The sequence below is a fragment of the Stenotrophomonas sp. GQ19 genome (assembly GCF_059758695.1).
In genome coordinates this window covers 283,654-398,996 of sequence record NZ_JCAXES010000002.1, presented here as the reverse complement: position 1 = coordinate 398,996, position 115,343 = coordinate 283,654, and the positions used below count along the sequence as shown (strand labels likewise).

At 66.7% G+C, this 115,343-nt stretch carries 89 protein-coding genes, 1 tRNA gene and 2 pseudogenes (2 of these 92 only partly in view); 50 read left to right on the top strand and 42 right to left on the bottom strand.

The annotated features are described in order from the left end of the window. The 3 genes from pyk to AC6CHL_RS05815 all read left to right on the top strand — a co-directional run. Window positions 1–1,112: the 3' portion of a pyruvate kinase gene (pyk, locus tag AC6CHL_RS05825; RefSeq protein ID WP_137190187.1), read on the top strand. It extends 355 nt beyond the left edge of the window; 1,112 of the gene's 1,467 nt are visible here — the last part of the coding sequence; its start codon lies beyond the left edge, outside the window; the stop codon is at window positions 1,110–1,112. Between the two features lie 167 nt (window positions 1,113–1,279). After that, the gene (locus tag AC6CHL_RS05820; protein ID WP_038686571.1) at window positions 1,280–2,284 is read left to right on the top strand and encodes a class I fructose-bisphosphate aldolase; all 1,005 of its coding nucleotides are present in this window, start codon (window positions 1,280–1,282) and stop codon (window positions 2,282–2,284) included. A gap of 508 nt (window positions 2,285–2,792) precedes the next feature. Further along, complete coding sequence (locus AC6CHL_RS05815; RefSeq protein ID WP_498293758.1) at window positions 2,793–4,097, top strand: M1 family metallopeptidase; 1,305 nt, start codon at window positions 2,793–2,795, stop codon at window positions 4,095–4,097. 24 nt (window positions 4,098–4,121) lie between these two features. On the opposite strand, the gene AC6CHL_RS05810 is transcribed toward AC6CHL_RS05815, so the two are convergent. Further along, on the bottom strand, window positions 4,122–4,805 hold the full coding sequence (locus tag AC6CHL_RS05810) for a hypothetical protein (RefSeq protein ID WP_498293756.1): 684 nt from the start codon (window positions 4,803–4,805) through the stop codon (window positions 4,122–4,124). Window positions 4,806–5,112: 307 nt separating this feature from the next. Between AC6CHL_RS05810 and AC6CHL_RS05805 the strand changes: the two genes are divergently transcribed. Then, window positions 5,113–5,748 carry a hypothetical protein gene (locus tag AC6CHL_RS05805; RefSeq protein ID WP_185753457.1) on the top strand — a complete coding sequence of 212 codons (636 nt, stop codon included), beginning with the start codon at window positions 5,113–5,115 and terminating at the stop codon, window positions 5,746–5,748. 65 nt (window positions 5,749–5,813) lie between these two features. Here the strand turns inward: AC6CHL_RS05805 and AC6CHL_RS05800 are convergent, their stop codons facing one another. Next, the gene (locus AC6CHL_RS05800; RefSeq protein ID WP_498293754.1) at window positions 5,814–6,410 is read right to left on the bottom strand and encodes an O-acetyl-ADP-ribose deacetylase; all 597 of its coding nucleotides are present in this window, start codon (window positions 6,408–6,410) and stop codon (window positions 5,814–5,816) included. Between the two features lie 247 nt (window positions 6,411–6,657). Then, window positions 6,658–7,617, bottom strand: coding sequence for a cysteine synthase A (cysK, locus tag AC6CHL_RS05795; protein WP_038686578.1), 960 nt, complete (start codon window positions 7,615–7,617; stop codon window positions 6,658–6,660). 204 nt (window positions 7,618–7,821) lie between these two features. Between cysK and AC6CHL_RS05790 the strand changes: the two genes are divergently transcribed. The 9 genes from AC6CHL_RS05790 (at window position 7,822) to AC6CHL_RS05750 (ending at window position 22,064) form a co-directional block, all read left to right on the top strand. Then, window positions 7,822–8,805: a LysR family transcriptional regulator gene (locus AC6CHL_RS05790; RefSeq protein WP_038686579.1), complete on the top strand. Its 984-nt coding sequence runs from the start codon at window positions 7,822–7,824 to the stop codon at window positions 8,803–8,805. 247 nt (window positions 8,806–9,052) lie between these two features. Continuing rightward, window positions 9,053–9,487: a DUF2946 family protein gene (locus tag AC6CHL_RS05785; RefSeq protein WP_498294007.1), complete on the top strand. Its 435-nt coding sequence runs from the start codon at window positions 9,053–9,055 to the stop codon at window positions 9,485–9,487. 73 nt (window positions 9,488–9,560) lie between these two features. Continuing rightward, window positions 9,561–11,621, top strand: a complete 2,061-nt coding sequence (locus AC6CHL_RS05780; RefSeq protein WP_498293752.1) for a TonB-dependent copper receptor — start codon at window positions 9,561–9,563, stop codon at window positions 11,619–11,621. Between the two features lie 499 nt (window positions 11,622–12,120). After that, a complete protein-coding gene (locus AC6CHL_RS05775) occupies window positions 12,121–13,206 on the top strand; it encodes an efflux RND transporter periplasmic adaptor subunit (RefSeq protein ID WP_498293750.1) in 1,086 nt (361 codons plus the stop codon). Further along, window positions 13,203–16,328, top strand: a complete 3,126-nt coding sequence (locus tag AC6CHL_RS05770) for an efflux RND transporter permease subunit (protein ID WP_498293748.1) — start codon at window positions 13,203–13,205, stop codon at window positions 16,326–16,328. The genes AC6CHL_RS05775 and AC6CHL_RS05770 overlap by 4 nt, the downstream gene beginning before the upstream one ends. Window positions 16,329–16,643: 315 nt before the next feature. Then, entirely contained in the window at window positions 16,644–18,161 is a 1,518-nt protein-coding gene (locus AC6CHL_RS05765) for an alanine/glycine:cation symporter family protein (protein WP_038686589.1), read from the top strand. Further along, a complete protein-coding gene (locus AC6CHL_RS05760) occupies window positions 18,154–18,993 on the top strand; it encodes a TrmH family RNA methyltransferase (RefSeq protein ID WP_038686591.1) in 840 nt (279 codons plus the stop codon). The genes AC6CHL_RS05765 and AC6CHL_RS05760 overlap by 8 nt, the downstream gene beginning before the upstream one ends. A 625-nt stretch (window positions 18,994–19,618) precedes the next feature. Next, on the top strand, window positions 19,619–20,554 hold the full coding sequence (locus AC6CHL_RS05755) for a hypothetical protein (protein ID WP_498293746.1): 936 nt from the start codon (window positions 19,619–19,621) through the stop codon (window positions 20,552–20,554). Window positions 20,555–20,597: 43 nt separating this feature from the next. Further along, window positions 20,598–22,064 (top strand): alanine/glycine:cation symporter family protein, encoded by a 1,467-nt coding sequence (locus tag AC6CHL_RS05750; RefSeq protein WP_448134280.1) that lies wholly within the window; start codon window positions 20,598–20,600, stop codon window positions 22,062–22,064. Between the two features lie 44 nt (window positions 22,065–22,108). Here AC6CHL_RS05750 and AC6CHL_RS05745 read toward each other — a convergent pair whose 3' ends face one another. From AC6CHL_RS05745 to AC6CHL_RS05730, 4 genes are all read right to left on the bottom strand, one after another. Next, window positions 22,109–23,530, bottom strand: a complete 1,422-nt coding sequence (locus AC6CHL_RS05745; RefSeq protein ID WP_038686595.1) for a M28 family peptidase — start codon at window positions 23,528–23,530, stop codon at window positions 22,109–22,111. A gap of 245 nt (window positions 23,531–23,775) precedes the next feature. Then, window positions 23,776–24,180: a large-conductance mechanosensitive channel protein MscL gene (mscL, locus tag AC6CHL_RS05740; protein ID WP_038686597.1), complete on the bottom strand. Its 405-nt coding sequence runs from the start codon at window positions 24,178–24,180 to the stop codon at window positions 23,776–23,778. 56 nt (window positions 24,181–24,236) lie between these two features. After that, the gene (locus tag AC6CHL_RS05735; RefSeq protein ID WP_038686598.1) at window positions 24,237–24,944 is read right to left on the bottom strand and encodes a fumarylacetoacetate hydrolase family protein; all 708 of its coding nucleotides are present in this window, start codon (window positions 24,942–24,944) and stop codon (window positions 24,237–24,239) included. Window positions 24,945–25,062: 118 nt separating this feature from the next. Then, on the bottom strand, window positions 25,063–25,341 hold the full coding sequence (locus AC6CHL_RS05730; RefSeq protein WP_137190173.1) for a hypothetical protein: 279 nt from the start codon (window positions 25,339–25,341) through the stop codon (window positions 25,063–25,065). Between the two features lie 177 nt (window positions 25,342–25,518). Here AC6CHL_RS05730 and AC6CHL_RS05725 point away from each other — a divergent pair, with 177 nt between their 5' ends. Next, the gene (locus AC6CHL_RS05725) at window positions 25,519–25,866 is read left to right on the top strand and encodes a Rieske (2Fe-2S) protein (protein WP_498293743.1); all 348 of its coding nucleotides are present in this window, start codon (window positions 25,519–25,521) and stop codon (window positions 25,864–25,866) included. 28 nt (window positions 25,867–25,894) lie between these two features. Here the strand turns inward: AC6CHL_RS05725 and AC6CHL_RS05720 are convergent, their stop codons facing one another. From AC6CHL_RS05720 to thiS, 4 genes are all read right to left on the bottom strand, one after another. Next, complete coding sequence (locus AC6CHL_RS05720) at window positions 25,895–27,742, bottom strand: SLC13 family permease (RefSeq protein WP_038686602.1); 1,848 nt, start codon at window positions 27,740–27,742, stop codon at window positions 25,895–25,897. Window positions 27,743–27,769: 27 nt separating this feature from the next. After that, complete coding sequence (gene trmB, locus AC6CHL_RS05715; protein ID WP_038686604.1) at window positions 27,770–28,504, bottom strand: tRNA (guanosine(46)-N7)-methyltransferase TrmB; 735 nt, start codon at window positions 28,502–28,504, stop codon at window positions 27,770–27,772. Then, on the bottom strand, window positions 28,504–29,295 hold the full coding sequence (locus AC6CHL_RS05710; protein WP_128096404.1) for a thiazole synthase: 792 nt from the start codon (window positions 29,293–29,295) through the stop codon (window positions 28,504–28,506). The genes trmB and AC6CHL_RS05710 overlap by 1 nt, the downstream gene beginning before the upstream one ends. Before the next feature lie 63 nt (window positions 29,296–29,358). Continuing rightward, window positions 29,359–29,559, bottom strand: coding sequence for a sulfur carrier protein ThiS (gene thiS / locus AC6CHL_RS05705; protein ID WP_447595370.1), 201 nt, complete (start codon window positions 29,557–29,559; stop codon window positions 29,359–29,361). 201 nt (window positions 29,560–29,760) lie between these two features. On the opposite strand from thiS, the gene AC6CHL_RS05700 reads away from it, so the two are divergent. Together AC6CHL_RS05700 and AC6CHL_RS05695 are read left to right on the top strand one after the other, a co-directional pair. Then, the gene (locus AC6CHL_RS05700) at window positions 29,761–31,590 is read left to right on the top strand and encodes an autotransporter outer membrane beta-barrel domain-containing protein (RefSeq protein ID WP_498293740.1); all 1,830 of its coding nucleotides are present in this window, start codon (window positions 29,761–29,763) and stop codon (window positions 31,588–31,590) included. 124 nt (window positions 31,591–31,714) lie between these two features. Further along, a tRNA-Gly gene (locus tag AC6CHL_RS05695) sits at window positions 31,715–31,788 on the top strand. A 185-nt stretch (window positions 31,789–31,973) separates the two neighbouring features. Here the strand turns inward: AC6CHL_RS05695 and AC6CHL_RS05690 are convergent. After that, complete coding sequence (locus tag AC6CHL_RS05690) at window positions 31,974–32,711, bottom strand: hypothetical protein (RefSeq protein ID WP_498293738.1); 738 nt, start codon at window positions 32,709–32,711, stop codon at window positions 31,974–31,976. 135 nt (window positions 32,712–32,846) lie between these two features. Between AC6CHL_RS05690 and AC6CHL_RS05685 the strand changes: the two genes are divergently transcribed. The 6 genes from AC6CHL_RS05685 to AC6CHL_RS05660 all read left to right on the top strand — a co-directional run bounded on the left by AC6CHL_RS05685 (window position 32,847) and on the right by AC6CHL_RS05660 (window position 38,204). Continuing rightward, window positions 32,847–33,296 (top strand): hypothetical protein, encoded by a 450-nt coding sequence (locus AC6CHL_RS05685; protein WP_498293736.1) that lies wholly within the window; start codon window positions 32,847–32,849, stop codon window positions 33,294–33,296. Continuing rightward, window positions 33,280–34,479 (top strand): hypothetical protein, encoded by a 1,200-nt coding sequence (locus AC6CHL_RS05680; protein WP_498293734.1) that lies wholly within the window; start codon window positions 33,280–33,282, stop codon window positions 34,477–34,479. Before AC6CHL_RS05685 ends, AC6CHL_RS05680 begins: the two co-directional genes overlap by 17 nt. Before the next feature lie 102 nt (window positions 34,480–34,581). Then, window positions 34,582–35,475 carry a 30S ribosomal protein S6--L-glutamate ligase gene (rimK, locus tag AC6CHL_RS05675; protein ID WP_038686616.1) on the top strand — a complete coding sequence of 298 codons (894 nt, stop codon included), beginning with the start codon at window positions 34,582–34,584 and terminating at the stop codon, window positions 35,473–35,475. A gap of 245 nt (window positions 35,476–35,720) precedes the next feature. Continuing rightward, window positions 35,721–36,188, top strand: a complete 468-nt coding sequence (locus AC6CHL_RS05670) for a hypothetical protein (protein ID WP_244880180.1) — start codon at window positions 35,721–35,723, stop codon at window positions 36,186–36,188. A gap of 8 nt (window positions 36,189–36,196) precedes the next feature. After that, window positions 36,197–36,874, top strand: coding sequence for a response regulator transcription factor (locus tag AC6CHL_RS05665; protein WP_017356179.1), 678 nt, complete (start codon window positions 36,197–36,199; stop codon window positions 36,872–36,874). Further along, entirely contained in the window at window positions 36,837–38,204 is a 1,368-nt protein-coding gene (locus AC6CHL_RS05660) for a sensor histidine kinase (RefSeq protein WP_051598742.1), read from the top strand. The genes AC6CHL_RS05665 and AC6CHL_RS05660 overlap by 38 nt, the downstream gene beginning before the upstream one ends. A 95-nt stretch (window positions 38,205–38,299) precedes the next feature. On the opposite strand, the gene coaE is transcribed toward AC6CHL_RS05660, so the two are convergent. From coaE to AC6CHL_RS05645, 3 genes are read right to left on the bottom strand one after another with little or no spacing between them, the layout of a single operon-like run. Beyond that, window positions 38,300–38,917, bottom strand: coding sequence for a dephospho-CoA kinase (coaE, locus tag AC6CHL_RS05655; RefSeq protein WP_498293731.1), 618 nt, complete (start codon window positions 38,915–38,917; stop codon window positions 38,300–38,302). Window positions 38,918–38,927: 10 nt separating this feature from the next. After that, window positions 38,928–39,791 carry a prepilin peptidase gene (locus tag AC6CHL_RS05650; protein ID WP_498293729.1) on the bottom strand — a complete coding sequence of 288 codons (864 nt, stop codon included), beginning with the start codon at window positions 39,789–39,791 and terminating at the stop codon, window positions 38,928–38,930. Window positions 39,792–39,798: 7 nt separating this feature from the next. Continuing rightward, window positions 39,799–41,055 carry a type II secretion system F family protein gene (locus AC6CHL_RS05645; protein ID WP_498293727.1) on the bottom strand — a complete coding sequence of 419 codons (1,257 nt, stop codon included), beginning with the start codon at window positions 41,053–41,055 and terminating at the stop codon, window positions 39,799–39,801. Window positions 41,056–41,413: 358 nt separating this feature from the next. Here AC6CHL_RS05645 and AC6CHL_RS05640 point away from each other — a divergent pair, with 358 nt between their 5' ends. From AC6CHL_RS05640 to AC6CHL_RS05630, 3 genes are all read left to right on the top strand, one after another. After that, the gene (locus AC6CHL_RS05640) at window positions 41,414–41,827 is read left to right on the top strand and encodes a pilin (RefSeq protein ID WP_498293725.1); all 414 of its coding nucleotides are present in this window, start codon (window positions 41,414–41,416) and stop codon (window positions 41,825–41,827) included. A gap of 91 nt (window positions 41,828–41,918) precedes the next feature. Then, the gene (locus AC6CHL_RS05635) at window positions 41,919–42,323 is read left to right on the top strand and encodes a pilin (RefSeq protein ID WP_498293723.1); all 405 of its coding nucleotides are present in this window, start codon (window positions 41,919–41,921) and stop codon (window positions 42,321–42,323) included. 26 nt (window positions 42,324–42,349) lie between these two features. After that, window positions 42,350–44,251, top strand: a complete 1,902-nt coding sequence (locus AC6CHL_RS05630) for a hypothetical protein (protein ID WP_498293721.1) — start codon at window positions 42,350–42,352, stop codon at window positions 44,249–44,251. A 55-nt stretch (window positions 44,252–44,306) separates the two neighbouring features. Here the strand turns inward: AC6CHL_RS05630 and AC6CHL_RS05625 are convergent, their stop codons facing one another. Continuing rightward, window positions 44,307–45,419: a glycosyltransferase family 4 protein gene (locus AC6CHL_RS05625; RefSeq protein WP_498293719.1), complete on the bottom strand. Its 1,113-nt coding sequence runs from the start codon at window positions 45,417–45,419 to the stop codon at window positions 44,307–44,309. Window positions 45,420–45,551: 132 nt separating this feature from the next. Between AC6CHL_RS05625 and AC6CHL_RS05620 the strand changes: the two genes are divergently transcribed. Beyond that, window positions 45,552–46,403 carry an FkbM family methyltransferase gene (locus AC6CHL_RS05620; RefSeq protein ID WP_498293717.1) on the top strand — a complete coding sequence of 284 codons (852 nt, stop codon included), beginning with the start codon at window positions 45,552–45,554 and terminating at the stop codon, window positions 46,401–46,403. Then, window positions 46,400–47,527 (top strand): glycosyltransferase, encoded by a 1,128-nt coding sequence (locus AC6CHL_RS05615; RefSeq protein WP_498293715.1) that lies wholly within the window; start codon window positions 46,400–46,402, stop codon window positions 47,525–47,527. The genes AC6CHL_RS05620 and AC6CHL_RS05615 overlap by 4 nt, the downstream gene beginning before the upstream one ends. On the opposite strand, the gene AC6CHL_RS05610 is transcribed toward AC6CHL_RS05615, so the two are convergent. From AC6CHL_RS05610 to AC6CHL_RS05600, 3 genes are all read right to left on the bottom strand, one after another. Next, window positions 47,484–48,743, bottom strand: coding sequence for a lipopolysaccharide biosynthesis protein (locus AC6CHL_RS05610; protein WP_498293713.1), 1,260 nt, complete (start codon window positions 48,741–48,743; stop codon window positions 47,484–47,486). The two genes, AC6CHL_RS05615 and AC6CHL_RS05610, sit on opposite strands and share 44 nt — an antisense overlap. Then, window positions 48,740–49,903 (bottom strand): glycosyltransferase family 4 protein, encoded by a 1,164-nt coding sequence (locus AC6CHL_RS05605; RefSeq protein ID WP_498293711.1) that lies wholly within the window; start codon window positions 49,901–49,903, stop codon window positions 48,740–48,742. The genes AC6CHL_RS05610 and AC6CHL_RS05605 overlap by 4 nt, the downstream gene beginning before the upstream one ends. Before the next feature lie 98 nt (window positions 49,904–50,001). After that, window positions 50,002–50,877, bottom strand: coding sequence for a glycosyltransferase family 2 protein (locus AC6CHL_RS05600; protein WP_498293709.1), 876 nt, complete (start codon window positions 50,875–50,877; stop codon window positions 50,002–50,004). A gap of 155 nt (window positions 50,878–51,032) precedes the next feature. On the opposite strand from AC6CHL_RS05600, the gene pilB reads away from it, so the two are divergent. From pilB to AC6CHL_RS05580, 4 genes and pseudogenes are all read left to right on the top strand, one after another. Then, entirely contained in the window at window positions 51,033–52,760 is a 1,728-nt protein-coding gene (gene pilB / locus AC6CHL_RS05595) for a type IV-A pilus assembly ATPase PilB (RefSeq protein WP_498293708.1), read from the top strand. 118 nt (window positions 52,761–52,878) lie between these two features. Further along, a pseudogene (locus AC6CHL_RS05590) lies at window positions 52,879–53,262 on the top strand (ABC transporter transmembrane domain-containing protein); the annotation flags it as partial. Between the two features lie 520 nt (window positions 53,263–53,782). Beyond that, complete coding sequence (locus AC6CHL_RS05585; protein WP_498293707.1) at window positions 53,783–58,249, top strand: RHS repeat-associated core domain-containing protein; 4,467 nt, start codon at window positions 53,783–53,785, stop codon at window positions 58,247–58,249. Further along, window positions 58,242–58,718: a tetratricopeptide repeat protein gene (locus AC6CHL_RS05580; protein ID WP_313422934.1), complete on the top strand. Its 477-nt coding sequence runs from the start codon at window positions 58,242–58,244 to the stop codon at window positions 58,716–58,718. Before AC6CHL_RS05585 ends, AC6CHL_RS05580 begins: the two co-directional genes overlap by 8 nt. Before the next feature lie 25 nt (window positions 58,719–58,743). On the opposite strand, the gene AC6CHL_RS05575 is transcribed toward AC6CHL_RS05580, so the two are convergent. Next, entirely contained in the window at window positions 58,744–59,298 is a 555-nt protein-coding gene (locus tag AC6CHL_RS05575) for a SymE family type I addiction module toxin (protein ID WP_498293705.1), read from the bottom strand. 595 nt (window positions 59,299–59,893) lie between these two features. Continuing rightward, a pseudogene (locus tag AC6CHL_RS05570) lies at window positions 59,894–60,049 on the bottom strand (helix-turn-helix domain-containing protein); the annotation flags it as partial. A 237-nt stretch (window positions 60,050–60,286) separates the two neighbouring features. Here AC6CHL_RS05570 and AC6CHL_RS05565 point away from each other — a divergent pair. Then, window positions 60,287–60,661, top strand: coding sequence for a DUF6869 domain-containing protein (locus AC6CHL_RS05565; protein WP_498293703.1), 375 nt, complete (start codon window positions 60,287–60,289; stop codon window positions 60,659–60,661). A gap of 398 nt (window positions 60,662–61,059) precedes the next feature. Here the strand turns inward: AC6CHL_RS05565 and AC6CHL_RS05560 are convergent, their stop codons facing one another. Together AC6CHL_RS05560 and AC6CHL_RS05555 are read right to left on the bottom strand one after the other, a co-directional pair. Beyond that, window positions 61,060–62,445 carry a sigma-54-dependent transcriptional regulator gene (locus tag AC6CHL_RS05560; RefSeq protein ID WP_498293701.1) on the bottom strand — a complete coding sequence of 462 codons (1,386 nt, stop codon included), beginning with the start codon at window positions 62,443–62,445 and terminating at the stop codon, window positions 61,060–61,062. A gap of 88 nt (window positions 62,446–62,533) precedes the next feature. After that, the gene (locus tag AC6CHL_RS05555; RefSeq protein ID WP_498293700.1) at window positions 62,534–64,147 is read right to left on the bottom strand and encodes a sensor histidine kinase; all 1,614 of its coding nucleotides are present in this window, start codon (window positions 64,145–64,147) and stop codon (window positions 62,534–62,536) included. Window positions 64,148–64,498: 351 nt separating this feature from the next. On the opposite strand from AC6CHL_RS05555, the gene sucC reads away from it, so the two are divergent. From sucC to AC6CHL_RS05540, 3 genes are all read left to right on the top strand, one after another. Further along, window positions 64,499–65,668, top strand: a complete 1,170-nt coding sequence (gene sucC / locus AC6CHL_RS05550; protein WP_447595343.1) for an ADP-forming succinate--CoA ligase subunit beta — start codon at window positions 64,499–64,501, stop codon at window positions 65,666–65,668. Window positions 65,669–65,689: 21 nt separating this feature from the next. Beyond that, window positions 65,690–66,565 carry a succinate--CoA ligase subunit alpha gene (sucD, locus tag AC6CHL_RS05545; protein WP_038686639.1) on the top strand — a complete coding sequence of 292 codons (876 nt, stop codon included), beginning with the start codon at window positions 65,690–65,692 and terminating at the stop codon, window positions 66,563–66,565. 253 nt (window positions 66,566–66,818) lie between these two features. Then, window positions 66,819–68,453: an NAD+ synthase gene (locus tag AC6CHL_RS05540; RefSeq protein WP_038686641.1), complete on the top strand. Its 1,635-nt coding sequence runs from the start codon at window positions 66,819–66,821 to the stop codon at window positions 68,451–68,453. A 183-nt stretch (window positions 68,454–68,636) separates the two neighbouring features. On the opposite strand, the gene AC6CHL_RS05535 is transcribed toward AC6CHL_RS05540, so the two are convergent. Continuing rightward, the gene (locus AC6CHL_RS05535) at window positions 68,637–69,521 is read right to left on the bottom strand and encodes an outer membrane protein assembly factor BamD (protein WP_038686647.1); all 885 of its coding nucleotides are present in this window, start codon (window positions 69,519–69,521) and stop codon (window positions 68,637–68,639) included. A gap of 116 nt (window positions 69,522–69,637) precedes the next feature. On the opposite strand from AC6CHL_RS05535, the gene rluD reads away from it, so the two are divergent. The 3 genes from rluD to AC6CHL_RS05520 are packed head-to-tail and all read left to right on the top strand — an operon-like array spanning window position 69,638 to window position 71,848. Then, on the top strand, window positions 69,638–70,633 hold the full coding sequence (gene rluD / locus AC6CHL_RS05530; protein WP_447595339.1) for a 23S rRNA pseudouridine(1911/1915/1917) synthase RluD: 996 nt from the start codon (window positions 69,638–69,640) through the stop codon (window positions 70,631–70,633). Then, on the top strand, window positions 70,633–71,412 hold the full coding sequence (pgeF, locus tag AC6CHL_RS05525) for a peptidoglycan editing factor PgeF (protein ID WP_498293697.1): 780 nt from the start codon (window positions 70,633–70,635) through the stop codon (window positions 71,410–71,412). The genes rluD and pgeF overlap by 1 nt, the downstream gene beginning before the upstream one ends. A gap of 4 nt (window positions 71,413–71,416) precedes the next feature. Beyond that, window positions 71,417–71,848, top strand: coding sequence for a thiol-disulfide oxidoreductase DCC family protein (locus AC6CHL_RS05520; protein WP_498293696.1), 432 nt, complete (start codon window positions 71,417–71,419; stop codon window positions 71,846–71,848). 7 nt (window positions 71,849–71,855) lie between these two features. On the opposite strand, the gene AC6CHL_RS05515 is transcribed toward AC6CHL_RS05520, so the two are convergent. The 5 genes from AC6CHL_RS05515 to AC6CHL_RS05495 form a co-directional block, all read right to left on the bottom strand. Continuing rightward, the gene (locus tag AC6CHL_RS05515; RefSeq protein ID WP_498293695.1) at window positions 71,856–73,193 is read right to left on the bottom strand and encodes an OmpA family protein; all 1,338 of its coding nucleotides are present in this window, start codon (window positions 73,191–73,193) and stop codon (window positions 71,856–71,858) included. Window positions 73,194–74,134: 941 nt separating this feature from the next. Then, window positions 74,135–75,499, bottom strand: a complete 1,365-nt coding sequence (gene otsA / locus AC6CHL_RS05510) for an alpha,alpha-trehalose-phosphate synthase (UDP-forming) (protein ID WP_038686655.1) — start codon at window positions 75,497–75,499, stop codon at window positions 74,135–74,137. Beyond that, a complete protein-coding gene (locus AC6CHL_RS05505) occupies window positions 75,496–77,277 on the bottom strand; it encodes a glycoside hydrolase family 15 protein (RefSeq protein ID WP_038686657.1) in 1,782 nt (593 codons plus the stop codon). Before AC6CHL_RS05505 ends, otsA begins: the two co-directional genes overlap by 4 nt. 94 nt (window positions 77,278–77,371) lie before the next feature. After that, entirely contained in the window at window positions 77,372–78,130 is a 759-nt protein-coding gene (otsB, locus tag AC6CHL_RS05500; protein WP_498293694.1) for a trehalose-phosphatase, read from the bottom strand. Between the two features lie 232 nt (window positions 78,131–78,362). Beyond that, a complete protein-coding gene (locus AC6CHL_RS05495) occupies window positions 78,363–80,813 on the bottom strand; it encodes a TonB-dependent receptor plug domain-containing protein (RefSeq protein WP_498293692.1) in 2,451 nt (816 codons plus the stop codon). Window positions 80,814–81,059: 246 nt separating this feature from the next. Between AC6CHL_RS05495 and AC6CHL_RS05490 the strand changes: the two genes are divergently transcribed. Both AC6CHL_RS05490 and AC6CHL_RS05485 read left to right on the top strand, forming a co-directional pair. Beyond that, window positions 81,060–81,542, top strand: coding sequence for a DUF3574 domain-containing protein (locus tag AC6CHL_RS05490; protein ID WP_448134260.1), 483 nt, complete (start codon window positions 81,060–81,062; stop codon window positions 81,540–81,542). Window positions 81,543–81,577: 35 nt separating this feature from the next. Beyond that, entirely contained in the window at window positions 81,578–82,435 is an 858-nt protein-coding gene (locus tag AC6CHL_RS05485) for an SH3 domain-containing protein (protein ID WP_498293691.1), read from the top strand. 7 nt (window positions 82,436–82,442) lie between these two features. On the opposite strand, the gene AC6CHL_RS05480 is transcribed toward AC6CHL_RS05485, so the two are convergent. Then, window positions 82,443–82,754: a hypothetical protein gene (locus AC6CHL_RS05480; protein ID WP_498293689.1), complete on the bottom strand. Its 312-nt coding sequence runs from the start codon at window positions 82,752–82,754 to the stop codon at window positions 82,443–82,445. 15 nt (window positions 82,755–82,769) lie between these two features. Continuing rightward, window positions 82,770–83,102: a hypothetical protein gene (locus AC6CHL_RS05475; protein ID WP_498293688.1), complete on the bottom strand. Its 333-nt coding sequence runs from the start codon at window positions 83,100–83,102 to the stop codon at window positions 82,770–82,772. A 75-nt stretch (window positions 83,103–83,177) separates the two neighbouring features. On the opposite strand from AC6CHL_RS05475, the gene AC6CHL_RS05470 reads away from it, so the two are divergent. Both AC6CHL_RS05470 and AC6CHL_RS05465 read left to right on the top strand, forming a co-directional pair. Next, window positions 83,178–84,899: a thiamine pyrophosphate-dependent enzyme gene (locus tag AC6CHL_RS05470; RefSeq protein ID WP_428712579.1), complete on the top strand. Its 1,722-nt coding sequence runs from the start codon at window positions 83,178–83,180 to the stop codon at window positions 84,897–84,899. Between the two features lie 476 nt (window positions 84,900–85,375). After that, window positions 85,376–86,986 (top strand): SulP family inorganic anion transporter, encoded by a 1,611-nt coding sequence (locus AC6CHL_RS05465; protein ID WP_498293687.1) that lies wholly within the window; start codon window positions 85,376–85,378, stop codon window positions 86,984–86,986. Between the two features lie 80 nt (window positions 86,987–87,066). On the opposite strand, the gene AC6CHL_RS05460 is transcribed toward AC6CHL_RS05465, so the two are convergent. After that, window positions 87,067–87,777 carry a glutathione S-transferase gene (locus AC6CHL_RS05460; protein WP_038691898.1) on the bottom strand — a complete coding sequence of 237 codons (711 nt, stop codon included), beginning with the start codon at window positions 87,775–87,777 and terminating at the stop codon, window positions 87,067–87,069. 210 nt (window positions 87,778–87,987) lie between these two features. Between AC6CHL_RS05460 and AC6CHL_RS05455 the strand changes: the two genes are divergently transcribed. Further along, window positions 87,988–88,821 carry a DUF3014 domain-containing protein gene (locus tag AC6CHL_RS05455; protein WP_498293685.1) on the top strand — a complete coding sequence of 278 codons (834 nt, stop codon included), beginning with the start codon at window positions 87,988–87,990 and terminating at the stop codon, window positions 88,819–88,821. Window positions 88,822–88,830: 9 nt separating this feature from the next. On the opposite strand, the gene AC6CHL_RS05450 is transcribed toward AC6CHL_RS05455, so the two are convergent. From AC6CHL_RS05450 to AC6CHL_RS05435, 4 genes are all read right to left on the bottom strand, one after another. Further along, the gene (locus AC6CHL_RS05450) at window positions 88,831–89,844 is read right to left on the bottom strand and encodes a cytochrome-c peroxidase (RefSeq protein ID WP_498293684.1); all 1,014 of its coding nucleotides are present in this window, start codon (window positions 89,842–89,844) and stop codon (window positions 88,831–88,833) included. Between the two features lie 152 nt (window positions 89,845–89,996). Next, entirely contained in the window at window positions 89,997–92,789 is a 2,793-nt protein-coding gene (locus AC6CHL_RS05445; protein WP_498293683.1) for a secretin and TonB N-terminal domain-containing protein, read from the bottom strand. Window positions 92,790–92,846: 57 nt separating this feature from the next. Beyond that, window positions 92,847–93,824: a FecR domain-containing protein gene (locus tag AC6CHL_RS05440; protein ID WP_498293681.1), complete on the bottom strand. Its 978-nt coding sequence runs from the start codon at window positions 93,822–93,824 to the stop codon at window positions 92,847–92,849. Then, entirely contained in the window at window positions 93,814–94,308 is a 495-nt protein-coding gene (locus AC6CHL_RS05435; protein WP_038686673.1) for a sigma-70 family RNA polymerase sigma factor, read from the bottom strand. Before AC6CHL_RS05435 ends, AC6CHL_RS05440 begins: the two co-directional genes overlap by 11 nt. Before the next feature lie 183 nt (window positions 94,309–94,491). Here AC6CHL_RS05435 and clpB point away from each other — a divergent pair, with 183 nt between their 5' ends. The 3 genes from clpB to AC6CHL_RS05420 all read left to right on the top strand — a co-directional run bounded on the left by clpB (window position 94,492) and on the right by AC6CHL_RS05420 (window position 99,616). Further along, the gene (gene clpB / locus AC6CHL_RS05430) at window positions 94,492–97,077 is read left to right on the top strand and encodes an ATP-dependent chaperone ClpB (RefSeq protein WP_038686675.1); all 2,586 of its coding nucleotides are present in this window, start codon (window positions 94,492–94,494) and stop codon (window positions 97,075–97,077) included. 119 nt (window positions 97,078–97,196) lie between these two features. Continuing rightward, window positions 97,197–98,492, top strand: a complete 1,296-nt coding sequence (locus AC6CHL_RS05425) for an O-acetylhomoserine aminocarboxypropyltransferase/cysteine synthase family protein (protein ID WP_038686677.1) — start codon at window positions 97,197–97,199, stop codon at window positions 98,490–98,492. Window positions 98,493–98,734: 242 nt separating this feature from the next. Next, the gene (locus tag AC6CHL_RS05420) at window positions 98,735–99,616 is read left to right on the top strand and encodes an AraC family transcriptional regulator (RefSeq protein ID WP_102100604.1); all 882 of its coding nucleotides are present in this window, start codon (window positions 98,735–98,737) and stop codon (window positions 99,614–99,616) included. Between the two features lie 221 nt (window positions 99,617–99,837). Here the strand turns inward: AC6CHL_RS05420 and ybaL are convergent, their stop codons facing one another. Next, entirely contained in the window at window positions 99,838–101,538 is a 1,701-nt protein-coding gene (ybaL, locus tag AC6CHL_RS05415; protein ID WP_448134246.1) for a YbaL family putative K(+) efflux transporter, read from the bottom strand. Between the two features lie 281 nt (window positions 101,539–101,819). Next, window positions 101,820–104,213, bottom strand: coding sequence for a TonB-dependent receptor plug domain-containing protein (locus tag AC6CHL_RS05410; RefSeq protein WP_038686684.1), 2,394 nt, complete (start codon window positions 104,211–104,213; stop codon window positions 101,820–101,822). Window positions 104,214–104,558: 345 nt separating this feature from the next. Here AC6CHL_RS05410 and AC6CHL_RS05405 point away from each other — a divergent pair, with 345 nt between their 5' ends. After that, entirely contained in the window at window positions 104,559–106,415 is a 1,857-nt protein-coding gene (locus AC6CHL_RS05405) for an ABC-F family ATP-binding cassette domain-containing protein (protein ID WP_038686686.1), read from the top strand. A 181-nt stretch (window positions 106,416–106,596) separates the two neighbouring features. Here the strand turns inward: AC6CHL_RS05405 and AC6CHL_RS05400 are convergent, their stop codons facing one another. After that, a complete protein-coding gene (locus tag AC6CHL_RS05400) occupies window positions 106,597–107,469 on the bottom strand; it encodes a LysR family transcriptional regulator (RefSeq protein ID WP_498293678.1) in 873 nt (290 codons plus the stop codon). Window positions 107,470–107,678: 209 nt separating this feature from the next. On the opposite strand from AC6CHL_RS05400, the gene blaL2 reads away from it, so the two are divergent. Next, entirely contained in the window at window positions 107,679–108,575 is an 897-nt protein-coding gene (blaL2, locus tag AC6CHL_RS05395; RefSeq protein ID WP_498293677.1) for a L2 family extended-spectrum class A beta-lactamase, read from the top strand. Between the two features lie 103 nt (window positions 108,576–108,678). Here the strand turns inward: blaL2 and ggpS are convergent, their stop codons facing one another. Continuing rightward, window positions 108,679–110,910: a glucosylglycerol-phosphate synthase gene (gene ggpS, locus AC6CHL_RS05390; protein WP_498294005.1), complete on the bottom strand. Its 2,232-nt coding sequence runs from the start codon at window positions 110,908–110,910 to the stop codon at window positions 108,679–108,681. 62 nt (window positions 110,911–110,972) lie between these two features. Further along, window positions 110,973–112,238, bottom strand: a complete 1,266-nt coding sequence (locus tag AC6CHL_RS05385) for an MFS transporter (RefSeq protein WP_038686691.1) — start codon at window positions 112,236–112,238, stop codon at window positions 110,973–110,975. A 126-nt stretch (window positions 112,239–112,364) separates the two neighbouring features. Between AC6CHL_RS05385 and AC6CHL_RS05380 the strand changes: the two genes are divergently transcribed. Next, a complete protein-coding gene (locus AC6CHL_RS05380) occupies window positions 112,365–112,994 on the top strand; it encodes a hypothetical protein (RefSeq protein ID WP_038686693.1) in 630 nt (209 codons plus the stop codon). A 197-nt stretch (window positions 112,995–113,191) separates the two neighbouring features. Here AC6CHL_RS05380 and AC6CHL_RS05375 read toward each other — a convergent pair whose 3' ends face one another. After that, window positions 113,192–114,067: a DUF3011 domain-containing protein gene (locus AC6CHL_RS05375; protein ID WP_447596273.1), complete on the bottom strand. Its 876-nt coding sequence runs from the start codon at window positions 114,065–114,067 to the stop codon at window positions 113,192–113,194. 277 nt (window positions 114,068–114,344) lie between these two features. Between AC6CHL_RS05375 and aspS the strand changes: the two genes are divergently transcribed. Next, a protein-coding gene (gene aspS / locus AC6CHL_RS05370; RefSeq protein ID WP_498293675.1) for an aspartate--tRNA ligase crosses the window boundary here: on the top strand, window positions 114,345–115,343 show its 5' portion. 753 nt of this gene lie beyond the right edge of the window; 999 of the gene's 1,752 nt are visible here — the first part of the coding sequence; the start codon lies at window positions 114,345–114,347; its stop codon lies off the right edge, out of view.

The window sequence follows — 115,343 nt, the reverse complement described above, 5'->3', positions numbered from 1 at the left end:
AGGACGTGGTGGCCGGTGACGTGCTGCTGCTCGACGACGGCCTGATGCAGCTGCAGGTCCTGGAAGTGCAGGGCGAGCGCATCATCAACACCGTGCTCAACGACGGCGTGCTGTCCGACCGCAAGGGCCTGAACAAGCAGGGCGGTGGCCTGTCGCTGGGCGCGCTGACCGAGCGCGACAAGGAACTGATCGGCATCGTGGCCAAGATCGGCGTGGATTTCATCGCTGTCTCGTTCTGCCGCAACGCGCAGGACATGAACGATGCGCGCGCCATTGCCGAATCGCATGGCTGCTACGCCGCGCTGGTGTCCAAGATCGAGCGCACCGAAGCCATCGAGAACCTGGAAGAAATCGTCGACGCCAGCGATGTGGTGATGGTGGCCCGTGGCGACCTGGGCGTGGAAATCGGCGATGCCGAACTGCCGGGCCTGCAGAAGAAGATCATCAAGGCCTCGCTGGCCCAGAACAAGGTGGTGATCACCGCCACGCAGATGCTGCAGTCGATGGTCGAAAGCCCGATCCCGACCCGTGCCGAAGTGCTGGACGTGGCCAACTCGGTCATCGACGGCACCGATGCGGTGATGCTGTCGGCCGAAACCGCCGCTGGCATGTACCCGGTCAAGGCGGTTGAGGCGATGGCACGTATCTGCCTCGGTGCCGAACGCCAGTTCCAGACCGAGACCGATTTCGGCGCCTCGCCGCGCAACCTGGAACGTGCCGACCAGGCCATCGCCATGGCCACCATGTTCCTGTCCCAGCACGTGGGCGTGCGTGCGATCGTGGCGATGACCGAATCCGGTGGCACCGCGCGCTACCTGTCGCGCTTCCGTGCGTCGGCCCCGGTGTTCGCAGTGACCCGCCACGACGGCGCCCGTCGCCAGATGGCGCTGATGCGCGACGTGTTCCCGATCAACTTCGACAGCCGCGGTTTCACTCCGCGCGAAGCCGCCCGCGGCAGCATCCGCCTGCTGGTGGAAGCCAACCAGCTGCAGGCCGGCGACCGCGTGGTGTTCACCAGCGGCGAGCACATGGAAACCCATGGCGCCACCAACACCCTGCGCCTGCTGGAAGTGGGTGAAGACGGGCGCGCCAGCGGTCTGGGCGACCTGTAAGGGAAACTGCCGGGCAAACCCCGGCAGTGCAGCACACGGCGGCGCGGCGGAAACGTCGCGCCGTCATGCGTTGGGCATCTGAAAGCGTTTCCAGATTCTGTGGACGGTCAGTTCACGGGAGGCGGGCGCTATAATTGCGTTTTTCCCGCACCCGCCACAGGAAATACATGAGCATCGAACAGCTGGCCGAAACCGCCCAGGCCATGGTCGCCCCGGGCAAGGGCATCATCGCGATCGACGAATCCACCGGCACCATCGGCAAGCGCTTCGCCAGCGTCGGCCTGGAAAACACCGAAGAGAACCGTCGCGCCTACCGCGAAATGCTGCTGACCACGCCGAAGCTGAACGAGCATATCTCCGGCGCGATCCTGTACGACGAAACCATCCGCCAGTCCACCAAGGACGGCGTGCCGTTTGCCAAGTACATGGCCGACAACGGCATCATTCCGGGCATCAAGGTCGACAAGGGCGCCCATGCGCTGGCCGGCTGCCCCGGTGAGCTGGTGACCGAAGGCCTGGACGGCCTGCGCGAGCGCCTGCAGGAGTACTACAAGCTGGGTGCGCGCTTCGCCAAGTGGCGTGCGGTGATCAACATCGGCGAAAGCATCCCGTCGGGCACCTGCATCGAGTCCAACGCCCACGCGCTGGCCCGTTACGCGGCGCTGTGCCAGGAATGCGGCCTGGTGCCGATGGTCGAGCCGGAAGTGATCATGGACGGCGACCACGACATCGAAACCTGCTACGAAGTCACCGAAGCCACCCTGCGTTCGCTGTTCGACGCGTTGTACCAGCAGAACGTGCTGCTGGAAGGCACGATCCTGAAGGCCTCGATGGTCATCTCGGGCAAGGGCTGCGAAGAGCAGGCCGACGTCGAGGAAGTGGCCGAATCGACCGTGATGTGCCTCAAGAGCACGGTGCCGGCGATCCTGCCGGGCGTGGTGTTCCTGTCCGGCGGCCAGAGCGACGAGCAGTCCACCGCGCACCTGGATGCCATGAACCAGATGGGCAACCTGCCGTGGCCGCTGAGCTTCTCCTACGGCCGCGCCATGCAGCAGGCCGCGCTGAAGCTGTGGGCCAAGGACACCAAGGCCAACATCGCCAAGGCACAGCAGACCGTGTACGACCGCGCCAAGGAAAACGGCCAGGCAGCACTGGGCAAGTGGAACGGCTGATACTGGCCTGACTGACCGCACCTGAAAAAATGCCGGCCCTGTGCCGGCATTTTTTTGCTTCTTTGCCCATCTGCGGGGCAAGCAGAAACGCCCTGACACTTTCCAGGCGCGGGGGGCGGTGGGTCGGGCGCTGGGGCCCCATGCCCTTTCCGGCGAATGTCCCCCGGCGTCGGCCTGCGGCCGACCCCTCCTCCTTTATTTCGCCTCCAAGGGCATGGGGCCCCAGCGCCCGACCCACCGACAGGCCCCGAAATGCCCGGCGTCCACTTGCTTACCGCAAGCCGAGCCCCGTAGCAGCCGGTAGGCCCCTGGGCAAAATAAAGGAGGAGGCCGCCACGCGGCCGGGGGACATTTGCACCAGGGGCCTACCGGCTGCTACGGGGCCCTCACGCGCGCGGCCGGCCCGATCGGAGATCGCCAGTCGATCCAAACGTGATCGAACCGTTCTGGCACGATGCGATTCACCTTTCCCGGATGGCCCTCGATGATCGTGCGCATGTGTGCCTGTTTGTTGGCCCTCCCACTGCTGCTGTGCGCCGCCGTTGGCCACGCCGCGCCTGCGCGCAGCTTTGATGTGCTGGACTACAACGTGGCGCTGGTGCCCGACATCGCCGGCAAGCGCGTTCAAGGCACGCTGATGATGCACTTCCGGGCCGAGCAGCGCCTGCACGCCCTGACCCTGGACAGCGGCGCGCTGACGATCGCGTCGGTGCAGCAGGACGGTCGCGCGCTGCCGTTCGAACAGCGCGACAGCCGCGTGCATATCACCCTGGCCGCGCCGCTGCCGGCAGGCGATACCAGCAGCGTGCGGATCGTCTATGCGGGTGCACCACCGTTCGGCCTGGAATTCGCGCCCGAGCGCGACGAGGTCTACACCGTGTTCTCCACCAGCCAGTGGATGCCCTCGGTGGACGCGCCCGATGAACGTGCACGACTGGCGTTGTCGGTGACCTTGCCGCCCGGTCTGCTGGCCACCGGCACCGGGCGCGCGTTGCCCACACGCACGCTGGCGGATGGCCGCATCGAGCACCGTTGGCAGCTGGATACGCCGATGCCCGGCTATGTGTACGGCTTTGCCGCCGGCCGTTACCAGCATGCGGAGCAGCAGCATGGGTCCATCGCGCTGCGCTTCCTGTCGGCGGATCGCACGCCGGCGCAACTGCAGCGCGTGTTCGCCCGCACCGGCGACATGCTCGACTACTTCGCCGCACGCGCAGGAATCCCGTATCAGGGCGACTACGCGCAGGTGCTGGTGAGCAGCACCATCGGCCAGGAGATGGCCGGTCTGTCGCTGCTGTCCGAAGACTACGGGCAAGGCGTGCTGGACGACCCGGACAACATCGCGCTGATGGCGCACGAGGCCGCCCACCAGTGGTGGGGCAACCGGGTGACCTGCGCCAGTTGGGAACATTTCTGGCTCAACGAGGGCATGGCCAACTTCATGACCGCCGCCTACCTGCAGCATGCGCAGGGCGAGGCCGCCTACCAGGCACAGGTGCAGGGCTGGCGCACGCGGTTGGAGGCGCTGCGCGCCAAAGGCGCCGATCATGCGCTGGTCTATGCCAACTGGGATGCGCCCACCGGCGACGACCGCGCGGTGGTGTATCGCAAGGGCGCGTATGTGCTGCACCTGCTGCGCGGTGAACTGGGGGAAGAGGCGTTCTGGCGCGGCCTGCGCGATTACACCCGCACCTATGACGGCCGTTCGGTGACCACCCTCGACTTCCAGCACGTCATGGAACAGTCGGCCGGGCGCTCGCTGCAACCGTTCTTCCAGCACTGGGTGTACAGCGCAGACGCAACGGCGCGCTGAAAACACTGGCAAGGGCACGCCGTACTAGGGCAGTGACGGCCCGTGGATACCGTTGATGCGGGCATCGGAAGAGAAGATGAAGCGGTGCTCGACGCGCCCGTCCTTGCCGGGCACCGTTACGTCGATCATCGAATAGGCGGGCGTGTTACCGGCCAGCGACAACGACTGCCGCCACTGCTCGACCTGCGCCGCGTCAGCGCGGCCGCCCGTGGAGATCGTGCCCGCGCACAGGCTCAGTCCGCACGCAAAATTCTGCATCGACAGCGCAGGATTTTCCTTCAGTGCGGCCTGCAGGTTCCGGGAATACGCGTCGGTCAGTTCCGCCGCTTCCGGAACGCGCATCGACTGCTGGGCGATCAGCGCCAGGTAGTGATCGAACGCGTCGCCCTTCAACGCAAGCATGGCCTGGTCGAAGGAGAGTTCCGAGCCCCGCAGCATCGCCGACTCAAACGCGAGGTAGGGGGCTGGGTTGGCCGCGGGCGGCGTCGAGGGGGATACCCGCTTTGCATATGGCGTACCCGCGTCACGCCCGTTGAGCGGTGACGTCGGTCGGGTAGATCCCGGCGTGGCTGACGCTGCCAGGCCATCTGCGGGTTCGCCCGTGCCGAGCATGCGGGCCAGCGAGCGCGGCTGCACGACCAACCAGAGGCCGGCCAGCAGCACGATCACCACCAGGCTGCCCACCCGCAGCGTGTTTCCCTTGCTCATACCATTCTCCGTGTTGGCGGCGGTAACGGCTGCGCTACCCCTGCGCCATGCCCATCTGCTACAGCGCAAACACTATCGGCGGTACGCAGGTGGAAATAGAACACAGTTCACGTTTCGATTGACGCAATGCGCAGTAGGCTGCATTGAGATGCATACAAGCTATTGCTTTTGCATCTGTACGCACGGTCCACGATGGCCGGGGGTGGTGTACGGAAGGGCGCGTCCTGCGCCCGGTTGCGGTTCGGCGTTCCGGCTTCTCCATGTGTCATCCAAGGGAATGTTCTTTCCAACAGGAGTAGGAGTGATGATGAAGCGTCAACTGTTTCCCGGTGTGCTGGTAGCGCTCGTTGCGGGCGGTCTGCTGGCAGGCGCCGCGTTCGCAGCCACCCAGACCATTACCGCAAGTACCCGCAACGGCGGCTCCACATCCGGCAATGCCATTGCCACGTCGGCCTCACGGATCACCTGCACGCAGGCCTCCGGGGGCAGTGCTGGCACCATCCCGCGCTGCAGTGTGCAGGCCCCGGGTTGGAACGGCGTTGTTGAAGTAGGGAAGTCCATTGGCACCACCGGCGCCGGCAACGTCGTCCTCAACTGCAACGGGACGTATCCCGCCACTGGGGGGCTGAGCTGCACGGCACAGATCGACGATACGGTGTGCACGGCATCGCAGACGATTTCCGGCGCGGCCAGCGGTGGCAACTCGTATCGCGGCCTGGCGGCCGTGAAAGCCAACGCCACCATCCAGTGCGTCTCGGCCACCGGCGGCACCAACGGCACCACCTGCGGCATCCAGGCGCCGGGCGCCAACGCGTCGATGACGGCCGGCCAGACCATTGCATCGTCGGGACCGGGCACGGTCTCGATTTCCTGTGGTGGTCAGTATCCCGCCGCGGGCGGTGGGCTGAGCTGCACCGCACAGGTCACCCAGGTCTGTCCGTGATCGGCAACGCATGAAAAAAAACGCCGGCGCAGTGCCGGCGTTTTTCGTGCATCAGCCGTTTTCGCTCAATGCGAGGCCGCCAAGCCTGCATCGCCGAGTGGTGGCATCACCAGTGGGCGCGGTTCGTCAGCGCTCTGGCCTGCCGTCGCCAGTGCCTGCAGGTAGGCCTTCGCGGTGGCCGTGTTGAACGCAACCAGCACGATCCGCTTGGGCTGCGCATGGCTGCGCTGCCACGCCAGGGTTTCGGTCACCGCCACCTGTGCCGCCTGGTGCAGCGGATAGCCGAACACGCCGCAACTGATGGCCGGGAACGCGATCGAGTGCAGGTCCAGCTTTTCGGCCAGCTGCAGCGACTTCCAGTAGCAGTTGGCCAGCAGGGCCGGTTCATCGCGCTGGCCGTCCTGCCACACCGGGCCCACCGTATGGATCACGTGGCGGGCCGGCAGGTTGTAGGCCGCCGTGGCACGCACCTCGCCGGTAGGGCAGCGCATGCCCGGGCGGATCTCGGGCAGGGCCTGGCATTCGGCCAGCAGCGCCGGGCCGGCCGCGCGATGGATCGCGCCGTCCACACCGCCACCGCCAAGCAGGGATTCGTTGGCCGCATTGACGATCGCATCCACCGCCAGGGTCGTGATGTCGCCCTGCCACACTTCGATCTTCATGCGTGCCGCTCCTTGATACTGATACCGGGTCCATTGCAACGGGTGACTGCTGCCTCGCACGTTACCGGGCGGGGGATCTAGGCTGCGTCATCATCGTCTCAGGCGGCGCGACCCGATGTGCGCCGCCTTGCAGTTCACACGATGCGGTCCATTGCCTTCACCGTAGATGAAGGCAACTTCGATAGCTGAATACGAAGACGCCCACCGGGCGGTGGGCGTCTCGGGCTCCTTCAGACCAACGCGGGGCTCAGGGCAGACCGGCCAGCCAGTCGTCGTCGGAGCCCTCGTTGATGTCGGCAAACAGCGGGGTCGAGAAGTAGCGCTCGCCGGTGTCGGGCAGCATCGCCAGGATGACGCTGCCCTTGTCGGCCCGGGCGGCGATGTCCAGCGCGCTGGCCACCGTGGCCCCGGCGGAGATGCCCACGAAGATGCCTTCCTCGGCGGCCAGCCGGCGCGAGGTCTCGATCGCGCGGGCATCGTCGATGCTCAGCAGTTCATCGTAGACGCCCCGGTTGAGCACCTCCGGAACGAAGTCCGGGGTCCAGCCCTGGATCTTGTGCGGCTTCCATTCCTCGCCCTTGAGCAGCGCCGCACCGGACGGCTCGGTCGCGACGATGCGGGTGTCCGGGCGGGCCACCTTGAGCACCTCGCCCACGCCGGTCAGGGTGCCGCCGGTGCCCCAGCCGGTCACGAAGTAGTCCAGGCGCTTGCCGGCGAAATCGCGCAGGATTTCCGGTGCGGTGGTGTTGCGGTGGTAGGCCGGGTTGGCCGGATTGGCGAACTGGCTGGCCAGGAACCAGCCGTGCTCGTCGGCCAGTTCCTTGGCGCGGCGGACCATGCCCGAGCCGCGCTCGGCCGCCGGGGTCAGGATCACCTTGGCCCCGTAGGCGCGCATCAGCTTGCGGCGCTCGATGGAGAAGGTCTCCACCATGGTGGCCACGAACTTGTAGCCGCGCGCGGCCGCAACCATCGCCAGCGCCACGCCGGTGTTGCCGGATGTGGCTTCGACGATGGTGTCGCCGGGCTTGAGCACGCCGCGCGCTTCGGCGTCCAGGATGATCGCCAGCGCGAGCCGGTCCTTCACCGAGCCGCCGGGATTGAACGACTCGACCTTGGCGTAGACGGTGACGTGGTCGGGGGCGATGCGGTTCAGGCGGACCACCGGGGTGTTGCCGATGGTGTCCAGGATCGAGTTGTACAGGGCCATGGGAATGCTCCAGGGAAGTCCGTTCACCGCGCCCGGCGCGGCAGGGGGAGGGCAGGGCGGGGATGCTCCGGCAGACCGTAGCCCCGGCATATGCCCCCGGGAAATGACCTGATACCCTTCTTAAACAACATTTGGTTATAAGCTGGTGACGGCAATTGCCCTACAGTCGGATTGCCCTCCCTTCGCCTGCCGTGCCACACGCCCATGACGCTGACCCAACTCCGTTATCTGGTGGCCATCGCCGACGCCGAGCTCAACATCACGCTCGCCGCGTCACGCGTGCATGCCACCCAGCCTGGCTTGTCCAAGCAGCTCAAGCAGCTGGAAGACGAGCTGGGCTTCCTGTTGTTCGTGCGCAAAGGGCGCAGCCTGGAAGCGGTCACGCCGGCCGGCGTGGAAGTGATCGGCCGCGCGCGTGCCGTGCTGGGCGAAGCCAACAACATCCGCACCTACGCGGCCAACCAGCGCCGCGAAAGCCAGGGCCAGCTGGTCCTCACCACCACCCACACCCAGGCGCGCTTCGTGCTGCCGCCGGCCGTGGCGAAGATCAAGCAGGCCTACCCGCAGGTCAGCGTGCACCTGCAGCAGGCCGCCGAAAGCGATGCGCTGGATCTGCTCAGCCAGGGCGATGCGGACATTGCGATCATTTCCACGGCCGGCGCCGAACCCAGCGCCGGTATCGCCATTCCGCTGTATCGCTGGCGGCGGCTGGTGCTGGTGCCGCGCGGGCATGTGCTGGACCGCCCCGGTGCCGCACCGGACCTGCAGGCGCTGTCCACCCAGCCGTTGATCAGCTATGAATCCTCCACCCGCGGCAGCTCCTCGCTGCAGCGTGCCTTCGCCAGTGCCGGGTTGACCCCCGACATCGCGCTGACCGCGCTGGATGCGGATCTGATCAAGACCTACGTGCGCACCGGCCTGGGCGTTGGCCTGCTGGCGGAAATGGCGGTCAACGCCAGCGACGAAGACCTGCGCGCGTGGCCGGCCCCGGCCCCGATCGACGAGTGCATCGCGTGGGCGGTACTGCCGCGCGACCGCGTGCTGCGCGACTACGCGCTGGAACTGGTGCACGTGCTGGCCCCGCAGATCGACACCCGCGACCTGCGCCGCGTCATCGACGGCAACCAGGAGGCCAACTGGCCGCTGCCGCCCACCTGGGAATCGCTGACGCAGACCATCACCGTCTGAGAAGCGACGGTGATGGCCGCGCAGGCATCCTCTACCCCGCGACTTTGACGCGCTCCCTTCAACAGAAGGGGGCTTTTCTCCAGAGGGGGGTAGGGGATCGGCCGGGGCTTTGCAGAGGCCGCTGCGACGGTTGGTCGCAGGGCGTCGGGCCGCCCGACCCACGGTCGGGCGCTACCATGACCGGGTGAATGTCCGCCGTCGCCCGTACGCCGTTCTGCTGCAGCTCGCCTTCGTGGCCACGCTGCTGATGGCGCTGGCGCCGCTGGTCAGCCGCTGGCAACAGGCGCATGCCGATGCGCCGCTGATGCTGATGCCCTCGGGCATGGCCCATCCCATGCCGGTTGCCGACGTTCCCGCTGATCCGCACGCCGGGCACGGCATGCCGGCCTCGCACCAGCACCACGCAATGCCGATGCAGGACATGCCGATGCACGGCATGGCCACGCACGCCGCCGCCCCGTCGCCGAGTGCACCTGCGCCACCGCTGGACGAACACGCCGGCCATGGCGAGGCGTGCGAGTACTGCATGATGGCCTCGCGGCTGATGCCGTGGCTGGCGGTGTTGATCCTGCTGCTACCGGCGCTGCCGGTGGTCGCCCCGACGGTGCTGCGCGCCGTCGCCACGCCGCGCAGCCTGCGCTGGCCTGCGCATGCCGCACGCGGCCCGCCGCTGAACGCCTGAAACCGCCGATGTCCTTTCCTGCTGCGTGACGCCGTGATGGCGGCGCGCGCCTGTGCGTTTTCTGGAGTTCCACATGAATCTCGCTTCCCGCAGTGCGGGCGCAATGACGCGCCTGTCTGTTTCCCTGTCGCTCGCCCTGGCCATGCTGCCGCTGCACGCCGCCGAGCGTGAGCCCGCGCAGACCCTGGACACGCTGGTGGTGACCGCCACCGCCCCGTCCTCGCCGCTGCACTGGGTCACCGACCCGCGCCTGCCGCGCCAACCGGTACCCGCCAGCGATGGCGCCGACTACCTCAAGACCGTGCCGGGCTTTTCGGCGATCCGCAACGGCGGCACCAACGGCGACCCGGTGCTGCGTGGCATGTTCGGGTCACGCCTGAACATCGTCAGCAACGAGGGCAACCTGATCGGCGCCTGCCCCTCGCGCATGGACAACCCGCTGTCCTACATCGCGCCGGAAACCTTCGACCGGCTGACCATCATCAAGGGGCCGCAGAGCGTGCGCTGGGGCGCCGGGGCATCGGCCGGCACGGTGCGTTTCGAGCGCGACACCCCCCGTTTCGACGCACCGGGCATGGATATCAACGCCAGTGCACTGGTGGGCTCGCGCAACCGCAACGACCAGGTGCTCGACCTGACCGCCGGTGCGTCGCAGGGCTATGTGCGGGTCAACGGCAATCGCTCCGAAGCGGAGGATTACAAGGACGGCAATGGCGACGTGGTGCCGTCGAAATGGCGCAAGTGGAACAGCGACGTGGCGGTGGGCTGGACACCCGATGCCGACACCGTGCTGGAGCTGTCGGCCGGCACCGGTGATGCCATCGCGCGCTACGCCGGGCGTGGCATGGACGGCGCCGCGTTCAAGCGCACCAGCTATGCCGCGCGCTTTGAAAGGGTCAACCTGCCCGGTGCCTGGGACAAGCTGCTGGCCAACGTGTATTACAACGACGCCGACCACGTGATGGACAACTACACGCTGCGCACGCCCAATCCGGACAGCAGCATGCCGATGCCGATGGCCGCCAATGTCGACCGGCGTACCACGGGCGGCCGCATCGCCTCGGAATGGCGCTGGCAGGACGTGGCGATCGTGGCCGGCGTGGATGCACAGGACAGCCGTCATCGCAGCCGCAGCGGCATGGGCCGCAATACCTATCAGCAGCAGCCCTGGCGCACCGACGCGCGGTTCGAGAACCTGGGCGCCTTCAGTGAGATCACCCTGGGCGAAGGCACCGCCCAGCGCTGGGTGGGGGGCCTGCGCATCGACCGCGCCGAGGTCACCGACGAACGCCGCACCAGCGGCATGATGGCCATGCCCAACCCCACCGCCGGCCAGCAGCGCCGGGAGCACCTCGGCAGCGGCTTCCTGCGCATCGAACGCGATCTGGCGCCGTCGCTGACCTGGTACGCCGGCATCGGCCACAGCGGACGCATGCCCGACTACTGGGAACTGTTCTCGCCGGACATGGGGCCGATGGGCGCGGCGAACGCGTTTACCGGCATCCAGCCGGAGCAGACCACCCAGCTGGACCTGGGCCTGCAGTACCGCAGCGCGCGCCTCAACGCGTGGGTCTCGGCGTATGCCGGCCGGCTGCAGGATTACATCCTGTTCACCTACTTCGACGGCGGCATGATGGGCAGCATGACCCAGGCCAACAACGTGGATGCCCGCATCGCCGGTGCCGAGGCCGGCGCCGACATCATGCTCGGTACGCACTGGAAACTGGGTGGAAGCCTGGCCTACGCCTGGGGCGAAAACCGCAGCGATGGCAGCCCGTTGCCGCAGATGCCGCCGCTGGAAGCACGCGTGAGCGCCACCTGGGAAGCCGGCCGCTGGAGCGTGGGCGCGCTGGCCCGTGCGGTAGCGCACCAGCATCGCGTCGCCGATGGCCAAGGCAACGTGGTGGCCCGTGACCTGGGCCCGAGTGCCGGCTTTGCCACCCTGGCGCTCAATGCCAGCTACCGCATCAACGACGCCCTGCTGCTCAGTGCCGGCATCGACAACGTGTTCGACCGCGCCTACAGCGAACACCTGAACCTGGCCGGCAGCGCCGATTTTGGTTTCCCGGCCGACCCGGTGCGGATCAACGAACCGGGCCGGACGGCGTGGATGAAGGTGAACTACCGGTATTGAGGGACGTGGCGCCGGGCGTTGCCGGCTGCCATGTGTCACCGTCACGTAGAGCCGGGCTCTGCCCGGCTGCATCCGCCACCGTCCGACACGGAACCGCCGCCACGTAGAGCCGGGCGCTGCCCGGCTGCATGCATCACCGCCCGACACGGAAGCGCAGCCACGTAGAGCCGGGCTCTGCCCGGCTGCATCCGCCACCGCCCGACACGGAACCGCAGCCACGTAGAGCCGGGCTCTGCCCGGCTGCATCCGCCACCGTCCGATACGGAACCGGAGCCGGGCAGAGCCCGGCTCTACGGGACGCGTCCAGCCGACCCACGGTCGGCTCCACCCGGCGATTGACGTCATCCGACACGCGCCGATACATGCCGTTACACACCCGCACAGGCCAGCACGAAAGGCATTTCGGCTGCCACCGGGCGCCGGTAAACGCTTGGCACATATGCCCGGCCAGCCCCGCCCCGTACACTCGGCGGTCGTGGGTTTAACGGGATTTTTCCAAATGTTGGGACGCATCACCGCGCGCATCGCCGCTGGCCTCACCCTGGCCCTGCTGGCCGGGTGCAGCAGCAAGGACGACACCGCGCGCCGGGCGGCAGACGCCGTACCGGTCACTACCCAGGTGGTGCAGACCTCCGCATGGAACGACACGCTGCAGGCCCTGGGCACCGCCAAGGCGCGTGAGTCGGTGACCATCACCGCCAAGGTCAGCGAGATCATCGAGACCGTCCACTTCGACAGCGGCCAGCAGGTCAGCGCCGGCACCCCGTTGGTCACCCTGCGTGGGCAGGCCCAGGAAGCGGCCTTGCTGCAGGCCCAAGCCACGTTTGCCGAGGCCGACCAGCTCTACAAGCGGCAGCGCGAACTGGCCGCCCAGCAGCTGGTCGCCAGCGCCACCCTGGACACCCAGCGCGCCATCCGCGATGCCGCCGAGGCGCGCGTGCGCGAAATGCAGTCGGACATCGGCGACCGTCGCGTGCGCGCGCCGTTCGCCGGCGTGCTCGGCATCCGTCAGGTCAGCGCGGGCTCGCTGGTCACCCCCAGCACAAGCATCGCCACCCTGGACGACATCGAACGCATGCACGTCGATTTCCAGGTGCCCGAAGCCGAACTGGCCAGCCTGGGCAACGGCGACAAGGTCACCGCCACCAGCGTGGCGTATCCCGGCCGCAGCTTCGAAGGCGTGGTGGCCACCATCGATACCCGCGTCGACCCGGGCACCCGCGCGGTCACCGTGCGCGCCGACTTCATCAACGCCGACCACGCCCTGCGCCCGGGCATGCTGCTGGATATCCGCATGTTCCGTCCGGAGCGCCAGGCCCTGGTGATCCCGGAAATCGCCGTGGTCCAGGTCGGCCGCGACTCGTTCGTGTACCGGGTCAAGGCCGACCACAGCGTCGAACGCCTCGATATCACCAGTGGCGCGCGCCGTGCCGGCGTGGTGGAAATCCGCAGCGGGCTGAAGGCCGGCGACCGCATCGTGGTCGACGGGACCGGCAAGCTGCGCCCGGGCCTGAAGGTCGATGACCGCCCGGCGCCGGCGGCTGCCGGCGTGCCCGCCGCCAAGCCCGCGGACCCGGCCGGATGAAACTCTCCAACATTTCCATCCAGCGCCCGGTCTTCGCCGTGGTGATGAGCCTGCTGCTGGTCGTGCTGGGCGTGATGTCGTTCACCCGCCTGACCCTGCGCGAGCTGCCCGCGATCGACCCGCCGATCGTCTCGGTCTCGGTGGATTACACCGGCGCCTCGGCCGCGGTCATCGAAAGCCGCATTACCCAGGTGCTCGAAGATGCCCTGGCCGGCATCGAAGGCATCGACACCATCAACGCGCGCAGCTCCAACGGCCGCGCCCAGGTCAGCATCGAATTCACCTCCAACCGCGATATCGAAGCGGCGGCCAATGACGTGCGCGATGCGGTCAGCCGTGTCGCCGACCGCATGCCCGAAGAGGCGCGGCCGCCGGAAATCGCCAAGGTCGAGAGCGACGCCGACCCGATCATCTGGTTCAACATGACCTCCTCCAGCATGGACACGCTGGAGCTGAGCGACTACGCCGACCGCTACGTGGTCGACCGCTTCTCCAGCCTGGACGGCGTGGCCCAGGTCCGCATCGGCGGGCGCCAGCGCTATGCCATGCGCATCTGGCTGGATCGCGACCAACTGGCCGCGCGCGGCCTCACCGTGGGCGACGTGGAAACCGCGCTGCGTAACGAGAACGTCGAGCTGCCGGCCGGCCGCATCGAGTCGGCCGACCGCGACTTCACCCTGCGCGTGGAGCGCAACTACGTGAAGCCGGAAGACTTCGCCACCATTCCGCTCGGCAAGGGCGCCGATGGCTACGTGGTGCGCATGGGCGACGTGGCCAAGATCGAGCTGGCTTCGTCCGAACGGCGCGCGTACTACCGCAGCAATGGCGAACCGGGCATCGGGCTGGGCATCGTCAAGACCTCCACCGCCAACTCGCTGGACGTGGCCCGCACCGCACGTGCCGAAGCCGAGCGGGTCGGGCAGACCCTGCCCGAAGGCACCCACATCTTCGTCGCCTTCGACAACACCACCTTCATCGAAGCGGCCGTGGACCGCGTCTACGCCACGCTGGTGGAAGCCATGCTGCTGGTGCTGGCGGTGATCTGGCTGTTCCTCGGCAGTTTCCGCGCCGCGCTGATTCCCGCGGTCACCGTGCCGGTGTGCCTGGTGGCGGCGTTCATCGCGTTGTACGCGTTTGGTTTCTCCATCAACCTGCTGACCCTGCTGGCGCTGGTGCTGTGTATCGGCCTGGTGGTTGATGACGCCATCGTGGTGGTGGAAAACGTGCAGCGCCGCATCGACCTGGGCGAGCCGCCGCTGGTGGCCTCCAAGCGCGGCACCGCGCAGGTGGCGTTCGCGGTGATCGCCACCACCGCCGTGCTGGTGGCGGTGTTCCTGCCGGTGGGCTTCCTGGAAGGCAATACCGGTCGCCTGTTCCGCGAGTTGGCCGTGGCGCTGGCCGCCGCCGTGGCGTTGTCGGCATTCGTCTCGCTCACGCTGACCCCGATGATGGCCTCCAAGCTGCTCAAGCCGCACAGCGGCCAGCCGCCGAAGGGACTGCACGGGGTGATCAACCGCAATCTGGACCGCGTCTCGGCCGCCTACGGGCGGGTGCTCGACGCACACGTCGGGCGCACCTGGATCTACGTGGTGGTGATGCTGCTGTCGCTGCTGGCCAGCGCGCTGCTGCTCAAGCTGCTGCCGTCCGAACTGGCGCCGGCCGAAGACCGCGGTTCGTTCCAGATCATGATCGATGGCCCGGAAGGCGCCGGCTACGACTACACCGTGGGCCAGGTGCAGGAAGTGGAGAAGGTGGTGGCCGGGTTTGTCGGCGACGACAAGCCGATCGTGCGCGCCAACCCGCGCGTGCCCGGCGGCTTCGGTGCCAGCGAAGAAATGCATACCGGCCGCATCAGCGTGTTCCTGCAGCCATGGCGCGAGCGCCAGGCTGCCACGCCGGACGTGGCCGCCGACCTGCAGAAGCACCTGGACGGCATACGCGGCGTGCGCGTGCGCACCCAGGTCGGTGGCGGGCTGGTGCGCAGCCAGGGCCAGCCGTTCCAGATCGTGCTGGGCGGGCCGGAGTACGCCGAAATCGCGCAGTGGCGCGATCGCATGCTGGCACGCATGGCCGACAACCCGGGCCTGGTCGGCCCGGATTCGGACTACAAGGAAACCCGGCCGCAGATGCGGGTCAACATCGACCGCCAGCGCGCCGCCGACCTGGGCGTGTCGGTCACCGCGATCGGCAGCGCGCTGGAAACCATGATGGGCTCGCGCCGGGTCACCACCTTCGTCGACAACGGCGAGGAATACGACGTACTGGTGCAGGCTGGCCGCGACGGTCGCGCCACCCCGGCCGACCTGGCCGCCATCCGCGTGCGCGCCAGCGGCGGCGAACTGGTGCCGTTGTCCAACCTGGTCACGCTCAGCGAAGTGGCCGAGGCGGGCAACCTCAACCGCTTCAACCGGCTGCGCTCGATCACCATCACCGCCGGGCTGGCCCCGGGCTACCCGCTGGGCGAGGCGATCGCGTGGGCCCAGCAGATCGCCCGCGAGGAACTGCCGCAGCACGCGCAGCTGGACTGGAAGGGGGAATCGCGCGAATACCAGAACGCCGGTAGTGCGGTGCTGCTGACCTTCGCCATGGCATTGCTGGTGGTGTACCTGGTGCTGGCCGCCCAGTTCGAGAGCTTCATCCACCCGCTGGTGATCATGCTCACCGTGCCGCTGGGCGTGCTCGGCGCGCTGCTGGGCCTGTATGTCAGTGGCGGCAGCATCAACCTGTTCAGCCAGATCGGCATCGTGATGCTGGTCGGGCTGGCCGCCAAGAACGGCATCCTGATCGTGGAGTTCGCCAACCAGCTGCGCGACGAGGGCCGCGACGTGCACCGGGCCATCGTCGAGTCGTCGATGGTGCGCCTGCGCCCGATCCTGATGACCTCCATTGCCACGGTGGTCGGCGCGATCCCGCTGGTGGTCGCCGGCGGCCCGGGCTCGGCCAGCCGCGGCACCATCGGCATCGTGGTGATCTTCGGCGTCACCGTGTCCACCTTCCTGTCCCTGTTCGTGGTGCCGGCGTTCTATTCGCTGCTGGCCCCGTACACGCGTTCGCCCGAAGCGGTGGCCCGTGAGCTGGAGAAGCAGGAGGCGGAGACCCCGTCGGTGGGCGGGCACGCCTGACCGGGGCAGATGAATACGTAGCTGCCGTGTAGAGCCGGGCTCTGCCCGGCTGCTCTGCCGATAAGAGGCCGCGTAGAGCCGGGCTCTGCCCGGCTGCTCTGCTCCGCGCGGCCAAAAAGCATCAAGCAGCCGGGCAGAGCCCGGCTCTACAGCGCGGCGTGTCATTGCCCCGGCGCGTGGCGACGCGTTCATCCGCCCCACGCCGCCGCCCCCCACGCACCCGGCGCTACCCGTGGCGGCCGTGATGGTGGAGAATCGACCCGGTCCCCTCCAGCCGACGGGACGTCCTTTTTTTCCGCCGACTGGAGAGAGCGCGTGGAAGCAACCGTACATTTCATCAACAGCATCATCTGGAGCAAGGCGCTGATCGCCGTGTGCCTGGGCGCTGGCCTGTTCTTCAGCGTCCGCACCCGGTTCATGCAGATCCGCGGCTTCTTCGAGATGTGCCGCCTTACGGTGAAGGGCGAGAAGTCCGATGCCGGCGTGTCCTCCTTCCAGGCCCTGGCCATGTCGATGGCCGGCCGCATGGGCATCGGCAACATCGCCGGCGTGGCCACCGCCATCGCCTTCGGCGGTCCCGGTGCGATCTTCTGGATGTGGGTCATGGGCTTTGTCGGCGCCTCCACCTCGTACGTGGAATGCACCCTGGCCCAGATCTACAAGACCAAGGACGCCGAAGGCCGCTACCGCGGCGGCCCGGCGTACTACATCGAAAAAGCGATGGGCATGAAGTGGTACGCCCTGGCCTTCGCCGTGGCCACCATCATCGCCGCGGGCTTCCTGATGCCGGGCGTGCAGGCCAATGCCATCGCCGACAGCATCATCAACGCCTGCCGTGGCGGCGCCCTGTGCGGCCCGCTGGATGGCCAATTCATGGGCCTGGCCGACGTCCAGGCACTGAAGCTGGGTATCGGCGTCGTGGTGGCGCTGCTGCTGGGCGTGGTCATCTTCGGCGGCGTCAAGCGCATCGCCAACTTCGCCGAAGTGGTGGTGCCGTTCATGGCCGCCGCGTTCATCCTGATGGCCATCGTCATCATGATCATCAACTACGACCGCGTGCCGGAAATGTTCGGCATCATCTTCGACAGCGCCTTCGGCACCCACGCCGCGTTCGGCGCGATGATGGGCCTGGCGGTGGAGTGGGGCATCAAGCGCGGCATCTATGCCAATGAAGCCGGCCAGGGCTCGGGCCCGCACGCCGCGGCTGCGTCGGAGGTCTCGCACCCGGCCAAGCAGGGCTACGTGCAGGCCTTCGCGATCTATTTCGACACCATGATGGTATGCACCGCCACCGCCTTCCTGATCCTGGCCAGCGGCACTTACAACGTGTACTCGCCGGTGGCCGGTGCCGAGCCGATCTTCCAGGGCCTGGCCGGTATTCCGGAAGGCGCGGGCTACGCGCAGGCCGGTGTGGAAGCGGTGTTGCCGGGCTGGGGCGCCTCGTTCGTGTCGGTGGCGATCTTCTTCTTCGCCTTCACCACGATCATGGCCTATTACTACATGGCCGAAACCAACCTCAGCTACATCAACCAGAACCGCAAGCGCCCGCTCACCGTGCTGGTGCTGCGCCTGGGCATCATCGGCATGGTGGTGTTCGGTGCGTTCCACAACGCCACCCTGGCGTGGGCGCTGGGCGACATCGGCGTGGGCCTGATGGCCTGGTTGAACATCATCGCCATCCTGATCGTGCAGAAGCCGGCGATGCTGGCGCTGCGCGATTACGAACGACAGAAGAAGCTCGGCCTGGATCCGACCTTCGACCCCGATGCATTGGGCATCAAGAACGCCGATTTCTGGCGTCAACGCAAGCTGGAGTTGTCCCGTAGTGAATGATCCCTGGAAGAATGCCCGCCGCCCGTCTTCGCGGCCGCCGCGGGCCACCCCGCTGCCCCCGCGCGAGGGCGGCACGCCGCCACCGCCGGGGCGGGGCAATGACGAGCTGCGCCTGTATGGCTGGAACGCCGTGCAGGCCCTGTTCGACAAGCGCCCACAGGCGCTGCGCAAGCTGTACCTGGCCGAATCGCTGATCCCGCGCCTGCAGCCGATGCTGAAGTGGTGCGTGTCCAACCGGGTGGGCTACCGCGTGGTGGAAGAGGGCGACCTCAACAAGCTGGCCGCTACCACCCACCATGAAGGGGTGGTGGCCGACGTGCTGCGCGCGCCGATGCTGGAGCTGGGCGAGTGGCTGGGCACGCTGCCGGCCGGCACGCCGGCGCTGGCGCTGTGGCTGGATGGCGTGGGCAACCCGCACAATTTCGGCGCGATCCTGCGCTCGGCGGCGCATTTCGGCGTGGCCGGCCTGCTGCTGCCACCGGGGTCCACGCTGGCGTTGTCCGGCGCGGCCGCGCGCGTAGCCGAAGGCGGCGCCGAATCGGTGCCGCTGGTGCGGCTGCCGGCAGTGCCGCAGGCGATGCAGCAGCTGCGCGACGCCGGCTTTGGCCTGGCCGCGACGCTGGTGGACGGCGGCGACAACCTGTTCGCCAGCGATGTGCCGGCGCGCCTGGTGTACGTGATGGGCGCCGAAGGCGAGGGCATGGACCGTGAGCTGGCGCAGGACTGCGACGCGCAGGTGTCCATTCCGGGTACCGGCGCGGTGGAAAGCCTCAACGTGGCATCGGCGACAGCGGTGCTGTTGTCGCACTGGTACGGACGCCAGGTCCGCTGAACAGGTGATGTTTTTCGGGTAGCGCGCGTGCGCGCTTGCCCAACGCGGTGTGATCGGTGTCACTGATGGCGTAGTGACTACAGCCGATTCGGATTTTTCGCATAGTGCGCTGGCCTTGAGCTGCGTCACAGTGCTCGGCGGTGCTGTGTTGGGTAGGTGAGGAGAGACACCCACCCAGCGCGGCGCCGTTGTCCGGATCGCAGAATGTCTGTGACGCTCACCGCGTGGGGTGTGACGAGTCCCGGTAGCCCGGTCGTTTTTCGACCGGGCTTTTTTATGCGTCATCGATGGGTAGAGCCACCCCACGGGTGGCTGCACGCAGCGCGGGAACACCCGCTCTCTACGCTTCCGTCATTGCCCCACGCAATGAACACCACCGTTGCGATTGCCAGCCAAGAACGCAAAACAGCACCATCGCAAGTGTTTTGAATTTACATGCGTGAAGCCCCGCACAGATCGGAAAAAATAAGGTTTTCGCACGTTGTTGCCGCCCGGCGCGCTGTGCAGATTGGCGCAGCGGTGTGCTTGCGCACCGCCTTCTTTCCAGTCTCACGGGAGTCTTGGCATGACCTTGTCCGCGTTGTCGTTTCATCGTGTCGCCGCACTAGCGCTGGCGGCTGTTTCCATGGGGCTTGTCGCTCCGCACGCCGCCGCGCAGGCGCGCAGCCTGGACGGGGTGAACTTCACCGGCCCGCTGGTGACTGCCAACCCGGCCGGGGTCGCGCGCGGCCACTGGTACATCGAGCCGTACCTGGTCCGCGTCGACAGTGATGCCGGTTACGACACCACCGGTCGCCGTCAGCGCAGCAGCGACAGCGGCGCCTGGCTCACCGTGGTGCCCATCGCCTATGGCATGGGCGAGCGCGTGACCGCGCAGGTCAATCTCAGCGCGGCACGTGCCGACGCGGCCGGCGCGCGCAGCGGTGCGGTACGTGCCGGTGACACCACCGCGCGCCTGCAGTACCTGCTCCAGGCGCCCAGCGCCGATGGCACGCGCCCGGCCATCTCGGTGGCGCTGCTGCAGCGCTTTGCCACCGGCAGTTACGACCGCATCGGTGGCAATCCACTCAACGCCCAGGGCGATGGCGTGCAGCGCACCACCTTTGCACTGGGCGTGCAGCAGGTGCTGTGGATGCCCAATGACCGCCCGCTGCGCTGGCGTGGCCAGCTCAGCGCCAGTCCGGCACCTGCGCGCGTGGCGCTGCACGACAGCAGCGTGTACGGCACCGATGCCGGCTTCCGCGGCAGCATCGCGCGGGGCTCGCTGCTGGGTCTCTCGTTGGGCGCCGAATACAGCTTCAACCCGCGCTGGGTGGCCGCGCTGGACGTTACCGCCAGCCGTGAAAGCGACCAGCACATCACCGGTTATGCCCCGGGCAGCGAGGGCCTGCGCAGCGTCAACCAGCGGCGGCCTTCCAGCAGCAGCGTCAGCCTTGCGCCGGCCATCGAGTACCACTTCAGTCCCTCGCTGGGGCTGATCGCCGGCGTCGAGTTCAGCGTGGGCGGCCGCAACAGCGGTGCGTTCGTCAGCCCGCAGATCGCGCTCGGGATGTACTTCTGATGCGCGCGCCCTCGACCCGCCGTCCTGTCCTCGGGAGCCGCCCATGACCATCGAATCCATCGTCGCCCGCCTGCTCGACCTGGTCTGGAGCCCGGCGCTGGTGGGGCTGTGCCTGCTGGCCGGCCTGTACTTCAGCGTGCGCACCCGCTTCATCCAGCTGCGTGCATTGCCGGACATGCTGCGCCTGTTGTTCAGTTCCAGCAGTTCGGCCTCCGGGGTGTCCTCGTTCCAGGCACTGAGCCTGTCGCTGTCCAGCCGCGTCGGCGTCGGCAACATCGCCGGCGTGGCGATGGCCATCGCCTACGGCGGTCCCGGCGCGATCTTCTGGATGTGGTGCGTGGCCTTCCTGGGTGCCAGCAGCGCGTTCATCGAATCGACCCTGGCGCAGATCTACAAGGAGCGCGATGCCAACGGGCAGTACCGCGGCGGCCCGGCGTACTACATCGAACGCGCGCTGGGCCAGCGCTGGTATGCCGTGGCCTTCGCGATCAGCGCGGTGATTGGCTGCGGGCTGTTCCTGCCGGGTACCCAGTCCAATGCGATCGCCAGTGCGCTCGACGGCGCCTGGGGCGTTCCCGCCAGTGCATCGGCGGCCGGCATGGTGGTCGTGGTCGGGTTGGTGATTTTCGGCGGCGTACGCCGTATCGCCAGCGTGACGCAGGTGGTGGTGCCGATCATGGCGATCGGCTATCTGCTGGTGGCCGCTGTGGTGATGGCGCTCAACGTGGATGCGCTGCCGGGCATGGCGCGGCTGATCGTCGACAGCGCGTTCGGTACCGATGCCGCCTTTGGCGCGATGATCGGCACCGCCATCCAGTGGGGCGTGCGCCGCGGGGTGATGTCCAATGAAGCCGGCATGGGCAGTGGCGCGCATCCGGCTGCGGCCGCCGAGGTCTCGCATCCGGTCAAGCAGGGGCTGGTGCAGGCATTCTCGGTCTACATCGACACCCTGGTGGTGTGCAGCGCCACCGCATTCCTGGTGTTGTCCACCGGCGCTTACAACGTGTACGACCCGGCGGCGGCAAGCCATGCCGGCATGCTGGTGGCGAACGTACCGGGGCTGGCCGCCGGACCGCACTTCGTGCAGCACGCGGTCGAGTCGGCGTTGCCCGGATTCGGCACGGCCTTCATCGCGTTGGCGATTCTGCCGTTCGCCTTCAGCACCATCCTGGCGCTGTATTACAACGCCGAAACCAACGTGGTGTACCTGTGCCGCAACCAGCACCGCCCGTGGGTGCTGCGGCTGTTCCAGGTGGCGTTCCTGGGCGTGGCCACGTGGTCGGCGGTCAATACCGCAACGGTGGCATGGTCGCTGGGCGACATCGGTGTCGGCCTGATGAGCTGGTTGAACATCATCGCGCTGCTGCTGTTGCAGAAGCCGGCACTGGCCGCATTGCGGGACTACGAGAAAAGCCGGCGTGCCGGCATCGACCCGGTGTTCAACCCGCAGGTGGCCGGCGTTGCCCGGGCTGAGCTGTGGAACGAGATCGCCGCGCGCGGCGGCAAATGAGCAGGGCAGGGACCGTGGCGAAGCGCCACGGTCCCTGTGGACCGTCATTCGTTGGGCGGCGTGGTCGGCTTGGCTTCGCTGCCGAAGCTGCCGTCGGCCTCGGCGGCCAGGTAAGCAAACACGGTGTAGGCGGCTACGTTCTGTGCCAGCGCGGCCGGGTCGATCTTGTCCAGCGTGTCGTCGGCGGTGTGGTGCAGGTGGAAGTAGTCGCTGCCGTCCTGCGCCAACCACGCCCAGGCGCCGCCCTTGGCGGCCAGCGGACCCACGTCCGGGCCGGGGCCGCCCTTGTCGGCGGCGTACTCGATGCCGAGTGGCTTGAGCACGTCGGCAATCTGGCGGGTGGCATCGCGCGAGCCCTGCGGGTTCGGCGAGCCGGTGTTGAAGGCGTAGATGCGGCCGGCGCCGAAGTCGCTCTCGGCGGCCAGTTGGTGCAACACCACGTCCTTGGCATGGGCCTCGGCATACGCCTTGCCGCCGTACAGACCCTGTTCCTCGTTGGCGAACGCCACCACGCGGATGGTGCGCTTCGGGGCCTGCTTGAGCTGGCCGATCAGGTGGCCCGCGGCCATGGTGATGCCCACGCCGGCGCCATCGTCCACGGCACCGGTGCCCAGGTCCCAGGAATCGAGGTGACCGCCGATGACAACGACTTCCTTGGGCAGGCTGCGCCCGGTGATTTCGCCGATGACGTTGTACGAGGTGGCCTTGCCGTCCCACCCGCAATCCAGGCTCAGCTTCAGCGTGGTGCTGCCAAGCGCGACCAGGCGGGCGAGCTGGTTGGCATCGGGTACCGACAAGGCCGCGGCCGGTACCGGCGTCAGGCCGTCATCGAAACGGGTGATGCCGGTGTGCGGCACGCGGTGCGAATCGGTACCGGCCGAGCGCATCACAAAGCCCACCGCACCCTTGCGGATCGCCTCGGACGGGCCCTTGCTGCGCACCGCGCCTCCGTTGCCGTAGTCACGGCCGTCGCGGTAGGCGGTCATCTGGTAGTCGACGAAGGCGATCTTGCCCTTCAGGGAACCTTCCGGCGCCGCCTGCAGCGCGGCGAGGTCGGCAAAGCGCACCACCTCGGCCTCGACCGTGCCGCCCGGGCTGCCGCCCAGCGCGGTGATGGTCAGCGGCTGGGCGTGCTTGCCGATCACCTGGGCGTGTTCACTGCGGCGTTCCCACTTGGGGAAGGTCACCGGCTCGGTCCAGACCTTGTCAAAACCCAGTGCCTTGAACTTGGCCACGGCCCAGGCCACGGCGCGGGCATCGGCCTCGCCACCGGCGATGCGCGGGCCGATCTCGGTGGTGAGCGACTCGACCACCTTCCAGCCGGTGTCGTCCTTGAGGGCCTGCTCGCGCAGTTCGGCGGCGGTGGCCAGCGACTTGGGCGCCAGCGTGGTGGGGCCGGTCGCCGCGAACGCCGGGGCGGCCAACAGTGCGAGGGAGGATGCGATGGCAAGGACGCGGCGACGCATGGACAGCTCCGGAAAGCAGGACAGAAGCGTCCGAGCTTAGCAGCCTGCCCGGCCCGCACATGGGTGGGAGGTCATGGTTGCGCGGACGCTGTTTTCCATACGCGAAAACCCCGCCGGGGCGAGGTTTCGCATGTGCATCGGCAACCGCCAGAACCACCGGGTAGTGCCGGCCGCTGGCCGGCTCTGCAGGAACCCATCATCGCCCGGAGCCGGCCAGCGGCCGGCACTACCGGGATGCTGATGCTTCAGCGCTTGAGGTTGTCGCGGATTTCGCGCAGCAGCAGCACTTCTTCAGCCGGGGCGGCCGGCGCGGCTTCCTTCTTGCGGGCCAGGCGGTTGATCACCTTGACCACCAGGAAGATCGCAAACGCCACGATCACAAACTGCACCAGCGTGTTGAGGAAGTCACCGTAGCCGATCACCACCGCCGGGATTTCCTTGCCATCCGGTCCCAGCCGCGCGGGGGCAAGGGTCCAGGCAAGCTGCGAAAAATCCACCCGGCCGATCAGCCAGCCCAGCGGCGGCATGATGATCTTGTCCACCAGTGCGGTGACGATCTTGCCGAACGCCGCACCGATCACGACACCGACCGCCAGGTCGATGACGTTGCCACGCATGGCAAATTCCTTGAACTCGGTAAACATTCCCATCGGGCTCTCCTGTGGCAGGGGTAATCAAATGACGGCGCAGCGTAACGCAGCAGGTGTCATCCGGCGATGATGCCGTGGCGCTCTGCCACATTCTCCAGACGCGCGCTGAAACGGTCGCCGGGCTGCAGTGCCGCCACGCCGGCCGGGGTGCCCATGAAGACCAGGTCGCCGGCCTTCAACGCCCACAGCTTGGACAGCTCGTGCAGGATCTCCGGCACGTTCCAGATCATCTGGTCCAGCAGCGATTGCTGGCGCACTTCGCCGTTGATTTCCAGCGACAGGTTGAGCGCGGCCAGGTCGCCCACTTCACCGGCCGGCACCAGTTCGCTGATCGGCGCGGAATGATCGAAGCCCTTGGCCGGGTCCCACGGGTGGCCCTTGGCCTTGGCCGCCGCCTGCAGGTCGCGGCGGGTCAGGTCCAGCCCGACACCGTAGCCGAACACCAGCGCCTCGGCCTGGTCCACCGGCAGCTCGCCGGCGGGCGCGTCGCGACCGATCGCCACCACCAGCTCCACTTCGTGGTGCAGGTCGTGGGTGGCAGGCGGGTAGGGGATCACATCGTCATGCCCGACCACGATCGCATCGGCGGGCTTGCTGAAGAACATCGGGCGGCCGCGGTCATCGGCTGCCGGAACGGCGGCGCCCATCTCGCGTGCGTGGTCGGCGAAATTGCGCCCAACGCAGTAGATGCGGCGCACCGGGAACGTACCGCCACCGGCCACCGGAATGCGCGGCTGCTCGGGCGTGGGGATTACATCGGTCATGCTCGCGTCCTGTCACGTTGGGTCACAGGCAGTCTAGAACGAGCGCGCGCGACGTGCCACGCCAAACGTGGCCGAATGCGGGACGGACAGAGGGCCGCGCGAAGGGCGCGGCAACCCCTCAACGCGACAGCGGCAATGCCTGCTTGCGAACCACGCGGTACTCGGCGTCCACCACCTGCGGGTCGCTCGGGCGCGTGCCCTGCTTGCGCTGGGCAAGCAGCTTCCACGCAACACCGGCGATGATCATCGCCGCACCCACGAACACCCCCACGAACACCAGCGCGGCCAGGATAGCCAAGCCCAACAGACCCACCGCGACGCGCACCAGCGGATGGCGCGGCTTGCGCGGCGCGAACAGGGTGCGGAACGTGTTGAACTGGAAGTAGCGCTTGTACATGGCGTTTCTTTTGGCTGAAGTCAGCGAGCCATCAGTATCCGGGGTGGCCTCTGCCATTGAGTGAAAAACTCGTTAAACGTACCGTGCGTTCATTTCAAATCAATGACTTGTGTTCATCGCCGGGCCAGCCACGTGACGGCGTGAGAGAATGCCGCCCCGTTGAATCCTCGTGCCGACATGTCTGTTTCCGATACCGCCGCCGTTCCCCTGATGGCCCTGGACGCCATTGCCGACGCAGGCTTTGCCGAGGTCGAGGTCACCCTGGACGGCGACAGCGAGTCGCTGGTCATGTACCGCCATGGTGACGATGTCCGCGGGTGGTTGAACATCTGCCCGCATGCCGGGCGACGGTTGGACTGGGCACCGGGACAGTTCCTGAAAAGCCGTGAAGGCCATCTGGTGTGCGCCGCGCACGGCGCGTCGTTCTCGCTTGACGATGGCAGCTGCGTAGCCGGCCCGTGCAAAGGCGACCGCCTGCGCGCGGTGTCGTTGCAGGTGCGCGACGGCCAGGTGTGGCTCGGGTAGGTAGCGACCGTGGGTCGCTACGCTTTCCTCAGAACATCAGGTTGATCATCGCCACCACCACGATGGTGTAGATCAACGACAGGGGCGCACCGACGCGCCATAGCTCGCGCGGGGTGTAGTTGGCCGGCCCGGTGATCATCGAGATCACCGGATTGGACGCGGTCATCAGGTTGTTGGACGCCGACAACGCCACGATCAACGCGAACGCCGTGGGGTTGCCGCCGGCGGCCAGCGCCAGGTTGACCGCGATGGGCACCATCACGATGGTCGCGCCCACGTGGCTGATGGTCAGCGAGAACACCGTGGTCAACAGCGCCAGCGCGATCTCCAGTACCCATACCGGAATGCCGGTGGGCAGGCGGTCGATGGTGTGCCCGGCCACCCACGCCGCCGCGCCGCTGCTGTCCATGGCCCAACCCAGCGGAATCAGGCCGGCCATCATGAAGATGGTCTTCCAGTTGATCGAGGCATACGCCTCGTCCATGCGCAGCACGCCGGTGAGCAGCATGCCGGCCACGCCGGTCATCAGGGTCAGCGCCACCGGCAGCTTGGAGGTCAGCGCGATCAGGATGGTGATGGCGAAGATGCTCATCGCGATCTTGAACTTGTGCGGGCGCTGCTCGCCTTTGGGGTAGTCGGTGACCACCACGAAATCGCGGCTCTTGGCGGCTTGGGCCAGGTCGGTCCAGATGCTGTGGAAGACCAGCATGTCGCCGGCGCGCAGGGCCACGTTGCGCACGTCTTCGCGGATCACCTGCTTGTCGCGGTTGATCGCCAGCAGGCTGATCCCGCGCTGCTTGCGCAGGCGCAGTTCCGAGGCGGTCTTGCCGATCACGTCCGAGGTGGGTGGGATCACGGCCTCGGAAATACCGGCGCGGCTGGGGTTGAACAGGTCGCCCAGATGCTTCAGCCGCGAGGACATGCGCAGGAACTGGTTCTGCGCGAAGTCGTTGACCTGCGCGCGGGCGCCCATCACCCCCAGCACGCTGCCCACCCAGATGCGCATCTCCGCCGGCGGTGCCAGCCGGGTGTCATTGCCGGTCTTGAGCGCCAGCAGCAGCGGCGCGTCGTGCACGTTCTCCGCTTCGCCCAGGGTCATGCCCACCAGCGGGCTCTCGGCGCTGACCACCAGTTCGAACACGTCGCCTTCGATGCCGTAGGTCTTGGCGAAGTAGCTCTCGGTGCGCGCCGGGGTGACCCCGTCGTTGGCCAGGGTTTCCTCTTCGACCAGCTTGCGGTCGCCGAAGTAGCGGAAATACAGCAGCGAGGCGACCAGCAGCGCCACGCCGATCGGCAGCGGCGCGAACATGCGCAACGGTTCGATGGTGGCCAGGCCCGAGGGCAGGTTGTTGTTGGCCGACGCCAGCAGATCGTTGAGCAGGATCAGCGGCGAATTGCCCACCATGGTCAGCGCGCCGCCCATCACGATCGCCGCGGCGATGGGCAGCAGCAGACGCTGCAGGGTCAGCCCGGTGCGTGCGGCCAGCCGCGAGGCCACCGGCAGGTACAGCGCCATCACCGACGGGTTCTGCATGAACGAGGAGTTCAAGCCGGCAATGGCGGTGGTCATCATCAGCAGGCGGGTTTCCACCCCGTGCCCGCGTCGCAGCAGCCAGGCGGCCAGCCGGTTCAACGCCCCGGTGCGGTCCAGGCCCGCACCGAGGATGGTGGTGGCGATGATGCTCATCACCGCGTTACCGGAGAAGCCGCCGAAGATTTCCTCCGGCGCGATCAGGCCGGTGACACCCAGTACCACCAGCACCACCAGCGCCACCACGTCGGCGCGGATGCGCTCGAACAGGAACATCGCCATCGTGAAGCCGACCAGCCCGAGCACGAGCTTCATATCGGTGGTCAGCGTCAGCGCGGTATCCATGGGGTGGCGCGGTTCCTTGGGCGGGGATCAGGTGCGGTCGTACAACAGGTCCCACACGCCATGGCCCAGCTTCTGGCCACGGGTTTCGAAGTGGGTCTGCGGGCGCCATTCGGGACGGTCCACCTGGCCGCGCGGACCGGCGCGGTTGGTCAGCCCGTCCGTGGCGTCCAGCACCTCCCACATCTGCTCGGCGTAGTCTTCCCAGTCGGTGGCGCAGTGCAGGCGGCCGCCGCTGCGCAGCTTGCGCACCAGCAGTGCAGCGAACCCCGGCTGGATCAGGCGACGCTTGTTGTGGCGCTTCTTGTGCCACGGGTCCGGGAAATAGATGCGCACTTCGTCGAGCACGCCATCGGCGATTTCCTTTTCCAGCACCTCCACCGCGTCGTGGTGGTACAGGCGCACGTGGTCGGCGTTGTCGTCGGCCAGCGCGTTGAGCAGGCGGCCCACGCCGGGGGCGTGCACTTCCAGGCCGATGTAGTCGCGGCTGGGGTCCTGCTGGGCGGCGAAGCGCAGCGCGGCACCGTTGCCGAAGCCGATTTCCAGCACCTTGCGCGCATCGCGGCCGAAGGTGGCGTCCAGGTCGCGCGGCTCGCCGGTGAAGTCCAGGCCGAAGCGCGGCCAGCGATCATCGAACGCGCGCTGCTGGGCGGGGGTGAAGCGGCCCTGGCGCAGCACGAAGCTGCGCACCTCGCGGCGGCCTTCAGTAATGGTGAACGGCTTGGCCGGGGCCTTGGCGCCGGCACTGTCGAAGGGATTGGTCATCAGATCAGCCCGTCCACCGGCGAGGAGGCACTGGCGTAGCGCTTGCGCGGGATACGCCCGGCCAGGAACGCCTCGCGCCCGGCCTCGACGGCCTTGCGCATCGCGCTGGCCATCAGCACCGGGTTGCGGGCCCCGGCAATGGCGGTGTTCATCAGCACGCCGTCGCAGCCCAGCTCCATCGCGATGGCCGCGTCCGAGGCGGTGCCCACGCCGGCGTCGACGATGATCGGCACCTTGGCGTCTTCGATGATCTGCAGCAGGTTGTACTTGTTCTGGATGCCCAGGCCCGAGCCGATCGGCGCAGCCAGCGGCATCACCGCGGCGCAGCCGATCTCTTCCAGGCGCTTGGCCAGGATCGGATCGTCGGAGGTGTAGACCATGACCGCGAAGCCATCCTTGACCAGCTGTTCGGCGGCCTTGAGGGTCTGCACCACGTCCGGGTACAGGGTCTTCTGGTCGCCCAGCACTTCCAGCTTGGTCAGGTTGTGGCCATCCAGCAGCTCGCGGGCCAGGCGGCAGGTGCGCACGGCGTCTTCGGCGGTGTAGCAGCCGGCGGTGTTGGGCAGGATGGTGTAGCGGTCCGGCGGCAGCACGTCGAGCAGGTTCGGCTCGCCCGGGTTCTGCCCGATGTTGGTGCGGCGGATCGCCACGGTCACGATCTGGGCACCGGCGGCATCAGTGGCGATGCGGGTTTCTTCCAGGTCCTTGAACTTGCCGGTGCCGGTCAACAGCCGGGAACCGTAAGTCTTGCCGGCGATCACCAGCGCGTCGTTGGGGGCGTGTGGATTCATGGCGCGAATTATCGCCTATCGCGCGTCACGATGCTGCGCCCGTGCACGCGCGGTCCAACACGGTCAACCGCCGCCCAGTGCGTGCACGATCTCGACCACGTCGCCGTCCTGCAGGGCGTGGCTGGCATGCCGGCTGCGGGTGACGATCTCGCCGTTGACCTCCACCGCCACCCGGCGCTCAAGCAGCTGCTCGGTGTGCAGCAGGTCGTGGACGGTGGCGCTTTGCGGAAGCTGGCGGGTGTCGCCATTGAGGACGATGTTCATGACGCCATTGTCCCTAATTGTGGCCGGGGTGCGTACCCTTGCCGGCCGCCTGCCGGGCGGCGGACGCCGCTGTGGCGGGTTTTCCCGGCTCCGGGGCGATTTCATGCGGCGACGCAGCGTGAATTGCCCGGGGCGCGGTGAAACCATTGCCACCGTGCGCCGGCGTACGTCCGGCTGTTCCCCCACTTCAAGGAGCTTTACATGCTGCTCAGCAAGCGCCCCCTGCGTTCCCTGATGGCCGTGGCCATCGCCATGGCCGCCCTGCCGGCCATGGCCCAGTCGCCGTATACCAAGACCGTGGTATTTGGCGACAGCCTGAGCGACGCCGGCTACTTCCGCCCGCTGCTGCCGGCCAGCGCGAACCCGATCATCGGCCAGTTCACCACCAACCCCGGTTGGATCTGGTCCGAGTACGTGGCCGACTATTACGGCACCAACGGCGGCGCGCACGGCAACGGCCAGGGCGGTGACAACTACGCCATCGGCGGCGCCCGCGTCGGTGTGGATACCAGCCAGGTGCTGGTGCCAGGCACCCCGGCAGTGCCGGTGTACTCGCTCAAGACCCAGATGAATCAGTACCTGGCTGCCAATGGCGGCAAGGCCGACCCGAACGCGCTGTACACCGTGTGGGGCGGCGCCAATGACCTGTTCGCCATCCAGCGCGGCGCGCCGCTGGCCGCCACCCTGGGCGCGGCGGTGACCGATCAGGTCGGCATCGTCGGCACCCTGAAGGCGGCCGGTGCCCAGTACGTGGTGGTGCCCACCATTCCCGACATCGGCCTGACCCCGGACGCGCGTGCGGCTGGCCCGGTTGGCATGGCGGGCGGCACCGCACTGGCCAAGGCCTACAATGACGCGCTGTTCGGTGGCCTGAAAGCGGCCGGCCTGCAGGTGATTCCGGTGGACACCTTCCACATCCTGCAGGAAATCGTCGCCAGCCCGTCCACCTACGGCTTCGTCAATGTCACCGACAAGGCCTGCCTCACCGCGACCTCGCTGACCTGCAGCCCGGCCGCCTATGCGACCCCGGACGCCTACAAGACCTACGTGTTCGCCGATGGCGTGCACCCGTCCAACGCGACCCACGAAATGCTGGGCCAGTACACCCTGTCGATCCTGGAAGCCCCGCGCAACCAGCAGATCCTGACCCACTCGGCCCAGACCATCGGCCGTTCGCGCGCCGACCAGGTCAGCTGGCATCTGGACGGCCGTCCGGCCGACGGCCTGAGCTGGTGGGGCAACCTGCGCGGCGACATGCAGCGCTACGCGCATGCCGACCTGTACGACGGCATGGCCCCGGCCGGCCTGTTCGGCGTGGATTGGGCGCGCGATGGCATGGTGGTCGGCGGCTTCGCCGGCTATGGCCGCATGGACGCCGACTTTGGCAACAGCAAGGGCGACTTCACCCAGTCCGATACCTCTCTGGGTCTGTTCGCCGGCTGGTATGGCGAGCGCGTGTGGGTCAACGGCCAGGTCAGCTACAGCTGGCTGGACTATGACGTCACCCGCAAGGTCCAGCTGGGCCCGGCGACCCGTATCCATGAAGGCTCGCCGGAAGGCAGCAACCTGACCGCCGCGTTGAACGCCGGGTATGAGTTCGGCGCTGAGGGCGGCTTCCGCCATGGCCCGGTGGCCGCGGTGATCTGGCAGAAGGTCAAGCTGGACGGTTACACCGAAAGCAACCCGAGCGCCACCGCGCTGGGCTATGGCGACCAGGATGTCGATTCCACCGTCGGCCGCATCGGCTGGCAGGCCCGTTTCGACGGCGGCAGCGTCAAGCCGTACGTGCAGGTCACCTACGACCACGAGTTCGAAGACGGCAAGCAGGCCAGCGCGTGGCTGCAGTCGATGCCGGACGTGGGCATGTACAAGGTGCCGGGCCTGGAGTTCGACAAGAACTACGCCACCGCTGTGCTGGGTGCGCGCCTGAACCTGTGGGGCCTGAACAGCAACGTGGGCATGAGCACCACCACGCTGCAGAAGCGTGCCCGCGACGTGTCGCTGTTCGCCAGCTTCAGCGGCAGCTTCTGATCCACCGCGCGCAACGCCCCGCACGGGGCGTTGCCGGCGGCTGGCGAAAGCCAGCCACAACGGGCGGCCCAGTGCCGCCCGTTGCGTTTTTACCGCCCCGCCGCATAAACTTGCCCGGCGCAACGCGGGTGTAGCTCAATGGTAGAGCTGTAGCTTCCCAAGCTACTGACGAGGGTTCGATTCCCTTCACCCGCTCCATCACCGGCTTCCGCCGCAGCCCGCGGCGCTCTGCAAGCCGTTGAACGAAGCGCATTCCCCTCTTTCTGCCTGCGCACCGCCATCGCGTCTTTCGCGTGCGGCATCCACACAGGGCGCCAGATCCGGGCACTTCCAATGACATCGCTTGGGAGCCATCGGCACGCGTTGGCCGCTGCCATCCCCACTTACTCGCGCATGGCCTTGAACACGAAGGGATCGTCGTGGTCGGGGAAGCGCAGCCGGTATCGCGCGATGCGCGTGATGCCGTCAGACAGCAGGTAGTCCACCTGCAGACCTTCCGGATCGGTTTCCATCCCGGCGCCCAGGTAGCTGTTGCTCGGATAGCTGAACCCCTGGTGCGGCGCTTCGCGAACCGCGGCACAGGTGCCGAACAGCGGGGGCAGCACGTAGAGTTGCTTCTCATGCAGCAGCACGACCTTGGTGTAGCGGTCGCCCTTGCCGCTGCTGACCTGGCGGATGTCCAGGCACACCGAGCTGCCGCGGTGCCACAGCGTCATGACCGCGACGTTCTCGGCAGCGATCGGCGCGTTGTCATTCCACGGTGCGGGCGCGAGGTTGATCGCACGGCTCAGGGGCCAGCGCTGCGTGCCCACCACCAACGCCTCGCCGTCGAACGCCACCTCGGGTACGCCGGCAGGGGCTGTCATGCCCAGGTCGCTCGGCCCGCTCCAGAGCGTCTGGTCGAAGCGTCGTAGCGCTTGGCCCATTGAGGTCACCCAGACGCAGTTGCGAGGCGCGTCTGTGCAGGGCATTGCCATGTCCGTCCCCGATCCCTGGAACAGGCTACCGCCCAACGAGCGGTAGAAATCCCCGTAGGTGGTGAAGGAACCCGGTGCAGCCTGTGTCGTCGCCGACAGGAGAAGGCTCAGCAGGGCAATGCCGGCGGGAATGATCCGTTTCATGGGAAATCCATTGGAGAGTGCAGGCCTGCGCGGCGTCGACACGATTCACCGTGCATCGGCGGGTGAGGATGACGGGATCGTGGCACGGGGCCGCCGTCATACTATCCGCTTGCCCGATCTGAAAAAGGAACGTTCATGATCCGTCGCAGTGTCGATCGCACAGCGTCTCGACTGCGGTATCTGCTGGTGCCCGCCTTCACCGCAATGGTCGCGCCCGCGTGGGCGGTGCTGCCGCCGTTGGAGCAGTTTCCGGCCGAGCCCGGCGTACAGGCGACGGTGTCGACGCGCACCACCTTGCCCGATGGCACGCGTCGCGTGGAAGGGCGTGTGCCGGGCTCCAAAACGTACCGGATCGAGGCCGACTGCACCCGGGGCACCGTCGCGATGTACCGGTTGGAGAAGGGGCAGTGGGACCTGCGATATGCCGCACGGCGACGCGGAGAAGGTTGGGAGCGCAGCACCATCGACGGACCGGTAGCGCGCATTCCGGCAGGAACCAACCTCGACTGGCTGGCCACCGCGCAGTACGACAGTGTCTGCACCCCAAAGGTGCGGATGGATGCGCCGCATGTCCCGCGGGAATAAGCGCGCCGTGTCGCCCTCGCCGGGGCCCGCCGACCGTACGGCGTTGCGTCGCTACACCCGCTGGTTGCCCATTGGGGTGCTGGTGGCGGTGTGCATCGCCTGGTGGTCGCCATTGGGCGTGATTGCGGCATTGGCCGCCTCTATTGCCGTACAAAGCGTGCTGGAGCGCTTCGACCTGGCCGGCGACGTGCTGCCGGTCGGTGGCGCGACACTGCACTCGACGCCGTTGTCGCCCTTCGCCCGCCAGCCCCCCACCGGCGATGTGACCCTGGGCTGGGCCGAGCTGGGCATGGGTGGCCCCGCGTACTGCACCCAGATGTTGCGCGACGGTGCGATCGTGGGTGACATCGCCTGCGAAGGCGGAAATGCGCGAAGCAGCACGTGGACCGACCTGGCAGGAACGCCGCTGCGCCTCACGTTGGCCTACGTTGACCGCAGTGGGGTGGTGCTTGGGTATGACGCGCAGCGCAAGGTCCTGCTTCACTTCAATGCGGTCCCGCATGTGTTCTGGCAGATGCTCGGCGAACGGCGCCAGGCTGACGGGGACGCCGCCGCGGCGGCGTGGGTGCTGCGCCAGCCGCATGTGGCCACTGCGCTGGTTGCGTACCACGGCCTTTGGCTGGCGCCTGATGACCCGGCATTGGCCAGCCCGATGCAGGCGCAGCTGCGTCACCGCCTGCCCGATGGTCGCGAGCTCAGCGCAGGCCTGCTGTTGCCCGACGACCTGCGGCTGACCGCACACCCGGAGCTGTTCAAGCACACGCAGCCGTACGCGCTGGCCCTGGACGGCGTTGACAGCGGGCGCCACGTCTGCGATCTGGACAACGTCATTGCCAGTCCCGGCGGCCAGTGCATTGTGGTGGCCGGCTCCTGCCTGGACGCCACCCATCGGCCAGTGGAAGGCGTGTGGCTGGTCTACTGGCACGGCCGCTGGCAGGCGGTGGGGCGCCATGTGTTTGCCGGGCAGGGCAAGCAGCGTCGCAGCGCCTGGCTGGAGGTGCTCGCTGCGGGCGACGACGGCCGTCTGGAATTGCAGGCCTATACCGAATGGGCAGATGCCGATGGCTGGCATCGGGAGCCGCTGCTGAACGTTCCCCTGTACGTGGTGGTGGAGTGGCGGCAGACCGCAGTGTCGGTGGGCGGCAGTGGCCTACGCGCGCGGCTGGCGGTGCCCAAGGGCTGACCGGGCATTCATCCGGGGCGCATGCATGCGCGGGCGCACACCGTCATCTGGACACGGTAGCCCCGCGCTATGCTGCGCGCTTTCCCGCCCCTTCGCACCGCGATGAAACTCGCCATCCTGTCCCGCAACAGCAAGCTGTACTCCACGCGCCGCCTGGTCGAAGCCGCGCGCACCCGCGGCCACACCGTGCGGGTGCTCGATCCGTTGCGCTGCTACATGCGGATCGCCGCCGACGGCTTCACCATGCATTACAAGGGCCGCCCGATCACCGGGGTGGATGCGGTGATCCCGCGCATCGGGGCCTCGGTCACCCGCTATGGGACCGCGGTGTTGCGCCAGTTCGAGATGATGGGCGCGCGCACGCCCAACCCCTCCGACGCCATCCTGCGGGCCCGCGACAAGCTGCGTGCACACCAGATCCTGGCCTCCAAGGGCATCGACATGCCGGTGACCGTCTTCGGCGACAACCCCGACGACACCGTCGACCTGTTGTCGATGCTCGGCCCGCCGCCGCACGTGGTAAAGCTCAATGAGGGCACCCAGGGCAGGGGGGTGATCCTGACCGAGAAGGCCAGCGCGTCGCGCGGCATTGTCGAGGCCCTGCGCGGGTTGTACGCCAACTTCCTGATGCAGGAATTCATCGGCGAGGCCCAGGGCGCCGACCTGCGCTGCCTGGTGGTCGGCGACCAGGTGGTGGGCGCCATGCAGCGCCAAGCCCCGGACGGGGATTTCCGGTCCAACCTGCATGCTGGCGGCAGTGCCCGCGCGGCCAAGGCCAGCCGCGCCGAACAGCAGGTGGCGGTGCGCTCGGCCAAGGCGCTGGGGTTGAGCGTGGCCGGGGTCGACCTGATCCGCTCCAGCCGCGGTCCGCTGGTGCTGGAGGTCAATTCCACGCCCGGGCTGGAGGGCATCGAGGCGATCTGCCAAGCCGACCTGGCCGGCCGCATCATCGATCACGTGGCATCCATGAAAAAGCCTTCCATTTCAAAGGCTTGATTGGTTTTCCGAAACCTTTCGGAGCGCTTAACACCGGTTTAATCGACCCCGGCGTAGGCTTCGACGAACCGCAGCTCTGCCCTCCTCAGCAGGATCGGTAATCGGGAACACACTTCAGGCCCAGGCGGTTTACCGTCTGGGCCTTTTTCCAAGGGCGTCCGCGCCTGCCAAAACTCACTTGCTGAGGGAAACCCGACAGGGATACAGTCGGCGTTCTGTTCAGGCTGACTAAAGGATTGGTTGAAATGAATCGCATGAAGCTCGCCACCGTTGCGTCGCTCCTGTTGCTGGCCTCCGGTGGGGTGCAGGCCGCCAAAGACGAAGTGTTCGCCACCGGCAAACCGCTGGCTGAACAACTCCAGCGCATCGATGTCGATATGAACGATGGCAAGACGTACTCTGAACTCAAGCTTGAAGATCGCAGTCGCGTTCGTGAAGCACTGGGGCGTATGCGTATCACCCTGGAACGCTTCCCGCAGGAGGCGTCCATTCCCGCCGCTGCCAAGACCGATCTGTTCAACGACCAGCAGATCGTGAACACGGTTTTGACACAGGCGCGCGAGGATAGCCGTCTAATATGTCGGCGTGAGAAGGCAACCGGCTCCAATTTCGCGGTTACCCAGTGTTTGACTCTCGCCCAGCGTGAGCGCATGAAGAACGATGCGCAGCTGCAGATGAACAAGGCGCAGCGCGTTGGCAATTTCTCCAACTAGAGGTCACAGTGCGAATTCTTGTAATTGAAGACAACAGCGACATCGCCGCCAACCTGGGCGACTACCTCGAAGACCGTGGCCATACTGTCGACTTCGCCGCCGATGGCGTGACCGGCCTGCATCTGGCCGTGGTCCATGAGTTCGACGCGATCGTGCTGGATCTCAATCTGCCGGGCATGGATGGAATCGAGGTCTGCCGCAAGCTTCGCAACGAAGCACGCAAGCAGACCCCGGTGCTCATGCTGACCGCCCGGGATTCGCTGGACAACAAGCTGGCCGGGTTCGATTCCGGCGCGGACGACTACCTGATCAAGCCATTCGCGCTGCAGGAAGTCGAAGTCCGTCTGAACGCCCTGTCGCGTCGCGGCAAGGGCGTGCAGACCCGCGTGCTGGAAACCGGCGACCTGGAATACAACCTGGACACGCTGGAAGTGCGCCGCCAGGGCAAGCTGCTGCAGCTCAACCCGACCGCACTGAAGATCCTGCAGGCACTGATGGAAGCGGCCCCGGCCGTGGTGACCCGGCAGGAGCTGGAAACCCGGGTGTGGGGCGAGGAACTGCCGGATTCGGACTCGCTGCGCGTGCACATCCACGGCCTGCGTGCAGTGGTGGACAAGCCCTTCGAGGTGCCGTTGATCCAGACCCGCCATGGCATCGGATACCGCATCGCCGCCCCGGAAGCCTGATCCGGTGACGGCGAAGGGGGAGCGCCGCCGGGCACCGTACCGGCGTCGGCTGCGCAGTCGCATCATCGTGTCCTTCGCGCTGTTGGGCTTGTGCCTGACGGCGCTGTTTGCGTTTGCCACCAACTGGACCCGCGCACGCGTGGAAAACCAGCTGGTGGAAGACGTGTTGAACCGCAACATCGACGAGTTCGCGATGCGGTATCAACTCGATCCGGGCCGCAGCCCGGAAGTGCCTTTCCAGCAGGTGCGCGCGTTTGCCTACCCCAAGGACAAGTTCGACCGGGTACGTGAGGAGCGACCGGAATGGGCTGCCTACGCCACGGGCAACTACAACGTGGCCGGGGTGGACGAAGAGAATCGCCCGTTTTCCTACAAGCTGGCCGTCCGCAAGACGCCCGATGCGTGGTTCTTCCTCGCGTACGACATGACCGAGAGCATCCGCGGCGAAGCCCAGCTCAACCGCGCGCTGTTCTTCTCCGTCCTGGTCTTCAGCGTGCTGTCGCTGGTACTGGGCTGGTGGTCGGCGTCCAAGGTGATGAAGCCGGTGTCCGACCTGGCCGCGCGCCTGCGCGCCTATCGCGGCGGCACCAGCGAACCGGAGCCGTTGGCCCCGCGCTTCCCCGATGACGAAGTGGGCCAGTTGGCCCAGGCGCTGGATGACTATTCGTCGCGGCTCACCGAAGTGGTGCAGCGCGATCGCGAGTTCAACGCCGACGTCAGCCACGAATTGCGCACGCCGCTGGCGGTGATTCGCGGCGCTACCGAGCTGCTGCTGGCGCGCCCGGGGCTGGACGAAAAAGTGGTGCAGCGCCTGCAGCGCATCCAGCGCGCCGAACAGCAATGCACCGACCTGATCGGGTCGCTGCTGCTGCTGTCGCGCAACGAGCGCGGGCAGGGCAACAGCAATGTCGCGCGCGTGACCGAGCAGCTGCTGGACGCGCACCGTGCGCAGCTGGGCGGCAAGCCGCTGGAGCTGGTGCTCGAAGGCGACCGCGATCTGGTCATCGATGCGCCCGAGTCGGCCTTGTCAGTCGCGCTGGGCAACCTGATCGGCAACGCCGTGAAGTATTCGCAGGAAGGCTCGGTGCGCGTGCGGGTCAGTGGCAACCGCGTGGACGTGATCGACAGCGGTCCCGGCCTGAGCGCCGAAGACGCGGCCAAACTGTTCCAGCGCGGCTACCGCGGCACCCATGCCGGCCATTCGCAGGGCGGCGGCATCGGCCTGTCGATCGTCAGCCGGCTGTGCGACCTGTACGGCTGGCAGGTGAGTGTGCGCCCGGGTGTCGAGCGCGGCGTGGTGGCCACACTGACGTTTGCGCCAGCGCTGTAAGGCGGGACCCGCGTTTCCCACGCAGGGTAGAGCCACCCCATGGGTGGCTGCTTTTCACAGCATACGGGCATCGCGCAGCCACCCATGGGGTGGCTCTACCGGGGGCTGGTCGCCAATTCGCGGTACAGGCGGTCCAGCTGCTCCACCTTCGCCTGCAGATGCTCCGGCTGGCCATCATTGACCACCACGTCATCGGCCAAGGCCAGGCGCTGTTCCCTACTGGCTTGGGCGGCAATCATCCGATCGGCCAGCTCGGCCGTAATGCCGTCGCGCTGCAGCAGCCGTGCGTGTTGCACCGATACCGGCACATCCACCACCAGCACCCGGTCGAGCCAGGGGTATTGCTGGCGGCCGCCGGCCTCGGCCAGCAGCGGAATGGCGGCCATCGCATAAGGCCCGGTGGCCTGCTCGCAGGTGGCGCGCAGCTGCTGCCGGATCGCCGGATGGGTAATGGCTTCCAGGGCCTGGCGCTCCTGCGCGGAAGCGAAGATGCGCTCGCGCAGCGCCGCACGGTCCAGCTGGCCATCGGCCAGCAGGATGTCGGGTCCAAAGTGTGCGGTGATCCGGGCCAGGCCTTCGCTGCCGGGGGCGACCAGGTCGCGGGCCGCCACGTCGGCGTCGGCCACGGTGATGCCCAGTGCCTCGAAGCGGCGGCTGAGCTCACTCTTGCCGGCGGCAATGCCGCCGGTCAGCCCGATGATGTAGTTGCTCATCGGCCGGCCCTCAACGCAGGCCGGCGTAGCCCATATAGGCGTTGATGATCTGCTCGCCCCACATGAACACGATCCAGCCGGCGATGGCCAGGTACGGTCCGAACGGGATGGGCGAGGCGCGGTCGCGGCCGCGCGAATACAGCCAGATCGAGCCGATGATCGCCCCGACAATCGACGACAGCATGATGATCGGCAGAATGCCCTTGAGCCCGCACCAGGCACCCAGCGCGGCCAGTAGCTTGAAATCGCCGTGGCCCATGCCTTCCTTGCCGGTGATCTGCTTGAACAGCCACCACACCGACCACAACGACAGGTAGCCAGCCAAAGCGCCCAGCAGGGCCGGCTTGGCCGGCATGTACAGGTTGTCGCTGGCCGCGATCAGGCCCAGCCACATCAAGGGCAGGGTCAACTGGTCGGGCAGCAGCTGGGTGCGCAGGTCGATGCCCGACAGCGCCACCAGGAAGCAGCTCAGCACGATCGCGCCGAAGCCCTGCCAGCCAAAGCCGAACTGCCACACGCTGGCCAGTACCAGCAGGGCGGTGACCAGCTCCACCAGCGGATACTGGATGGAGATGGGCGCGTGGCAATGGCGGCACTTGCCACGCAGGGCCAGCCAGCTGAACAGCGGGATGTTCTCGTACCAGGACAGCTTGTGCTTGCAGTGCGGGCAGTGCGACGGCTCCACCACGATCCCCGGCGGCGGCGGCTCGTAGATGTCCGGCTCTTCCAGCACTTCGCGGGCGTCGCGCTTCCACTGCCACTCCAGCCGCTTGGGCAGGCGCAGGATGACTACGTTGAGGAAGCTGCCCAGCAGCAGCCCCAGTCCGGCCGCGGCGGGGTAGCCGAGGCCGGGATGCTGGTCGAGAAATGCCATGTGTGTATCAGACCACCGAAGCGAGTTTGAAGATGGGCAGGTACATGCCGATCACCATGCCGCCGACGATGGTACCAATAACCACCATCACGATCGGTTCCAGCAGGCTGCTCAGTGCGTCGACCGCGTTGTTGACCTCCTGCTCATAGTACTCGGCCACCTTGAACAGCATGGCGTCCAGCGCACCGGCCTCTTCGCCGATGTTGGTCATCTGGATGACCATGTGCGGGAACAGGTTGGTCTGCTTCATGGCCATGTTGACCGGGTAGCCGACCGACACGTCGTCGCGCATGCGCAGCACAGCTTCCTCGTAGACTTTGTTGCCGGTGGCGCCGGCGACGATGCTCAGGGCCTCGACCAGCGGAACGCCAGCCTTGAACGTCACTGCCGTGGTACGGGCGAACCGCGCGATGGCACTGTTGTGCATCAGCTGGCCGATCACCGGTACCTTCAGAATCAGCCTGTCCAGCGTGTGCTGCATCGTTGGCGAGCGCTTGTAGGCGGCGATGAAGCCGAACACGCTACCGACGATGACGATCAGGATGGGGAGCCACCAGGACACCATGAATCGCGAAAGATTCACGATCATCTGCGTGAAGGCGGGCAGTTCGGCGCCGAAACCCTTGAACACGTCTTCGAACTGCGGCACCACCCAGACCAGCAGAATGCCACTGACGATCATCGCCACCGCCATCACCATGATCGGGTAGAACAGGGCCTTCTTGATTTTGCCCTTGAGTGCTTCGATGTTCTCTTTGTAATTGGCTACCGTATCCAGAACGGTTTCCAGCACGCCAGCGCCTTCACCGGCCTTGACCAGGTTGCGGTAGAGCTCGTCGAACTGGACCGGATGCCGGCTGATCGCCTCGTACAGCGAGGAGCCGCCCTCGATGTCGGTGCGGATGGTATTGACCATCTTCTTCATGCGCGGGTTCTTGTGCCCGCTGCCGATGATGTCCAGCGCGCCCACGATAGGTACACCCGACTTCATCATGGTCGCCATCTGGCGGCTGAAGAAGGCGATGTCCTTGGCGCTGATCGAACTGCCTGCTGACCCAAACAGTGGCTTGGGCTTGGGCTTGACCACCGTGGGCGTGATGCCTTGGCGGCGCAACTCTGCGCGCAGCAGGTTCATGTTCTTGGCGGGCTGCTCGCCCTTCATCTTTACCCCCCGCTTGTCGGTCCCCTCCCAGACAAACGGCTGCAACTCCGTGGTGCTGCGCGCCACGGGCTCTTTCTTGACTGCACTACGGCTGACAGACATACAGGCTCCCCAGCCACGCCATCCCCAGGCGGGCTATCTGCGCCGCATGTTAGCCGGTTCCGGGGCGCTGTGGCATCCCTGGATCTGGCCAAAGCGTGACCGGGATCCAGGACCCCCACGGTCACAAGGTGACGTAATACGTCACATTGCCGGTTTGGTCGCAAATTTCCGTGCGGGGGGTTCCAATCCTGAAGATTACTGCCATTATTGCGCCGGGGAATGCTGGGGAGCATTGCTGATGACGTTGGCACGCAACCTGCTTTGATCCACCCGCACGGGCGCCAGCCTCGCTCACCGGTTCGCCGGCCCAGGCTTCGACCCAGTGTTCATTTTTTTCCTACCTCTAGGGGATGTACTCATGAAGAAGCAGCAGGGCTTTACCCTGATCGAACTGATGATCGTTGTCGCGATCATCGCCATCCTGGCCGCCATCGCACTGCCGGCTTACCAGAACTACGTCGCCAAGTCGCAGGTCACTGCCGGTCTGGCCGATATTCGTGGCGGCGTGACCGCGTTCGAAGAAGGCATCCAGTCCGGCACCAAGACCGGCGCTGCGACCGTTGCCGACCTGGGTCTGGCTTCCAGCACCCCGCGTTGCGCCATCGCTCCGAGCGGCAACTGGGAAGCTGCCACCGGCCAGAAGATCACCTGCACCCTGAAGGGCAACCCGAAGGTTTCGGGCAAGACCATCGAGCTGGCGCGCAATGGCTCGGGCGCGTGGAACTGCACCGCTGCGAGCGAACTGGCTGCTTACAAGCCGGCCGGCTGCTAATCTTCAGCGCCATCGTTGAGTGAGGAAGGGGGGCGGTTTCGCCCCCTTTTCTTTTGAAGTGCAGCCGAACAGCATCCTATGGGGGGACGCCATGCGTGGGGAGCGTGGTTTTAGTTTGATCGAGTTGATGATCGTGGTCGCGATCATCGCAATACTGGCAGCTATCGCGCTGCCGGCTTATCAAAATTACGTGGCCAAGTCGCAGTTGACGGCGGGCCTGGCCGAAGTGACCGGCGGCCGGACAATGTTCGAATCGCAGGTGCTGGCCAACAATGTCACCACGTTCAATCTGTCGGACGTCGGACTGCCCAGCAGTACCGCGCGTTGCCGGTTGAGCATGTTGTCCACCGACGATGGGTACATCCGGTGCACATTGCGCGGTAGCCCAACCGTGGCCAACAAGACCATCGAGATCGCACGTAGCCGCTCGGGTGAGTGGCGGTGCAAGGCCGATGGATCGCTTGATGCAAAGCTGCTGCCGGCTGGCTGTAGCTGATTGATCCGTAGTCGAGGGAGAGGGCGTTGTCGAAGGGTGAGCATGCGGTGGGTAGGTGGCAGCAGTGCGTAGGATTTGCCCTGCTCGTTATCCCGGTACTGGTCATTTACTGGCCCGGGCTGAGCGGCGCCTTCATTTTCGACGACTTCAGCACGATTGTGGAAAACACGCGGCTGCACGTGGCTGCGCTGCAGCCGTCGTTGATCTGGCAGGCGGCAATCTCCTTCGATCCGGGAGGCACATTCGGAGCGCGTCCTCTGGCGATGGCTACGCTGGCAGTCAACCATGCGGTGGGCGGGTTGAATCCTTGGGGCTACAAGTTTGTCGGTCTGCTCGTGCACGCGTGCAACACCGTTCTCGTGTGGGTGCTGGTCAACCTTCTTCTAGGCATTCCGACGGCCACCGTTGTGCTGAAGGATCGTGCCCGGCACGTTGCGGCCCTCGCTGTTGCGCTGCTCTGGGCCATTCATCCCATCCAGGTTTCTAGCGTTCTGTACGTGGTGCAGCGCATGGAGACACTTGCGGCGACCTTCATGCTGGCCGCAATGATCTGCTATTTGCGCGGGCGCTTGTGCCAGATCCGATCCTGTTCGGGTTGGCGGTGGTTCGTGGCAGCGGTCCTGCTAGCCCTGTTGGGTTTGCTGTCAAAAGAGACGGCCGTACTCGTCCCGGTGTATGCGTTGGCAATGGAGCTGACGGTGCTTCGGTTCGCTGCATCCAGTACATCGGTCGAACGTCGTTGGCGGTGGCTCTACGGCCTGGGGGGGCTTGCCGGTTTCGTGGTTTTCGTCGCGGTGGTGGTTCCCCATTACTGGTCCGATCACTACTTGGCGCGCAACTTCGGCACGTGGGAGCGACTGCTGACTCAGTTGAGAGTGCTGCCGATGTACCTGCTGCAGATGTTCCTGCCGACGCCGGGCAATCTTACGTTCTATTACGACAATGTCCTGCCCTCGCGTGGCATTTTGCAGCCGGTGTCCACGTTACTCGGAGGCTTGCTGCTGTCGGGTCTGCTGGCTACCGCTGTATGGGCCCGTCGGCGCGCACCGTTGGTTGCGCTGGGTATCCTATGGTTCTTCGTATCGCACCTGCTCACCAGTAATGTCATTGCGCTTGAACTTGCCTTTGAGCATCGCAACTACCTGGCTCTGCTCGGCGTGCTGCTGGTGGCCTGTGACTTGATACTTCGCGCACCTGCTGCGGCGCGGCAGCTGGTGTTGCCGGCCGCCGTCGTCGCTGTTCTGGTAGGATCCGCTGGATTGACCCTCATTCGATCCGCGACGTGGGGGGATCCGCTGCTACTGGCGACCGAGCTGGTTGTCGAGAATCCGGGCTCGGCACGCGCCAGTGCAGATCTTGGCGCCATGTACTTCAGAATGTCCGATGGCTACTCGAACTCTCCATTCATCGACATGGCCATCGGCGAGTTCGAACGTGGCTCTCAGCTTCCCGGGGCATCAATCATCAGTGACCAGGGTCTGATCCTGACGGCCGCGCAGAGTGGGCGGGACGTGCCGTCGATCTGGTGGGACAGGCTGGTGAACAAAGTCCGGGCCGGGACCTTGAGCCCGGAGACAACGGGGGCACTTTTCTCGTTGCTGGAAAATCGCTACAAGGGCGTGGTGCTGGACGACAAGCGACTTGCCCAGTCGTTCCGCGTACTGTTCGAGCGCACCACGCTTCCCCCTTACAGCTACGCTCAGGTGGGTGACTACGCGATGGTGCACGCGCACGACGAGTCGCTTGCCGACGAGATGTTCGTCCGGGCAATCGACAACAGCGTTTCCAATCCCCTGTACGCGCGCAAGGTCATCGATACCCTCGTCCAGAAGGGGTGGCGCCGCCAAGCGGAGCTTGCACAGGCAAGGGCACGAGATCTGGGCCTGCTTGGCGATCCTGATGGAACTGTGCCCGTTGGAGTGAAGTAATTCCCTTCGTCTTTGCGCCTGATGAACCGGTACCTCATCGCTGATTCCCTCCCCTTCATCGCGGGGGGCGTTGAAGACACGTCGCCAGTAGAGCCGCCGTATCCCCTGCCAGTGCCTGCCAATCGCGTGCAGCGGTCGGTGCAGCCTGCGCGATCGTTGGTTCAAAAAGCTGATGTCGCAGTTTCAGCGCCAGATCGCTCGCGTCCCCTGGTTGGTAGCGTTGCGAAGCCGCGCTCAGCATCTCGTTGACGTCACCCACCCCGGCGGCCACCACCGGCACGCCACAGGCGAGTGCTTCGCTCAGCTTCAGCGGGAAGCAATAGCGACCGAAGCTGGAGTCCCGGTTGCAGATGACCGCAACATCCAGCGCATTGACGAGCAAGGGAACCTGCCGCCAGTCCAGGATGCCCAGGTCGATGATGCGGGGGTGCTTGTATCGGGAAGGCGTGGCATCGCGCGGTCCGGCGAACGCCAGGTGGAGGGTGGGATTCGTTTGGGCGAGGATTTCGAATGCATCGAACAGATCTTCGATGCCCCTGTCGGCCTGGATTGCACCGGCACAGCCGATGATCGTTGCATCTGCGGGGAGACCGAGCGCACGCCGGCAGTCGATTCGATCGAGCGAATGGAACACCGCGCTGTTCACGCCGTTGCCCACGATGGCGCAAGGTCCAGAGGTTGGATAATTCTGCTGGACATGGCGTGCGAGAGAATGGCTCACAAGTGTCAACCCCGCCGCGGCCCGGCAGGCTGCCCTGTATCGCCGTGAGATGCCCGGAAGCCGGGTCAGCCCGAAATGCTCGTAGTTGTCGTAGAGGTCGATCACGACCGGTATGCGCAGGGCGCGCCCAACCTCGACCGCCCAAATGGCATGGAACGCGTCGGAACTGGCCCATAGGACGTCAGGCTGGCAATCCGCAACCGCTTCAGCCAAGGCGCGGGTGGGGTGGAAAGGCCCCCATGGCACGGCATTGGCCGATCGCCATGCCACGCCCGCTCCGCTGACATGTCGCTGCAGGTCCCGCCGCGGGCGATAACTGGAAGCTAGGCCATGCACGCGGTGACCGAGCCGGGCCATGCCGTCGGGGATTTCATACAGACGGCCGTACTGATCAGACAGCAGGTCGCGCGCGGTGTATTGGCGTTTGCATAGGACGAGTATATTCATCGATGCGTTCTGTGCCAGCGCAGCGGTAGGGGGGGGCAGGGTGCCGCGGCCCGGGTGGCCAATTACAGTGTGACACGATCTGGGAGACAGGATTTGCAGCCATTGCTACGACTGAGGAAACTCGCAAACGCGTTGTCCAGCGAGCGTTTCCATCTTTTCCAGACCCTCATGCGGCGCATGTTTCGGCGTTCGCATGCTGTCGTGCGGGTGAATGATTTTGACGGCAATCTCGCCCTTCATCTGGACTTGGCCGAGCATATGCAGCGGCGCATCTTCTGGATGGGATATTACAACCTGCGTCTGGTCGCCCTGTTGAATCGCTTTCTTGCGCCCGGGATGGTGGTAGTGGATGTAGGGGCCAATATCGGTGAAGTCAGTCTGGTCTGCGCCAATCGCGTTGGAGCTGCGGGGCGAGTCATCGCATTCGAGCCGGTCAACACAATCGCCGATGAGCTGGAGCGCAACATTGGCGGCAACGGGCTGCAGCAGGTGGTCAGCGTACGGCGTCAGGGACTTGCGGAGGTCACAGGAGAGTTCGATATCTACGATTCCTGTGGACAGCACGATCTGGATGAGTCTCATCGCGGTCTTGGAAGCCTTCACGGCGATCCCGCCTCGCATCGGGTGTTGGGTCGAGTCAAAATCGAAGCCCTTGATAACCTGGCCGCCCTGCTTCAACTGAAGCGGCTGGATTTCATGAAGGTCGATATCGAAGGCGGCGAACTTGCCTGCCTGAAAGGCGCGCTTCAGACAATCGCGAACTTCTCTCCCGTGATCGCGGTAGAAGTGAATGAGCGCTCGGCGCAGATCGCCGGCTACCGGGGGCGGGACATCCTCGATGTGCTGGTTCCGCTGGGATATCGATTCCTCCGACTTGAGGCGCACGGACGTTTGGTGCCCATAAGTGCGGACGCCCTGGGCGACTATCAGGACGTCATATGCGTCGCGGACCGGACAATTCTGGCGCAGTTGATGGGCGCATGATCGCTCTGCTGCTGAGTCGGGTGGACGCCGGTGGTCTCGAGCGTGTCCAGTTCAACCTTGCCCGTGGGCTGGCGGAGCGTGGACACGCGGTGCAGATCGTCGCTGGTCGCCTGTTGGTCCCGGCCTCCAGCGTAGACGAGGTCCGCTGCATCGCGCCACTCGGCGCATGGGAGTTCCTGTGGCGACTTCCCGGGTGGATTAGGAAAAACCGTCCCTCCGTCATCGTGACGACTTCCAACGATGTCGCCGTCTGGCTACTGCTGTGGCGCCGCTGGCTGGGTACGGATGCGGCGGTGGTCGTCACCCAGCACCTGGCCATCTCCGGGCCGCGCTTGGCAGCGGGGGGCGTGCGCCGATTGAAGCTGGCCTGCATACGTTGGGCGATGGCACGCCTATTGCCGTCGGCGGATGCGATCGTGGCCGTGTCGGCTGCAGTTGCGGCGGACATGCGCCTCGAACTCAGCCTGGACGGCGTACCAATCGAGGTGATCCACAACCCGATCGTGTCGGCTGCTGATAGTGGCGCGCCCGATCTACCTTTGCCTGAAGCGTGGCCGTTCCCGCGCGATGATGTTCCAGTGCTCGTGTTCGCAGGGCGACTGGCGCCGGAGAAGCGACTGGATCTGCTGTTCGCGGCATTCCTAAAGATCAGGGCGACCAGGCCCATCCGCCTGCTTGTCCTGGGCGCAGGCCCGCTTGCCGCGCAGATCGAGCAGTGGCGCCAGGACGCCGCTGTGGAAAACGATTGCCGGTTGATGGGGGCCGTGCGGGACGTGCTGCCGTGGATTGCGAACAGCGATGTGCTGGCGCTACCCTCGGACTACGAAGGCTTTGGCAACGTGCTGGTGGAGGCGATGCAGTGCGCAACGCAGGTGGTGGCGACCGATTGCCCCAGCGGCCCGGCCGAAATTCTCGAGCACGGGCAGTTCGGGCAACTGGTCAACGTCAATGATGCGACAGCACTGGCGGCTGCAGTTGAGCGTAGCCTCAACGGCTCAATCAGGGTAGAGCGGGAAGCGCTGCTGACCCGTGCAGCTGAATTTTCGATAGAGCGCGCCGTAGAGGCTTACGAAGGTGTATTCACGGCGGCACGGCGGCGTGCGGCACGGCCTTCCCGCCGCTGAGCCACAGCGTTATCCAAGTGGCCAAAGCCATGCCTGTTTCCGCGTAAATCACCATCCAGATGGCACCGGTCAGCCCGTATCGTGGAATCAGCCACGCGCTCAACAGTGACATGGCGAGAAGTCCGACGGCTTCGATGAGTGTCTTGCGCAGCTTGAAGCCGCGTCCCACCAGAACATGGCAACCGATTTGGCGCAGGCTGTAGCCGAGGACGAAAAGCCCCATCCAGCGCAGAGCGGGCACGGCGGGGGCGAAGTCAGGCCCCACCAGGTAAGGCAGAATGCCGGCTCCCCACCACAGCAGGGCCGCGACAATACCGGTGTAGGTGGCAGCAGCTGCAGCCATGGTCAGCACCAGGCGATGATGGCGTGCCGGCGCCTGGTCTGCCCGGAACAGGCGCGGCATCGCCGACATCACCATCGCGTCCAGTGGCATGGCGGCCACCGCAGCGATCCGGTAGCAGACGGTGTACAGGCCCGCGATGGTATCCCCACCCGCGCGCAGTACCAATGACTTGTCAAAGGTAGTCACCGCGGTCATGGAGGTCCAACTAACCGCGTGGCCGGCACCATGCCGCAGATCACCAGGCCGAATCTGCCAGCGCTGCGGCTGCGGTGCCAGCACTCGCTTCACTGCCAGCAATGCGAACACGGCACCGCCCAGCGACGCCAGCAGGTGAAGGAACAGGTAATGGTCCAAGTCTCGCTGCATTGGGAGCACGCTGAAGACGAGGATCGCGATCAGGCGCAGCAATGCGCTAGCGGCCGGTAGTGCGGCCGCCCACCCCATGCGCTCATGCGCCGCAAACGCGAAGGCGGCACTGGTGACGTAGGGGAAGGCGAGGATTTCCGATGCGGCTATGAGGGCGATGCCGGTCAACGAGATCGATGCGTTGCCCAATACCGAGGGGAAAAGCAGCACCGCCAATGGCAGCGACGTGAGCGCACACAGCACCAAAGTCTGCTTCCAGTACGGCGAGAACCGTGAGGGATCCGACGCACTGTACTGATACATCAGCATGCCGCTGCCCAGCCCGACCAGGCCGGCTAGCGCCGAGGCGGTGCCCGCAATGCCCGAGAAGATGCCGTAATTCTGTGCGCCCAGTCCGCGTGCGGCCACCACTATCCACGCCGCCAGGCACACCAGGCGCACGCCCTGCCACACCATTACCTGCAGCGATGTGCGAGCCAGCGATCCAATGGGCAGGCGCCACTTCATGTGGGGGGCGGGTTCAGCTGCGTGTGCGCCGCCGCAACCAGCGCCTCCAACCGCGCCGAATACCCGGCCGCGACTGCGGCATGATCGAAACGCCGCACCAACGAAGGGCGAAGCTGCTCCACCCACGCTTGACCAGTCGACGGGTTGTCCAGTAGGGCGTTGATCTGTGCCCCCAGCGAACTTGCGTCTCCGGGCTCGGCCAGATACGGGGGCCAATGACCTTCTTGCAACTCGCGGATGGCAGGCAGCCGGGTGGTCACGACCGGGCAGCCGCAGCCGAGCGCCTCGACCATTACCAGCCCCAACCCCTCCTGGTCACCCGAGCGCGCCTGCACGAAGGGCGTAATCAGCATGCTGCTGCGCCGGTAGAGATCAGGCAGTGCATCCTGCGACAGAGCGCCGAGAAAACGTATGTGCGCTTGTAGCCCGAGCCTCACGACCTGCTGCTGGCAGGACGCCAGCTCAGGGCCGAAGCCGACGATGCTGAGCATCGTATGGGGATGACGTTGAAGGACAAGCGGCATCGCATTGAGCAGGTGTGTCAGTCCCTTCTTCTCCACCAAGCGCCCGACAAAGAGCAGTTGTTGCCCAGCGCGCTGCGTCTGCGCATCGGGCGTAAAGCGCTGCTGCAGGTCGACGCCCATGGGGGCCACTGCCAGCGACGCCGGGTCTGCGCCGAGGGCCAGCATCGGCTCGCGCATCGCGCTGCTGACCACCGTACCGGCCTGCATCCGGCGCATGGTCAGTCGCTTCAGCCACGTGGGCAACCGACCGCGCAATGCGAAAAGGTCCGCGCCGTGAGAAGTCACCAGTGTCGGTGGCGTACGCACGCCAACCATCCGCAGTAGCGCCACCATCAAGGCCTGGGGGAGTATCCAGTGTGCGTGAATGACGTCCGGTTGGACTGTCCGGAGCAGGCGGCGCAGGGACAATAGCTGAATGAGCAGGAAGCCGGGCAGCAGCAGTGCGGTCCACGGACGATGACGCAGGTTGCCGACGATGCCACCGTCGTTGACCAGCCGCTCCCAGCGCGCCGGCGCATAGCGGTAACGGATGATGGCCACCCCATCCATCCGTTCTCGACGCAGGGCGCCATCGGCATGCGGGCAAAGCACCGTGACATCGAACCCGGCCACCAGGCGTCTGCTCAGTTCGTGCACGAAACCCGGCTCCGGGTCCCCTGGCCAGCGCGGATAAGTCGACGCCAGCACCAGCAGCCGCGACCGCCGATGTGCACGGCTGGCGGGGACCGTCCCACTCACTCCGCGTCCCGCCCGTCCCGCGCTGCCAGGTAGGTCAGCCCGGTGATCTGCTCGGAGATCAGGCCGATCAGGAAGATGATCACCGAGGCGCTGAACAGCAGGGTGCTCATGTTGGTGAAGCGGTGCATGGTGGCGAAGGTGTAGCCGTAATAGCCCAGGCCCAGGGCGAAGAAGCCTGCGGCGATCGGCGCGAACAGCTTCAGCGGCGAATACAGGGTGGCGATCTTGAAGATGATGAGCAGGAAGCGGATGCCGTCCTTGATCGGGCGGATGTGGCTGCCGTTGCCCACCCGCTTGGCCACCGGGATCGGTACGTAGGCGACCGGGTAGGCGCTGCGGAAGAAGGCCATGGTGCTGGTGGTGGGGTAGCTGAAGCCGTTGGGCAGCAGGTGCAGGAACTCGCGGAACCGTCGCGCCCGAGCGGCGCGGAACCCGGAGGTAAGATCCAGGATCCTGAACCCGGTCATGCGGCTGGCCAGCCAGTTGTAGAAGCGGTTGGCCAGGCCGCGGTGGACGCTGGCCTGGCCGCTGCTGTCGCGCGCACCCACGACCATGTCATAGCCCTCGGCAAGCTTGCCCAGCAGGGTTTGGATGTGGGCCGGGTCATGCTGGCCGTCGGCGTCCATGAATACCAGGATCTCGCCGCTGGCGGCGCGGGCGCCGCGCTTGATCGCCGCGCCGTTGCCCATGGAGTACGGGCTGGACAGTACCGTAGCGCCATGGGTGCGGCCGATCTCGGCGGTAGTGTCGGTTGAACCGTCATCGACGACGATCAACTCGGCCTGCGGATATAGCTGGCGCAATGCCGGCAAGGTACGGAGCAGGCCTTCTGCTTCGTTCTTGGCGGGCAGGATGATGCTAATGCTATTCACATTGTTTCCCCGATTTCCCCGCGCCAATGTTACCCTGCCGCCCCGTCGGCAGGGGCGCCGAGCGGGCCAAAACGCATGATCGGGGCGCCGGTACGACCCCGCCCCTTCCCACAATGCAGTAATCTTCCGCCTATGACATGGGGAGCCTGCATCCAATGAACGCCGTGCTTACTGCCAATCTCGTCGGGATCACCGGCATCGCCCGCCGCCTGGTCCAAGATGGCGCGCTTGACGAAGCCACCGCGCGCGATGCGATGGCTAAGGCCACCTTGGCCAAGCAGCCGTTGCCGCAGTATTTCGCCGATAAAAAGCTGGTGACTGCCGCGCAACTGGCCGCCGCCAATGCGCTGGAGTTCGGCATGCCGCTGCTGGACGTGTCGGTGTTCGACAGCGCCCAGAATGCGATCAGCCTGGTTAGCGAGGAGCTGCTGCGCAAGCACCGTGTGCTGCCACTCTTTAAGCGTGGCGGCAAGCTGTTTATCGGCACGAGCGACCCCACCCACTCGCTGGACGAGATCAAGTTCCACACCAACCTGGTGGTCGAGCCGATCCTGGTCGACGAGGAACAGATCAAGCGCACGCTGGAGCAGTGGCAGTCCAAGCACGACACCCTGGGGGGCAGCCTCGGTGGTGACGACGAGGGCATGGGCGATCTGGATGTGTCCGGCGGGGACGAGGACGGCGGCTCCAGCGACACCGGCCATGATGCCAAGGGCGACGACACCCCGGTGGTGAAGTTCGTCAACAAGGTGCTGGTCGACGCCATTCGCAAGGGCGCCTCGGACATCCACTTCGAGCCGTACGAAGACGACTACCGCGTGCGCTTCCGCATCGACGGCCTGCTCAAGAACGTGGCCAAGGCCCCGGTCAAGCTCAACCAGCGCATCGCCGCGCGCCTGAAGGTGATGTCGCAGCTGGATATCGCCGAAAAGCGGGTGCCGCAGGATGGGCGCATCAAGCTCAACCTGTCCAAGACCCGCCAGATCGACTTCCGCGTCAGCACGTTGCCCACGCTGTTCGGCGAGAAAATCGTGCTGCGTATCCTGGACGGCAGCGCCGCCAAGCTGGGCATCGACAAGCTGGGCTACGAGCCTGAACAGCAACGGCTGTTCCTGGAGGCCATCCACAAGCCGTATGGCATGGTGCTGGTGACCGGTCCGACCGGCTCGGGCAAGACGGTGTCGCTGTATACCGCGCTGGGCATCCTCAACGATGAAACGCGCAACATCTCCACCGCCGAAGACCCGGTCGAAATCCGCCTGCCCGGTGTCAACCAGGTGCAGCAGAACAACAAGCGCGGCATGACCTTCGCCGCGGCGCTGCGTTCGTTCCTGCGCCAGGATCCGGACATCATCATGGTCGGCGAAATCCGCGACCTGGAAACCGCCGAGATCGCGATCAAGGCCGCACAGACCGGCCACATGGTGCTGTCCACGCTGCATACCAACGATGCGCCGCAGACCATCGCGCGCCTGATGAACATGGGCATCGCACCGTTCAACATCACCAGTTCGGTCACGCTGGTGATCGCCCAGCGTCTGGCCCGGCGGCTGTGCAGCAACTGCAAGCGGCCGATCGAGCTGCCGGCGCATGCGTTGCTGGCCGAAGGCTTCACCCAGGCACAGATCGATGCAGGCATCCGCCTGTTCGAGCCGGTGGGGTGCGAGGAGTGCACCGAGGGCTACAAGGGCCGTACCGGTATTTACCAGGTGATGCCGATGAGTGAGGAAATCTCGGTGATCGTGCTGGCCGGTGGCAACGCCATCCAGATTGCCGAGGCCGCGCAGCGCGCCGGGGTGAATGACCTGCGGCAGTCGGCGCTGGTCAAGGCGGCGGCGGGTACGACCAGCCTGGCTGAGATCAACCGCGTTACCAAGGATTGATCGGCGAAGATCTGAGGCTGCAGGGGCTTCCGCAGACTGCACCACCCGGTGTGGATCGGGTGGTACTACCCTGATTCAGCACAATTTGCTGCCTCGAGTTTATGGGTGGTAGAGCGATCGACGTGTGGGTGACATCATTGCGTGGGCGCGCGAGTTGTAGAGCATCCGCAATCTGCCGACAGGGCAGGCGCTGACACCTGTTCTTGACCGCCGTGCCTCTGGTCGTGACGTTCTTCTACAGCGGCTTGCTGACATCGATCGTGGTGCTCTCGTTGCCCGTAAACGCATTGATCTCGATGAGCACCACCCCGGTATTGCGCAAGCGCCTGAACGACAGGATCGTGCGCGGCGCCGACAGCCGGTCGTTCATGGTCGAAACCATCAGCGGCATAGGCACGGTCAAGGCTGTGGCGGTTGGGACAACCTGCTGGCCGCGGACGTGAGCGCCAGGCTTGGCGCTGCCAAAGTGGCAACCAGGGCCCAGCAGGGTGTGCAGCTGGTGTAGGCGCTAGGCAGCGCGGCGAGCCTGTCTGGGGCGCGAAGATGGTGGTGATCGACGACGCGCTACGCGTTCTGGTGATTGAATTACACCAACAGACCCTCGATGGCCCGCGCACGGCCGAAGAGCAGATCGAGCAGACGACGCGCAGGTGTAGCTCGGCGCGGTCATTAGCTTGAGTGCCAACATCAAGACCGGCAAAGGCGTGGTCATCGATTGCCTGCTCAGCCCGCTGGAGCAGCAAGCCACCGAGTCGCTGCGCGGGCACTGAGCTGTACCATTCGCAGTTGTGCTGTCCTTAATGGGCTGAAAGCGACTTTCGACAATCGATGAATTACCCGCCTGCATCTCAATTGGGCGAAGCGAGTGCAATGAGACAGTGGGTGGCGTGCGCTGCGGAAAAGAGTCGCCTGTCAGTGCGCCGGGTGGCTCGGCTCGGTTAGTATCGCCACCGGGGTGGGCGCGGCGGAATGCGATCTGCGGCCCTGAATGAAAATACTGCACATCTGCCAAGGAGTCTGGCGTGTCACGGATCACGAGCCTCTTACTGCTCATGCTGGCGTCGTTCCAACTGCACGCAAAGTGCGAACTTCGGTATCTGACCCACAACGGCTACGGCTACGTCTGCGACAGAGAGTCTGAAGCCGCAGATCTGATTCAGACACTTCCGGACGGAAGCGATCGCCTGTGCCATCTTGCGGTTGGTGGTGCGTCGGACAATACGAAGTACCTCCGCACCACAGTTGAACACGCAGCACCGCCGCCAGGCAGCAGCAATGGCGGGACGTTCTCTAAACGATATTTCTGCTTTCGCTACGACCAATCCGCAGCCTACGACAGGTACTACCACTCTGTTCAGTACAGTGGTGCGCAAAGGCCCGAACCAGACCCCGATTGGATCGCGAGCTCCCGCAATAATGAAATCTGCCCGGCCGGCGGTAATGGATCCAACCCCATCCACTCGGCACTGGGCCGCAAGGTTCAGCTGGAGCTGGATGCGCACGCAGGTGAGTACCTGAAGTTCGAGCGCCGGTACTCAAGCACCAATCTGAGGACGCTGCCGCACGGAGCAGGTTGGAACTCAAACCTCACTAGGTCGCTGCAGTACGTGTACAGCAGTGATCAGACAGGTGTGGCTGAGGTGCTGGCGCAGCGCCCCAACGGTGACACTATTCGATTCGATGTCACCGCCAGCGAGCCTCGGGTCATATCGAAAGGCTCCGGTTTGACGTTGAAGCGACGCGTCACCGCAACCGGCCGGCCTGGAGGCTGGGACCTGTATGTGGTGGGGGGCAGTATCGAGAGGTATGACGCCGACGGCCAGTGGGAGGCGGTTGTCGCGGATGGCATCACTGCTCTGAGTGTTTTTCGTGGCCCGACTGGGCAGATTTCCCAGCTGAAAGATGCCAATGGCCGGGCGATAACTTTCACTTACAACTTGGGGTCGCTGGAGAGCCTGACCGACCCAGCGGGCTATCGAACCAACTACACCTATGACGGCGAGCGTCTCGCCTCGGTCACCTATGCAGCAGGCACGCCATCGGAGACGACCCGCAGCTATCTTTACGAAGACCGGCGTTGGCCTAACGCATTGACCGGCATCATCGACGAGTCGGGAAGCCGCTACGCTACGTGGAGCTATGACGGTGCGGGTCGCGCGGTCAGTAGTGCGCATGGTGGCACTGCCTCGCCAATTGACCGCATAACCTTGCAATTCAACGCAGATGGCTCAACCACTATCACCAATCCGCTGGGGTCGCAGAACACCTACCGGTTCACCAACATCGATGGTGTCGTGAAGCTGGCAGACGTCGATCAGCGCTGGCCGCTCTGTGGCATCAACGCGAAGTCCAAAACTTACGATGCCAATGGATACGTGGATACTCAGGTTGGGTTCCTTGGCGAGCTTGCCGAGACCGAGTACGACTCCCGTGGGCTGTTGCTGCGGAAGGTGGAGAAGACACCGTCTGGCGGTGTGCTGCGTACGGCGGTCAACGAGTGGGACGCGCAGTACGGGTTGCAGGTCCGTTCGGCCACCTACAGCGACACCAATCAGCTCCTGATCGAGAGCACTACTACCTACGATGAAGCCGGTCGGCCGGTGCTGCGGAACGAGATAGATCCCCAAACTGGCGGTACCCGGCAGATAAAGCACCGCTACTGTGATGCGGCAGGCGTCGCGGCCGGCACGTGCGCCATCGTCGGCCAACTGATGACAACTGTTGGGCCCAGGCAGAATGTGTCGGAGATTCACTCGTTGGGGTACTACATCAGCGACGCTCCGGGATGTGCTGTGGCAGGTGGCGAGTGCTCTTACCGCAAGGGTGACTTGTGGAAGGCTATGAATCCGGCCGGTCACACAGTTGAGAACCTGAGCTACGATGGTGCGGGCCGGCTCGCCTCGCAGAAGGACAGCAACGGGCTGGTCACCAGCTTCGAATACCATCCCCGCGGCTGGTTGACCGCGACGCGCGTGCACGGTTCCGGTGGTGCTCCGGACCGCGTGACCCGAACCGAATACTGGCCCACTGGGCTGACCAAGCGGTCGATCCAACCGGATGGTTCGTACGTTAGCTATAGCTACGACGCCGCGCATCGACTGGTCGAGGTTGCCGACAGTGCAGGCAATAAGATCCAGTACGTTCTGGACGATGCAGGCAACCGCGTTGGCGAAAATACCCGCGACGCCGCAGGTACGCTCACCCGTACTTTGAGCCGTATCTACAATTCCCGTGGCGAGTTGACCACCCAGGCGGATGCCGCCGACAACCCCACCGACTTTGTCTACGACAAAAACGGCAACACCGCTTCGGTCATCGACGCGCTGGGCCGGGTCACCGAATACACCTATGACCATCTTAATCGCGTCGAGCGATCCCGTCGGGACGTGGGCGGAATTGCCGCAGAGAACCAATTCAAGTACGACGCACTCGACAACCTGACCGAGATCACCGACCCCAAGGGGTTGAAGACCAACTATGAGCGAGATGTGTTCGGACAGGTACTCAGCCAGACCAGCCCGGACACAGGGATTACGTCGTTTACGTATGACAGCGCGGGCAATGCGCTGACGCGAGCCGACGCGCGAGGTGTGACGGCACAGTACGAGTACGACGCCTTGGGCCGTGCAACCGCTGTGCGCTATGCCGATTCCGCAGCCGACATCCACTATGTCTACGACCAGCCGTCGGCTCAATGCCCGGTCGGTGAGCGTGCAGGGGTGGGGCGGCTTGCCAGCATGATCGATCCCAGCGGCCGGACCGACTACTGCTACAGTGCGATGGGGGACCTGGTCCGTCGTGTGCAGGTGGTGGAGGGCCAGGCGCTGACGCTGCGGTACGCCTACGATGCTTCGGGACGTCCGCAGTCGATGACGTACCCGGATGGCAGTCTGGTCGATTACAGCTACGACGCGCAGGGGCAGGTCAGCAGTGTGGGTGTCACCCCCATCGGTGGAAGCCGTGCGGTGCTTCTCCAAGGCGTAAAGATGCTTCCCTTCGGTCCGGAACAGTCCTGGACCTTCGGCAATGGCCGTCGTCTGGAACGCAGCTACGATCTGGACTACCGCCCGAAGACAATCAACGATGCGCGCGACGGATTGAATGTCGCCTTCGGGTTCGATCCGTTGGGCAACATCACCTCGCTTACCGATGGTGGGCCGCAGGGGCAGGGCGCGAACTTGGATTACGACACACTGGGCCGCCTGATCGCGTTCCGAGACTCGCAGAACGGCGTGGCCATCGAGCAGTACACCTACGACGCCACGGGCAACCGGTTGTCGTTTGGCAACTCGGCCGGGGTACAGCCCTACGTTTACCCGGCTGATAGCCACCGGCTGATGTCTGTGGATGGTGTTGACCGCACGTACGACGCGATGGGCAACACGCTGACGATCGGCGGCGAGTGGCAGTATGCCTATGACCTGGCTGGCCGGCTTGGTAGTGCGACCCGAGCAGGCTCCGCGCAGGCCATTTACCGCCACAACGCGGCAGGGCAGCGTGTTCTGCAGCAGGTGGGTACTGACAAGACGCTGCACCTGCATGGTGAGGGTGGCGAGTGGTTGGGCAGCTACGGTGCGACCGGTACCCCGGCCCAGCAGGTCGTGTGGTTGGGGTCTCAACCCGTAGGACTGATTCAAGCGGGCAAGCTGCTCTACATCGAGTCAGATCACTTGGGTTCGCCGCGCGCAGTGGTCGATCCTCAGCGCGATGTAGCGGTGTGGCGCTGGAGCCTGCTTGGTGAGGCATTTGGGTCTGGCATGCCAGCTGAGGATCCTGATCAGGATGGAATCCAGCAGTCCTTTGATCTTCGTTTCCCGGGGCAGCGCATGGATTCGTCTTCAGGCCTGAGCTACAACTACTTCAGGGACTATGAGCCGGGCAGTGGGCGCTACGCGCAAAGCGATCCTATCGGTTTGGCGGGTGGTGAATCGACCTACAGCTACGTCGAGGGGGATCCAGCTGGATCCGCCGACCCAACTGGTTTGCAACGAGCTAGGTCAATCCCCATCCCTACTCCTGGCCCGGTTGGGGGCTACGATTATTACAATGAGCGCTACTCCAGCGATGGCAACGGGTACTCAGGATCCGGCGGTCCGGAGAATGCTCCGATCGGTCAAGCTATTGGTCTCGCGCTTGAACTGTCTCGGCCATCTGGATGGCTAGACCCCAATGGCTTTGGTCAGACTTTCGGCGGCTTGGCCTTAAGGAGCTTGTGGTCTGAAAGCAGCGGACGTGCCGTCCCTTATCCTGATCGAAAGAAGGGTTACTACACATGTATATGCAGGGCCAATCGGGACGGAAGAAGTGAGGGGAACTGTTCAATTGACGATAAGGAGTATGCTTTTGGCTATGGTGTGGGCCTAACACTGATGGAAGCAAAGCGCATGGCTGAGAAAGATGCCAAAGAGAAGCTCGGCGCGCGTTCCACACATCACATCCAATGCCGCTGTAGGTCACCGAAGGGTGACAAGGTGACCCCGCATGGTTAGTCTGCCAACTGAAGTGACTGTTGAGTATGACCGTCTGCTAATGGCGGATGACTGGGATGGCGTGAACTTGCTACTTGCTCCCCTGGTAAGGTCCAGAGACGCAGAAGGGTTGTATTTGTGGTCTATGTCGAGCCTGCCGGAGGAGGATGAAGAGGCATACAACGCACGCCATCTCAGCCTTGTTGGTGAGGCTGCGGAGTTGGGATATGCCCCGGCGCAGTTCACTCGCGGTATGTATTATTTGTTTGGAGACTTGGGGCCGTTGGATTTAGAGCTAGCCGCGAAGTGCTTCGCCGCTGGTTCAAGTCAAGGATACCCTCCAGCCCAGTATGAATATGGACTAGCGTTGCTACATGGGGTTGGCGTTGCCAAGGATGGTGTGGAAGCGATGCGTTTGATTCACGCTGCCGCTGACGCGGGGAATGAAACTGCGAAGGAATTTCTGCAAATTAACCATGGCAACAGCTAGAAGCGTGCTGAGATTCGGCTTGTGCTCAGCTCCACGTCACTGATCGATGCTTATGCTGTAGCTCCAGCCACAGGCGCTGCGAGGTGTGGCAGAACGGCCCCAAGCGTTGAGCGAGGTCCGGGTCCACGTCGTGGTCGCCGGCGAGGAAGCATTCGGCGAAGTCCTGCGACACGCCGATGGCGTGGGCGAAATCCAACGTCGAGGCGCCCATGGGGGCGAGGATTTTTTCGCGTACCAGCCAGCCGGGATGGTCGTGCTCTACGTGGTCGCCAGGCTTCGCGCGGGCAAGCTTGGCAATATGTCTCTCAAACGCGCTGGAATGACGCGGTTCTGTTGAATCGGGGAACTCAACCAGAGTGATGAGCAGTTGGCCGACAGTTGCTTCAACGCTTACGCTTGCGCCAACCTTGAAGCCTGCGTTCTCCAGCCAGTGGCCGTGTACCGACAGGCAGGGCGCAGTGCCGCCGCCGAAGGTGTCCATCCATGCGTATGTGTGCGCGCGGACTGTGTAGTGGCGCGGCCGTGCGGAAGTCGGAAGGTGGATTTCGGGGAAGAGTGCGGTGTCGCGTGCCGAGCGCATGGGAAGCCTCCATGGGGGAAATCTCCCTTGCCGGTAGGGCAAGGGAGCCGGGAGGTTCGAAACCGTGGACTAGCGTACGGCGGGCGTATTTCCCCGGATGAGGGGTCTTGTATTAGCCACCCTCCCGACATGGGACGACCATAATTTTGCTAGTCCTTGGAGTTTCGAAGCTCCGTTGCCCACCATGCGCGGTGATGCTATCAATGGCTAATCGCTTGTGTCTGTTGGTTGTGCGGGGTTTGGTAGGCGTTGTCCATGCCGTGTCGCGACTGGCTTGGGTTTGGCAGGCAGTGCGACGGCGGTGCCGTTTTTTTGTGGCGTTGGCGTCATGTTTGCCGGACGCTACGTTAGACACGCATGGCGTGTCTCTACGTGGCTGGATACGTGCACGTGACCGGTAGCGACACGCCGTGCGTGTCCGTCGTAGTGTCAGGCGTGCGCGTGACCGGTAGAGACACGCCATGCGTGTCCGTCGTAAATGTCAGGCGAGCAGGTGACCGGTAGCGGCACGCCATGCGTGTCCATCGCAATGCCGGGTGACGCCGGTCCGGTTGGTGGCCGTTGGATTGAGGGTGTTGTGTTGTTACGTGGCCGCTTAATCCATCCCCAGCTTTTTCAACTTGTACCGCAACGCCCGGAACGTAATCCCCAACTGCGCCGCCGTCCGCGTCTTGTTCCAGCGGTTCTCTTCCAGCGCCTTCTGGATGGCAGTGCGCTCCATCTGTTCGATGTAGGAGGGCAGGGCGCCATTGCAGTCGTGAAGAAAAGGTATTGGGATATGCGCCAGGATGGCATGGACCTGTTCACTACTCGGCCAACCGGAAAGATGTCATGGGCGGGGCACCAGCAACAGTTCCGATCTTGGCAGGTGAATCTTCGCGGGTACCTTGAGGTGGCAGACGCGATGAACTGCAAAGATTATCCTTCCGACGCTTGGGAGTGGGCAACGAAGCCAGTCCCGACTCAGCCTGCACCGAGGTAGTTTTTGATGGAATTTTTTAACCGCCATGCTTTGGCAAGTGCTTGGGTTGCCTTGCAGAGCGCCACTGATGGTTCCGCTCTAAAAAGCGATTCCCAATGGTCTGCCATTCAGCTCAATATGATGTGTATTGAGGATCCTGAACAGGCATGGGGATTGGTTGTCGAGATATTTGAATTGAGCTCCGACCCTTGGGTGCTGGAAAATCTGGGGGCTGGCCCTGTGGAAACGCTGTTGAGCTTGCATGGCCAATTTGCATTGAACGCAATTGAGTCGTACATGTCGGAGAAGAAGGCCTTTTTTGCTGTCTTGGCCCATGTGTGGCGCGATGCACTGTCGCCGGAAGTCGCACAAGGGCTGACGTCTCTAACCGAGAGACGGTGAGCGCGCGAATTCAGTTCTGTTGAACTTGCGATGGAAAAACGTTATGCGTTGAGCAACGGTGATGCGATCGATGGCTAATCGCTTGTGTCTGTTGGTTGTTCGGGGTTTAGTAGGCGTTGCCATCATCGTGTCGCGAGCGGCTCGGGTTTGGCAGACAGTGCGACGGCGGTGCCGTTTTGTTGGGACGTTGGCGTCATGTTGGCCGAGTATTGCGTTGGACACGCATGGCGTGTCTCTACGCGGGTGGCTACGTGCACGTGATGGGTAGCGACACGCCATGCGTGTCCAACGCAATGCCGGGCGATGCGGGTGCGGTTGGCGCCCGTTGGATATTGGGTGTTGCGTTGTTACGTGGCAGCCACGCAGGGCATGGCTCTACGGTCAATCCTGGCCAGGATTCAATCCATCCCCAACTTTTTCAGCTTGTACCGCAACGCGCGGAACGTAATCCCCAGCTGCGCCGCAGTGCGGGTCTTGTTCCAGCGGTTCTCTTCCAGCGCCTTCTGGATGGCGGTGCGCTCCATCTGTTCGATGTAGGAGGGCAGGGCACCATTGCCGGCGGGCAGGTCGACCACGGCTTCTTCGTGCATCGGCGCCGGGCCGGCACCGTGGCGCGGCGTGGCGTGCTGGGGCAGGCGCAGGTCACTGGCGCCGATGCTGTCCGATTCGGCCAGGGCCAGGGCGCGTTCCAGGATGTTCTCCAGCTCGCGCACGTTGCCCGGGAAGTGGTACTGCGCCAGCGCGTCGATGGCCGACGGCGCCAGCAGCGGGGTGGGGCGTTCGTGGGTGCGGGCCAGCCGCGCCAGGATGGAGGCGGCCAGTTGCGGCAGGTCGCTGCGGCGCTCGCGCAGCGGCGGCACGCGCAGTTCGATCACGTTGATGCGGTAGTACAGGTCGTGGCGGAAGCGGCCGTCCTCGACGAGTTCACCCAGGTCCTTGTGCGTGGCCGACAGGATGCGCACGTCCACGGGTACTTCGGTGGCGGCACCGACCGGGCGGATCGACTTTTCCTGGATGGCGCGCAGCAGCTTGACCTGCATCTGCAGTGGCAGTTCGGCCACCTCGTCCAGGAACAGGGTGCCGCCATGGGCAGCCTGGAACAGCCCGGGCTTGTCGGCGTGGGCACCGCTGAAGCTGCCCTTCTTGTGCCCGAAGAACTCGCTTTCCATCAGCTCCGACGGAATCGCGCCGCAATTGACCGGAACGAACGGGCCGGCCGAGCGCGCGCTCTGTGCGTGGATGGTGCGGGCCACCAGTTCCTTGCCCACGCCCGATTCGCCCAGGATGTAGACCGGGGCCTGGCTGCGCGCGACCTTGGTGATGGTGGTGCGCAGCACGTCCATCGCCGGCGAATCCCCCAGCAGGCGGGCGGCCTGTTCCGACGGCGGCGCGGCGGGTGCGGCGCGCTCGGTGTTGTTGAGCTCCAGTGCGTGCTTGACCAGTCCGCGCAGCACCGAGATGTCCACCGGCTTGCTGACGAAGTCGAAGGCGCCGGCCTTCAAGGCCTCCACGGCCAGGTCCATGCTGCCGAACGCGGTGATCATCGCCACCGGCGTGCGCGGGTAGTGCTGGGCGATCTCGGTGACCAGCTCGATGCCGTTGCCGTCGGGCAGGCGCATGTCGGTGATGCACAGATCGTACGGGTTGCTGGCGAGCAACTCGCGGGCTTCGGCGAGGTTGGCGGCGGTGCTGATGCGCAGGCCCATGCGGCCCAGGGTCAGTACCAGCAGTTCGCGGATGTCACGTTCGTCGTCGACGACGAGGGCGCTGCGGGTGTCGTTCATATGGGGGAAAGATAGCCGAGGGCAGTTGGATCCGACAAATGTTTGACGCATGCGGCAACCCGCGAGGGGGCCGCCTGCCGTGAACGGTTCATTGCGGCAGCATCGTGTGCGGGCCGGCCAGGACCAGCCGGAAGCACGCGCCACCGGCCGGCACCGACACGTATTCCAGATTGGCCTGGTTGGCCTTGCACAGCTCGCGGGCGATATACAGACCCAGCCCGGTGCCGTGCTCGGAGGTGGTGAAGAACGGGCGGAACAGCTGGCTGGCCACCGTTTCTGGGATGCCCGGGCCGCGGTCCATCACGTCGATGACGGCGGCGCGCTCCTGGCGGGCCACGCGCAGCCGCACCCGTGCCGGTTCCTGGCCGATGCGGCCGTACTTGAGCGCGTTGTGGACCAGCACGGTGAGGATCTGGTGCAGGTGGCGCGGGTCGATCAGGGCGTGCACCGAGGTTTCGGTGATGATCGGCTCGATGCTGTCCGTCTCCAGGGTGATGCCCTGTTTGTACTCGAGCACGAAACGTCGCACGAACGCGGCCAGGTCCAGGTTCTCCGGGTTGGCGCGTTCGCGCCGGGCCAGGCCGAGCACGCTTTCGACGATGCCGTTGGTGCGCTGGCACTGCTGGTGGATGATCTGCAGCAGGCGGCGGTCGGTGTCGCCGATGGCGGTGGATTCTTCCAGCAGCTGGGCGGCGTAGTTGATCGCCGCCAGCGGGTTGCGGATTTCGTGGGCCAGGCTGGCCGAAAAGCGTCCCATCGCAGACAGGGTCAGGGACTCGGCACGCCGCGAGACCACGGTGGAGTCGTCCAGAAACACCAGGGTGAGGTCGCTACCGGCCAGCAGGCGGGCGAAGCGTGGCTGGACCTCGGGCTGGTCGGGGGACAGCTGCAGCGGGGTTTCCTCGTTGGTCCAGCCATTGCGCCAGCGCTGCAGGCGGCGGCTCAGGTCCGGGGCGGCGCTGCCCAGTTCGAGCCGGCCGCTGCCGCCGTTGCCGTCGGCGTCACCGATCAGGGTGGAGGCCGCTTCGTTGGCCAGGGTGATGCGGTTGGCGCCGTCCACCACCAGCACGCCGGTACGCATGCGGCGGATGATCAGCTCGTTGATTTCAAACAGGTTGGCCACTTCGTCGCCGCGCTGGTTGGCCAGCTGCTGGTTGCGACGCGCGCGGTTGCCCACCTGGTAGCTGACAAACGCCAGCGCCAGGTAGCTGGTGATGAACATGGCCAACTCGGCCAGGGTGCGGGTGGGATCGCCGCCTTCCACCAGTTTCCACACGTATTCGCCGGCGGTGGCGGCGCTGGCGGTCAGGGCCAGGCCCATGCCCAGGCTGAGCGGCAGCAGGGTGGCCGCGGCGGCGATGTTGAACAGCAGCGACATCGAAATGCCGGCGCTGGCGCCGGGCAGGGCATGGCAGAGCAGGGTGGCGGCCACGATGTCCACGCACACGCCCGCCACCACGATGCGGCGCAGCCAGCGCTCGCTGCGGCCCACCAGCAGGATCAGCAGGGCCAGAATCAGGTAGATGCCGCTGACCCAGACGGCCAGGCGCGGGTGGTCGGCCTCGCCCACCAGGCTGCTCAGCGGGCTGAACAGCAGCGCGGCGATCACGGTGGTGATCAGCAGGCGATACAGGGCGAAAAAGTACAGCTCCCGCTTCGGTATCGATTCGATGCGGTCGATCAATGAAGCACTGGGTGACACGCCGGAACTCCCCTTCTGGCTGCCCTGGTAGAGCCGAGCCATACTCGGCTGCCTCCCAACGGCCCGGGCCGGTCCGTTGAGCGCCCAGTATAGGCACGCCGCCTGGGGAAGGGGCCGGCCAATCGCGCCATGCCGCGCATTTTGGCCGACGCCGGGCCGGCCGCGTCCCCGCGGGCGTGCCGCAACTGTCTGAATGCCGGTGGAAATCTGCCCGGCCCCGCGCGCCGGTGCGCGTGTCTTTGCGCCTGCGCGCCGGCTCGTCCACAATAGTGGGCCCGCCGCGGTCCGTGCCGGTGCCCCGTGAGGGAGCCTTGGAGATGCGTGCGGTCGTTCCTATTCCCACGGTGACGCATGAATTTCCACGAATACCAGTCAAAACAACTGCTTGCCGAGTACGGCATCCCGGTCCCGGCCGGCAAGGTCGCCGCTACCCCGGACGAAGCAGTCGAAGCTGCCCAGTCGCTGGGCCAGGGCCCCTGGATGGTCAAGGCGCAGATCCATGCTGGCGGTCGCGGCAAGGCAGGCGGCGTCAAGTTCTGCAAGACCACCGACGATGTGAAGGCCGCTGCGGCCAAGATGCTCGGCACCAAGATGGCCACCTACCAGACCGCGGGCGTCGAGCTGCCGGTCAACCTGGTGCTGGTGACCACCGCCGGCGAAATCGTCAAGGAACTGTACCTGTCGGTGCTGGTTGACCGTGGCACCAAGACCATCACCTACATCGCTTCTTCGGAAGGCGGCGTGGAGATCGAGCAGGTTGCCGCTGAAACCCCCGAGCTGATCCACTCGCTCAACGTCGACTTCGTTGAAGGCGTGCAGGGTTACCACGGCCGTGATTTCGGCTTCAAGCTGGGCCTGACCGCCAAGCAGGCCGGCCAGTTCGCCAGCATCATGGTGAACCTGTACCGCCTGTTCAACGAAAAGGACCTGGCCCTGGTTGAAATCAACCCGCTGGCCATCCTGGACGACGGCAACCTGTACGCGCTGGACGGCAAGTTCGACAGCGACGACAACGCCGCGTTCCGTCAGAAGGCCCTGGTCGCCATGCGCGACAAGACCCAGGAAGATCCGACCGAAGTGATCGCGTCGGAGCTGGACATCAACTACGTCACCATGGACGGCAACATCGGCTGCATGGTCAACGGCGCAGGCCTGGCCATGGCCACCATGGACGTCATCAAGCTCAACGGCGGCGAGCCGGCGAACTTCCTGGACGTGGGCGGCGGTGCCAACAAGCAGCGCGTCATCGAAGCGTTCAAGCTGATCCTGTCCTCGGACAAGGTCGAAGGCATCTTCGTCAACATCTTCGGCGGCATCGTCCGTTGCGACATGATTGCCGAAGGCATCATCGCCGCCGTGAAGGAAGTGGGCGTCAAGGTGCCGGTCGTGGTGCGCCTGGAAGGCACCAACGTGGAAGAAGGCAAGCAGCTGCTGCGTGACAGCGGCATGGCCATCATCCCGGCCGACAACATCAACGACGGTGCCAAGAAGGTCGTCGCTGCTGTCAAAGCCGCCGCCTGATCCGACACCGAAGGAAATCCAATGTCAGTTTTGATCAACAAGAACACCAAGGTGATCGTGCAGGGCTTCACCGGCCAGCAGGGTACCTTCCACGCCACTCAGATGATCGAGTACGGCACCCAGGTTGTTGGCGGCGTGACCCCCGGCAAGGGCGGCACCACCCACATCGACCTGCCGGTCTTCAACACCGTTGCCGACGCCGTGCAGAGCACCGGCGCCAACGCTTCGGTCATCTACGTGCCGCCGCCGTACGCGGCTGACGCGATCCTGGAAGCTGCGGCTGCCGGCATCAAGGTCATCGTGTGCATCACTGAAGGCATTCCGGTGCTGGACATGCTGCGCGTCAAGAACGTGCTGACCCGTGCCCATCCGGACACCGTGCTGGTCGGTCCGAACTGCCCCGGTGTCATCACCCCGGGCGAGTGCAAGATCGGCATCATGCCGGGCCACATCCACATGCCGGGCAAGATCGGCATCGTGTCGCGCTCGGGCACCCTGACCTATGAAGCGGTCAAGCAGACCACCGAAGTCGGCCTGGGCCAGTCCACCTGCATCGGCATCGGCGGTGACCCGATCAACGGCCTGAACTTCGTCGACTGCCTGAAGCTGTTCAACGAAGATCCGCAGACCCTGGGCATCATCATGGTCGGCGAAATCGGCGGCGACGCTGAAGAAGCCGGTGCCGAGTACATCAAGAACCACGTGAAGAAGCCGGTTGTCGGTTTCATCGCCGGTGCGTCGGCTCCGGCCGGCAAGCGCATGGGCCACGCCGGTGCGATCGCCTCGGGTGGCAAGGGCACGGCAGAAGGCAAGTTCGCCGCCATGGAAGCGGCCGGTGTTGTCACCGTCCGTTCGCCGGGCGACCTGGGCGCCGCCATCGCCAAGCTGGTGAAATAAACCGCCGGCCGCACCCGCGGCCGACGTGTGGGTAGAGCTGACCGTTGGTCAGCTGATCCTTGGTAGAGCTGACCGTTGGTCAGCTACGCCCTGGTAGAGCTGACCGTTGGTCAGCTACCCGAAACAGAAAGGCCGCCTCCGGGCGGCCTTTCTGCGTTCTGGCCGCCGCCCGATCATGCGATCAGCGCATGCATGGTTGCCGGGCAGAGCCCGGCACTACAATGAGCGCATTGCAACTACAGGCTGGACCTTCATGGCTTCGATCCGCATCGCGATGGCGCAGTTTGATTTCCCGGTAGGCGCCGTAGCGCAGAACACCGACAACATCATCGCCATGATCGCCGAGGCGCGCGATGAGTACGGCGCCGAACTGGTGGTGTTTCCGGAACTGGCCATCAGCGGCTACCCGCCGGAAGACCTGCTGCTGCGCCCGGGCTTCCTGTACGACTGCGAGCAGGCACTCAAGCGCATTGCCGCGGCCACCCACGGCATTGCCGCCGTGGTCGGCTGGCCGCAGGCCACCGGCTCGGTGGTGTACAACGCCGCCAGCGTGCTGCGCGATGGCAAGGTCGAGCACACCTACCGCAAGCGCGAGCTGCCCAATTACGCCGTGTTCGACGAACGCCGTTACTTCGACGTGGACCCGGACGGCGGCAGCTGCGTGTTCGAGCTGAAAGGCGTGCCGGTGGGCGTGCTGGTCTGCGAAGACCTGTGGTTCGCCGAGCCGCTGGCCGATACCGTGCGCGAAGGCGCGCAGCTGGTGGTGGTGCCCAATGCCTCGCCGTACGAGCGGGGAAAGCATGCCCAGCGCGATGCGCTGCTGGCCGAGCGTACCCGCGAGAGCGGGGCGGCCATTGCCTACCTGAACGTGGTGGGCGGCCAGGACGCGCTGGTGTTCGATGGTGCCTCGGTCGTGGCCGATGGCGACGGCACCGTGCATCCGGCCGCCGCCGCCTTCACCGACCAGTGGCTGGTGGTGGACTACGACGCCGCCACGCGCCGCTTCATGCCGCGTGAGTGGATCGACGACGGCGATGAAAGCATGGATGCGCTGGCCTGGCGCGCGGTCACCCGCGGCATCCAGGACTATTGCCGCAAGAACGGCTTCAAGAAGGTGTGGCTGGGCCTGTCCGGCGGCATCGATTCGGCCCTGGTGCTGGCCATGGCGGTCGATGCGCTGGGCGCGGACAACGTCACCGCGGTGCGCCTGCCGTCGCGCTATACCGCCGGCATGTCCAACGACCTGGCGGCCGAGCAGTGCCGGGCGCTGGGCGTGAAGCTGGAAGCCGTTTCGATCGAGCCGGTGTTCGAAGGCCTGATGGCCGCGCTGGGGCCGATGTTCGAGGGCCAGGCCGCCGATGTGACCGAAGAGAACCTGCAGTCGCGCAGCCGCGGGGTGATCCTGATGGCGCTGTCGAACAAGTTCGGCGGGCTGCTGCTGACCACCGGCAACAAGAGCGAGTATGCGGTTGGCTACGCCACCATCTACGGCGACATGTGCGGTGGCTACGCGCCGCTGAAGGACCTGTACAAGACCGAGGTGTTCGGTCTGTCCAAGTGGCGCAACACCGTGGGTGGGGCGCCGGTGATCCCGCCGGCGGTGATCAGCCGCCCGCCCTCGGCCGAACTGCGCGACAACCAGACCGACCAGGACTCGCTGCCGGCCTACGACGTGCTGGACGGCATCCTGTACCGCTACGTGGACCAGGAGCAGTCGCGCGAGGAGATCGTGGCCGCCGGGTATGCCGCCGAGGTAGTGGACCGCGTGCTGCGCCTGGTGCGCACCAGCGAATGGAAGCGCCACCAGGCAGCGCCCGGGCCGAAAGTGTCGCGACGGGCCTTCGGGCGGGAGCGGCGGTACCCGATCAGTAACGGGTACAAGGGCTGACAGGCGATCGGCCCGACCAACGGTCGGGCGCTACCGGCCATCCCGGGTAGGTGCCGACCGTGGGTCGGCAAGCTCGTCCCGGGTAGCTGCCGACCGTTGGTCGGCGCGCCCATCTCCGGGTAGCTGCCGACCGTGGGTCGGCATGCTCCCAATACGAAAAAGGCCCCTTTCGGGGCCTTTTCATTATTTGCGTTCCATCTTGGCGTTGCGCTGCCCGGTGCTGGCGGACTTCTCGCCGGCGAAGGGGTTCAGCTTGCGCACCATCCACGGGTACTTCGGCCAGTTGCCCTGCAGCCAGGGGTGCTCGGGCTGGTTCAGCTCCAGCACGCGGCGGGCGTCGTCGGCCAGGGTCTTGTTGCCCAGGCGGGTGTAGGCCTCGCCCAGGGTGGCCACGGCGTCGTACTGGAAGGCGCTCTGCGGGTAGGTTTCCAGCAGGTAGTTGGCACGGCCCGCTGCCGATACCCAGGCCTGGCGGCGCAGGTAGTACAGGGCGTTGTCCAGCTCGTGCTGGGCGAACACGTCGCGCAGCTCGATCATGCGCTGGCGCGCGTCGGCGGCGTAACGGCTGTTGGGGTAACGGTCGACGACGATATTGAAGTCGGCGTAGGCCTGGTGCGGGGTGGACAGGTCGCGGCGGCTCGGGTCGAGCGCCCATACCCGGCGCAGGAACACCGTATTGCGGTTGCCGTTGGACAGGCCGCGCAGGTAGTACATGTAGGCGATGTTGCGGTGGGTCGGGTAGGTCCGGATGAAGCGGTCCACGCTGGACACCGCGTCATCGTGCTTGCCGGCCTTGTACTGGGCGTAGGCGGTTTCGATCATCGCCTGCTCGGTGTACGGGCCATACGGGTACTGGGCGATCAGGCGGCGGAAGTTGGCTTCGGCCCCGCTCCAGTTGCCGCCTTCCATCAGGCGGTGGCTCTTCTCGTAGATCTGTTCGACCGGCAGGCCTTCGTCCGGATTGTCACCTTTGGTGCCGCGGTGGCAGCCAGTGGCGACGAGGGCCAGGACCAGCAGCAGGGCGGCGGTGCGGACGGGCGCGGACAGCAAAGAAGAGCGTCGGATCATGGGGTCAGGGCGGGACGCGGCTGGAATACGAAGGGTCGATGATAGCCTAGTGGCCTGTCCTGCGACTGAAAGTGGTCGACGGGACCCCAAATTTGTCTCCCAGCGGTGCTTTCCCCATGTCCGATAACGCTTCCGAATCCGAATCCCCCCGCCAGGCCGTGGTGCCCGATACCGCCGCTGGACGGCGCTTCGACGCCGTCCTGGCCGAGCTGTTCCCTGAATTCTCCCGGTCCAAGCTGACCGAGTGGATCAAGTCCGGGGACGTCCTGCTGGACGGCCAGACCGTGCGCGGGCGCGACCCGGTGCGGGGCGGCGAGGTGGCCAGCCTGCATGTCGTGCTTGACACCCAGACCCATGCCGAGCCGGAAGACATCCCCTTGGACGTGCTGTACGAGGACGAGCACGTGTTCGTCATCAACAAGCCGGTCGGGCTGGTGGTCCACCCCGGTGCGGGCAACCCCACCGGCACGCTGGTCAACGCACTGCTGTTCCGCGACCCCTCGCTGTCGGTACTGCCGCGCGCGGGCATCGTGCACCGTCTGGACAAGGACACCAGCGGGGTGATGGTGATCGCCCGCACGATCCAGGCGCAGACCGCGCTGGTCGAGCAGCTGTCGGCGCGCGAAGTGCACCGCCAGTACCTGGCCATCGTGGTGGGCGCGCTGGTGTCCGGTGGCACCGCCGATGCGGCCATCGACCGCCATCCGCGCGACCGCGTGCGCATGGCCGTGCGTGAAGACGGCAAGGACGCGATCACCCATTACCGCCTGCGCGAGCGCTTCCGTGCGCACACCGCGCTGGAATGCCGCCTGGAAACCGGCCGCACCCACCAGATCCGCGTGCACATGGCGCACCTGCGCCACCCGATCATCGGCGACCAGCTGTACGGCGGCGCGCTGAAGCTGCCCAAGGGTGCCAGCGATGAACTGGTTGCGCAGCTGCGCGGCTTCAAGCGCCAGGCGCTGCACGCCGAAACGCTGGAGTTCGTGCACCCCATCACCGGTGAGACCATCACCAACAGCGCGCCGCCGCCGGCGGACATGCTGGCCCTGCTGCAGGCGCTGCGCGAAGACAGCAAGCGCTTCGCCGAGCTGGAACGCGGGCGTCGCTGATGCCAACGCCGGTTCCGCTGCTGGCGGCCGACTGGCCTGCGCCCGCCGGGGTACAGGCGGGTACCACCCTGCGCTACGGCGCGGGTGGGTCGGTGCCGCCGTTCGACCAGTTCAACATGGGCAACCGCTACGCCGCCGAGGGCGACGATCCGGCCCAGGTGCAGCGCAACCGTGACCTGCTGCAGGCCGGCCTGGCCCTGCCGTCGGCGCCGCACTGGCTGCGCCAGGTGCACGGCACCACGGTGCTGCGGTTCGACGCCGCGCCCACCGCGCAGGGCGTGGAGACCGAGCCGACCGCCGATGCGGCGGTCACCTCGGTGCCGGGCGTGGTGCTGGCGATCCTGACCGCCGACTGCCTGCCGGTGGTGCTGGCCGCCCGCGATGGCAGCGAGATCGGCGCGGCCCATGCCGGGTGGCGCGGCCTGGCCGACGGCATGCTGGAAGCCACCGTGGCCGCCATGCGCACCCCGGCGGCCCAGCTGCAGGCGTGGCTGGGCGCAGCCGCCGGCCCGGCCCATTACGAGGTGGGCGAGGACGTATTCGCCGCCTTCGTCGAACGCGACGCGGGCGCCGAAGCGGCGTTCGTGGCCACCCGCCCGGGGCATTGGAAGGTGGACCTGTACGCGCTGGCCCGGCGCCGCCTGCACAGCGTGGGGGTCGACCCGGCGCAGATCACCGGCGGCCAGCTGTGCAGCATCGATGACCCGCAGCGTTTCTACTCGCACCGGCGCGACCGCCGTACCGGGCGCATGGCGACCCTGGCCTGGATGGCGCGCTGAGCCCATGGACCGCACCCCCGCCGACGTCAACCGCAGTGCCGACCACGCGGTGATCGTGTTCGACGGGGTCTGCGCGCTGTGCAGCCGCTGGGTTCGGTTCCTGCTGCGGTTCGACCGGGAGGGGCGCTACCGGTTCGCGGCGATGCAGGGCAGCCACGGCCGTGCGTTGCTGCAGCAGCACGGGCTCGACCCGGACGATCCGCTGTCGTTCCTGTTGCTGGACAACGGCCAGGCCTGGACCGATACCGACGCGATCCTGCGGGTGCTGGCCGGCCTTGGCGGTGCTTGGCGGCTGACGGCCGTGCTGCGGCTGCTGCCTTCGGGCTGGCGCGATCGCGCCTACCGCGCGCTGGCGCGCAACCGCTACCGCTGGTTCGGTCGGCATGACAGCTGTTACCTGCCGGCGCCCGGACAGGCCGGGCGATTCCTCGACTGAGACGGTTTCACCGGTCCTGCCAGGCCACGGCAACGGCGTTCCCTGCGTCGCGCTCCGGCGCACGCACCGTGTAGGTGATCCGTCGATTGCGTGCGCGTCCGGCATCGTCGCGGTTGTCGGCGACCGGGTACTGCTGCCCGAGGCCGGTGGCGACCAGCATCGAGGCCGGTACGCCGCGTTCCTGCAGTGCCTGCACCACCGCCGCGGCGCGCTGTTGGCTCAGCAGCAGGCTGGCGTCGGCGTGGCCGGTGCTGTCGGTGTGCGCGGCCACTTCGATGCGCGTGCTCGCCGGCAGCAGCGTCAGTGCGGCCGCCACGGCATCCACGGTGTCGGCACTGTCGCCGGTCAGCGCCGCCGAGCCTGCACGGAACTTCAGGGTGGTCCGGTTCAACGCCTCCACCACCGTGGTGGCCTCGGCCTGCGCAGGCAGGGCGGCCAGCGCGGCCAGTCCCGGTCCCCACAGCCCGGTGGTCTGCAGGTCGCCGAAGTGGTGGCGGAGCAGCCGGGATACCTCCAGGCGCTGCTCGGCGACCATCGCCGAGGTATCCACCCGCAATGCATCGCCGTTGAAGTCCAGCAACAATCCGTCGCCTTCCAGCTGCGCAATGCGGGCGGTGAGCCGGTCCAGCCAGCGTGGAGGGCGGGTAGCAGGATCCAGCTCGATCCCGCCGCGCACGTTGTCGCGCCCATACAGGGCGGTGAGCGCATTCCAGACCTGGCGGCGGGCGGCCTCGCTGGGCAGGCGCCCCTGCACCAGGAGGCGGTCGCCGTACTGGTGCATCGACAGCCGCGCATCGCGTTGTTCGGTGATGACCGGGGCCACCCAGTGTGGCGCGCGGATCTTCAGGTGCAGCCAGGTGGTGAACCCGATCAGCGCGACGCCGGCCAGCATCCACAGCATGCCGCGCAGGGCCAGGCCCTGCACCGTGCGCGCCGGGGCGGGCGTGAGTCCCCGTGGGCGATGCAGGCCCGCAGGACCGAGTGCAGCGGCGCGTACAGGACCGGACGCGCTGGCCAGCGCGACCAGGCCGGGCAGCAGCTCGCAGGCGATCACCCGGAACGTGCCGGGCGGAAATCCGGCCCGGCGCGCCATCGTGACCAGCGCATGGGTGCCGATGGCGTGCTCCAGTTCGCTCGCCAGCACGGGGCGGGAGGGTTCGGTCGGTCGCTGCCAGCTACGGAACTGGGCGCCCAGCCCGGCCTGCTCGAACTGTTGCGCCAGGCCGTCCAGGCCCAGTGGGTGCGACGCGATCCAGCCGGCCAGCACGTTCACTACGCTGCGGGCGCGGTAGCCCAGCTCCAGTCGTGCGGCGGCATCATTGATGAAACGGTCGAGCGCTGACATGCAATCCATCCCCTTGAATGAACCGTGCACGCGACGGTGCACGAACCGGCCCATGCGATATGGATGGGCTCTTGGGGGCGTCACTTTGGTCAGGGACCGTCAATGCGAAATGAAATTTCGCGCGTGCTTTCGTCTCTGCGTGCCGTAGCGGGATCGCGATAAACGAGGTCTATTGCCGTAAGGCGTTGTGGCGCCGACGATTGCGTCGTGAGGCGGGTTGATTGCGACATCCTGCGGGACGATGGCCGCGCGCTGGACGACTTGTTTCATCTGCAATCAATTCGTGCGGAAAGCGTCATCTGTTGCGCGGTGCCCGCTGGCCGACACCAACAGGCCGGTGGGTGCCGATGGTCGGCCGGCGAACAACCCGGTAGAGCCGACCGTCGGTCGGCTGCACCGCGCAAGGCGCGGTGCATGCATCGGGTATCGCGGCGCCGGGAGGGAGGGCAGCCGACCAACGGTCGGCTCTACGAGTAAGGAATCAACATTGCGCCGGGTGACGATACGAACACCCCGGTAGAGCCGACCATTGGTCGGCTGCACCGCGCAATGCGCGGTGCATGCATCGGGTATCGCGGCGCCGGGAGGAAGGGCAGCCGACCAACGGTCGGCTCTACGAGTAAGGGATCCACGTTGCGTCCTGGGCCGATACGAACACCCCGGTAGAGCCGACCGTTGGTCGGCTGCACCGCGCAAGGCGCGGTGCATGCATCAGGTATCGCGTCGCTGGGAGGAAGGGCAGCCGACCAACGGTCGGCTCTAGGCTGGAGGGACCCACATTGCGCCGGGAGCCGACGCGAACAAGCGGGTAGAGCCGACCGTTGGTCGGCTGCGCCGCGCAAGGCGCGGTGCGTCCATCAGGTATCGCGGCGCCGGGAGGAAGGGCAGCCGACCAACGGTCGGCTCTACCCCTGAGGGCCCGCATTGCACTGGGTCCGCGATCAGCCCTCCAGCGCCTGCAGGTAGGTCTGCCGCCAGTGGTTGATGTCGTAAGTGCGCAGGTGCTCCATCATGGCCTGCCAACGCTCGGTGCGTTTGCGCAGGGGCATGGTGGCGGCGGTGGCGATTGCATCGGCCACGCCGTCCAGGTCGTGCGGGTTCACCAGCAGCGCCTGCTTGAGTTCATCGGCTGCGCCGGCCAGCAGCGACAGCACCAGCACGCCGGGGTTCTCCGGATCCTGCGAGGCCACGTACTCCTTGGCGACCAGGTTCATGCCATCGCGCAGCGGGGTCACCAGGCCCACGGACGCCGCACGGTAAAAGCCGGTCAGGGTGGCATGGGTGAAGTTCTGGTTGACGTAGCGCAGCGGGGTCCAGTCCGGCGCGGCATGGCCACCGTTGATGTGCCCGGCGATCTGTTCCAGCTGGCCGCGCAGCTGGCGGTACTCGGTGACATCACCGCGCGATACCGGCGCGATCTGCAGGTAGGTGAGGCTGCCGCGCTGGTCGGGATGGCGTTCCAGATACCGCTCGAAGCCCTGGAAGCGCTCCGGCAGGCCCTTGGAATAGTCCAGCCGGTCCACGCCGATGGCCAGCTGGCGGTCGCGCAGGCTGTTGCGCAGGTCGCGCACGGCCGGCTTGTTGGCGCCGGCCTTGGCCTGGCGCTCGATGTGGCCGGTATCGATGCCGATCGGGAAGGCGGCGGCACGGAAGCGTCGGCCACCGGGCGCTTCCAGTTCGCCATCGGACAACACCCGGCCGCCCCCGAACAGGCGCACGTAGGACTGGAACCGGTCGGTGTCGCGCTGGGTCTGGAAGCCCACCAGGTCGTAGGCGTAGAGGCTGGAAAACAGGCGCAGGTGGTCGGGCATGGCCTGCAGCAGGTCGGCCGAGGGCATCGGTACGTGCAGGAAGAACCCGATGCGGCAGCCGATGCCACGCTCGCGCAGCAGCGAGGCCAGCGGAATCAGGTGGTAGTCGTGGATCCACACGATGTCGTCTTCGCGCAGCAGCGGCGCCAGCTTTTCGGCGAACAGTGCATTGACCCGCCGGTAGGTTTCGCGGGTGGCGCGGTCGTAGTCCACCAGGTCCAGGCGGAAGTGCAGCAGCGGCCACAGCGTGCGGTTGGCAAAGCCGTTGTAGTAGCCGTCCACGTCGGGCTTGTTGAGGTCCATGGTGACGTAGCGGATGTCCCCCTCGGTCTGCTCATGCAGCGCACCGCTGGCGTCGCGCACCGACTTGCCACTCCAGCCGAACCACAGGCCGCCGCGTTCCTTCAACGCGGCCAGCAGCCCTACTGCAAGCCCGCCGGGCGCGGCCACGCCGGGTGCCGCGACGCGGTTGGAGACAACAACCAGCCGGCTCATGATGCTTCCTGCCAGCTGCGCGACAGACGCATCGCTGCGGTGATCAGGCCTACGTGCGAATAGGTCTGCGGGAAGTTGCCCCAGGCCTCCCCGTTGTCGAACGCCAGATCTTCGGAGAGCAGGCCCAGGTGGTTGCGGCGTTCCAGCAGGGTCTCGAACATGTCGCGCGCTTCGTCCATGCGGCCGATTGCCGCCAGCGCGTCGATGTACCAGAAGGTGCAGATGGTGAAGCTGGTTTCCGGCTCGCCGAAATCGTCCGGTGCAACGTAGCGGTACAGCGCATTGCCGTGCTTGAGGTCGCGGCCAATGGCCTCGACGGTGGCGATGAAGCGCGCGTCGTGCGCTTCGATGAAGCCGATGTCGGCCAGCAACAGCAACGAGGCATCCAGGCGGTGACCACCGAAGGTGTCGGTGAAATGGCCGAGGTCGTCGCTCCACGCTTCATGCAGGATGCGCGCGTGGATGGTGTTGGCACGGTCGCGCCAGTAGTCTGCGCGGTCATCCAGCTTCAGGCGGATGGCGATCTTGCACAGCCGGTCGCACGCGGCCCAGCACATCGCACTGGTATAGGTGTGCACTTCGGTGCGGCCGCGGAATTCCCACAGCCCCGCATCGGGCACGTCGTGCAGGGCGAAGGCCTGCTCGCCCAGGGGCTCCAGTCGCGCGAAGGTGTGCGCGTCACCGGGATCCTGCAGGCGCTGGTCGAAGAACAGCTGCGTGGAAGCCAGCACCACGCTGCCGTACACGTCGTGCTGGCGCTGTACCCAGGCCAGGTTGCCGCGCCGCACCGGGCCCATGCCGCGGTAGCCGTCCAGCGAGGCCACTTCGGTTTCCTCCAGCTTGGCCTCGAAGCCGATGCCATACAGCGGCTGCAGGCTGCCATCGGTGGTGGCCAGGTTGAAGATGTAGCCCAGGAACTGCTCCATGGTGCGGGTGGCACCGAGCCGGTTGAGCGTACGCACCACGAAGGCGGCATCGCGCAGCCAGCAGTAGCGGTAGTCCCAGTTGCGGATGCTGCCGGGCGCTTCGGGAATGGAGGTGGTCATCGCGGCGATGATCGCGCCGCTGTCTTCGTACTGGCACAGCTTGAGGGTGATCGCGCTGCGGATCACCGCGTCCTGCCACTCCAGCGGAATGGACAGGTAGCGCACCCATTCGCGCCAGTAGTCGCGGGTGCGCTGGAAGGACTCCTGCACGTACCCGCTGAGCGAGCGGTTCAACGATTCGTCCACGCCCAGCACCAGGTGCACCGGGTGGCTGAGCACGAACGGCAGGCCGTCGCGCACGAACCGCAGCGGCACGTCGGTGGTGAGGCGCAGCACGTGGTCGGGCAGCTCCCAGCGGATGTGGTTGCTGCCCCACGTGGAGGCCGGCACGCGTGCGCCCCAGTCGGCCAGCGGGCGGGCGCGCACGATGATGCGCGGATTGCCGGCCAGCGGGCGCACCTGGCGGATCAGGCTGACCGGACGGTAGAAGCGATCGTTCTGCCGCCAGCGCGGCGCAAAATCGATGATTTCCAGCGCGCCGCCGTGCTTGTCGTGCAGCACGGTGCGCAGGATCGCGGTGTTGGTGAGGTAGCTCTGCTCGGTGCCGACCAGGTCTTCCAGCTCGATCGCGAAATCGCCGCCTTCGTTCTGGTTGGGGCTGAGCAGGGCGCAGAAGGTGGGGTCGCCGTCGAAGGTGGGCAGGCAACTCCACACCACGCGCGCCTGCTGGTCGATCAGGGCGCCGAAGCTGCCATTGCCGACCACGCCAAGATTCAGATCAGGTTGTTTCATGGGCACTGCAATCTCGCTCAAGGCAGGCCGCTGCACGCAAGGCCAGCGGCACGTTGGATGGGGCGCCCACGCGGTGTGGCGCGGGCGGGAAGGATCAGTAGGCGTTTTCCTGCAGCCAGGCATGCACGCTGCGGATGTGCGGCAGCGCGAACACGGCGGCGCTGGGGCTGCGCGCGCCCACCAGGACGCTCCAGCCATGCTGGGCATTGGCCGCATCGAAGCCGAACTCGTCGGTGAGGTCATCGCCCAGGAACACCGGCAGGCGGCCACGGAACGGCGGGTGCTGCATCAGTTGTTGCAGGGCGCGGCCCTTGTCGCTGCCTTCGGGAACAAACTCCACGACGTGGTCGCCAGGTTGCAGGCGGTAGCCGGCATTGCCGCGGATATGTCGCTCAGCGAACGCGCGCACGTCGCTGGCCGCGTGCGGCGCGCCGCGCCAGTGCAGGGCCAGGCTGCGGCCCTTGTCTTCGACCAGCACGCCGGGATGGCCGTGCGCGAACCGCATGGCCTGCTGGTGCACGGCGTGCAGCCATTCACTGGTGTCGGTGGTGTCGGCGGGACTGTCGAGGCGGCCATCGGCACTGCGCAGCTCGTGGCCGTGCAGGCCGGCGGCGGGCAGGTGCAGGGGCGCGAACAGATCGTCGAGCTGGCCGAGCGGGCGGCCGCTGATCAGCGCGACCGCGCCTTCCAGGCGATCACTGATGCGCCCGATCGCATCACGCACTTCCGGCAGCAGCGTGACCGCTTCAGGGTCGCGTTCGAATTCAATCAGGGTGCCATCCACGTCGAGGAACAACGCGCAGGCATCGTCCAGCAACGGCGGCGGCGGACGTGGGGGGAGGTCGTTGGCCATGCCCGCCAACATGCCAGCGTGGGTGTGATCGTCAGGTCATGGCATGGTGCGGCGCGTTGTTTTCACGCGCGGTGCGCGCCGCGCATTCCCCCACGGCGCAGGTGCGGCGGCGGGGATCAGAGCAGCCGACCAACGGTCGGCTCTACCTGTTTCCGTTCACCGCCCGGTAGAGCCGACCGTTGGTCGGCTGCACAATACGGTAGAGCCGACCGTTGGTCGGCTGCACCCCCGGTCAGAACGTATACCGCACGCGCCCGTAGTAATACGCGCCGTTGCTGCCCACCGGCGACAACACGTCATACGGCAGGTTACCGTAGTAGTAGATATCGTCGTTGGACAGGTCCGAGTAGTTGTCGGTCAGGTTCTGCCCGCCCACCGCCACGCTCCACTGCGGGGTGATCTTGAATTCCACTTCCGCATCCAGCTGCCACTCGGCGCCGTAGGTCTGGCGCGGAATGAAGCCGTCGCCGAAGTTGAACACGCGGGTGACGCTGCCATAACGGTTCACCCGGCTGCTCAGCGACCAGCGGTCATTGCTCCAGCTGGCCGCCACCGAACCGCGGGTGCGCGGGGTGGCGTCGGTGAGGGTGTTGGTTTCCTCCACGCCGAACAGCACGTAGTCCGGGTCCAGCGCGAGCAGGCTGGCCGGCGTGGCCAGCACGTTCTTCAGCGTGGTCTTGGTGTACGCATAGGTGCCGGTCAGCACCAGCTCACCGTTGCCCAGCGACTGCCGCCAGTTGCTCACCAGCTCGGCACCGCGAGTGCGGGTATCGGCGGCGTTGACGAAGAAGCTGGCGCTCTGCAGGCCGGCCACGCCGAACTGCTGCTGCACGTAGTCGGTGAGTGCATCGCCGGTGATGCTCTCCGACAGCGCGATGCGGTCGTCGATATCGATCTGGAAGAAATCCAGCGACACATCGAAGTGGTCGCCGATGCGGCTGGTGAAGCCCAGGCTGGTATTGAGCGACTTCTCCGGCTTCAGCGCGGTGGCGCCCAGGCCGCGCGCGATCGGGTTGTTCACCGACAGCACCCGGCCCTGCACCAGCTGCCCGGCCGCGTTGTAGCCGGTGGAGGTGGATTCGTAGCCGATCTGCGCCAGCGACGGGGCGCGGAAGTTGTTGGAGATCGCACCACGCAACGCGAACGCCGGGGCGAACTCGTAACGCAGGCCGAGCTTGCCGGTGAGCTCGCCGCCAAAGTCGTCGCTGTGCTCGTAACGCGCGGCCAGGTCACTGGAGAAGTGCTCGCCGAACTGGCTGGACAGGCTGACGTAGGCGCTGGCCACGTCGCGCGACAGCGTGGTGGCGTCCTGCGGGGTCAGGCCGCCGCCGGCCTGCGAGCCGGTCGGGCGGTCGGTGAACGGGCCGGCGGCATAGCTGCTCGGGTCGCCCGGGCGGGTCTGGTAGTGGTCGCGCCGCGCCTCCACGCCCAGGCCAAGGCTGTGGGTGATGTTCTCGCCCTGGCTGAACACCCGACCCAGGTCGAGGTTGGCCACGGTTAGCTCGTTGCGGTAATCGCCGGTCTTGAAGCGGGTTGGGCTCGTCGGGCCCAGCGAGGCATTGAGCGAGTTGCGCAGGCGGTAGGTGAAGCTGTTGGTGCCGTAGTCCAGGCTGGCGTCGTAGTTCCACTCGCCCCACTGGCCCTTGGCGCCGGCCACGGCCTGCACGTCGCGGTTTTCACCCTCGGAAATCGGCCGGTAGCCGTTCGGGTACACCTGCGCCCAGTTGGCGTCGCTGTCGGGGTAGCGGAAGTAGTTGGCGCCTTCGCTGTCGCGCTGGTTGAAGGTGCTGAAGAAGTAGAACTTGGACGTCTCACCGAACGGCAGCTCGGTATTGATCCAGGCGTTCAGATCCTTGGTCTTGCCGTCGCCCAGCACGTAGTTGCGCTTGCCCTGCAGGGCCAGGTTGGTGGCGCTCTGGTCCCACGGCGGGATCTGGTCGAAGCCGGCGCGGTTGGTGCCTTCGTGGTTCTTCAGCTCCAGGCCCACGCGCAGGAAGCCGCCCTCATCGCCCAGCCGGGTGCCGACCTTGGCGCTGGCGTAGCTGGTCTGGCCGTCGGTGATGGTGCGGTCGATGGGCTTGAGGTCGGTGTGGTTGGCACCGAAGCTGGCCTCGAACGCGCCGCCTTCCGGGGCGTCGTCGAGGATCACGTTGATGACCCCGGCCACCGCGTCGGAGCCGTACAGCGCGCCGGCGCCGTCGCGCAGTACTTCGATGCGCTTGATCGCGCTGATCGGAATGGCGTTGAAGTCCACTGGCGTGGTGCCCTTGCCGATCTTGCTGTCGGTGTTGACCAGCGCGCTGCTGTGGCGGCGCTTGCCGTTCACCAGCACCAGCACCTGGTCGGGCGACAGGCCGCGCAGCTGCGCGGCGCGGATGTGGTCGGCGCCGCCGGAGTTGGACTGGCGCGGGAAGTTGAACGAGGGCAGCAGCGCCTGCAGCGCGCTACCCAGCTCACCATTGACCACGCCGGCCTTGCGGATGTCCTCGGCGGTGAGCACGTCCACCGGCGAGGTGGATTCCAGCACGGTGCGGTCCACCGCACGGGTGCCGGTGACGATCACGGTGTCCAGCGTGGTGGCCGAGCCGGGCGCGTCCTGCGCATGTACGTCCTGGGCGAGCAGGGGGGAGGAGAGGACGAGCGCGATGGCAAGGCCAAGGCGCGACGCGGACGGACGGGACATGCGGACTCCAGCAGGACGACGAGGGGGAGGGCGAAAGGGGTGGGGGCAGGGGGACTGGGGGGTGCCGACTGACGGTCGGCACTACCAATCCATCCGGATGAAGCGATATATTATCTTGGCGTGATGACCCCATGGGATGCAAGTCCCATCGCAAAGGGCATCAGCAGATAGCCGTTGGTGATCTGCACGGGAACCGGATGTCCTGCACGCTTCCTCCCCTCTGCAAGCCTGTTTTTGGAGTGTTTGATGAAGTCCCATGCCCTTCTGTTCGCCCTTGTGCTGGCCGCCAGCGGTTGCGCCACCGCCGCACCCGCCGCCAAGCCGGTTGCGCCGACGCCCGCCACCGCCACCCTGCAGGGCGATGCCGCGCGCCCCGACGCCGCCGCCGGCTGGGTGCGCAGCGAGCTCTATTTCGGCGTGGGCGAGGAAAGCGGCGCCTCCGAGCGCAAGCAGACCGATGCGATCACCGAGGCGCAGTGGCGCGCCTTCCTGGACAAGCAGGTCACCCCGCGCTTCCCGGACGGCCTGACCGTGTTCGATGCCTACGGTCAGTGGCTGTTCCGCGGCGCGGCCGAACCCAATCGCCTGCGCACCAAGGTGCTGGTGGTGCTGCACGAGAACACGCCGCAGCGGCGTGCCGATATCGAGGCGATCCGCTTGGCGTGGAAGCAGGCCACCGGCCACCAGTCGGTGCTGTGGGCGCAGCAGGCGGTTGAAGTATCGTTCTGATCCAAGGCGCCCGCGTGGCGCGGCAGGATGCAGCGATGAACAAGGTCAAGGGCAGGCGTTACGCGGTGCTGTGCGCCGCGCTGCTGTGGATGGGTGTGTCGGCGGCCGCCGATGACCCGGTGCTGCGCATGGTGGTCGGGCCGGACCAGGTGGCCACCGCGCGGGTGGAAGCGCAGGGCACCCTGGCGCTGCTGCTGCCGTCAGGCCGCCAACAGCGGCTGGACGGCGTGGCCGATGCCGACGGCGGCGCGCGCCTGAGCCAGCTGGACGTCGATTTCGATGGCCGTCCCGAGCTGGTGGCGCGTGCTTCGGTGGGGCAGGTCAACGAAGCGGTGGCCGTCTACCGGTTCGACATCCCGCAGGCGCGGTTCGTGCCACTGGCACTACCCGCCAGTTCGCACGAACAATGCGGTGGGTTGATGGGGCTGGACGTGGACGCGGCCAACCGCACCCTGAGCAGCAGCTGCCGCAGTGGCCCGATGTGGTACGTGGACCAGTACCGTTACCACGACGGGGGCCTCTACCTGTACCGCGCCGAGCGCACGCTGATGCTGGGCGACGCGCTGGAGGCGACGATCTTCGTCAAGCAGACCGCCGACAGTGGCCCGATGGCGGTCTGGAGCACGTATGACCCTGCCGGCAAGGTGCTGGAAACCGCGATCTCCGACGGGCTGGTGGCACCGCGTAGTGACCGGCGATTGCTGGCCTTCAGTGGCCAGGTGGTGCCGGCGCGGCTGCCGCTGTACGCCCGTCCCGGCGACACCGCCACCCGCCGCTATCTGGTGCGCGAGGACCGGGTGGAACTGCTGGACGAGAAGGACGGCTGGGTGAAGGTGCGCTACGCCAACCCGACCCGGGGCGAGATTCTGGGCTGGGTCAACGCCAACCCCTGAGCCACGCTCAGTCGCCCTCGCACTGGATATGCAGGCCGTGGCGCTGCGCCTGGTCGAACAGCAGGATCAGGCGCAGGCCCACCTCGGCCAACGGCCCCACCGCGCCATCGGGTGCTTCCAGCAGCCGGTCGATCACTTCCTGCACCAGCGCGGCGGCCTGTCCCGGCGAAATACGCGGCGCGCCGTAAAACTCCTGCTGTAGCCGGCTCAGCTGCGGGTAGCGGCTGGTGTCGGGGCTGAGAATGGCCTCTTCGTGGGTGTCGATCCAGGCATGCCGCATGCGCGGCCCGGCGTCGTCCAGGTACAGGTCAAATGCCATGCGTGCCTCCTCGTCTCACCGGTGCTGCCAGCTCACCGGCTGGCCTTGGCGCTGGCCGGTGGCCAGCCACAGCAACAGCCGCAGTCCGCTGCGGCGGACCACCGTATCGGCGGGATCCTGGCCGGCCATGCAGACCAGCAGCGCGTCCATCGCGGCGGGCAGGTCATCGGGCGCGATACCACCGCGGGGTGCACGCAGCAGCTGCGCCAGCCACGGGTGTGCCGCCGGGTCGATGGCGTGCAGCCACTGCTGCTCATGGAAGGACAGGAACTGCTGCGTGGTGGCGCAGCGCAGCGCAATCTGCATGAGCCTGAAGGCCAGTGAACGGGCCAGCCAATGTATAGGCATTTCACGTCACCTGCCTACAGGAAGATCACCTGCGGCTGGCTAGGCTGGGGGTCCCCCGTCCAAGGCTGTTCCCCCATGAGCAAGCGCGTTGCCGAGATCGTGGTTGAAACCCTGCAGGCTGCCGGTGTCCGTCATTGTTACGGCATCGTCGGCGACACCCTCAACTACGTCACCGATGCCATCCACCACAGCGATATCGAGTGGGTGCACATGCGCCACGAGGAAGTGGCCGCGTTCGCCGCCGGCGCCGAATCGCTGATCAGCGGGCAGCTCACCGCCTGCGCTGGTTCGTGCGGGCCGGGCGGGCTGCACTTCATCAATGGTGTATTCGAGACCAACCGCAACCGCGCGCCGATGGTGCTCATTGCCAGCCAGGTGGTTACTGCCGAGCTGGGCATGGAGTTTCCGCAGGAGGTCGATTTCAAGGCGGTGTATGCCAGCTGCAGCGTGTTCTGCGAGCAGGTGCACAGCCCCGAACAGGCGCGCCGCGTGGTGGCGCTGGCCTGCCAGGCGGCCATCAGCCGGCGCGGCGTGGCGGTGGTGATCCTGCCGGCCGACATCAGCGAAGCGATGGTCAAGCACGACGTGCCGTTCTCGGTGCACCACACCCAGCCGGTGCTGCGCCCCAGCGATGACGAGCTGCAGCGCATCGCGGCCTTGATCGGTGACGGCAAGCGCGTGGGCATCTACGCCGGGGCCGGCTGCGAGCATGCGCACGACGCGCTGGTGGCGCTGGGCGAGCGGCTGCAGGCGCCGATCGCACACACCTCGCGGGCCAAGGATTTCGTCGAGCATGACAACCCCTACAACATGGGCATGACCGGCATCTTCGGGATCGAATCGGGCTACCACACGCTGATGGCCTGCGACACGCTGCTGCTGCTCGGCGCCGATTTTGCCTGGGGCCAGTACTACCCGGACAAGGCCACGCTGATCCAGGTCGACCGCGATGGCAGCCACCTCGGCCGCCGCCACCCGGTCACCCTGGGCGTGGTGGGCGACATTGGCCCGACCCTGGACGCCCTGCTGCCGATGCTGCCCCCGCGCCAGGACCGCAGCTTCCTGGACGAGTGCATCGAACACCGCGAAAAGGCGCTGGCCACGCGCGAGAAGGAAGAGCAGCCGGGCGAGGGCGAACTCATCCATCCGCAGCACCTCACCGCCTTGATCAACCGCCACGCCAACGACGATGCACTGTTCACCGCCGACGGTGGCTCGCCGATGGTGTGGATCCTGCGCCATATCCGCACCAACGGGCGCCGCCGCACCCTGACCAGCCTGCTGCACGGCACGATGGCCAATGCGATGCCGCAGGCGCTGGGCCTGCAGAAGGCGTATCCGGGCCGGCAGGTGATCTCGCTGTCGGGCGATGGCGGCATTGCGATGCTGCTGGGCGACCTGCTCACCGCCGTGCAGGAAAACCTGCCGATCAAGGTGGTGGTCTACAACAACAGCTCGCTGAACTTCGTGGAGCTGGAGCAGAAGGTGGAAGGCCTGCTGGACAACTACACCGACCTGAAGAACCCCGATTTCGGCCGCCTGGCCGAGGTGATCGGCTTCTACGGGCGCACTGTGACCCGCTCGGAAGACCTGGAGCAGGCGGTGAAGGATTTCCTGGCCCATCCGGGCCCGGCGCTGCTGGACGTGCACACCAGCCCGACCGAGCTGGTAATGCCGCCCCAGGTGGAAGCGAAGCAGGTGGCCGGCACCGCGCTGTATGCGGCCAAGGCGTTGCTGAGCGGGCGGGTGGGCGACGTGCGTGATCTGCTGGCGAACAATTTCCTCAACAAGCCCTGAGCCCGTGGAGGGTCACCACCAACGGTGGTGACCTACCGGGGTGGCGGGCGTCACCACCAACGGTGGTGATCTACCGGGGTGGCGGGCGTCACCACCAACGGTGGTGATCTACCGGGGTGGCGGGCGTCACCACCAACCGTGGTGACCTACCGGGTAGGTGCCGACCGTTGGTCGGAACGGCGCTGGCTGGCTGCCGACACCGTCGGACCCACCCCGGTAGTGCCGGCCGCTGGCCGGCTCCCGGCACCGTCGGACCCACCAAGGTAGTGCCGGCCGCTGGCCGGCTCCCGATACCGCCGGATGCATCTGAGGAGCCGGCCAGCGGCCGGCACTACCGGATGCAATGGCCGCTTGGATCACGGGGCGGCAGCGCGTATGCGCTGACGCGTACACCCCCGGCGTTCCACCCATGCGCCTGTTACTGGCGGCGGTGAGGCCCTACCATCGGCTACCCCCTCCCCACGGCAGTGCCGCGCATGTCCGCCCCCGCTCCCGTCCGCTCCGGACCCCTCCGCTGGTTCGTTGCCGGCGATTTCAATGGTTTCTTTGGCTTGGTGGTCGACAACCTGTCGATCCTGGGCTTCATCGCGATGGCGCTGGTCGGCATCTTCCAGTTCCCGGCCGACGTGGTGTTCGGCCGCATGTTCCCCGGCACCGCCTTTGGCGTGCTGGTCGGCAACGTGCTCTATACGTGGATGGCGCGGCGGCTGGCCACGCGTACCGGCCGTGACGATGTCACCGCGATGCCGCTCGGCCTGGACGCGCCCACCAGCATCGGCATGGCGCTGCTGGTGCTGGGTCCGGCCTTCATCGCCTTCAAGACGCAGGGCCTGGCGCCGCACGACGCGGCGATTGCCACCTGGCAGCTGGGCATGGCCTCGCTGGTGATCATGGGCGTGCTGAAGGTGATCCTGTCCTTCTTCGGCGAGGCGGTCACCCGCGCGCTGCCGCGCGCGTCGCTGCTGGGCTCCATCGCCGGCATCGCCATCGTGCTGATGGGCTTCCTGCCGCTGCTGGAAACGCTGCGCTCGCCGGTCGTCGGCTTCGTCACCCTGGGCCTGCTGCTGTACGTGCTGATCGCCAAGCGGAAGCTGCCGGTCCGCGCGCCGGGCGTGCTGGTCGCCTTCGTGTTCGGCACCGCCCTGTACTACGGGCTGGGGCTGGCCGGGTTGGGTGCGCCGGGCTTCCACGTACCGGCCTGGACGCCGCCGCAGGTGGTGCTGCCGTGGCCCACGCTGGGCTTCATCGACGGCCTGCCCACGGCCATGACCTACCTGCCGCTGCTGCTGCCGTTCGGCCTGCTGATGGTGGTGGGCGGCATCAATGTGTCCGAGAGCGCGCGCGCGGCCGGCGACGATTACCGCACCCGCGACATCCTGCTGGTGGAAGCGGTGGCAACGCTGGTGGCCGGGCTGTGCGGTGGCGTGGCGCAGACCACCCCCTACATCGGCCAGCCGGCCTACAAGCACATGGGCGCGCGCAGCGGCTACACGCTGCTGACCGGCCTGTTCGTCGGTATCGGCGGCATTCTCGGGGTGATCTCCGGGCTGGTGCAGTGGCTGCCGCTGGCGGTGCTGGCGCCGATCATCGTGTACGTGGCCATCGACATCACCACCCAGGCCTTCCAGGCCACCCCGCGCGAACATGCCGGGGCGATGGTGCTGGGCTTCCTGCCTTCGGTGGCCTATCTGCTGGCGATCAAGGCACCGGGCTGGATCGCGCCGGAGCAGCTGGCGGCGATGACCACCACGCTGGACGGGCACGGCCTGCCGGAACTGGCGGTGATCTTCACCCTGGGCAACGGCTTCATCATCACCTCGATGCTGTGGATTGCCGCGGTGGTGGCGATGATCGATGGCAGGTTGCTGCGCTCGTCCGGGTTCCTGCTGGTGGCGGCGGCGTTGACCCTGTTCGGGCTGATCCACTCGGTGGACCCGCGCGGCGGCATCTACCTGCCGTGGCAGCTGGAGGGGTTGCCGAAGCTCATCATGTCGCAGTTCGCCGGGGCCTACGTGGCACTGGCCGGGTTGCTGGCGCTGCTGTCGTTGCAGAAGCAGCCGCGCGTGGATCACGACCAACGGTCGTGATCTACCGATCACTACCCGGTAGGCACCGACCGTTGGTCGGTGCGGAATCGCAGCAGGGTAATCACGACCAACGGTCGTGATTACCGGTCGCCGTCCAGTTCCGGGTAATGGCGGAAGATGCCGTTGGTGTTGAACGCCAGCCGGCGGTCGGACGCCAGGTAGGCGGCGATGTTCGGTCGCCGTTCCACCCGGTCCTTGAGCGCGCGCAGCAACGGCACGGTGGGCCACAGCGCCTGCATGCGCCGCGGGAACATGTAGTCCAGCCCGCTCAGCAGCTGGAACAGCGACAGGTCCACGTAGGAATGCTCGCGCAGCGGATGGCGCTCGCCGTTGTCCTTCAGCACGCCTTCGAAGTAGCCCAGGAATTTCGGCAGCCGCTCGGCACGCATTGCCTCGGCGCGTGCCTTGGCTTCGCGCTTCTGGTCTTCGTAGTACGTCGATGCGGAGATCGGGTGGTGGGTGTCGTGCACTTCGGCGACCAGGTCGGCGATGGTCAGCTGCAGCTGCAGGGCCTGCTGCCGGCGTGAGGCGGCCTCCGGCACCAGGCCGAGCTCCGGCGCAAGGTAGTCGAGGATCGCGCCCACCTGGGCCACTACCTGCCTGCCACTCTTCAAAAAGGGCGGGGCGAACGGGCGCAGGCCGTCTTCCTTGCCCTGCAGGAACGGCTGCATCACCGCGTCGCCATGCACGCGCGCCATGTCGGTGTAAGCCGCGCCGGCATCTTCCAGCGCCAGCCGGATGAACTCGCCACGGCCCTGGATGCCGGTCCAGTAGTAAAGCTCGTAATGCATCACGGTGCTCCACAAGAACAGTGCACAGCATCGGCGTGCCCATGCAAAGCGGGCGTGAGCGTGTGGTGGTTCACGTGGCAGCGGTTCATCGCGCCTGCGGGATGATGCGGTGACAACGCGCGCGCTGCGGTCATGCAGGTGCGCGGGGAACCCCGTCCGATGGCGGGGGTCATACGGTGTCCAGGCACGTGAAACGCGAGGTACGGCAACATGCAGAAGAGCGGAAAGGCGATCTGGCCATGGGTGTTGGGTGTGGTGGTCATCGGCGGTGCGGGAACGTGGTTGTTCAGCGACACCCTGCGCGGTCTTGTTGATGACATACAGGTGCCGGTGCAGGCGCCGGCAGTACAACAGGGCGCGGCTACGAAGATACCGCCCGTTCCTGCATCACCTGCAGCCCTGGCGCCGGCTCCCATCCAGCATCCGGTCGATCCCCGTGATGCGGCTGATCCGGCACTGCCGACGCTGGCCGACAGCGACGGCCCGGTATTCGACACACTGAGCGCGCTGTTCAATGGCGACGGCGCACTGGCACTGCTGCTGCGCGACCATCTGGTCCAGCGCGTGGTCACCCATATCGACAACCTCGACAAGCCCAGCGTGCCAACGCCCGCGATGGCGGTGCGTGCGTTGCCCGGCAGCCTGCAGGTCGACACGGTGGATGGCACGCTGCACATCGCCGCGGCCAATGCTGCGCGCTACGCCCCTTACGTGAAGGCGTTTGCCGCGCTGGACGCGGCTGCGGCGGGTAAGGCCTATGTGCGCGTCTACCCGTTGCTGCAGCAGGCGTACGCCGAACTGGGCCAGCCCAACGCCTACTTCAACGACCGGTTGGTGGCGGTGATCGACCACCTGCTGCAGACACCGGAGCCGCCGCGTCCGTTGGCGGTGACGCGCGATGAGCGCGGCCGCTATCGCTTTGTCGATCCTGCGTTGCAGTCACGCTCGGTGGGGCAGACGCTGCTGCTGCGCATGGACGCCGCGCAGGCGCACGCAGTGAAGCGGCAGCTGCGGGCGATCCGCGCGGCCATCAGCCGCGGCTGATCGCACGCGCTACAGGGCGCGCAGGAACGCTTCCAGGTCCTGCAGCTCCTGGCGGCTGAGTCCGCGCGGGCGCAGCAGCGGGTCCGGTTGCGGGAAGGGCGACGCGTCGGCAGCAGCCCCTGCCGGCGCGCGCGGTTTGCCACCGCCCACGTTGTAGAACGCCAGCACGCCGTCCAGCCGCGGCAACAGGCCGTTGTGCATGTAAGGCGCGGTGTTGGCCACGCCGCGCAACGAGGGCGTGCGGAAGCGGCCGCTGTCGGCCGGGTGTGCGGTCACCTCATAGCGGCCCAGGTCCTGGCGCGCGCGACCGTGGAAATGCAGGCCCAGGTTGTGGAAGCCGTTGTCGGTCAGTGTGGGACCGCTGTGGCAGTTCATGCAGCCGGCGCGCGTGCGAAACAGGTGCAGACCCCGCAGCTGCGCGTCGTCCAGGGCGCTGGACTGGCCACCGAGAAAGCGGTCGAAACGGTTGCGGGAGGGGGCCAGGCTGCGCTCGAACGCGGCGATGGCCTGCGCCAGTTGGCGGGTATCCACGCGGTCGTCGCCGAACACCGCGGCAAACGCTGTGCGGTAGTCGGCATCGGCGCGCACGCGCGTAGCCGCATCCTCGGCATGGAAGGCCATTTCCTTCGGGTCGGCGATCGGCTCCAGCGCCTGGTCTTCCAGCGTGGCTGCGCGACCGTCCCAAAACAGCGTGTGCGCGTAACCGGCCATCGCCACGCTGGGGGCATTGCGGCGGCCGGGCTGGCGGTCGTGGCCGAACGACACGCGCCGACCATCGGCGAAACCGAGGTCGCGTTCGTGGCAGCTCGCGCAGGCGATCTGGCCCGAGCGCGACAGGCGCGGGTCGTTGAACAGGCGCTGGCCCAGGGCGACTTTGGCCGGCGTGGACGGATTGTCGCGCGGTTGCGGTGGTGGCCCGAGCGGGGCCAGTTCCTGCCAGGCCACGCCGGGGTCGATGTGCGGCGCCGGCCACTGCGCGGTGGGTTGGGTGTAGCGATAGCGCAGGCACACGGCGCTGGGCATCGGCGTGTCTGGCAACGCCGGCCCGCAGCCGGGTGGCGGCGCCTGCGGCGTGTCGCGCTGGGCGCCCGCCGGCAGCACGCACAGCAACAGAGCGCTGGCTGCCAGGCGGCGCAGCCAGCGGTGCAGGACGCTCGATCGGGCGGTTGTCGCACTCAGAACCGGTAACCCACCTCGACCCAGAACGAACGGCCCATCTCGTAGTACGGCACCGACACCGGGCCGTTGGATACGCCGTTCACGTTGCTGGCATCGAGCAGGTTGAACACATCCACGTTGCTGAAGACCGTGCCACGCGTACCCACCGGCAGTTCCCAGGCCAGGCGCAGGTCCCAGGTGAGGGCGGGGCTGAAGCTGCGTTCCTCCCAGATGTCCACCGACTGGCCTTCGTACACGGTGTTGAGGTTGGTGTCGGCCACGGCGCTGAAGGCGGCGCGGTAGCGCAGGAAGTTGCTCACCGTCAGGTGGGCGGCGGGAATGCGCGTCATCGTGGTCAGGCGCGCGGTCCACGGGCGGTTGAAGTTGTCCGCCGGGCGGTCGCGGTAGCGCATGAAGTCACCCTGGTAGCGGATGATCGGGTCGAGGTAGTACATGCGCCCGTCTTCATTCTCGTAATCCGGGGCGGAGGCGCGGCTGTCGGTCCAGTCCAGGGCGAGCATGCCGGTGGTGTAGGTGTTGCCCCAGCGCAGGGCGCGCAGCGGTTTGATCACCAGGCTGTAGATGTCGGTGCGGCTGCGGCCGTCGTTGGTCCAGGTGGTGTAGCTGTTGGACAGGGTGGGGTCGTCGGCCGGCGCGCCGAGGTCACGGCCGGGCACCTGGATCACCTGGTCGCGACCGGTGCGGTTGACGTACTTGAACAGCACGTCGAAACCGCCCCACTGCTGCTGCGCACCCAGCATCCATTCGTCGTCGTAGGCCACCTTCAGTTCGTTGAAGCGCACCTGGTTGGTGGCCTGGGTGCCCAGCGTCCATTCGGCGTCCAGGCTGCTGCGCCGCTCGCTGTTGTAGCGCAGGCGGTTGACGCCATCGCGCAGCTGCCAGGTGGCCGCATTGCGACCGTAGTAGCGGTTGGCGCCCGCCAGCAGGCGGGTGTTGCCGGCATCGTGCAGCTGGTAGGCGGCGGCCAGGCGCGGGGCCACGGTGGTCTGGTCCATGTAGCTGTCCGCGTCGACACGCAGGCCCGGGCGCAGTTGCAGCGCGCCGATCTGGATGTCGTCTTCCAGATAGGCGGCGCCGCTGTCCACGTTGAAGCCGATGCGCCCGGCGGCAAAGCGGGTGCGCTGGCTGAAGTACTGGCCCGGCCACCCGGTGGTGCGGGCCGCGCCGGTGTCGGTGAGGCCCAGCGAGCAGGTGGCGGTGTCGGTGACACCGGCGCGGTTGGTGCAGGTGTCGGTGCGTACCGGCACCACGTAGGAGCTTGCGTCCTCCAGGCGCTCGAAGGACACGCGCTCGTGCGCCACCTGCAGGCCGGCCGACAGCCGATGGGTCATGCCCAGCCATTGAAACGCATCGGCGTTGGCATCCACCTTGTACTGCAGCCGCGAACTTTGCTGCTCGATGCTGCCGTACTCGCCCTGCGTCGACGACGCCGTGGTGCCCCACGGTTTGGACGCCGAGTGCAGCCAGGTGTAGAAGTCGTTGGCGTCGGCCTGCCGCGACTGCTCGGTGTCGCTCCAGCTCAGCTGGTGCTGCAGGCGGCCCCAGTTGGCCTGCCAGTTTGCCTTTACCTGCGCCTGCAGACCGCCGCTGTCGATGTCCAGCGCGCCGTCGGCGCTGTTGGAGCGGAAGTAGTGATTTTCACTGGGCGCGTAAGTCACGCTCGCGTCCAGGTCGAGCCGGTCGCTGGCCTCCCAGACGGCCTTGACGAAGACGTTGTCGCTGGCGCGACGCTGGGTTTCCTTCTGCGCGCCGTAGGTATCCACCAGGTGCGAGGAATAGAAATAGCTGGGAATGGTGGAGCGCTTGCGGGTCACGCTGGCCAGCAGGCCGACGGTGTCGGTGACGTAGCCTTCCAGGGTGGCGCGGGTGATTTCCTTCTTGAACTCCGGCTGGCCATCGTTGTAGCTGGAGGCCTTGTTGTAGCTGTCGGCGATGTCACCGTTGAGGTGGTAGCGCGTCCATTCCGAACGGGCCATCTGCGTGGACACGCTGCCGGACAGCGTGCGGCTCGGGCGGCGCGTAGTCGCATCGACCACGCCGCCATTGAAGCCGCCATAGGCCGCCGAGATGTTGCTGTCGAGCACCGTGATGTCCTCCAGCAGGTGGGTGTCCAGCGCCAGGGCCTGCGCGCCGCCGGGGACGCTGTCCAGCCGGTAGGGCGAAGCGTCGGCGGCCGGGTCGATGTCGTTGTTGAAGCTCACGCCATCCACCAGGAACGCGTTCTGGTAGAACTTGGCACCGTTGATGCTGATCTCGGCGGGGCTGATCTCGCCCGGGTTGAAACTGCCCAGCTGCGCGTTGTCGAACTGCACCGCCGGGTTGATCTTCAACAGGCTGGTGATGTCGCCATTGCCGGCCGGTTGGGCCTGCACGTAATCCTGGCCGAGCGACATGCCTTCGCCGAACAGGGACGCGCCCGTGCTGCCCACCCTCAGCGCGGGCATGGTGCCGCCTCGGCTGGTCTGGGCGGGCTGTTCCAGGGTGTAGCTGCCATCGTCGCGCCGCACGGCGCGTAGTCCGGTGCCGGCCAGCAATGCCGCCAAGCCGTCTTCCAGCGGCAGGTTGGCCGGCACGGAGGGCGCGCGCCGCCCGGCGGTCAGCGCCGGATCGAACGCAAGTGCGACGCCGTGCTGGCTGGCGAAGGTGGACAGCGCCCGGCCCAGGGGCACCACGCGTTGCAGGGCGGGGGAGGTGGACGGCGCATCGGCGGCAGCGGCGTGCAGCATGGGCGTGGACAGCACGGCCAGCGACAGGGCGCTCAGGGTCAGCAGGCGGGAAGATCGGGTCATGGTGGGGGTCTGGAATGCAGGGGTTCTCTGTGTTGCCCCGTGAGATCGAAAAAAGTGTCAGCGTGCCGCCACCAGCACCCACCAGCCGCCCGGGCTGCGCTGCACGCGCACGGGGTACGTTGCCTCCAGCAGGGCCAGGCTGCGGTCGCTGTCGTCCAGTGGAAAGGCGCCGGACACCGGCAGCAGCGCTACCTGCGGGTCGCAGCGCAGCACGCCGCGGCGGTGGCGGGCGAGTTCGGCCACCACCTCTCCCAACGGCCGGGCGTCGGCCACCAGCATGCCCTCGACCCACGCGCTGGCGCTGTCATCCAGTGCGGCGACGGCATGCCCGCCGGCGGCATCGAACCAGGCCTGCTCACCGACGTGCAGTCGCCACGCGTCGCTGCCACCTGCGCGGATTTCGAGGCTGCCCGCATACAGGGACAGCTCGGTGCGCTGGTCATCGAGTCGAACGTTGAAGCGCGTGCCCAGGGCGCGTATCTGCCCGTGCGCGGTGACCACCTGGAAGGGGCGCGCGGGCGACTGCCGATCCGGCGCGGTTTCCACCAGGATCTGGCCGCGTACCAGTTGCAGTTGTCGCTGCAGCGGATCGAACTGCACCTGCAGCTGGGTGTCGGTGTCCAGGTGCACGGTGCTGCCATCGGGAAGGATCCGCAGACGCCGCTGGCCGACCGCGGTACGTTCGCGCTGCCCGGGTGCGCCGGGAACGGCCAGCTGCCAGCCGGCCCAGCCGGCCGGAACCAGGGTCAGCCACAGGCCGATGCGCTTGATCGCCGCACGGCGGCGGCCGCCGCCGCCGCGCGAACGGCCCAGCACCGGCAGCGCCCAACCGGAGGGCACCTGCGCCACCAGCGCCTGCAACCGCTGCGCGCGCTGCCACGCGCGCGCATGGTCGGGGTGCTCTGCGCACCACTGCGCGCAGGCAGCGCGGGTGCGGGTGCTGTCGTCGTCGTGCAGCCGTAGCAGCCACTCGGCGGCCTGCTCCAGCACGGCCGCCGGTAGAGCCGGGTCGGCCGCGGCCGGATCAGCCGGCATGCGCAAGGCATCCCACCAGCGCCCGCTTCATGTGCCGCTTCACGGTACTCAGCGACAGCTGCAGGCGCTGCGCGATGGCCTCGTAGCGCAGGCCCTCGAACTGGGCCAGCAGGAACACCTGGCGGGCCGCGGCGGGCAGGGCGTCGAGCATCGCGTCGATCTGTTGCAGCGCTTCGCGCACCAGCGCCTGGTCCTCCAGCGATGGGACCCATGCGTCGGGCAGGGATGCCAGCTGCTCCAGATACGCCCGCTCCAGCGCCTGCCGCCGGAACCAGTTGGCCGCCAGCCCGCGCGCCACCGTGGTCAGGAAGGCGCGCGGCTCGCGCAGGGCCGACAGGTCGCGGTCCTGCAGCAGACGCGCGAAGGTGTCCTGGGTGAGATCGGCGGCGGTTTCCCGGCAGCCCACGCGACCGCCCAGCCAGCCCTGCAGCCAGCGGCGATGGTCCCGGTACAGGGCGCCGACGATCTCGCGTTGTGGGTGCATGGGAGTCGCCCGGAAGGCCAGGCACGGCGATGCCGGTCACTGGATAAGAATGAGAATGATTCGCAAGTATGGCAATACGGAGGCTGTATTGCCAGCGCGGATTGTCTTGAATCACTGCGCGACAACCGCATATCCGTTACATCTGCCAGCCACGCTGGCCATGACATGAAAGAGGAATTCCCCATGCGGATGGACAAGCTCACCTCGCGTTTCCAGCAGGCGCTGGCAGACGCCCAGTCGCTGGCCGTGGGCCGCGACCACAACATCATCGAACCGGTGCACGTATTCACCGCGCTGCTGGACCAGCAGGGCGGCAGCACGCGCCCGCTGCTGTCCCAGGCCGGGGTCAACGTGCCGGTGCTGCGCGAGCGCCTCAACGAGGCGATGGATGCGCTGCCCAAGGTGTCCGGGCAGGAAGGCAACCTGTCGATCGGCAATGACCTCAACCGGTTGCTCAACAACACCGACAAGCTGGCCCAGCAGCACGGCGATGCCTTCATCGCCAGCGAGTGGTTCGTGCTGGCGGCGCTGGACGACGGCGGCACGCTGGGCATGGCGCTGCGCGCCGCCGGTGCCGACAAGACCCGCATTGACGCGGCGATTGACAAGATCCGCGGTGGCGAAAGCGTGCAGTCGGAGAATGCCGAAGACCAGCGCCAGGCGCTGGAAAAGTACACCATCGACCTGACCGCGCGTGCCGAGAGCGGCAAGCTGGACCCGGTGATCGGGCGCGACGAGGAAATCCGCCGCACCATCCAGGTGCTGCAGCGCCGGACCAAGAACAACCCGGTGCTGATCGGCGAACCCGGCGTGGGCAAAACCGCGATCGTGGAAGGCCTGGCCCAGCGCATCATCAACGACGAAGTGCCCGAAGGCCTGCGCGGCAAGCGCGTGCTGTCGCTGGACATGGGCGCGTTGATTGCCGGTGCCAAGTTCCGCGGTGAATTCGAAGAACGCCTCAAGGGCGTGCTCAACGACCTGGCCAAGAGCGAGGGGCAGGTGATCCTGTTCATCGACGAGCTGCACACCATGGTGGGCGCGGGCAAGGCCGATGGCGCGATGGATGCCGGCAACATGCTCAAGCCGGCGCTTGCGCGCGGTGAGCTGCATTGCGTGGGCGCCACCACGCTGGACGAGTACCGCAAGTACATCGAGAAGGACGCCGCGCTGGAGCGCCGCTTCCAGAAGGTGCTGGTGGGCGAGCCCAGCGTGGAAGACACCATCGCCATCCTGCGCGGGCTGAAGGAAAAGTACGCCGTGCACCATGGCGTGGAAATCACCGACCCGGCGATCGTGGCGGCCGCCACGCTGTCGCACCGCTACATCGCCGACCGCCAGCTGCCCGACAAGGCCATCGACCTGATGGACGAGGCCGCCTCGCGCATCCGCATGGAGATCGATTCCAAGCCCGAAGAGCTGGACCGCCTGGAGCGGCGCCTGATCCAGCTGAAGATCCAGCGCGAAATGCTCAAGAAGGAAAAGGACGAGGCCTCGCGCCAGCGTCTGGCCGACCTGGAAAGCGACATCGACGCGCTGGAGCGTGAGTTCTCCGACCTCAATGAAATTTGGAAGTCGGAGAAGGCCACGCTGCAGGGGGCCACGAAGATCAAGGAGCAGATCGAGCACGCCAAGCTGGAGCTGGAGTCTGCCCAGCGCCGCCAGGATTTCGGCCGCATGAGCGAGATCCAGTACGGCCAGTTGCCGCAGCTGGAAAAGCAGCTGGCCGCGGCGCAGGAAGTGGAGACCACCGAGTTCAAGCTGGTGCAGGACCGGGTCACCGCCGAGGAAATCGCCGAAGTGGTGTCGCGCTGGACCGGCATTCCGGTCAACCGGATGCTGGAAGGCGAGCGCGACAAGCTGCTGCGCATGGAGCAGATGCTGCATGAGCGCGTAGTGGGCCAGGAGGAGGCGATCAAGGTCGTGTCCGACGCGGTGCGGCGTTCGCGTGCCGGCTTGTCCGATCCGGATCGCCCCAGCGGTTCGTTCCTGTTCCTCGGGCCCACCGGCGTGGGCAAGACCGAGCTGTGCAAGGCGCTGGCCGAGTTCCTGTTCGACAGCACCGACGCGATGATCCGCATCGACATGAGCGAGTTCATGGAGAAGCACAGCGTCGCCCGCCTGATCGGTGCGCCGCCGGGGTATGTGGGCTACGAAGAAGGCGGCTACCTCACCGAGGCCGTGCGTCGCCGTCCGTATTCGCTGATCCTGCTGGATGAGGTGGAGAAGGCGCACCCGGATGTGTTCAACATCCTGTTGCAGGTGCTTGACGACGGCCGCCTCACCGACGGCCAGGGCCGCACGGTGGACTTCCGCAATACGGTCATCGTGATGACCTCCAACCTGGGCTCGCACCAGATCCAGGACATGAGTGGCGACGACACGCCGGAGGCCTACACGCAGATGAAGGCCGCGGTGATGGGCGTGGTGCAGGCGCACTTCCGCCCGGAGTTCATCAACCGGCTGGACGACATCGTGGTGTTCCATCCGCTGGACAAGGTGCAGATCAAGCAGATCGCCCGCATCCAGATGCAGGGCCTGGAGAAGCGCCTGAGCGAACGCGGGCTGCGCATCGAGGTCAGCGACGACGCCTTCCAGCTGCTGGGTAACGTCGGCTTCGATCCGGTCTACGGGGCGCGGCCGCTCAAGCGCGCCATCCAGTCGCAGCTGGAAAACCCACTGGCGCAGAAGATCCTGTCCGGCGAGTTCGCCAGTGGCGAGGTGATCCAGGTTGATGCGGCCGAGGGCAAGCTGGTCTTCAACAAGGGCTGAGCCCCGTCCTTGGCCTGCTGATAACCGTTCGTGCTCAGGCCATGCTGCATGACCATCAACCCCCGCTCCGGCGGGGGTTTTTTGTTCGGTATCGTCGGCATTCAACCGGAGGAGGCGCGATGTCTGAGCACGGCAGTCCCGAATGGAAAGCGGAAACCATCGCCGTGCACGGCGGCTACAAACCCGACCCGACGACGCGCGCGGTGGCGGTGCCGATCTACCAGACCGTGGCCTACGCCTTCGATGACACCCAGCACGGCGCGGACCTGTTCGACCTGAAGGTGCCGGGCAACATCTACACCCGCATCATGAATCCCACCACCGACGTGCTGGAGCAGCGCATCGCCGCGCTCGAAGGCGGTATCGGCGCGCTGGCGCTGGCCTCCGGGCAGGCGGCCATTACCTACGCGATCCAGACCATCGCCGAAGCCGGCGACAACATCGTCTCCTCCAGTGCGCTGTATGGCGGCACCTACAACCTGTTCGCGCATACCCTGCCGCAGTTCGGCATCCAGACCCGGTTTGCCGACTACAACGACCCCGAGGCGTTCGCGGCCCTGATCGACGACCGCACCAAGGCCGTCTTCGTCGAATCGATCGGCAACCCGCGCGGCAACATCACCGATATCGAAGCGGTGGCGAAGATCGCCCACGCGCACGGCGTACCGGTGATCGTGGACAACACCGTGGCCACCCCTTATCTGCAGCGCTCGTTCGACTTCGGCGCGGACATCGTGGTGCACTCGCTGACCAAGTATCTCGGCGGCCACGGCACCAGCCTGGGCGGCGCCATCGTCGATTCGGGCCGCTTCCCATGGGCCGAGCACAAGCAGCGCTTCCGCCGGCTCAACGAGCCGGACGTGAGCTACCACGGCGTGGTCTACACCGAGGCGCTGGGTCCGGCCGCCTATATCGGCCGCGCACGTGTGGTGCCACTGCGCAACACCGGCGCGGCGATCTCGCCATTCAACTCCTTCCTGATCCTGCAGGGCATCGAGACCCTGGCGCTGCGCCTGGACCGGATCAACGCCAATGCACTGGCGGTGGCCACGTTCCTGCGCGACCACGCCAAGGTGGACTGGGTGAACTATGCCGCGCTGCCGGACCACCCCGAGCATGCGCTGGTGCAGAAGTACCTGCGCGGCCACGGCTCGGGCGTGCTCACCTTCGGCCTGCCCGGCGGCCGTGCGGCCGGCGCGCGCTTCCTGGATGCGTTGCAGTTGTTCACCCGGCTGGTGAACCTGGGCGATGCGAAGTCGCTGGCGACCCATCCGGCCTCGACCACCCACCGGCAGCTGGATGCGGCCGAACTGGAAAAGGCCGGGGTCAGCGAGGACACCGTGCGGCTGTCGATCGGCATCGAACATATCGACGACCTGCTGGCCGACCTGCAGCAGGCGTTGGCGAAGGCGTAGAGGTGGGGCCCACGGCGGCCGGTGCGGGCCGGCCGCCGTGGGGTTTTTGACGTCCCCGAAGGTGCGTTGTCGGACCGGGGCGCGTGCTGGCCACGCGGGGGCGGCGGCGCGGGCTAGACTGGTTGCGCGTGTCGACCAACGCTCGGCACCGATGATGACGGGTCCTGAAACTGCGCAAGATCGGCCACGCGCCGTGGCGGGCACCGACGCATGCTGGACGTCACCCCGACACGGAGCCCGTCATGAGCCGCATTGCCCAGCTACGCCAGCGCCACGGCATCGACCGTGTGATCGCCCACCTGCAGCAGTGCCTGCGTAGCGGCCAGCCCTTGCCCGATCTGGATGCGCTGGCCGCCATTGCGCACCAGTCGCCGTTCCATTTTCATCGCCTGTACCGTGCGCTGACCGGCGAAACCCCGGGGCGCACCGTGGCCCGTCTTCGCCTGCTGCGCGCGCTGCAGTTGCTGGCCCACGCCGACAGCCGGGTGACCGAGGTGGCGCTGGAGGTGGGCTTTGAAAGCCCGCAGGCATTGGCCCGGGCCTGCCGACAGGCCGTGGATGCCACGCCCAGCGCGCTGCGCGAGGATGCGGCGCTGCGCGCGCACTGGCAGCAACGGCTGTCGCTGCCGGCCGGTGACGGCAACGACGACACGCCCCCGCTGCAGGTGCAGGTGACCGCGCTGGAGCCGTTCGACGTGGTGGTATTGCGCACGCGCGGCGCCTTCGACGACCTCGACCAGGCGTTCGGGCAGGTGTATGCCTGGGCCGCGGAACAGGGCTTGGCCGAGCACCTGCAGGCGCTGGTGGGCATCGCGCTGAACGACCATCGCGATGTGCCGGCCGATGCGTGCGAGTTCGAGTGCGGCATGGGCTTTGGCCGCGCCTTGGCCGACATCCCCGCGCCGTTGCGCGCACTGACCCTGGGTGGCGGTGAATACGCCGTGCTGCGCCATGTGGGCAGCTACGCCGGGTTGGAAGCGGCCACCGACGCCCTGCTGCGCCAGTGGCTGCCCGACAGCGGGCGCGCACTGCGCGATGCGCCGCTGTACTACCACTACCTGGACGATCCCGAAGACGTGCCCGAGGCGATCCTGCGCGCGGACATCTGCGTGCCGGTGCGCTGACCAGACACAAGGCCGGTACGCGCGGCCGGAATGAAAAGCAGCCACCCATGGGGTGGCTCTGCCGGGGGGCGTTGACGGGGTGATGCGTGGCGCATCGATGTGGCAATACGTGGCGCATCGGTGCGGCGGTGTCTGGTGTATCGGCGCGTCGGGGGTAGAGCCACCCCATGGGTGGCTGCACGCGATGCCAAACCCCAGCCGGCGTCCCGCATGGCAGGGCGTTACACCACCGGGATGCTGTGCTTGCCCATGGTGCGGTACGGCGGGGTGGCCATGACCATCTCGGCCAGCGAATAGGCCAGTTCGCGCTCGGCCATCACCGTGCCGTCGGCGCCGTGCTCCAGCAGGTGCTTCACTTCGGCGTCGCTGTGCGCGCGGGCCAGCAGGGTCAGGCCCGGGTTGAGCGCGCGCAGCTTGGCCAGGGTTTCACCGGCTTCCAGCGGCTGCGGGATCGCCAGCACCGCGATCTTCGCGCGCTCGGGGTGGGCTTCGGCCAGCACCTTGTCCGAGGCGGCGCTGCCGCGGATGCCGGGCAGGCCGGCCGCGTGGGCTTCGGCCACGTGTTCCTTGTTGTCGTCGATCACCAGCACCGGCACGCCGCGGTCACGCAGCACCTGGGCCAGCGCACTGCCAACGCGGCCGTAGCCGATCACGATGGCATGGTCGTGCAGGTCCAGCGACGGGCCCGGCGGCAAATCGATTTCCACTGCGGTCGGCGTGGTTTCCTGGTGCTTGAGCAGCCAGCGGTCGAGCAGGCCGAACACCACCGGGTTGAGCATGATCGAGATCAGCGCGCCGGCCAGCACCAGCGCCTGGCCGGTGGGCGGCAGGATCTTCAGGGTCACGCCGAGCCCGGCGATGATGAAGGCGAACTCACCGATCTGCGCCAGGCTGGCCGAGATGGTCAGCGCGGTGCCGGTCGGGTGGCCGAACGCGCGCACGATCACGAACGCGGCGGCGGACTTGCCGAACATGATGATCGCCGCGGTGGCCAGCACCTGCCACGGGTGTTCGATCAGGATGGCCGGGTTGAACAACATGCCCACCGAGACGAAGAACAGCACCGCGAACGCATCGCGCAGCGGCAGCGAGTCGTTGGCGGCCTTGTGGCTCAACTCCGATTCGTTGAGCAGCATGCCGGCGAAGAACGCGCCCAGCGCGAAGGACACGCCGAACAGCATCGCCGAGCCGAACGCCACGCCCAGCGCGATGGCCAGTACCGCCAGGGTGAACAGCTCGCGCGAGCCGGTGCTGGCGATGCGCTCCAGGATCCACGGAATCACGCGGCGGCCGACCACCAGCATCACCGCCACGAACAGCCCCAGCTGCACGAATGTCCAGCCGATGCTGGCCAGCACGCTGCCGAGGGTGTGGGTTTCATTGGCCGAGTCCGGCCCGAACACGCCGGCCAGGACCGGCATCATCACCAGTGCCAGGACGCAGGCCAGGTCCTCGACGATCAGCCAGCCCACCGCGATCTTGCCGCGCTGGGTTTCCAGCAGGCGGCGTTCTTCCATCGCGCGCAGCAGCACCACGGTACTGGCAGTGGCCAACGCGAAGCCGAACACCACGCCATGGATGACCGGCCAGCCCATCAAGGCCGCCAACCCCCAGCCGAGCAGGGTGGCCACCAGGATCTGCCCGATCGCGCCGGGAATGGCGATCGCCTTGACCGCCATCAGGTCTTTCAGCGAAAAATGCAGGCCCACCCCGAACATCAGCAGCATCACGCCGATCTCGGCCAGCTGGTTGGCCAGCGCCTGGTCGGCGACGAAGCCGGGGGTGAACGGTCCTACGCAGATGCCCGCAACCAGATAACCGACCAGGGGAGACAAACGCAGCTTGTTGGCCAGCGCGCCGAAGATGAAGGCGAGCCCAAGGCCAACGGCAACGATGTTGATCAGGTCGGTGTCATGGTGCATCGGGGCTCGCAGAAATAGGGGATGTCCCGATTTTCACCGATGCGGTGGTATCGAGCAAACATCGGCGACCGCAATGCTGCTATGTCCCGTGGTCAGGTGATGTGCTGTCCGGGACAGACGCGCATGACAGGCATGAATGCGCGGAATCGCCCCGTTGCGGGCCGAAAACGCACATGCCCCGGCGGACCGGGGCATGGGGACGGTAGTGCCGGCCGCTGGCCGGCAACCACGCGATGCCCGGGGTTTCATGGGGTTGCCGGCCGGCGGCCAGCACTACCCTGTTACCACTTGTACGTAATGCGGCCGTACACGTAGGCGCCGTTGAACCCGTACGGCGAGTAGTTGCTGTACGGCAGCATGCCCCAGGTGGAGTTCTGCAGGTCCACGGTGCGGTCGGGGTACTCGTCCAGCAGGTTGTCCGCGCCCAGGGTGAGGGCCCAGTTCTCGCTGGGCTTGTAGCTCACCGAGGCGTCCAGCACCCACGAGCCGTCGTAGGTCTGGTCACGCAGCGCGGTGGCCGAGTTGCGCACGGTGAAGCTGCCGTAGCGCGTGGCCGCCAGGTTCAGGTCCCAATGGTCGCTGCGCCAGGTACCGCTCAGGATGGTCTTGTTGCGCGGGTAGCTGTCTTCGATGCGGCCGATCTCGTCGCGGCCGATCAGCGGCTGGGTGATGCCCAGCGTGCCGAACACCGGCGGCGAGGCGATGAACTGCTTCACCTCGGTGTCGTTGTAGCTGTAAGCCGCGGTCAGTTCCAGCGTGCTGGCGCTGAACGGGATCGAGTAGCTGGACACCGCATCGATGCCGCGGGTGCGGGTATCCACGCCGTTGGTGAAGTACGAGAACGCGGTGACACCGGGCAGCCCCAACCCGGCCAGCAGCGAATTGGCGGCGGCATTGGTGGTGATGTTGGTGGACAGCACGATGCGGTCGTCGATGTCGATCTGGTACGCATCCACCGTCAGGTACAGGCGATCGATCGGCTGCAGCACCAGGCCCACGCTGTAGGAGGTGGAGCTTTCGGCCTTCAGCGGGCTGGCACCCAGCGCCTGGGCGGCGGCACTGGTGGTGGGGAAGGTGCCGCGCTCGACGAAGGCACCGTTGATGATCGTGCTGGTGACCGCCTGGTAGCTCTGCTGGGCCAGCGACGGAGCGCGGAAGCCGGACGAGGCGGTGGCGCGCAGCGCGATCTTGTCGGTGAACGCATAGCGTGCCGACAGCTTGCCGGAGAACTTGTCGCCGAAGTCCGAGTAGTCCTCGTAGCGGCCGGTCACGCCCGCCGAGAACTTGTCGGTGAGGTCGGCTTCCAGCCCGGCATACACCGCGTAGTTGTGGCGGTCGGCGTCCACCGCGTTGAGCGGGGTGAAGCCGCCGAAGCCCTGCGCGCCGCTGCCGAAGTACGCGTTGGCTTCACCGGCCGACTGCTCCCAGTTCTCGCGGCGGTACTCACCGCCGAAGGACAGCGTGACCGGGTAGGCCAGGCCCCAGTCCAGCGACTTGGTCAGGTCGGCGTTGAAGATGTCCTGGGTGTACTTCAGCGCACCGTCGTAGAACGAGCGCGGGCTGGGCAGGCCGAGGCTGTAGTTGATGCTGTTGCGGGTGTGGAAATCGATGGTGTTCTCGCCGTGGTTGGCGCTCACATCCCAGGTCCAGCCGCTGTCGGTGTTGCCCTTGACCCCGGCCACCAGCGAGCGGTCCTTGGAGTACTGGTTGATCTGCGGCACGAACCCGTCCGGGTAGGTCTGCGCCAGCAACGGGCCCTGGCCGCTGTTGGTGCGCGAGCGGTAGAACGCGAACGAGGTGATGTCGCGGTTGCTGGCCATCGCCGTGGCGTAGGCCGACACGTGGTCGCTGAACTGGAAGCTGGCGTTGACCGAGGCGGCGGTGGCGTCCACCCGCGGATCGCCGACCACGAAGGTGGTCTGGCCGATGTCGGGGAAGTTGCCGGTGTTCGGCGTGGTGCCCTGGTAGGGGCCGGCACGGTTGCTCTCGTCCTGCTGCAGGATCTGTCCGGCCACGTGCACGCTGCCGCGGCCGTCGGCGAAGCCGATCCCGGCATCGCCGGAGAGCTGGTACTTGTTGCCGTCACCGGCCGAGTACTGGCCCGCGTCCACGGCCAGGCTGCCCCCGGCGGACGAGCCCTTCAGCACGATGTTGACCACGCCGGCGATCGCGTCCGAGCCGTACTGGGCCGAGGCGCCATCGCGCAGCACTTCCACCCGTTCGATCGCCGAGATCGGGATCGCGTTGATGTCCACGGCCGAGGAGCCCCGGCCGATGCTGCCGTTGACGTTGATCTGCGCCGAGGTATGCCGGCGCTTGCCGTTCACCAGTACCAGCACCTGGTCCGGCGACAGCCCGCGCAGCTGCGCCGGGCGGATGCCGCTGGTGCCGTCGGTGAGGGCCGGGCGCGGGAAGTTCAGCGAGGGCAGGGCCCGCGACAGCGCGGTGGCCAGCTCGGTGGTGCCGGTGGACTGCAGCGCCTCGGGGGTGATGATGTCGATCGGCGACTGCGACTCGGCCACGGTGCGGTCGGCGACCCGGGTGCCGGTGACGATGATGGTGTCCAGCGTGTTGGCGGCGGTGCGCGCAGGGGTGTCCTGGGCGCTGGCGGCGAAGCTGGAGACACCGAGCACGACAGCTACGGCGGCGGCGAGCGTACTGGTCTTGCGGTTCATCAGGGCGTGGCTCCGGTAGGGACGATGCGGCACCGGAACGACATCTCGACGGAAGGAAGCGGGTCGGCGAAGGCGGGTGTTGCGGTGCGCAATAAAGGAATTAACGGGATATTCATCGCTTGTCAAATAACCGCCATATCTACAAAAAACGTTGCAGAAGCAACCATTTACGTGAACTGGCGGGCCCGACATCAGGGTCCCGGGGAAGCGCAGGCAGGGTCGTGGGAGAGAGGAACGAGGCCTGCTGCGCATCCCGGGGCGCGTCAAGTATTCGTTAACGTTAGAATTACGTCGCAGGAAGGGTGCTCACCAGCACATTCCATTCCGTTATATGGACCCCCCAAGATGATTTCCCTCCGTAACTTCGCCTTGCGCCGTGGCGAGCGGCTGCTGTTGTCCAATGTCGACCTGACCCTGCACGCGGGGTACCGCGTTGGCGTGGTCGGCCGCAACGGTGCCGGCAAGTCCAGCCTGTTTGCCGCCGTGAAGGGCGAGCTGGAGGCCGACAAGGGCGATGTCGACCTGCCCGGCAAGGTCCGCATCGCCAGCGTGGCCCAGGAAACCCCGTCGCTGCCCGACCCGGCGCTGCAGTTCGTGCTGGAGGGCGACACCGAGGTGGCCGCGGTCATGCGCGAAGAGGCCGATGCCGCCGCGCGCGAAGACTGGGAGGCGGTGGCCACCGCGCACCAGAAGATGGCCGAGATCGGCGCCTACGACGCCGAAGCCCGTGCCGGCAAGCTGCTGCATGGCTTGGGCTTCCCGGCCGAGACCCACTCGCGGGCGGTGTCCTCGTTCTCCGGCGGCTGGCGCGTGCGCCTGAACCTGGCCCGCGCGCTGATGATGCCCAGCGACCTGCTGCTGCTCGATGAGCCGACCAACCATCTGGATCTGGACGCGGTGTTCTGGCTGGAACAGTGGCTGCTGAAGTACCCGGGCACGCTGCTGCTGATCTCGCATGACCGCGAGTTCCTGGACAACGTGGCCACCCACACCCTGCACCTGCATGGTGGTGGCGCCAAGCTGTACCCGGGCGGCTACACCGATTTCGAGCGCCAGCGCGCCGAGCAGCTGCGCCAGCAGCAGATCGCGCACGACAAGGAACAAGCCGAGCGCGCCCACCTGCAGAGCTTCATCGACCGCTTCAAGGCGCAGGCCAGCAAGGCCGCCCAGGCGCAGAGCCGCATGAAGCGCCTGGCCAAGCTGGCCGGCACCGAGGCGGTGCGCGCCGAGCGCGAGTTCCGCATCGAGTTCTCGCCGCCGGCCAAGCTGCCGTTCTCGCTGATCCGCCTCAACCACGTCGACGCCGGCTACGGCGCCGATTCGGTGATCCTGCACAACGTGGGGTTCGGCCTGGAAGCCGGCCAGCGCATCGGCCTGCTGGGTCCCAACGGCGCGGGCAAGACCACGCTGGTGAAGACCCTGGTGGGCGAGCTCGCCCCGCTGACCGGCGAGCGCGCCGCGCACCCGGACCTGCGCATCGGCTACTTCGCCCAGCACACGGTGGAGTCGCTGCACGAAGGCCAGTCGCCGATGGAGCACTTCCGCGACCTGGACCGCGATGCGCCGAACCAGGTGTTCCGCGACTTCCTCGGCAAGTGGAATTTCGCCGGTGACCGTGCCTTCGAGCCGGTGGATGGGTTCTCCGGTGGCGAGCGTGCGCGCCTGGCCCTGGCACTGATCGCCTTCCAGCAGCCCAACGTGCTGCTGCTCGACGAACCGACCAACCACCTTGACCTGGAAATGCGCGAAGCGCTGGCCGAGGCGCTGGCCGACTTCGAGGGCGCGATCGTGATGGTGTCGCATGACCGCCATCTGATCGGCCTGGTCTGCGATACCTTCTGGCGCGTGGCCGATGGCGTGGTGGAGCCGTTCGACGGCGACCTGGATGCCTACGCGGCGTGGCTGCGCTCCCGTCCCGCCGCGCAGGGCACCAAGCAGAAGATGGCCGCCGCCGCGCCGGAACCGGTGCCGCCGACCCCGCCGCTGCCGCCGAAGAAGCCGGTCAATCCGCACAAGCTGGCTGCGGCCGAAGCCAAAGTGGGCGAACTGGAAGCCTTGCTGGCGGATCTGGACCGGCAGCTGGCTGATCCGTCCAACTACGCCGACAGCACCCGCATGGCCGTGCTCGGCCGCGACCGCGAGGCCACCGCCACGCTGCTCAGCAAGGCCGAGCAGACCTGGATGGAACTGCTGGACGCGTAAACGGCATGCCGACCAACGGTCGGCATCTACCGGGCAAGCGGTGCCGGCGGGTGCCTGCATCGGGCAAGCCGCGTAGAGCCGGGCTCTGCCCGGCTGCTTCACCGGGACGCGCAAAAACGGGACGCCGGTGGGTGCGCCTTTCCGTCAGGCAAGCCGGGCAGAGCCCGGCTCTACGCGGGATTCACGCCGCGCCGTCCTGCGCCTCCAACCATTCCCGGAACCGCCGCGCCGCATCGCTTTCGGCGCGTGAGCGCAGGCGCGTCAACCAATACCGCCCCAGCTCCAGCGTCTGCGCGAACGGCTGGACCAATCGTCCCTGCGCCAGGTCCTGCTCGAACATCTTCAACGGCAGCAGCGCCACGCCCGCACCGGACGCCGCTGCACTGGCCAACGTCAGCGACGAATCGAACACCGGGCCGCGTGCTTCCAGCTCGGCCACGCCCGCCGCTTGCAGCCAGCGCGGCCATTCGTCACTGCGGTACGACCGCAGCAACGCCACGTTGGCCAGGTCGCGCGGGTCGCGCAACGTACGCGCCAGGGCCGGCGCGCACAGCGGCGCGAACGGAGCGTCCAGCACCGGCGTGCTCACCTGGCCCTGCCAGTCGCCATCGCCGAACCGGATCGCCAGGTCCAGGCCTTCGCCGGCCAGGTCGATGCGGTTGTTGTGGGTCTGCACGCGCAGGTCGATATCGGCATGGCGCGCGGAAAAATCGGCCAGCCGCGGCAGCAGCCAGCCGGTGGCGAACGTGCCCACCACGCCGACCCCGAGCACGTCGCGGAAGTGTCCCCCGACGAACCGGTCCAGGCTCACCGCGATGCGGTCGAAGGCCTCGTTGAGCACCGGGTACAGCCGCGCGCCTTCATCGGTAAGCGCCACCCCGCGCGGCAGGCGATTGAACAGCGACACCCCGAGCCGGTCTTCCAGCGCCCGGATCTGGTGGCTGAGCGCGGCTTGGCTGACACACAGCTCCAGCGCGGCCCGGGTGAAGTTCTGGTGGCGGGCGGCGGCCTCGAAGGCGCGCAGGGCATTGAGCGGCAACTGGGGGCGGAGCATGCAGGGGAGCCGTGAGCTGGAGTGATGGGATCATCGCATTCCTGCGGCGCGTATGCCGCCTGGAGTGAATGCAGAGGCGGTTTTCCCGTGGCGTCATTCTTTGTCGCAATCGATACGCATTAGGTCACGTTATGTCTTCCGCTGAAAATGGTTGCTGGTGGGCCGGGCGGGGCACTGGCAATACTCTGCCTTTGCCACGGAGGATCCGCATGCTCGCTCGACGTCATTTCCTGCAATGGACCGGCGCTGCCGCCCTCTCGGCGCTGGCCGCCAGTACGTTTGCGAAGACCCCCGCCGTGGCGGCAGCGCCCCGGTCCACCGCCCGCGACTTCGCCGCGCTTGAAGCGGCCAGTGGCGGCCGCCTCGGCGTCACGCTGCTGGATACCGGCAACGGCCAGCGTATCGGCCACCGCCAGGACGAGCGGTTCCCGATGTGCAGCACGTTCAAGTTCGCGCTGTGCGCGACCGTGCTGCGGTTGGCAGACCAGGGAAAACTCTCGCTGGACCGGCGCCTTGCCATGACCACGCAGGACCTGCTGTCGCATGCGCCGCTGACCGTCCGCCACGTGGGGAAGGACGTCACCGTGCGCGACCTGTGCCGCGCCACCATGGTCACCAGCGACAACCCGGCCGCCAACCTGCTCCTGCGTGTGGTGGGCGGCCCGGCCGGCGTGACCGCGTTTCTGCGTGCCAGCGGTGATGACGTGACCCGCAACGACCGGTACGAGCCGGACGTGAACCGCTTCGCCCCCGGCGACCCGCGCGATACCACCAGCCCGGCCGCGATGGCCGCCAGCCTGCAGCGGCTGGTGCTGGGCGAGCGGTTGCAGCCGGCCTCGCGCCAGCAACTGGCCGACTGGCTGATCGACAACGAAACCGGTGATGCGCGCCTGCGCGCCGGCCTGTCCAAGGCATGGCGGGTAGGCGACAAGACCGGCAGCAACGGCGAAGACACCACCAACGACATCGCCATCCTCTGGCCACTGACCGGCGGCGCACCGTGGGTGCTCACCAGCTACCTGCAAGGCGCCCGCCTCGATGATGCCGGCCGCAACGACGTACTGCGCCAGGTAGCCGTCATCGCCGAACAGCACATCCACCGGTAGAGCCGACCGTTGGTCGGCTGCATCCTCACGGTAGAGCCGACCGTTGGTCGGCTGCACGCAATGCCGGATTCAATGGCAGCCGGGCAGAGCCCGGCTCTACACCTCAACCGCGCACCGCCTCCAGAAACTCGCGTCCCCAACGATCCACGTCGTAATACTCCACGCTGCCGAACAGCTGCCGCATGCGCCCGGTGGCTTCTTCCTCGGGCATCGACAACGCCTGCAGCAGGCCGGCGGTCAGGTCGGCCGGATCGTGCGGATTGGTCAGCACCGCGCCCTTCAACTCCGCTGCCGCACCGGCAAACTCGCTGAGCACCAGCACGCCGCTGCTGCCTTCGATGCCGTGGGTGGCCACGAACTCCTTGGCCACCAGATTCAGGCCATCGCGCAACGGCGTGATCCACATCACCTGCGCCGCTGCGTAGTGCGCCACCACCTCCTCGAACGGCAGGGCCTGTGCGAAGAACCGCACCGGCGTCCAGTCCAGTCGTGAGAAGCGGCCGTTGATGCGTCCCACCGCCTGTTCGATCTGGTTCTGCAGCGTGCGGTACACGGTCATTTCGCGTGCGGCCGGCACGCACACCATCAACAAGGTCACCTTGCCCTGGCGTTCGGGATGCTGTTCCAGCAGGCGTTCGAAGGCCTCCAGCTTGGCCAGCGTGCCCTTGGTGTAGTCCAGCCGCTCCACCGACAGCACCAGCTTGCGCCCCCCGATCTCGCGGCGCAGCTTGAAGATGTCATTGCGCACGTCGCTGCGCGCCAGCACGTTATGGATGCGGCGCAGGTCGGTGCCCACCGGGTGCGCGCCCAGTGCGATCTCACGGTCGCCCACGCGCAGGCGCGTGGTCATGGTGTCCAGCCCCACCGCGCAGCCATAGGTGAGGAAGCGCGGGGCACAGCTCTCCCACGCCAAGCGCTCGGCCGGCACGGCGCCGCGCACCACGTCCACGAAGTTCTCCACCTGGCGCGGAATGTGGAAGCCGATGTAGTCGCACGACAGCAGGCTGCCGATGATCTCGCGGCGCCACGGCACCACGTTGAACACATCCGCCGACGGGAAGTAGGTGTGATGGAAGAAGGCGATTTTCAGGTCCGGGCGCAGTTCGCGCAGCGTGGCCGGCACCATCCACAGGTTGTAGTCGTGGATCCACACCGTGGCCCCGTGCGCGGCTTCGGCGGCAGTGGCCTCGGCGAACTTGCGGTTGACCTTCAGGAACACCTGCCAGTCGTCCTCGCGGAACTTCGCGCGTTCCCAGAACACATGCAGCATCGGCCAGAACGCTTCCTTGGAGAAGCGCTTGTAGAAGATGTCCACTTCCTGCCGGCTCAACGGCACCCGTGCGGCGGTGAGGGTGGGGTAGCGCTCGGCGTCCACCGCCAGGTGGGTCTGGAACGGGCCGCGTTTGGGATCGTCGATGCCCCATGCCACCCAGGAGCCTTTCTGGCCGCCTTCGAAGAAGCTCAGCAGCGAGGGAATGATGCCGTTGGGCGAGCGCGGCGGGCGCTGCACCAGCACGCCGTTCTCCATCACTTCGTCGAAGGGCAGGCGGTGGTAGACCATCACCAGGTCAGCGCCGGCGGCGCGGGCCTGCTTGGGCGGGTACAGGTAGCGGTCATCGTCGGCGAGCAGCGCGAAGTGCTCGATCGCCTCCAGGATGCCGCCACACCCCGGCGCCTGCGCGTGGAAGGTGGTGGCCAGCGTGGCGGTCGCCTCGGTCAGCGCCGGCTCGGAATCGCCCACGCACACGCCGCGGAAGCCGGCGGTGTACATCGACAGGTCATTGAGGGTGTCGCCAGCCACCAGGATGCGCTCGCGCGGCAGGTCCAGCAGGCGCGCAAGCGCGGCCAGGGTGCGGCCCTTGTCGGTGTCCGGCGGCAGGATGTCCAGGTAGCGGTCAGCCGAATACAGCACGTCGCAGCCCAGCGCCTGGGCGGCGGCTTGGATCTGCGCGCGCAGCGGCGCCAGCGTCTGGGGATCGCAGAAATACGAGCAGCGTCGTTCCTGCGGCACGTCCTGGCGCTGCAGCGCGGTGAACGGGCGCATCGCCGCGGCCACCACGTGTTCGCCGGGCCAGTGCGCATCGATCATCGACTGCAGCGGCTGCAAGGGCTGCAGCGTGTGGCCATCCACCACGGTCGCGCCGACATCGCAGACCACGTAGTCCGGGCGCGGGATCGCCGGGTCGGAGAGCAGCGGCATCACCGCTTCCAGGCCGCGGCCGGTGATGAAGATCAGGGCGATGCCGGGGTGTTGGTCAACCAGCCGGTACAACCGGTGGCGCGCGGCGGCATCGCCGGCAAGGAAGGTGCCATCCAGGTCGGTGGCAAGAATCAGCTGCGGGGCCGGCGTGGCCGGCGGTGTACGGGTCGGAGTGGAGAGAGAGGGTGTCGATACAGTCAATGGGCTTCCTTATCGGAATGAGGGGAATAGGGGGTGTCGGGCGGCGCCTCGAGGTCGGTCTCGGGCATCAGCTCCAGCGCCGACGGCGTGGTACGCAGCATCAGCCGGAACCCGACCGGATGCGTGCGCACCCGCTGGAATCGCAGCAGGCGCGCGCCGGTGAACAGCGCCAGCACCATCAGCACCACGGCGAAGTACAGCGGCAGTGCGGCGGGACCGAAGCGCTGCATGGCCGCACCGGCCAGCGCCGGGCCCAAGGCCGCGCCCACGCCGTGCACCAGCAGCAGGCTGGAACAGCCCGACAGCAGGTGCTGTCGCGGCAGGTAGTCCAGCATGTGCGCCACCGCGAACGGATACAGCGCGAAGGCCAGCCCGCCGTAGCAGAAGAACAGCCCAAACAGCAGGTGGGTCTGCAGCTGGATCATCGGCAGCGATGCCACCACCGCGATGCCGGCGGCGGCCAGGCTCAGCGCCACCAGCCCGCTGCGGCGATCGTGGCCGTTGCTGATATGGCCCAGCGGCCACTGCAGCAACGCACCGCCCAGGATCGCGGTGAGCATGAACAGCGCCACGCCATTGCCATCCAGGCCCACCGCACCGGCATACACCGGCAGCAGGCCCCAGAAGGCACCCATCGCCAGTCCGGACAGGCCCGCTGCCACGGTGGCCACCGGCGCCATCGCATACAGCCGGCCCAGGGTGAGCCGAGATACGACCGGCACGTCCGGTTGACGCAGCCGGGTGGCAGTCACCGGCAACACCGCCGCGCAGATCAGGATCGCGGTCAGCATGAACATCGCCATCGCGCTGGCATCGCCCAGCATCAGCAGCACCTGGCCCAGCGCCAGCGCAGAAAGATTGACCACCATGTACAGCGAGAACGCGCGGCTGCGCCGGGCCGGATCGGGCTCGGCATTGAGCCAGCTCTCGATCACCGTATACAGCCCGACCAGCGCGATGCCGGTGGCAATGCGCAGCACGCCCCACGCGACGGGATGCAGCCAGAGGGGATGCAGCAGCACGGCGATAGCCGCGAGGGCGGCGAAGAACGCGAACGCACGGATATGTCCGATGCGGCCGATCAGCGAGGGCGCGAAAAAGGTGCCGATGAAGAAGCCGGCGAAATACCCGGACATCACCAGCCCCAGCGTGCCGGCACCGAAGCCGGCCTGGCCGCCGCGCACCGCCAGCAGGGTGCCCAGAAGCCCGCTGCCGGTAAGCAGCAGCGCGACGCCGGTGAGCAGGGCGGTCAGCCGCAGCATGCGCGCGGCCTGGGTGGGAAGGCAGTAAACAACACCTGATCTACCGTAACACAGCCACGATGAAGCCCTGGTTGCAGCCACGCCCGCGCATTTGCACTGCCTGTGCATGCAGGCTAGGGTAGGGCGATGAATGTTCCCAACGTTGTTGCACCGCTCGCCATTGCGTTGTTGCTCGCCGCCTGCGGTGGGCGGCAGGACAGCGTGGCCCACGACGTAGCCAATGCACCGGCCGATGCATTCCTTGCCGCGGTCGCCGCCCATTGCGGCAAGGCGTACGAAGGCAAGGTGATCGCCAACGAACCGCGCACCGATGCACCCGATCCCTTCGAGGGCAAGCGGCTGGTGATGCACGTGCGCGGGTGCGACGACCCCGCACACGGGCTACGCATTCCGTTCCATGTCGGCGACGATCATTCGCGTACCTGGGTGATCAGCCGCACCGAGACCGGCCTGCGCCTGAAGCACGATCACCGCCATCAGGATGGCAGCCCCGATGCGGTGACCATGTACGGCGGTGACAGCAAGCCACCGGGTACCGCGCAGCGCCAGAGCTTCCCGGTGGATGCCGATTCGGTGGCGATGTTCCGCAAAGCCGACATGCTGCCGTCGGTGCACAACACCTGGGCGATGGACATCGAGCCGGACCAGCGCTTCATCTACGAACTCACCCGCCCGGGCGGTCGCCGCTTCCAGGTCGAGTTCGACCTGAGCAAGCCAGTGGCGCTGCCGCCCGCGCCGTGGGGCAGCACCCCGTAGAGCGGGGCTCTGCCCCGCTGCGGTTCGCGCGCCTGCCACGGATTGATGGGGTTGCCGGCCAGCGGCCGGCACTACCGTTTCGTGCGGGGGCGCCCGTTCGCCGCCGCGTAGAGCGGGGCTCTGCCCCGCTGCCGTTCGCGCACCTGCCACGGGTTCACGAGGTTGCCGGCCAGCGGCGGCATTACCCGTTGCTGCGTCTACCGCACCCCGAACCGGGCGCGGCAGCCGTTGCTGACCCACAGGCTGCTGTTGGTATAGCCCCAACTGCGGCCTTCCACGCAGGCGCTGCCGGACAGCTGCTGCTGCAGCACCGGGCGGCCTTGGCGGGCGTCCCAGGCGCACGTCTGCTGGCGGTTGCTGTTGCTGCTGCAGGTCACGCTGTAGTTGCTGTTGCCGCCGCCGTTACCGCCGCCCCAGCCGCCGCGGGCCTCGGCGAACTCGCCTCGGCAGCCGCGGTTGACCCATACCGCGCCATTGCGCACGCCCCAGGTCTGGCCTTCCACGCAGGCCGAGCCCGAGATCTGCCGGACCAGAGTGGCGTTGCGCCAGCCGGTGTTGCAGCTGCGCTCGCGGTTGTCCTGGCTTTCACAGCGGATGGTGCCGCCGGTGCTGCCGCCGCCACCGCCCCAGTTGCCGCCGTTGCCGCGCCCTTCGACGAACTCGGCGCGGCAGCCGCCGGTGACCCACACGGTGCCGTTGCGCGAGCCCCAGGTGCGCCCTTCCTGGCAGGCCGAGCCGGAGATCTGCCGCGACAGCTGGGCACTGCGCCAGCCGGTGTTGCAGACCCGCTCGCGGTTGTTCTGGCTCTCGCAGCGCACGGTGCCGCCGTTGTTGCCCCCGCCGCCACCGTTCCAGCCCCCACCGCCGCCGCTGCCGCGCAACGAGGTGGCGATGTCCTGCTTGATCCGCGAGAAGCCCCAGCCCGAATTGACCTGGGCCAGGTAGAAGCGCAGCTGGTCGTCGGGAATGCGGCGGCCATTGGACTGATCGGCATATTCCTGGGTGATCACCCGCGAGCGGTCGCTGGAGGACAGCTGCGACAGGTTCTCAGGGGCGTAGGCGCGGGTACTCATCTGGGCCTGGGCGGCCGGGGCGCTACAGCCCAGCGCCAGGGCCAGGCAGACAACGGTGAGACGACGGTTCATGGCGACATCCCCTTGCGGTCGTTGGTGCGCGGACTATAGGAACGGGCCGGGTTCACGGCGCGTGATGCCCGCCGGGCGGGGTCGCAGGGGCGGGCGGGGCAGGGGGCGGGCCACGGCCCATTTGCCCCGGCGCAGGCTACGCCGCAGAATAAAGGGCTGTCCGGCGCAACCTGGTGCCGGCATTCTCCTGCGGAGCTTTACCCCCATGCGTACCCACTTCTGTGGCCTGGTCGATGAGACCCTGATTGGCCAAACCGTTACCCTCGCCGGCTGGACCGACGTTGCCCGCAACCAGGGCGGCGTGTGCTTCATCGATCTGCGCGATCATGAAGGCATCGTGCAGGTGACGGTGGAAGTCGACAACGCGGCCGTGTTCGCCGTGGCCGCCAGCCTGGGCTACGAGGACGTGTTGCAGGTGGAAGGCGTGGTGCGCGCGCGTCATGCGGTCAACGACAAAATCCGCACCGGCAAGGTGGAAGTGATCGCCACGGCCATCACCATCCTCAACAAGGCCGAGCCGCTGCCGTTCCACGCCCACGAGAACCCGGGCGAGGAAACCCGCCTGAAGTACCGTTACCTGGATCTGCGCCGCCCGGAAATGCAGCGCATGCAGCGTACCCGCATCAAGCTGGTGCAGGCGCTGCGCCGTCACCTGGACGCCACCGGCTTCCAGGACATCGAAACCCCGATCCTGACCAAGGCCACCCCGGAAGGCGCCCGCGACTTCCTGGTGCCGGCGCGCATGCACCCGGGCGAGTTCTACGCCCTGCCGCAGAGCCCGCAGCTGTTCAAGCAGATCCTGATGGTGGCCGGCTTCGACCGCTACTACCAGATCGCCCGCTGCTTCCGCGACGAAGCCCTGCGTGCCGACCGCCAGCTGGAATTCACCCAGCTGGACATGGAGTTCGCCTTCGTGCGCGAGCGCGACGTGCAGGACTTCGTCGAAGACATGATCCGCGCCATCTTCAAGGAAGTGGTGGACGTGGAGCTGGCCGCCAGCTTCCCGCGCCTGACCTGGGCCGAGGCGATGCGTCGCTTCGGGTCGGACAAGCCGGACCTGCGCATCGCGCTGGAGCTGGTGGACGTGGCCGAACTGGTCAAGGCCAGTGAGTTCCCGGTGTTCACCGCCGCCGCCAACGATGCCGACGGCCGCGTGGCCGCGCTGCGCATCCCCGGCGGTGCCACGCTGAGCCGCAAGCAGATC

Excerpts from the sequence above, each read along its gene's own strand:
- AC6CHL_RS05820 (WP_038686571.1), top strand. The coding sequence starts at position 1,280 with ATGAGCATCGAACAGCTGGCCGAAACCGCCCAGGCCATGGTCGCCCCG.
- AC6CHL_RS05810 (WP_498293756.1), bottom strand. The coding sequence starts at position 4,805 with ATGAGCAAGGGAAACACGCTGCGGGTGGGCAGCCTGGTGGTGATCGTG.
- AC6CHL_RS05805 (WP_185753457.1), top strand. The coding sequence starts at position 5,113 with ATGAAGCGTCAACTGTTTCCCGGTGTGCTGGTAGCGCTCGTTGCGGGC.
- AC6CHL_RS05800 (WP_498293754.1), bottom strand. The coding sequence starts at position 6,410 with ATGAAGATCGAAGTGTGGCAGGGCGACATCACGACCCTGGCGGTGGAT.
- cysK (WP_038686578.1), bottom strand. The coding sequence starts at position 7,617 with ATGGCCCTGTACAACTCGATCCTGGACACCATCGGCAACACCCCGGTG.
- AC6CHL_RS05790 (WP_038686579.1), top strand. The coding sequence starts at position 7,822 with ATGACGCTGACCCAACTCCGTTATCTGGTGGCCATCGCCGACGCCGAG.
- AC6CHL_RS05785 (WP_498294007.1), top strand. The coding sequence starts at position 9,053 with ATGGCGCTGGCGCCGCTGGTCAGCCGCTGGCAACAGGCGCATGCCGAT.
- AC6CHL_RS05780 (WP_498293752.1), top strand. The coding sequence starts at position 9,561 with ATGAATCTCGCTTCCCGCAGTGCGGGCGCAATGACGCGCCTGTCTGTT.
- AC6CHL_RS05775 (WP_498293750.1), top strand. The coding sequence starts at position 12,121 with ATGTTGGGACGCATCACCGCGCGCATCGCCGCTGGCCTCACCCTGGCC.
- AC6CHL_RS05770 (WP_498293748.1), top strand. The coding sequence starts at position 13,203 with ATGAAACTCTCCAACATTTCCATCCAGCGCCCGGTCTTCGCCGTGGTG.
- AC6CHL_RS05755 (WP_498293746.1), top strand. The coding sequence starts at position 19,619 with ATGGGGCTTGTCGCTCCGCACGCCGCCGCGCAGGCGCGCAGCCTGGAC.
- AC6CHL_RS05750 (WP_448134280.1), top strand. The coding sequence starts at position 20,598 with ATGACCATCGAATCCATCGTCGCCCGCCTGCTCGACCTGGTCTGGAGC.
- AC6CHL_RS05745 (WP_038686595.1), bottom strand. The coding sequence starts at position 23,530 with ATGCGTCGCCGCGTCCTTGCCATCGCATCCTCCCTCGCACTGTTGGCC.
- mscL (WP_038686597.1), bottom strand. The coding sequence starts at position 24,180 with ATGGGAATGTTTACCGAGTTCAAGGAATTTGCCATGCGTGGCAACGTC.
- AC6CHL_RS05735 (WP_038686598.1), bottom strand. The coding sequence starts at position 24,944 with ATGACCGATGTAATCCCCACGCCCGAGCAGCCGCGCATTCCGGTGGCC.
- AC6CHL_RS05730 (WP_137190173.1), bottom strand. The coding sequence starts at position 25,341 with ATGTACAAGCGCTACTTCCAGTTCAACACGTTCCGCACCCTGTTCGCG.
- AC6CHL_RS05725 (WP_498293743.1), top strand. The coding sequence starts at position 25,519 with ATGTCTGTTTCCGATACCGCCGCCGTTCCCCTGATGGCCCTGGACGCC.
- AC6CHL_RS05720 (WP_038686602.1), bottom strand. The coding sequence starts at position 27,742 with ATGGATACCGCGCTGACGCTGACCACCGATATGAAGCTCGTGCTCGGG.
- trmB (WP_038686604.1), bottom strand. The coding sequence starts at position 28,504 with ATGACCAATCCCTTCGACAGTGCCGGCGCCAAGGCCCCGGCCAAGCCG.
- AC6CHL_RS05710 (WP_128096404.1), bottom strand. The coding sequence starts at position 29,295 with ATGAATCCACACGCCCCCAACGACGCGCTGGTGATCGCCGGCAAGACT.
- thiS (WP_447595370.1), bottom strand. The coding sequence starts at position 29,559 with ATGAACATCGTCCTCAATGGCGACACCCGCCAGCTTCCGCAAAGCGCC.
- AC6CHL_RS05700 (WP_498293740.1), top strand. The coding sequence starts at position 29,761 with ATGCTGCTCAGCAAGCGCCCCCTGCGTTCCCTGATGGCCGTGGCCATC.
- AC6CHL_RS05690 (WP_498293738.1), bottom strand. The coding sequence starts at position 32,711 with ATGAAACGGATCATTCCCGCCGGCATTGCCCTGCTGAGCCTTCTCCTG.
- AC6CHL_RS05685 (WP_498293736.1), top strand. The coding sequence starts at position 32,847 with ATGATCCGTCGCAGTGTCGATCGCACAGCGTCTCGACTGCGGTATCTG.
- AC6CHL_RS05680 (WP_498293734.1), top strand. The coding sequence starts at position 33,280 with ATGTCCCGCGGGAATAAGCGCGCCGTGTCGCCCTCGCCGGGGCCCGCC.
- rimK (WP_038686616.1), top strand. The coding sequence starts at position 34,582 with ATGAAACTCGCCATCCTGTCCCGCAACAGCAAGCTGTACTCCACGCGC.
- AC6CHL_RS05670 (WP_244880180.1), top strand. The coding sequence starts at position 35,721 with ATGAATCGCATGAAGCTCGCCACCGTTGCGTCGCTCCTGTTGCTGGCC.
- AC6CHL_RS05660 (WP_051598742.1), top strand. The coding sequence starts at position 36,837 with ATGGCATCGGATACCGCATCGCCGCCCCGGAAGCCTGATCCGGTGACG.
- coaE (WP_498293731.1), bottom strand. The coding sequence starts at position 38,917 with ATGAGCAACTACATCATCGGGCTGACCGGCGGCATTGCCGCCGGCAAG.
- AC6CHL_RS05650 (WP_498293729.1), bottom strand. The coding sequence starts at position 39,791 with ATGGCATTTCTCGACCAGCATCCCGGCCTCGGCTACCCCGCCGCGGCC.
- AC6CHL_RS05645 (WP_498293727.1), bottom strand. The coding sequence starts at position 41,055 with ATGTCTGTCAGCCGTAGTGCAGTCAAGAAAGAGCCCGTGGCGCGCAGC.
- AC6CHL_RS05640 (WP_498293725.1), top strand. The coding sequence starts at position 41,414 with ATGAAGAAGCAGCAGGGCTTTACCCTGATCGAACTGATGATCGTTGTC.
- AC6CHL_RS05635 (WP_498293723.1), top strand. The coding sequence starts at position 41,919 with ATGCGTGGGGAGCGTGGTTTTAGTTTGATCGAGTTGATGATCGTGGTC.
- AC6CHL_RS05625 (WP_498293719.1), bottom strand. The coding sequence starts at position 45,419 with ATGAATATACTCGTCCTATGCAAACGCCAATACACCGCGCGCGACCTG.
- AC6CHL_RS05615 (WP_498293715.1), top strand. The coding sequence starts at position 46,400 with ATGATCGCTCTGCTGCTGAGTCGGGTGGACGCCGGTGGTCTCGAGCGT.
- AC6CHL_RS05610 (WP_498293713.1), bottom strand. The coding sequence starts at position 48,743 with ATGAAGTGGCGCCTGCCCATTGGATCGCTGGCTCGCACATCGCTGCAG.
- pilB (WP_498293708.1), top strand. The coding sequence starts at position 51,033 with ATGAACGCCGTGCTTACTGCCAATCTCGTCGGGATCACCGGCATCGCC.
- AC6CHL_RS05580 (WP_313422934.1), top strand. The coding sequence starts at position 58,242 with ATGGTTAGTCTGCCAACTGAAGTGACTGTTGAGTATGACCGTCTGCTA.
- AC6CHL_RS05575 (WP_498293705.1), bottom strand. The coding sequence starts at position 59,298 with ATGCGCTCGGCACGCGACACCGCACTCTTCCCCGAAATCCACCTTCCG.
- AC6CHL_RS05565 (WP_498293703.1), top strand. The coding sequence starts at position 60,287 with ATGGAATTTTTTAACCGCCATGCTTTGGCAAGTGCTTGGGTTGCCTTG.
- AC6CHL_RS05560 (WP_498293701.1), bottom strand. The coding sequence starts at position 62,445 with ATGAACGACACCCGCAGCGCCCTCGTCGTCGACGACGAACGTGACATC.
- sucC (WP_447595343.1), top strand. The coding sequence starts at position 64,499 with ATGAATTTCCACGAATACCAGTCAAAACAACTGCTTGCCGAGTACGGC.
- sucD (WP_038686639.1), top strand. The coding sequence starts at position 65,690 with ATGTCAGTTTTGATCAACAAGAACACCAAGGTGATCGTGCAGGGCTTC.
- AC6CHL_RS05540 (WP_038686641.1), top strand. The coding sequence starts at position 66,819 with ATGGCTTCGATCCGCATCGCGATGGCGCAGTTTGATTTCCCGGTAGGC.
- AC6CHL_RS05535 (WP_038686647.1), bottom strand. The coding sequence starts at position 69,521 with ATGATCCGACGCTCTTCTTTGCTGTCCGCGCCCGTCCGCACCGCCGCC.
- rluD (WP_447595339.1), top strand. The coding sequence starts at position 69,638 with ATGTCCGATAACGCTTCCGAATCCGAATCCCCCCGCCAGGCCGTGGTG.
- pgeF (WP_498293697.1), top strand. The coding sequence starts at position 70,633 with ATGCCAACGCCGGTTCCGCTGCTGGCGGCCGACTGGCCTGCGCCCGCC.
- AC6CHL_RS05520 (WP_498293696.1), top strand. The coding sequence starts at position 71,417 with ATGGACCGCACCCCCGCCGACGTCAACCGCAGTGCCGACCACGCGGTG.
- AC6CHL_RS05515 (WP_498293695.1), bottom strand. The coding sequence starts at position 73,193 with ATGTCAGCGCTCGACCGTTTCATCAATGATGCCGCCGCACGACTGGAG.
- otsA (WP_038686655.1), bottom strand. The coding sequence starts at position 75,499 with ATGAGCCGGCTGGTTGTTGTCTCCAACCGCGTCGCGGCACCCGGCGTG.
- AC6CHL_RS05505 (WP_038686657.1), bottom strand. The coding sequence starts at position 77,277 with ATGAAACAACCTGATCTGAATCTTGGCGTGGTCGGCAATGGCAGCTTC.
- otsB (WP_498293694.1), bottom strand. The coding sequence starts at position 78,130 with ATGGCCAACGACCTCCCCCCACGTCCGCCGCCGCCGTTGCTGGACGAT.
- AC6CHL_RS05495 (WP_498293692.1), bottom strand. The coding sequence starts at position 80,813 with ATGTCCCGTCCGTCCGCGTCGCGCCTTGGCCTTGCCATCGCGCTCGTC.
- AC6CHL_RS05490 (WP_448134260.1), top strand. The coding sequence starts at position 81,060 with ATGAAGTCCCATGCCCTTCTGTTCGCCCTTGTGCTGGCCGCCAGCGGT.
- AC6CHL_RS05485 (WP_498293691.1), top strand. The coding sequence starts at position 81,578 with ATGAACAAGGTCAAGGGCAGGCGTTACGCGGTGCTGTGCGCCGCGCTG.
- AC6CHL_RS05480 (WP_498293689.1), bottom strand. The coding sequence starts at position 82,754 with ATGGCATTTGACCTGTACCTGGACGACGCCGGGCCGCGCATGCGGCAT.
- AC6CHL_RS05475 (WP_498293688.1), bottom strand. The coding sequence starts at position 83,102 with ATGCCTATACATTGGCTGGCCCGTTCACTGGCCTTCAGGCTCATGCAG.
- AC6CHL_RS05470 (WP_428712579.1), top strand. The coding sequence starts at position 83,178 with ATGAGCAAGCGCGTTGCCGAGATCGTGGTTGAAACCCTGCAGGCTGCC.
- AC6CHL_RS05465 (WP_498293687.1), top strand. The coding sequence starts at position 85,376 with ATGTCCGCCCCCGCTCCCGTCCGCTCCGGACCCCTCCGCTGGTTCGTT.
- AC6CHL_RS05460 (WP_038691898.1), bottom strand. The coding sequence starts at position 87,777 with ATGCATTACGAGCTTTACTACTGGACCGGCATCCAGGGCCGTGGCGAG.
- AC6CHL_RS05455 (WP_498293685.1), top strand. The coding sequence starts at position 87,988 with ATGCAGAAGAGCGGAAAGGCGATCTGGCCATGGGTGTTGGGTGTGGTG.
- AC6CHL_RS05450 (WP_498293684.1), bottom strand. The coding sequence starts at position 89,844 with ATGCCCAGCGCCGTGTGCCTGCGCTATCGCTACACCCAACCCACCGCG.
- AC6CHL_RS05445 (WP_498293683.1), bottom strand. The coding sequence starts at position 92,789 with ATGACCCGATCTTCCCGCCTGCTGACCCTGAGCGCCCTGTCGCTGGCC.
- AC6CHL_RS05440 (WP_498293681.1), bottom strand. The coding sequence starts at position 93,824 with ATGCCGGCTGATCCGGCCGCGGCCGACCCGGCTCTACCGGCGGCCGTG.
- AC6CHL_RS05435 (WP_038686673.1), bottom strand. The coding sequence starts at position 94,308 with ATGCACCCACAACGCGAGATCGTCGGCGCCCTGTACCGGGACCATCGC.
- clpB (WP_038686675.1), top strand. The coding sequence starts at position 94,492 with ATGCGGATGGACAAGCTCACCTCGCGTTTCCAGCAGGCGCTGGCAGAC.
- AC6CHL_RS05425 (WP_038686677.1), top strand. The coding sequence starts at position 97,197 with ATGTCTGAGCACGGCAGTCCCGAATGGAAAGCGGAAACCATCGCCGTG.
- AC6CHL_RS05420 (WP_102100604.1), top strand. The coding sequence starts at position 98,735 with ATGAGCCGCATTGCCCAGCTACGCCAGCGCCACGGCATCGACCGTGTG.
- ybaL (WP_448134246.1), bottom strand. The coding sequence starts at position 101,538 with ATGCACCATGACACCGACCTGATCAACATCGTTGCCGTTGGCCTTGGG.
- AC6CHL_RS05410 (WP_038686684.1), bottom strand. The coding sequence starts at position 104,213 with ATGAACCGCAAGACCAGTACGCTCGCCGCCGCCGTAGCTGTCGTGCTC.
- AC6CHL_RS05405 (WP_038686686.1), top strand. The coding sequence starts at position 104,559 with ATGATTTCCCTCCGTAACTTCGCCTTGCGCCGTGGCGAGCGGCTGCTG.
- AC6CHL_RS05400 (WP_498293678.1), bottom strand. The coding sequence starts at position 107,469 with ATGCTCCGCCCCCAGTTGCCGCTCAATGCCCTGCGCGCCTTCGAGGCC.
- blaL2 (WP_498293677.1), top strand. The coding sequence starts at position 107,679 with ATGCTCGCTCGACGTCATTTCCTGCAATGGACCGGCGCTGCCGCCCTC.
- AC6CHL_RS05385 (WP_038686691.1), bottom strand. The coding sequence starts at position 112,238 with ATGCTGCGGCTGACCGCCCTGCTCACCGGCGTCGCGCTGCTGCTTACC.
- AC6CHL_RS05380 (WP_038686693.1), top strand. The coding sequence starts at position 112,365 with ATGAATGTTCCCAACGTTGTTGCACCGCTCGCCATTGCGTTGTTGCTC.
- AC6CHL_RS05375 (WP_447596273.1), bottom strand. The coding sequence starts at position 114,067 with ATGAGTACCCGCGCCTACGCCCCTGAGAACCTGTCGCAGCTGTCCTCC.